Source organism: Mesorhizobium atlanticum, from assembly GCF_003289965.1.
Taxonomy (GTDB): Bacteria; Pseudomonadota; Alphaproteobacteria; order Rhizobiales; family Rhizobiaceae; genus Mesorhizobium; species Mesorhizobium atlanticum.
This window is the reverse complement of record NZ_QMBQ01000001.1, coordinates 212,816-320,946: the sequence shown is the minus strand read 5'-3', so window position 1 is coordinate 320,946 and position 108,131 is coordinate 212,816. Positions and strand designations below refer to the sequence as shown.

The following is a 108,131-nucleotide window of genomic DNA, read 5'->3' as shown; positions in this document are numbered from 1 at the left end:
CCGACATGGTCAAGTCGGGCTTCATGGAAAATGGATGCGTAATCGGGCAGGTATGGGATGGCCCCGCTCTCTCGCTGCAGAAGGAAGGCAAGCCGGTCCGCTACATGGCGCCCCAGGAAGGGGCTCAATCCTGGATTGACGGGCTTTCCCTCGTAGCTGCCTCCAAGAATGTGGACCAGGCCTACGAGTTCCTGAAATTCCTCTACACGCCGGAAGTCTCGGCCATGATAGCGGAAGGCTCCGGCTACAATGGCGTGATGAATGGAACGGATGCTTTCCTGCCGCCCGAGATCAAGAAGAACTTCGCGGAGGCCTATCCCGGCGACGCGCTTTCCAAGCTCTGGAGCCGGCCGGAAGAGCCGGGCTGGTATGGCACCATCCGCAACGAATACTCCGAAAAGTTCAAAGCTGCCTGAGCCAAGCCCCCCGCCATCCGCAGCCGTCGCCCACGTCCTGCGGATGGCCGGAAAAACCGAAGCAGCCAGAGGACTTTCCCATGCCCGACAATATTGGCGCCACCGCTAAGAGCGGTGTCGTCGAGCTGAGTGATCTCGAAGTCCGCTACGGTGACTTCCAGGCACTGCAGCGTACAAACCTCAAAATCGAGTCCGGCGAGTTCTTCAGCTTCCTCGGGCCTTCCGGCTGCGGCAAGACGACGTTGCTGCGGACAATATCAGGCTTCCAATCTCCCACTTTGGGTCAGGTCAAGATCGGCGGTATCGACATGCGGGCGGCCGGGCCCAACATGCGGCCGACCGCTCTGATATTCCAAAATCTCGCGCTTTTTCCGTTGATGACGGTCGCCGAGAATATCGGCTATGGACTGCGTGTACGGGGCGTTCCGCGGCGCGATCGCGATGTAACGGTCTCGCGTTTGCTTGATATCGTTTCGCTGCTTGGCCATGGCGCCAAGAAGATCCAGGAACTATCCGGCGGGCAGAAGCAGAGGGTTGCCATCGCGCGCGCTCTTGCCGTCGAGCCGTCGGTTCTGCTGCTGGACGAACCTCTCTCGGCGCTTGACCTGAAGCTTCGTCAATACATGCGGGCTGAGCTCAGGGCGATCCAGCGGCGGATCGGCATCACATTCATCTACATCACCCATGACCAGGCCGAGGCGCTAGCGATGTCGGACCGGGTTGCCGTCATGAACGCCGGCAGGATAGAGCAGGTCGGTTCGCCGCGCTCGATCTACTCCGCGCCCGAAACCCCCTTCGTCGCTTCATTCGTCGGCGAGAACAACATCATCCGCGGTCGGATAAAGCGCTTCGACGGTACCGAAGCGACCATCTCCACCGCTCTGGGGGATTTCACGGGCCGAGCCGCGGGCAATCTCCATTGTGATCAACCGGCCGCTTATTTCGTTCGGCCGGAAGCTCTGACGCCCTATCAGCCATCCCACGAAACCTGCTTCGCGGGCGAAATCGTCGAAATCCTGTACGAGGGCAACTCCTCCCAAGTGACCTTGCGCATGCCGGACGGCGAGAAACTCATCGCCAGGTCGGTCACGAGCATGACTGCCTCGCCGATGCTTGGCGAACGCTTGAGAGTGGGTTGCAATAGAGCCGATGGGATCGTCATGGCGATCGAGGGGAGCCATCCATGAGGAGTTCGCTCGCCCTGTCGCTCTGCCTGCTGCTGCCGTTCCTGGTCACGGCGATACTGTTGGCTGGAGGGCTTTTCAGACGACAGCCGAACGCGTCCCCAGGGCCGGGATTCTTCCGGCGAAACGGGCCTGCCGTCAGCATCTATCTCGTCATTGCCGTTTCGGCCTGGGTGTTCCTGACGATCGTTTTTCCGCAAATCGCAATGATCGATTTGTCGTTTCATCCCAATCTGCCGCCCAAAAAGATCGGCGGGCCCGAAGATGTGTTTACGCTGGAAAATTACCGGTACTTTGTATTCGGTCCGGTAAGCTCAACGGGTTCTCTGAACACGCTTCACTTGGGCGCCTACGCAGCGACGATCACAGCCAGCGTGGCGGTTACCGCGCTTAACTTCATCCTATGTTACCCGATTGCCTTTTATATGGCGCAGTCGGCCTTGCCGCGCGCTCTCAGGCGCCTGATCATCCTGCTTATCCTTCCTTACTGGATAAACGAGGTCCTGCGGGTTTTCGCGGTTCGCCTGCTGCTCTCCGACGCAGGGATCGTCAATAGAATGCTGCTCGCGACAGGGCTTGTCGGCACGCCTGTCGACTTCATTGGCAACAATGTCGGCTTGTACTGGGGACTTAGCTACACCTGCATTCTGACGATGGTTTTCACGCTCTACAACGCGCTGGAAAGCCTTGACAAAAGCCAGATCGAAGCGGCCCGGGACCTGGGAGCGCCGTGGTGGCACGTCCACATGTTCATCGTGATGCCATATGCCAAGCCAGGCATCGCATCGGGCTGCGCCTTGACGTTCATGTCCTGCGTGGGCTCGATCGCCGCCCCTCTCGTTCTTGGCGGGCCGCGGACGCTTTGGTTCACGCCCGTCATCTATGACCGCTTCTACCAAGCGCTGAACTGGCCGCTTGGCGCGGCCTATGCCGTCATCCTCCTGGTCAGTTGCACGGTCTTCGTCCTTCTCTCGCTTAGAATACTCGGCCTTAAGCTTGGGCAGATCGCACGATGAAGCCGGCACGATCGCACCGTATTGTATTCCGGATTTATCTCGGGGCGTTTCTCGGGTTGTTGCTGGCGCCGCTCGCGGTCATGGCCGTCTCGGCCGTCAACCTGCCGTCCTATCCGCAGGCTTGGCCGATCGAGGGACTGACCTTCGCCTGGTTCGAAAAGCTGCCTTACAGCCACGACCTGATGGATGGGCTTCGCAACAGCCTCATCATCGCGGTTTTGGTCACCCTGCTGACGGTTCCAATCGGCACCGCGGGGGCGATGGTCATGGAGCAGCTGAAGGCGCGGTTTCGTCCCATTTACTATGTCGTCGTGATTTCCCCGATGCTGACGCCGGGCATCATCACCGGCGTCGCAACCGTCGTGTTCTGGCGGGGGGTTACGCGCCAGACCGGCCTGCCGTTGCTCTACAACGGCATATTCCTGACCGTTGCCGCCCAGATAACTTTCATCTCGACTCTTTGCATGCTGATCGTTCTTGCCCGCCTGCAGAGATTCGACCGAAGCCAGGAAGAGGCGGCACTCGACCTGGGAGCGAACCCGCTTCAGATATTCCTGCACATCACATTGCCGTTCCTTCGGCCGGCATTGATCTCATCGGCAGTATTGTCGCTGCTCTCCTCCGTGGAGGAGTTCAACGCCACCACATTCACCATCCTCGCCGACAAGACCCTGACCACCGTGCTTGCCGGCCGTATCCGGGTCGGACTGACCCCTGAAATCAGCGCGCTTGCCATCGCGATTGTGACGCTCACCCTGCTCATCGCCATCGTCTACGAGGTCTCACGGCGGCGTGCCGAAGCCAAGAAGTGATGCGTTGTGCATCCCGCATAGAGACTACAAGGATCTATTTCATATGAAAAAAATTCGCCTCATCGCCGAAGAACATCTCACCTATGTGCCGCATCATGTTGCAGAGAACCTCGGCTTGTTTGCCCGTTACGGATTGACCATCGACGTCAATTACAATTCCGGACCTGGAGGATCGTGGCTTGCGGATGTGCTGGCCGACGGCGGCGCGGACATTGCAAGAGGAGGAGTATGGATTCCGCTGATGTACCGCGGCCGGCTGGAGGAATTGCGGATCTTCGCCCAGCTCTGCGGCAGGAACACCCAGGTGATCGTCTCAAGGGAGCCTTGCCCGAACTTCCGGTGGAGCGATCTTTACGGAAAGAAGCTGCTGATATCGGCCTCGTCCACAAGCCAATGGATGTACCTGGAAGGCGTATTGCTGGAGAACGGAGTCGACCTCGATCGCATCAAGTTTATCCGCGATCTTGATGAAAGCACGACCAACCGTTTGTGGCGTGGCGGCTTCACGGATTTCTATCTTGTTTATTCGCCGCAGGCGGAAGCGCTCGTGCGCGAGGGCTATCATGTCGCGACCGACATAGCCACGTCCGGCGGCGAGGTCCCGTGGAGTGTCTATTACACGACGCCGGCCTATCTCGAAAGGAATAGGCAGGAACTCGAAGGTTTCGTCAGAGCCTTGTCCGAGGCGGCGGCGTGGATCGACAATCATCCGCCGGCGGAGACTGCCGCGCTTATCGCGCCAGATTTCGCGAACGTATCGCAACACGTGCTCGCCGCCTCGGTAGAACGAATGCATTCGCATCGCACGTGGTCACCCGACATGACAGTCAGACCCGCACCTTTCGCGCGCTACCAGAACATGATCATGGCCTACGGCCTCATCGAACAGCCGGTCGCCTACAGCGACATCATCGACAATGTGGCTGCGCGATGAAATCGGCGTACAGGTTTTCAAACAAGACGGAAAAGCTGCTTGAAGGTTTCGAGCCGACCTTCGAATTCGTGCCGGTCGACCCGCTCCCGCAATCCGAGTTCGTGGAGCGGCTGCGGCGGATTCGGCGCGCGGCAACCGTCGGCGAGTATGACGCGCTTGTCGTGCACGCGGACGATGTCGGCTGGTATCACACATCCAATTCGTACCTGCGCTACATATGCGACTGGTCACGCGAAGGCCTGCTCATCATCCCGACCGACGCCGACCAGGCGATCCAACTGGTGTCCTTCTTCAGCGACTCCGTGGTGCTGCCGCCAGGCGGCGAGCCGCTGCTGGTGGAGAAGATCTGGCAAGTCGGATGCTGGGGACGCGAATATGCGGATCGACCTGGGGTCCCCCTGCAAAAGGCAGCACAGGCGGCCAGCAAGATCCTGCGCGACTCGAAACTTGATAAGGGGCGGATCGGTCTCATAGGCGACCATACCTCGGAGCCATATTGGAAGTTGCTGTGCGAGCTCCTGCCGAACGCCGGGTTCTCGCTCGAAAATGGCATGATCGATCGCATGCAGCGAATTCGCTCTCCGAAGGAGATCGAAATCTTTCGCGCCGCATCACAACTGATCGATATCGGAATTCAGGCTGCCTACCACGTTATCCGCCCAGGCGTCACCGACTACGAAATCTATGCTGCTTTCACCTTTGCTCAATTGTCTCGCGGCGGTGAGACCGGGGATGGATATCAGATTGGAATCAACCGGTTCGGCACCCATTGCGGAAGGCCTTATGGACACGTCGTGGCGCCTGGCGACCTGATAAACCTCTATATATCGAACGTGACCTATCGCGGATATTTTGCCCAATCATCGAGAATGATCGCTGTCGGAGAATTGACCGCGAAGCAGGAAGACGTGCTGGACATGTGTACCGAGGGCGTGAAACGAGCCGCAGCCATGGCGCGCCCCGGAATCCTTTTTCGCGAAGTCAACGAAGCCTCTTTCGCACCGTTCATCGAGCGCGGATATTTACGGGATGCAGAAGCAAGAACGATGCCGTTCAACTGGGAGTCCATGCCTGACGGCGGTCCGCGTGAGGTGGTTCAGCAATATGTGCCGGACGTCGATTGGGAGAGGCAGGGTCGCCAGCTGAGGCATGTCTATCCTGTCCAGAGGGGGCCCCATAATCCCAACCTTGGTCACGAGGTCTCGATGCCCGGCATGCCGCTCTACAATGTGTCTTCAAACAATTACGATCGGCTGGAGGAAGGCATGGTCTTCGTGCTTCACTCCCAGTGGCTGGAACCGGGCGTCGCTGGCGCCAATCTAGGCGATTGCTTCGTGGTGACTTCGAACGGAATTCAAAGCCTCACTGACAATACACCGTTGGAACCATATAGGGTCCGGGTTGGCTGAGGCGGCATATAAGAAGTGTTGGGTACCGGCGCAGAAAAACCCGAGGTCGTTCACTGAATCTCGACCTCGGTCTGGTTGCGATCGTCCGGTTTATCTTTGGGCTCGGTGATCTCGGGTAAAACCAGGCGGCAATACGCCACTGCGGCCCGAAACGCATCAAGGCGATATTCCTCCTTGATCATTCCGAACTTCAAATAGGAGATCGATAGAACCGCATCGACGATCTCCGTGGAAATATAAAAGAGCTTCGCCGCATCCCGCAGCTTGGGCATCTCGAAATATTGCTCCAGCCGCCGATAGGCCTGCGATGCCATTTTCTCGTGATAAACAGCTTCCGCCCGACTGGTTTCTATGCCCCCGTACTGGCCGAGAAACAACTTCATCGCTGGCGTGTGTTCGTGATAAAACTTGACGGAACGCTTCAAATCCCAATCGATGACGCCCTGCCAGCTATAGAGATATTCGGCTGGTACGGGTGCATTCTTGAGCTGTGCAAACCCTTTCAAATATCTCTGAACCAAACCGAGAAACGCTGCGTCCTTGGTCGGGAAGAAGTGATAAATCGAAGCGTTCGGCACTTCGGCATGTTCGGCAATCTGATAGAGGCCGATATCATCGGGGTCATGTGTGCGGAGCAGCGCGTCGACGCTGTCCAGAAGGGTTTCGTAGCGCTCGATAGCACGTTCATGCGAGGGCGTACGTGGGCTGGAGCGCCTCTTTCGGGTTGAATCGTTCGCCAGCATCGCCGTCCTGCGTTGAGAGTCTGAGATAATGCCTTCCCGCTGGAAATGTTAGTTGAACTGCAGGCATATATCCACCGACCAGTTTCTGTTCTTCTGCGCGATAGCGTGGCAGCGCCTCGACTGCTTGCTGTTGTCTTTGTGCGAACGGCAGCTTTCCAGGACATCGCGATCCAATGCTACCGGTCCGTTTCAGGTCCCCGGAGACGCCTTTTCAGCTGCTCTGGTCACTCGCTGACTAACTTGGCTGCAGCATCAACCGCGGCTGCAACAATCGCTCAACTCGTATGCGCGACGAGCTTGTCCACCGTCTCGGGGAAGAAGTCGGGCGCCGAGTGGCGCTTGCCGAACATCATGTCGTACTGGATGAGGCGGAAGTCGTTGATCTTCGGGTCGATCTGCTTCTGCCTCGCCCAGTCCGGCGTCGCTTCGCCCGCGGGCGTCAGCAGCAGGTTGCGGTCGACCACCCGGTAATGCTCGCGCAGCGCGCCGAGGAAGCCGGTGTAGTAGGGGTGCGTGATGCCGGCCGTAGTCAGGATGTGATAGGGCAGGAAGGCAGGGCTCACGGCGCCCAGGTTCTGCACCGGACCGGAGCGGTTCGACCAGATGACCAGCGGCGTGTCGTGGTGTTCGAGCGCGGCTTCCGGATTCGGCTCCTTGCGTGGCGCGACATTGTCTTTGAGGAAGCCGGTCTCGACATAGACGGGTCCGAGCGGCGGCAGGTGGTCGCCGAAGAAGGCGATGATGGTCGGCCGCTCACGCTTCTTCGCCCAGTCGACCAGCCGCTGCAGGCCGCGGTCGGCGTCGCCCGAGCCCTCGGCATAGGAAAGCAGCGATTCCCGCGCCCAGGAACTGATCGGCGCATCGACCGAATGCGTCGGATTGTAATAGCGATAAGGCTCGTAAGGGCCATGGTTCTGCAGGCTGACGGCGAACAGGAACACCGGATCGTCGCTGGCATCGGCCTCGCGGATGATCTCGTCGGTCATCGCAGCGTCGGAAGCCAGCGGCCCGCGCTTTTCCATGGGCGGCAGCGTTTCTTCGGAGCGGAAGTCGCTGAAGCCGAAATCGGCATAGACGGCGCCCCGGTTCCAGAACCAGTTGGTGCCGGGATGGATGGCGCGCGCCCGGTAGCCCTCGCTCTTGAGGAAGGTCGCCAGAGATGGCGTTGGGGTGCGCACATATTGCTGGTAGGGGATCGAGCCGGCCGGCAGGAAGGCGTTGGAGAAGCCGGTCAGCGCCTCGAACTCGATATTGGCGGTCATGCCGCCGAACTCGGGCGAGAACATCGAGCCGGAGCGCAGGGCCCGCACGGTCGGGATCGGATCCGGCTTGATGCTGACGCCGGGCAGCTGCGTCGGATCCCAGAAGGATTCGCTCATCACCACGACGATATCGGGCTTCTCATCCGGCACCGAAGCGGCGACGCCGGAGCGCTGGATCGCGGCCATCGTCTTGTCGGAATAGCCGGGCGGGGCCGAGACATGCGCCATCGGCACATTCATCGCGAAGGCCAGCGCAAAGCCGTTCGAGGCGTAGTTTTCCTTCTGGTCCCACATGATCGGGATGATCTGCAGCCGGTCGCGCGTCCAGGAGAAGGTGGCGTAGTCCATGATCGAGACGAAGAAGGCCAGCAACGGCACGGCAAGCGCCAGCCGCGCCAAGCGGCCCTTGCGGCTGAGGATCGGCACCCGCCGGCGCCAGGTCCGCCAGCCATAGACCAGCAGCGCCAGCCCGCCGACGATTGCCGCGGCCAGCATGATGGCCGTCCATGGCCGTTCGCGCACCAGAAGCGGCATCAGCGCCATGATCTGGCGGGCAAACAGGAAATCCGTCGGATAGAGCGGGTCGCCGAGATAGTGCGATTTCTGGTGACCGACAAAGGCGAGCGCCAGCGTCAGCGGCGCCACGATCATCAGGCTCTGATGGCTGCGGCCAAGCACCGCGTCGAGCCCGACCAGCACCAGCGCGAAGACGATGATGGTGGTCCAGCCCGGCTTGAAGGGCTGCAGGAAGAAATCGACCGTGCCGAAAAAGTCGCCGCGCACGATCCATTCGATTGCGAAGACGAGCAGGGCGGAGACAAGAAGTGTTGCCAGGCCGTAGCGCACCGTCGGCCAGGGTCGTCCCGGCAGGTAGCCGGTGGACGGATCGTCTTCCAAAAATTGAGGCACGGGCTTGGCCGTGCCTTTCCTGATCCTTGCCACTCTACGTCCCCCGGGCCCACGCAACACGCCTTCCACGCGCGTCACGGCTCTGTCATCAAAATGTCACGCAAAGCTAGCGCCTGTAGCGGAAATATGAAGAGCCAGCAAAGTAAACGTGAGCGGTTTTCATCAGGTGTGATCGCCAAAAAGCCTTTCGGAACAGGGAGTCAGCCCGGTTTTCCGGCTGAAATACGGGTTAAAGGGATCCCCGCGGGCTTGACTTGGCTGTGCGCCTTGCGCCAGAGGCAGGGAAAACCAGCCTCTGGAGAGACCAAAAATGGCCGTCGCATTTACCTTTCCGGGACAGGGCAGCCAGGCCGTAGGCATGGGCAAGGACCTCGCCGATGCGTTCCCGGAAGCGCGCCGCGTCTTCGAGGAAGTGGATGCCGCGCTCGGCGAAAACCTGTCGAAACTGATCTGGGAAGGGCCGGAAGAGACGCTGACGCTGACCGCCAACGCCCAGCCGGCGCTGATGGCGGTGTCGCTGGCGGCGATGCGGGCGCTCGAAGCGCGCGGCTTCTCGCTAAAGGACAAGGTAGCCTATGTGGCCGGCCATTCGCTGGGCGAATATTCCGCGCTTGCCGCGGCCGGCTTCGTTTCGGTCGGCGACGCGGCGAAGCTCCTGCGCACCCGTGGCAACGCCATGCAGGCTGCGGTGCCGGCCGGCGAGGGCGCCATGGCTGCCATCATCGGGCTGGAGCATGCCGATGTCGAAGCGGCGTGCGCGGAAGCGGCCAAAGGCTCTGTCTGCCAGGTCGCCAACGACAATGGCGGCGGCCAGCTGGTGATTTCCGGCGCCAAGGCGGCGGTCGAGCTGGCGGCGAAGCTGTGTACTGAAAAGGGCGCCAAGCGGGCGCTGATGCTGCAGGTTTCGGCCCCCTTCCATTCGGCGCTGATGGCGCCTGCGGCCGACATCATGCGGGAGGCGCTGGCCGGCGTGGCAAAGCAGGCGCCGGTGGTCCCGGTCGTCTCCAACGTTACCGTGACGCCGACCAGCGACCCGGAAGAGATCGCCCGCCGCCTGGTCCAGCAGGTGACCGGCCGTGTGCGCTGGCGCGAGACGGTGGAGTGGTTCGGCGCCAACGGCGTCGCGACGCTCTACGAGATCGGCGCCGGCAAGGTGCTGTCCGGCCTGGCCCGCCGCATCAACCGCGACATCGCGACGGGCACCGTCGGCACGGCGGCCGACGTCGAGGCGGCGCTGGCGGCGCTTGGCTGACAGGCTGGCGATTTGACGGCACCTGTGCCAAGGGTGCCTCTCTGAGATCAGGAGAGAAAAATGTTCGAACTGACCGGCCGCAAGGCGCTCGTCACCGGCGCATCGGGAGGCATCGGCGAGGCGATCGCCAGGGTGCTGCACAGCCAGGGCGCCATCGTCGGCCTGCACGGCACGCGCGTGGAGAAGCTGGAAGCGTTGGCTGGCGATCTCGGCGAGCGCGTAAAGCTGTTTCCGGCCGATTTGACCGACCGCGACGCGGTCAAGGCGCTCGGCCAGAAAGCGGAGGCGGATCTCGAAGGCGTCGACATCCTGGTCAACAATGCCGGCATCACCAAGGACGGCCTGTTCGTGCGGATGTCGGATGCCGACTGGGACAGCGTGATCGAGGTCAACCTCACCGCCGTGTTCCGGCTGACCCGCGAGCTGACCCATCCGATGATGCGCCGCCGCCATGGCCGCATCATCAACATCACCTCGGTGGTCGGCGTCACCGGCAATCCCGGCCAGACCAATTACTGCGCCTCCAAGGCCGGCATGATCGGCTTTTCCAAGTCGCTGGCGCAGGAGATCGCCACCCGCAACATCACCGTCAACTGCGTCGCCCCGGGCTTCATCGAATCGGCCATGACCGACAAGCTCAACGACAAGCAGAAAGAGACGATCATGGCCGCCATCCCGACAAGGCGCATGGGCACCAGCGCCGAGGTCGCGTCCGCCGTCGCCTACCTTGCTTCCAACGAGGCGGCTTACGTCACCGGCCAGACCATTCACGTGAATGGCGGCATGGCGATGATCTAAGGGGGTAACGATCTAAGGGGAGGCCAATCCCCGGGCGCCTGTGAAAACAGCCATTTCGGCTTGGACGCCCGTCATTTTTCGTGTAATGCGGCCCGCAACCCGGCGGTTCGGGCAAAAACCGGTCCTGTGGCGTTGCGTTGCCCGCAGGACCATCTTTCAGCTTGATTAGCGGCATTCCGCCCGCTAACGAAGATAGACAACATAAGACGAGGATTGCCCAAATGAGTGACACCGCAGAGCGCGTCAAGAAGATCGTCATCGAGCATCTCGGCGTCGATGCCGACAAGGTGACGGAGCAGGCGAGCTTCATCGACGACCTGGGCGCGGACAGCCTCGACACGGTCGAACTCGTCATGGCGTTCGAAGAAGAGTTCGGCGTCGAGATTCCGGACGATGCCGCCGAGACGATCCTCACCGTCGGCGACGCCGTGAAGTATATCGACAAGGCCTCGGCCTGAGTTCTTTCGCAGGCATAATCGGGGAGGACCTGCGATGAGGCGTGTCGTCGTCACGGGCCTTGGCCTGCTTTCGCCGTTTGGCATGGGCGTCGAGCACAGCTGGCGGGAATTGCTTTCCGGCCGCAGCGCCTGCCGCCGTGTCACCGAGTTCGAGGTGGACGATCTTGCCTGCAAGATCGCCCACATCATCCCGCGCGGCGACGGCTCGAACGGCACCTTCAATCCGGAGGCCGTGCTCGAGCCGAAGGAACTGCGCAAGATCGGCGACTTCATCCTTTACGGCATCGCGGCCGCCGACGAGGCGCTGGCCGATTCCGGTTGGAAGCCCGAAACCCATGAGGATCAGTGCGCCACCGGCGTGCTGATCGGCTCCGGCATCGGCGGCATCGACGGCATCGCCGAAAATGCGATGATCCTGAAGGATCGCGGGCCGCGCCGCATCAGCCCGTTCTTCATCCCCGGGCAGATCATCAACCTGGTCTCGGGCCAGGTCTCCATCCGCCACGGCCTGAAAGGCCCGAACCATGCGGTCGTCACCGCCTGCTCGACCGGCGCGCACGCCATTGGCGACGCGGCCCGGCTGATCATGTGGGGCGATGCCGACGTCATGGTCGCGGGCGGCGCCGAAGCGCCGGTCACCCGGCTGTCGATTGCGGGCTTCGCCGCCTGCCGCGCGCTCTCCACCGACCGCAACGATACACCGGAGACCGCTTCGCGCCCATACGACCGCGACCGCGACGGCTTCGTCATGGGCGAGGGCGCCGGCGTCGTCGTGCTCGAAGAGCTCGAGCACGCCAAGGCGCGCGGCGCCAAGATCTACGCCGAAGTCACCGGCTACGGGCTGACCGGAGACGCCTACCACATCACCGCCCCCGCCGAGGATGGCGACGGCGCCTTCCGTTGCATGACGGCGGCGTTGAACCGGGCGAAGCTTTCCCCTGCCGATGTCGATTACATCAATGCCCATGGCACCTCGACCATGGCCGACACGATCGAGCTTGGCGCGGTCGAGCGCCTGGTCGGCAATGCCGCCTCGAAGATCTCGATGTCGTCGACAAAGTCGTCGGTCGGCCATCTGCTGGGCGCCGCGGGTGCCGCGGAAGCGATCTTCTCGATCCTTGCCATCCGCGACAACATCGCTCCCGCCACGATCAATCTCGACAATCCGGAACGCGAGACGGCGATCGATCTCGTGCCGAACAAGCCGCGCCAGCGCCAGATCGACGTCGCGCTGTCGAATTCCTTCGGTTTCGGCGGCACCAACGCCTCGCTCGTGTTCCAGCGCTACAATGGCTGAAAGGCCTACCGGGGCAATCCCGGGAAGAGGGCGCGGCGCTCTTCCCAGGATTGCTCGGACAACCAGTCGGCAGTCCCGCCACCTGCCGTCATTTTTGCCAAATTCTCCCCTAGCTTACCGCCGGGGGATTCGTTGCAAGATCAGACGGTAGGGCGCGCCCATGAGCACAAATCCGGGGAGCACTAATCCGGGCGGCGGGGATTTCGGACGGCAGGGCACGAAGGGTCCGATCGTGCCCAAGACGGCGGCCGAGGCATTGCGCCCGGAAGCCGGCACGCCGCCGCCGTCGAAGCGTTCGCGCGCCTCGCGCAGCCAGGTCGTGGTGTTCCTGAATTTCTTCCTGTCCGTGGCGATCCTTCTCGTGCTCGCCTCGGGCGCGGCGCTCTATTTCGGCATGCAGGCTTTCGTCGAGCCCGGTCCGTCCGCCAATGGCGACACCTTCATGATCAAGCCGAACACCGGCGTGCAGGAGATCGCCGACCAACTCGAGCGCCGCAATCTGATCAGCGATGCCCGCATCTTCCGGCTCGGCGTGCGCGCCACCGGCAATGAATCGGCGCTGAAGGCCGGTGAATACGCCATCAAGCCGCGCGCCTCGATGCGCGACATCATGGAGCTCTTCAAGAGCGGCAAGTCGGTGATGTATTCGCTCACCATTCCCGAAGGGCTGACGGTCGAGCAGGCGTTGCAGCGCGTGGCCGATCAGGAGGCGCTCACCGGCGACATGCCGGCGACCTTGCCGCCCGAGGGCAGCATTGCCACCGACACGCTGCGCTTCACCCGCGGCGCGACCCGCCAGCAGATGATCGACAAGCTTGTCGCCGATCAGAAGAAGCTGGTCGAGGAGGTCTGGTCGCATCGCGCGCCCGACCTGCCGATCGCCAACATCGATGATTTCGTCACGCTGGCCTCGATCGTGGAGAAGGAAACGGGCCGGAGCGACGAGCGCTCGCGCGTTGCCGCTGTCTTCCTCAACCGGCTGGCCAAGGGCATGCGGCTGCAATCCGACCCGACCATCATCTACGGCCTGTTCGGCGGCAAGGGCAAACCCGCCGACCGGCCGATCTATCAGTCCGACATCGACAAGCAGACGCCTTACAACACCTATCTGATCAAGGGCCTGCCGCCGACGCCGATCGCCAATCCGGGCCGCGCGGCGCTCGAAGCGGTCGCCAATCCGTCGAAGACCGACGATCTTTATTTCGTCGCCGACGGCAATGGCGGTCACGTCTTTGCCGCGACGCTGGAAGAGCACAACCAGAATGTCGCCCGCTACCGGGCGCTGCAGAAGAAGCAGGCGGATGCCGCCGCCAAGGCTTCCGGCCAGACGACGGCCCCGGCCGCCGCCGACGGCAACACAGACAGCGGCGACGCCGGTGACAATGGCGACAGCGGCGAAAACGGCGATGCGGGCGGCGACTCGGCTCAATAAGCGTGCCGCACGCGTCCTTTGACGCGACGCCATATTCATGTTTTGAGGGAGCGCCGGCCGATCGTCCGGCGATTTTTGGGGCGTGTAGCGCCGGGCCGCGTGCGTTGGCCCGCGACAGGGGATGACAGGCACAATGAACCTGCAAAGCATGACCGGTTTCGCGCGGTCCGCCGCCGAGAGCGATGGCACGTCGATCGCCTGGGAGGTGAAATCGGTGAACGGCAAGAGTGCCGAGGTTCGGCTGAGGTTGCCGCAGGGTTTCGACCGGCTGGAGACCGCCGTCCGGCAGACCGTTCAGAAGCGTTTCGCGCGCGGCAATTTCCAGGCGACACTGACCGTCGGCCGCGCTGCGGCCAGGCAGGTCCAGCCGGTGGTCAACGAGGCGTTCCTCAAGGATCTGGCGGGGCTGGCGAAGCGCTTGCAGGAGCAGTTCGGCACAGAGCCGGCCTCCGCCGACGGCCTGCTCTCGCTCCGCGGCGTGCTCGACATTCCAGAGGCTATGGAGACCGAGGAGGAACGCGCCGCTCTTGATGCCGCGATCCTGTCGGCGCTCGAGGCAGCGCTCGCCGGGCTGGAGCAAGCGCGGCAAGGCGAGGGCGCGGCACTTGGCGCGCTGCTTTCCGGCCATATCGACACCATAGAGGTGCTGACGTTGAAGGCGGAAGCCGATCCGTCGCGCGAGCCGGCGGCAATCCGCGAGCGCATGACGGAGCAGGTACGCCTGTTGATGGATGCCTCGGCCAATCTCGATGCCGTCCGGCTGCATCAGGAGGCAGCCTTCCTGGCAACCAAGGCCGACATCCGCGAGGAGATCGACCGGCTGAAGACGCATGTCGCTTCGGCGCGGACGCTGCTCAAAGGCGGCGGCGCCATTGGCCGCAAGCTCGATTTTCTGGCGCAGGAATTTAATCGCGAATCGAATACCTTGTGCTCCAAATCGAACGCCGCCGCGGTCACCGCGATCGGGCTGGAGCTCAAGGCGGTGGTCGACCAATTTCGCGAACAGGTCCAGAATCTGGAGTGACGGGAATGGTTGCCAAGGAGCCGACGGCTGCCAGGGATCTGGGGTCCCGCATCCGCCGCCGCGGACTGATGCTGGTGCTGTCGTCGCCGTCGGGCGCCGGCAAGTCGACGATCGCGCGCAATCTTCTGGAGAGCGATCCAAGCCTCGAGCTTTCGGTCTCCGTCACAACGAGGCCGCGCCGCGGTTCGGAGATCGAAGGCGTCCACTATCATTTCCGCTCCATGCGCGAGTTCGAGCGGCTGCGCGATTCCGACGCGCTGCTCGAATGGGCCGAGGTGCATGGAAATTGCTATGCGACGCCGCGCGAGCCGGCGGAAATCGCGCTGGCCGAAGGCCGCGACATGCTGTTCGACATCGACTGGCAGGGCGCTCAGCAGCTCAAGGAGAAGATGCGCGCCGACATCGTCTCGATCTTCATCCTGCCGCCGTCGATGAAGGAATTGAAGGCGCGCCTAAAGCGCCGCGCCGAGGATCAGGAATCCGTCATCGAGACCCGGCTGAAGAACGCTCGCCTCGAGATCGAGCATTGGAAGGAATACGACTTCGTCATCGTCAACGACGATCTCGACCGCGCCTTCGCCGAGGTCCGCGCCATCGTCGCGGCGGAGCGACTTCGGCGCGACAGGCGGCCTGGCCTGTTCGACTTCATTTCGGGATTGCTGGACGAGAAGACGGAGTAGGGTCGTCCCTCAGCGACTGGCGATATCCGTAATGAGGCGCGCCAGCGGCGCCTCATCGCCCGCAAAGCTCTCGATCATCGCGTGAAGGACGCGCTCGCGGTCGAGCATATCGGCATTGAACGGGAATCCACCGTTCTCCATCAACATCGCCAGAAAGGTGAGCTGCGTACGGCCATTGCCCTCCCGGAAAGGATGCACGGCATTGATTTCGGCCAGCACATGTGACACCTGCACAGCGAAGTCTTCGATTCCGAGCTTAGAAAGACGATCGGCTGCTGCCAACTCTCTGAAGATTCTGCGCATTTCCTGGTCGATGTATTCGGGATAGCAGAACCAATTGCCGCCTTTGCCGATGCGGATGGTGCGAACCGCGCCAGCCCATTCGTATATGTCCTGGAAAAGGTGGTGATGAATCGCCTTGTAGTGTTGGTAATCCAGGTCGCCGGCCGGCATCTCTTCGTCGGCTCTGGTTAGGAAGAGGGCCAACTCGAATTCGTCGAGTTCGGCCTGGTTCTTGATGTTCAGCTGGTTTCGAAGGACAGTTGTGCCTGGATAGCAAAGCGGATCTTCTTCAGCGGCGTAGACCACCTATGATCCTATTTCTTCCGGGATGATGCCTGGTCCTTGATCAGCGTCCTGCGTTCATCGCCGCTCAGACCTCGTGCACGGCTTTCTCTCAGAATGGCGGCCATTCGATGTGACAACCTCAGGCCCTCAACGGCGCTGATCTTTTCGCCTCTATCACTGGTCAGGATAAACTGGCCATTTTGGACCGAGCGGGCAGGGTTCTTTTTCATGCAATCACATTATCACGTCCGATGATTTCGGGGCAATCGTGAGGTGCGTCACGAGCCAATCCCCTCGACCAGAATGAGGTTGCGGCTCAGCGCCGTATCGCGAACCTCGAGTGCGGCCGCGTATTCATCGGAGCGGTACCAGCGCCGCGCGGTCTCGCTATCAGGAAATTCAACGACGATCAGTAGTCCGGGCTGCCAATTGCCTTCCAGCGCGTCCACATCGCCGCCGCGGACCAGATAGCGGCCGCCATGCGCGGCGATGGAGGCCGCGGCGCGGCTTCGATAGGCTTCGAATGCTTCCCGGTCGCGGATCGTAACGTCGGAAATGATATAGGCAGGCATTGCACGCTCCAGGCGGTTTCGCCCGCCTATCTATGGCGCCGTCTTGTGGATTCCAGTGGTGGCGCCGGCGGTCAGACGGCGTTGGTCAGGCGGACAAACTCTTCCACGCTGAGCGTTTCCGCCCGTCGCGTCGGGTCGATGCCGGCGCGGATGAGGAGCGCCTCGCCGCCCAGGCTCTTCACGCTTTGCCTGAGCATCTTGCGGCGCTGGCCGAAGGCCGCCTCGGTGACACGGCCGAGCTTTTTGCCGTCGACGAGTAGGGGAGACGAGCGCGGCACCAGATGCACGACGGAGGAGGTGACCTTCGGCGGCGGCGTGAAAGCCTGCGGCGGCACGTCGAACGCAATCCTCGCCTCGGTGCGCCAGCCGGCCAGGACGCCGAGCCGGCCATAGGCGTCGCTGCCCGGACCCGCCGTGATGCGCTCCGCCACCTCGCGCTGGAACATCAGCGTCATCGACTGGTAGAACGGGGGCCAGTCGGCCATTGTCAGCCAGCGGATCAGAAGCTCGGTGCCGATATTGTAGGGCAGGTTGGCGGCGATCTTCACCGGCCCGCCATTCGCCGTGCCGGCAAGCGCGGCAAAATCCGTTTTCAGCGCATCGCCGGGAATGACCTCCAGGCGACCGGGATAGTGGCTGGAAACCTCGGCCAGCGCTTCGAGGCAGCGCTCGTCGCGCTCGATGGCGATCACGCGTCGCGCGCCGTTGAACAACAGCGCCCGCGTCAGCCCGCCCGGCCCGGGGCCGACCTCGATCACGGTGGCCTCGCCGAGATCGCCGGCGGCGCGGGCGATCTTGCCTGTCAGATTGAGGTCGAGCAGGAAATTCTGCCCGAGCGCTTTCTTGGCCTGCAGGCCGTGGCGCTCGATCACCGCGCGCAACGGCGGCAACCCGTCGATCGTGGTGCGCCCGTTCAACGGGTCCTCACGCGGCCGCGGCCTGCCGGCCGCTATCGGCCAGCCGACGCGCCAGCCTGAGCGCCGCGATCAGGCTGTCGGCGCGGGCAATCCCCCTGCCGGCGATATCGAAGGCGGTGCCGTGATCCGGCGAGGTGCGGATGAAGGGCAGGCCCAGCGTCACGTTGACCGCCTCGTCGAAGGCCAAGGTCTTGGCCGGGATCAGCGCCTGGTCGTGATACATGCACAGCGCCGCGTCATAGGAGGCGCGCGCGCGCGGATGAAACATCGTGTCGGCCGGCAGCGGTCCGACCGCGTCGATGCCTTCTGCCTTCAGCGTCTCGACTGCCGGGGCGACGATTGCGGCATCCTCCTGGCCCATGGCGCCGCCTTCGCCGGCATGCGGGTTGAGCCCGGCGATTGCAAGCCTCGGCCGCGCGATGCCGAAGCGGCTCTTGAGATCGGCGGCGGTGATGCGCGCGGCGGCGACGATCAACTCCGTGGTGAGCACTTTCGGCACTTCGGCCAAGGGGATATGGATGGTCACCGGAACGGTGCGCAGATCGGGTCCGGCCAGCAGCATCACCGGCGTGACCTCCTTGCCGGTGTGGCGCGAAGCCAGATGCGCCAGATATTCGGTGTGGCCGGGAAAGCCGAATCCCGCATCGTAAAGCGGCTTCTTGGCGATCGGACAGGTGACCACTGCGGCGGCGCTGCCGGCGAGACAGTCGGCGACGGCGCGATCGATGGCCTCGATGGTGCCGGCGGCATTGGCCGGATCCGGTTCTCCCGGGCTGTCGACATGGCGCGCATGGAGCGGCACGACGGGGAGCACGCGGGCAAAATGATGCGCGGCCTGTCCGGGCAAGGTCTCGGCAACCGTCACATTTGCGCCGACAAGGCGGGCGCGGGCTTCGATCAGGGCCGGGTCGGCCAGTAGGTAGAAGGGCGGCACCCCGGCGCTGTCGCCCGCCTGCCAGGCGGCGATGGCGATCTCGGGTCCGACACCCGAAGGGTCGCCGACACTGAGCGCCAGTGGCGCGTCGGTCTTGCGCGCGCTCATTGGGTGGGCTGACTGCGGTATCGCATGCTTGTCGCTCAGAGCATGACGCCGAAAAGTGTGCTGCGGTTTTCGGACGACATCATGCTCCATTTCTCGGATTTGGAAGACGGATTCAGGCCGGTCCGACCTGATGCCTCCGGCTCTAGCGTTCGACGATCTTGGCCTTCTGGCGCAGCTCGGCGACATATTTCTTGCTGAGCTCTTCGGCGTCCTTGTCGCTGCTGCCCTCGGCCTGGAACACCATCTGCGCGGCCTTGTCGTCGGAGACCTCGCGCGAGGAGCAGATGCCGATGAATTCCACGCCGCGTTCGGTCTCGCGCGTCGGTGTCGCGCCGCCGACCTTGGTGGCCTTGATCTGCTCGGCCCAGTCGGTCGGCAATTGCGGCGCCAGCACCCGGCCGAGATCGCGCACGGTGACGTCGAGTAGACCCTTGGCGAATTCGCGCGTGGTGTTGCAGCCGCTGAAGCGGGCACGCATGGCGTCGGCCTCGCGCTTGCGCTTGGCGAGCGTGGCGGCGCGCTCCGATGCCGGCACCACGAAGATCACCTGCTGCAGCATGTACTCCGTCGCCGTCGGCTTGGCGCCGCCCTTGTCGAGCATGCGCCGCACGGCGTCCTGCTCGGTCACCGAGCCGCCCTCGCCGGAGCGGTAGCGCGCGCTGAGCGCCTGGTTCCAGGCCATTTGGGCGCGGATGAATTCCTTGAAATGTTCCTTGGTGACGCCCGACTGGCTCATGATCGCGTCGAGCTTGGCCAGCGGCATCTTGTTGCCCGAGGCGAAGCGCTGGTAGGCGGCGTCGACCTGCTGATCGGTGATGCGGATGCCGAGCCGCTTGGCCTCGGCCAGCCGCAGCGTCTGGTCGATCATCTCCTCCTTGGCATCGCCTTTCTTGTGCTGGAGCTTGAAGAAGGCGGCGCGGTGCGCGATGTCGCCGGTGGTGATCGGTATGCCGTTGACGACATATTTGATCTCCGCGGCGAAAGCCGGCTGTACAACAGCAGTGACCGAAATCGAAGCCGCCGTCACCAGAAGCGCCAATCCTGCTGAAAACAGGTATTTCCTCATCTTACCTTCCAATTTCCCGCCCCAATTCGTCGGCACGACAGCGCCGCGCGTCCTCCGAACGCCTGCGCGATGCAGCCGACCCCATGCCTCTCCTATGCGGCGAAACGATGTCGCCAGCGCATGGCCCCGAGAATCATTGCATTTTCGGGGGTTCACGCTCCAAATCAAGACCAAAGCATCATCGGCGCCCGGCTCGCAGGCGCCGGCCTTCGGTTACCGGATGGTATCGACGGCGCTTGTCGACGAGCCGAAATCGCCCAGCGTGCGGAACGACAGGTTGAAGCCGATATTCTGCGACACTTCCTTGGTTATGGTATCGCGTGTCTGCGAATAGGTCATGATGTAGGTGAAGCAGGAATCGTTGTAGGCGAAACCGACGCCGTCCTTGACCAGCACGTTGCTCTGGATGTCGTAGGTGCCGGTGCCGAACAGCCGCCAGTTCTGCGCCAGATGCGTGGAGGCGCCGAGCGTGACTTCATGGCGGTCGGTGGTGAAGCCATAGAGCGGCTGCGCCTCGATGAAGGCATATTTGGCGCTGAGCGATATCGGCAGGCTGGAATAGGCGGCCTTCACTTCTGCGCGCCGGACCTCGAATGTCTGCTCGTCGAAACGACCGCTCAGCGAGCCGGAGAAGCCGCTCGGGCTGTTGAAGCCGACAAGGCCGACATAATCCGAGGTCCGCTTGTCCAGGCCGGAATCGGCCCCGACATTGACCAGATCGGGTGCGGCGAAGGAGTTCTCGCCCGCGAGCTGGTAGGACTGGCCGAAGATGGCGTTCGTCGCCCAGCCATTGTCATAGGCGCCCGAGTAGCGGAAGCCGACATTGGCGCGTGTGCCGCCCTCTATGCGGTCATAGCCCGAGAATTTGTCGCGCTCGAACAGCGTGGAGGCGTCGAAGACGAAGCTCTGCGCGTCTTCGTTGGGGACGGCCAGGCCGCCGACATATTGTTCGTTCGGACGCACGAAGACTTGAGCGGTCGGCTCCAGGATATGGCTGGAGCTGGGCATCGAGAACAGCAGCGGCCAACGCGCCTCGAGGCCGAGAGTGGCCATGTAGCGGGCGAGCGAGGAGCGCATGTCGACGTCTTGGCCGAGATTCGTCGCCATGTCGTTGACCGCCGTGAGCGATGCCGAGTTGGCGTTCACATAGCCTGCGTCGCCGCGGAAGGCGAGCAATGGCGTCAATTGCAGGCCGCCGTCGGTGGTGAAGGTGCGCTTCCATTCGGCTTCCGCCGTAAATCGGCCGGATTGGCCCTCGACGCCGGGAACGCGTACAACTTTCGAGTTTTCGTCAAATGTTTCATCCAGCCGGTCGCGGCTGATGACGCGCGTGTTGACGTTGAACGACAACTGGCCGCCGGCCACCGATGTGTCGGGGATGTAGGCGTAATCGAGCGACGGCAGCACCCAGGGCTGCTTGGCCGCGCGCGCCGTCGGATCGCTGGAGAGCGTGTCTTCCTGCACCTCGAAGCGCATGGCGCGAACGTCGAAGTAATTGCGGTCGCTCAAGCCGGTCAGATAGATCGACGACTGGTGGGCGAGATCGTTGAAACCGTCGATGTTGTAGGTGCGCGAGAAGTTCTTGTCGGTCTGCAGCAGCACGTCCCAGCCGAAGTTCCAGCGCTCGTTGATGGCGAACTGGCCCTTGGTGCCCATCATGCCGCGGAACTTGTTCGGATCGCCCGGCTCGCCCGAATCGACGACATAGCGGTTGCCCGTGCCGATGAACGCGTTCGGGTCCTGCTGGTTGATGCCGGCGATCTTCAGCGTGTACTCGCCGTTGTTGAAGCGCTGGCGCCACTCGGCCTCGCCGAGGAAGCCCTGCTTGGTATAGCCGCTGCCGGTGACGGTGAGGTCATAGGTCGGGGACAGGGCGAAATAATAGGGGACTTTGACGCCGACGCCGAGATGGTTGTTGTAGACGATGCCGGGGATCAGGAAGCCGCTCTTGTGCTTCACGGTCGGGTCGGCGATCTCGAAGGCGGGCAGATAGGCAAGCGGGAAGCCGAAGAATTCGAAATTCGAATTTTCGAAGCGGACCGTCTTCTTCTCGCCGTTCCAGATGATCTTGCGTGCCTTTATGCGCCAGGTCGGCGCTTTGTCCGGCTTGTCCTCGCAAGGCTCGCAGGCGGTGTAGACGCCATTGTGGAAGGTGGTCAGCACGCCGCCCATGCGCTCGGCGCTCTCGGCGGCGAAATAGGCTTTGTCGATCGTCTCGACGCGCAACGCGTTGGTGAACCCGTCGGCGAAGTCGTCGGTAATGTCGATATGCTCGGCGTTGATCTTGGTGCCGTCGCTGTTGATGATCTCGACGGCGCCGCTGGCGACGAGGCGCTTGGTGTCGCGGTTGTACACCACGCGCTGGGCGACCAGCTTGTTGCCGCCATAGTCGATCTGCACGCCGCCGACGGCCGTTACCGTATGCTTGTCGTTGTCATAGACAAGCGTATCGGCGGCCAGCAGCATCTGCGTGCCGGACGGGACGGGCTTGGCAGCGATAGTCTGCGCGAGCGCGGGCGCCGTCGGCACCGCACAAGCGAACAGACATGCCAAGGCTGTCGCCCCATAGAGGCGTGCCAAACCGGCCTGCCTATGGCTGCGCAATCCAGCCTCCCTCACTAGCCGTCTTCCTTGTATAGCAGAAATGTCACCCCAAAGAACATAGCCACGACAACCGGAACCCATGCAGCCACCACCGTAGGCACGAATCCGGCTACACCGAATGCCTTGACCAGTACCGAAACGACATAAAGCAGAAACCCGGCCACGACGCCACCCAGAATCATCGTTGCCGACTGCCCCATTCGCGCAAATCGCATTGAAACCGTTGCAGCAATCAGCGTCATGGCGACGAGAAGGAAAGGCAACGCCACCAGCGAATCAAACTGCATGGCGAAGGCATCTGCCTTGAGCCCGAAGGAACGGGCAACCTCGATCTTGCGCGGCAGCTCGTAGAAAGGGATGGTTTCCGGGCGCGCCAGGCGCTCCTGAACAAATTCCGGCTTGAGGTTGGTCGGCACCTTGTCGGTCGCCAGCGCCCGGATGTTGCCCGCCTTGAAGACCTTGACGTCCTGCAATTCCCAGTAACCGTCGCGCAGGATGGCCTTGGCCGCGTCCTTGCGCTCGGCGATGTTGCCCTGCGGGTCGAGGATGAAAAACACCGCGTCCGCCATCTCCAGGCCCTGATTGAGGATGGCGCGGGCGCCGATGATGGTGTCGCCTGATTCGGTTTTCTGCCTGAGCCAAGGCGTGACGTTGGTGGTGACCGCATTCGATTTGCCGGCCCTGAGGTCGTTCTCCATCTGCTCGGACCAGGAAAAGCCATGCGCGGCGATGGGGTTCATCACGGCCACCGACAGCACGCCGAACATCAGCGCGCCGACGCAGCACGGAAACAGGAACTGCCAGGCCGAAACGCCGGCCGAGCGCGCGATCACCAGCTCGTAGCGGCGGTTGAGCGACACAAGCGTCGCCATTGCCGAGAACAGCCCGACGAACGGCACCGTCTGCAGCATGATCATCGGCATCCTGAGCGCCGAAATGGCGAAGGCCGTGCCATAGGTGAAGCCCGGCAGCCCGGTCGTGCGGCCGGAAAGCTCGGTAAAATCGATCAGGAACACCAGCGCCAGCAGGCCCAGGAAAAACCAGAAGGTGATCGAGACGTAGCGGAAGAAGAAATAGCGGCCCAGCGTCCAGCCCATGGTCAGGCTCCCTGGCCGGACGTGCGCCGGGCAAGCCACAGCTTGAATGCCGTCCAGTTGTCGCTGGTGCGCTTGGCGAGGTTGGTCAGCCAGTCCGCCCAGCTGACCGGCAATTCCATGGTGCGCGACGAGACGATGAACCAGATCGAAACCGCCGACGCAACCAGCGGAATGGCGTAGAGCAAGTAGATATAGTACGAGACCCTGTCGGCCTTGCCGGCGGCGAAGAAGCCCAGCCATCGCACGAAAAGCGCAATCGCGATCGCCGTGATCAACGGGTTGATGCGCGCTTCGCGATGCGAGCGCGCATCGCCAGCGACGGCCAGCGCGATCAGCGCGAACACCAGCGAATAGGACCATTCGGCGAAGCGCTGGTTGAGTTCCGCCCGGTAGCTGCCCGGTTCGCGCTGGAACATCTTGTCATTGGGATCCGGGTTGAGCAGATAGGCCGTCGTGCGGTCCTTGGGCAAAAGCGTGATGTCGTTCGCCGCGGACATGAAAGCGGACATGTCGAAGGCGTAAGAGGTGAAGCGGATGACCGAGAGGTCGCCGGTGACCGATTTGCGGTTGATGACGCCGTCATTCATCATCAGCACCTTCTCGTCGCCTTTTTCGACGATGCTGCCTGTCTTGGCGTAATAGGTGAGGCTGGCGCCTTCCTCGCGTGAATCGGCGACAAAGATGCCGCCGAGCCGGTTGCCGGGAAGCCGCTCGCCGACCTGCAGGTAAAGGCCCTCGTCGATCTTGCGGAACGTGCCTTCCTGGATGATCAGCGACACGAGGTCGGCGCGCGAAGCCGCCACCAGCTGTCGGTTCTTCTGCCTGGCATAGGGGTCGATGGCGTTGTCGACGATGAAGGAAAAGGCGCAAGCCGCGATTGCGAGCAGCAGGATCGGCCGCGCGATGGTCCAGCGCGAGGCGCCCGCGGCGCTGAGCACGGCGAGCTCCGAATCGGTGTTCATGGCGCTCAGCGTCTGCGCCACCGCCACCACCAGGGCGAACGGCACCACGATCGGGATGATCGAGGGAATGATCAGTGCCGCGACCTCGAAGAAGGTCAGCGCCGACTGGCCGTTGTCGGTGACGAGGTCGATCTTGGCCAGCACCTGCGTCGTCCACACGATCGCCAGCGTCCACACCAGCGCGGCGAGGAACATCGTCAGCGCCCGGCGCATGATGTAGCGTTCAACGACCTTCATGAGGGCTTTTCTCGATTTTGCCGAACGGCATCATGCCCGCCGACAAGGTAGTCATCCGGCGTCGCCCGCACAACTGGGTCATAGGCGGCTCGCTCCGGTTTGTCGCCCCACGCCGCGTGCCCCGGCGCGACGGAATCTCCGCGCCAATGGATAAGAAATGCAAAACATCGATGGTTAACAGCAGGTTACGGCAGCAAGCTAAGATTGCGCCGAGGCGAATCCTTTGTCTATGGTGGCGCTGATATAGGCAGCGATTTCGGCCAAAGTCTTGCCAAATGGCTCAAAACGACCAAATGTCGCGCACGCTTGCCAAACCCCTTGCTCGCCAAGAATTACCTTTGCCGGCACCTTACGGCCATCCCCGAAAGCAGGACCCTGATGACGTCGAGACCTACCATTTCTTTCGCCAAATTCGCCACGCCGAAAAAGGGCAGCGTCTTCGTGCTCACGGCCGACGGCGGCGGGCTCGGCGAGGCGGCGAAAGCCTGCGATCCTGCTGGTGCATTGGCTCGCGCGTTTCCGGTTGCCGATTTCTCCGGCAAGTTGGCGAGCTCGGTCGAGGTGCTGGCGCCGGAAGGAACGTCCGTCGACCGGCTGGTGGCGATCGGCGCCGGCAAGGTGTCGGCTCTCGACGACAACGCCTGGCTGAAGCTCGGCGGCGCTGTCGCGGCTTCGCTGCGCAAGGCGACCGAGGTGGCCGTCATCCTCGATCTGCCGGAACTGCAGGCTGATGGCCGCCAGGCGGCGAGCCTTGCCGCCGGCATCCTGCTGCGCAGCTACGCCTTCGACAAGTACAAGACCAGGAAGGACAAGGACGACGGCCAATCCGACGCGAAGGCGGCGAAGCCCGCCAAGGTCACGATCCACTGCGCCGATCCGGCTGCCGCGAAGAAGGTGTTTGCCGGCGAGGAAGCGGTGGTAGACGGCGTGCTCTTGGCGCGCGACCTCGTCAACGAGCCGGCCAATGCGCTGGGGCCTGTCGACTTCGCCGAGCGCGTCAAGGCGCTGGAGGCGCTCGGCGTCGACGTCGAGATCCTCGCCGAAAAGGAGATGAAGAAGCTCGGCATGGGCTCGCTGCTCGGCGTGGCGCAAGGCTCGCCGCGCGGCGCCCGCCTGGTGGTGATGCGCTGGAACGGCGGCAAGGCCAAGGACGCCCCGCTTGCCTTCATCGGCAAGGGTGTCACCTTCGACACCGGTGGCAATTCGATGAAGCCGGCCTCGGGTATGGAGGACATGAAGGGCGACATGGGCGGTGCGGCCGCCGTCACCGGCCTGATCCATGCGCTCGCCGCGCGCAAGGCCAAGGCCAATGTGGTCGGCGTCATCGGCCTTGTCGAGAACGCCGTCGACGGCCACGCGCAGCGCCCCGGCGACATCGTCACCTCGATGTCGGGCCAGACGATCGAAGTGTTGAACACCGACGCCGAAGGCCGCCTGGTGCTGGCCGATGCGCTCTGGTACGCCAACGACCGGTTCAAGCCGAAATTCATGGTAAACCTGGCGACGCTAACCGGCGCCATCATGGTCGCGCTCGGCCAGCATTATGCCGGGCTGTTCTCCAACAATGACGAGTTGGCGGGCAGGCTCTTCGGCGCCGGGCAGGCCAGTCAGGAGCGGCTGTGGCGCATGCCGCTCGGCCCCGAATACGACAAGCTGATCGATTCCAAGAATGCCGACATGAAGAACATCGGCGGCCGCTATGGCGGTGCCATCATCGCGGCGCAGTTCCTGCAGCGTTTCGTCAAGGACACGCCCTGGGCGCATCTCGACATCGCCGGCACCGCGATGGGCGCGCCGTCAAGCGAGATCAACCAGTCCTGGGGTTCGGGCTTCGGCGTGCGCCTGCTCGATAGGCTGGTGCGCGATCACTACGAAGGGTAGGCTTCAGGATGGCCGACATCCTGTTCTACCATTTGACCGAATCGACGCTCGAGGAGGCGCTGCCCGGCCTGCTCGAGCGCAGTGTCGAGCGCGGCTGGCGCGCGGTGGTGCAGACCGGCACGGAAGAGCGGCGCGACGCGCTCGACCAGCATCTGTGGATTTTCCGCGACGATTCCTTCCTGGCGCATGCCACCGACCGCGAGGCCTATCCGGCCGAGCAGCCGGTCCTGCTCACCACGGGCGAGGGCAACCAGAACGCCGCGCAGATCCGCTTCCTGGTCGATGGCGCAAACCCGCCCGAGCTATCGGGCTACGAACGCGCCGTCTTCCTGTTCGACGGCCATGACGCGGCACAGCTCGAAGCCGCGCGCGGCCATTGGAAGACGATGAAGGAAGCTGGCCACGCCGTGACCTACTGGCAGCAGACGCCGGACCGGCGGTGGGAACGCAAGGCTTAGCCCGGAAGCTTGGGACTGTCCTCGAGGTGTCGCCACAGCGCCTCGGCCACGGGCCCATGCGGCCTGTCGCGCCGCCGAACCGCGGCCACGGTCTCGTTGCGGCCGGGAATATGCCTGCCGGCGATCGAGATCAGCCGCCCGTCGCGCAGCTCATCCTCGATCAGCCATTCCGGCAAATGACCCCAGGTGAGCCCGTGCAGGATCAGCTCCTTCTTCATCATATGGTCAGGCACCGAGCATGAATGCGCGCCGTCGATGACGAAGAAGTTTTCGGATGAGGGACGCCGCGCGGTGTCGCGGATCACGCATTGGGTGAAGGGTCGCATCGCTTCCGGCGTCACATTGGATACGGCCTCGAAGGGGAGGAAGCCCGGTGCCACAACCGGCACGAAGGCGACTTCGCGTAGGTCGATCCGCTCGAGATGCGGGTCGGAGGGGTTGGCGCGGTGGAAGATGAGGTCCGCCTCGCCATCCATCAGCCGCTCGACCGGCCCGCTGATCGCTTCATAGTCGAGGTGCAGGCGCGTGCGCGGCCGCTCGGCGAAGAAGCGGCTGAGCAGGCTGAGTATTGCGGGTCTCGGGCAGACGTCTCCCAACACGACGCGCAGCACGGTCTCCTCGCCGCTCGCGAGCTGGTCAGCATAGGTCCGAAGATGCTCCAACTCGCGGATTGCCAGCTGCGCCCGCGCATGGAACAGGCGGCCCTCGTCGGTCAAGCTCACCCGGTAACCGCTGCGATCAAGCAGCGTCAGGCCAAGTTGCTCTTCAAGTCGGGCGATGGCGGCGAACACAGAGGGATGCGTCCGGTGCAGAGCTTGGGCAGCAGCCTGGAAGCTGCCTCGACTGGCGACTGCATCGAAACATCTGAGATCGTGAAGCTTCACGCCATCCATAGTCGTAGAATCCTACAAAGATTGTCAAATCATAGTAATTTTCTTCGATAATTGCCATGCCTAGCTTTGCCTCATCGAAGCCCAAACGTGCCCAACGGATGAGGATCCAAAATGACCGACACACTTCACTTCACCACGGGCGATGGCACCCGCATCGCCTACAGGCTGGACGGTCCGGAAGACCGGCCGGTGCTGGTGCTTTCCAATTCCATCGCCACGACGTTCCATATGTGGGATGGCCAGGTTCCCGAACTCGCCAGATCCTTCCGCGTGCTGCGCTATGATTTTCGTGGCCATGGCGGCTCCGACGCGCCGGCCGGCGCCTATTCGCTCGACCGCCTCGGCCGCGACGTCCTGGAACTGCTCGATTTCCTCGGGCTTGCGCGCGTGCATTTCCTCGGCCTGTCGCTCGGCGGTTTCGTCGGCCAGTGGCTGGGCATCCACGCGCCGGAACGCATCGAGCGCCTTATCCTCTCCAACACCTCGCCGCATCTCGGGCCGGCGTCCTATTTCGACGAGCAGATACGCAACGTGCTTTCAGCCGACCTGTCGGCCACGGCGGAGATGTTCATGCGCAACTGGTTCCCGGCCTCGATGTTTGCCGGTCGAAACGAGACCGTCGAAGAATTCCACGCCGCGATCCTCGCCATGTCGCCGCAAGGCCTTGCGGGCTGCTTCGCCGCGGTCCGCGACGCCGATCTGCGCCGCCCGATTTCGCTGATCACCGCGCCGACGCTGGTCATCGGCGGCGAGGACGACAAGGTGACGCTGGCAAGCCACAGCGAGGCCATCGCGGCCACGATCCCCGGTGCTGAGCTTCTTCTGCTCCCCGGCGTCCACCTGCTCAATGTCGAGCGTCCGGCGGAGTTCATCGAGGCGGTGGTGGGCTTCCTGCGGAAGCGATGATCCGACAGTGCCGTATGAGTTTGGGAAACGTCGCCTCGAACCGCATTTTGCGCTAGATAGAGCCAAGCTCAAGCGGCGAGGGGGGAATGCGGATCAAGGTCGTCGGAACCGGCAGGGCGGTACCGGCTGAGAGGGTTACCACGCGCGCCCTGGAGGCAACGCTCGGCCTCGGCGAGGGCACGCTGGAAACCGTCACAGGCGTCGTCGAGCGCTATGTCTGCAATGCCGAATCGCAAATCGATCTCGCTTGCGCCGCGGCCACGCTTGCGCTTGCCGATGCCGGTATCGAGCCCGGCGCCGTCGACCTGATCGTGGGCGGCTGCGGCGTGCCCTATCAGCCGCTCCCGGCGACCGCGCCGCTGGTCATGCAGCGCCTCGGGCTGGCGGACGGTTCGGCCGCCGCTTTCGACGTCAACAGCACCTGTCTTGGCTTCCTCACCGCCTTCGAGACCGCCGGCCGCATGATCGAGGCCGGGCAATGCGAGACAGCCCTGGTCTTCTCGTCCGAAGTCGCCTCGCGCGCTTTGCCATGGCAGGACGCGCCGGAGATTGCCGCGCTCTTCGGCGACGGCGCGGCGGCGGCCGTGCTGCGCAAGGCCGGGCCCGGCGAGGGCAAGGTAGCGGCGAGCCTGATGCGCACTTACCCTTCCGGTTGGGAAGCCTGCGGCATCGGTTCGGGCGGCACGCGCTTCGATTTCCGCAAGGATCAGGAGGCGTTTGCCGCGCACAGCCTGTTCCACATGGACGGCAAGGAATTGTTCCGGCTCACCTCGCGGCACTTCAACGGTTTCGTCGACATTCTGCTCGAGCGCGCCGGCTGGCGGCGCGACGACGTCGATCTCGTCGTGCCGCATCAGGCGAGCCCGTTCGCGCTTGCGCATATGGCGCGCCAGACCGGCTTTGCGCCGCAAAAGCTCGTCGATATCTCTGCCCGCTTCGGCAACCAGATCGCCGCCTCCATGCCCTTCGCGCTCGACGTCGCTCGCCGCGAGGGCCGCGTAGCGCCCGGCATAAAGCTGCTCTTCCTCGGTACTTCCGCCGGCGTCTCCTTCGGCGGCATGGCGCTGGAGGTCTGAGCATGGCCGTCCTCGTCACCGGCGCAAGCGGCTTTCTCGGCGCCCATGTGCTCGAGCGGCTGGCGGAATCCGGCACGCTGGCGCTCGGGCTCGGCCGCGATGAGGCGCGCTGCGCGGCGCTCGAAGCGGCCGGCCATCGCATCATCCGTCACGATCTCGCGCAGCCGTTCGGCGCCGCCCTCGACCCCAGGCTGAGCAGGGTCGAACGGATTATCCACTGCGCGGCGCTTTCTTCGCCCTTCCGACGCCTCGCGGATTTCGAGGCGGCAAATGTGATGGCGACCCGGAACCTCGTCGACTTCGCCAGCCGGCAGGACGTCAGCCGTTTCGTCCACATCTCCAGCCCGTCCGTCTGCTTTGCCTTCCGCGACCAACTCGGTCTCACCGAGGATGCGGCCTTGCCGGAACCGGTCAATCACTATGCTCGCACCAAGCGCAAGGCGGAGAAAATCGTGCTTGGCCAGCCCGATATCCATCCGGTGGTGCTGCGGCCGCGCGGCATCTACGGCAAGGGCGATCGCGCGCTGTTGCCGCGCCTGATCAAGGCGGCGAAAAGCCGGCCGCTGCCGCTGTTTCGCGACGGCCGGGCGGCCATCGACCTCACTTATGTCGACGATGTCGTCGACGCGGTCATGGCGGCGCTCGCGGCACCCAGGGAGGCGGAGCAGCGGATATTCAATATCTCCGGCGGCGAGGTGCTGCCGGTCCGCCGCATCGCCGACGAGGCCTGCATCCGCGCCGGTCTCAAGGCGCGGTGGCGGCCGATGCCGCTCATGCCGGCGATGCTGGCGGCTGGCCTGATGGAAGCGGTGGCGCTGCGGCTGCCCGGCCGGCCCGAGCCGCCGGTCACCCGCTATGGGCTCGGTCTCTTCGCCTATGCGCAAAGCCTCGATCTTTCCAAGGCGAAACGCGTTCTTGGCTGGGCGCCGAAAATCTCGTTCGAGCAAGGGCTTGACCGCACCTTTCCCGGCGGGACCAGGCCATGAGGCTCGTCTTTGCCAACAGCGCCTGGGTCAACGCCGCCGAGCGGCTGATCCTGCGCGGCGGGAGCTGGAAAAACGTCGGGCTGCGTGTCCGCTACGGGCTGTTCTTTCACCCCGCCGCCGGACCGGTGCTGGTCGACACCGGCTACACGCCGGAAGCGCTGAGCGGCGACCGGCGCGGCCTGATGCTGCGGCTTTACGGCGCGCTGCTGAAGCCCGATCTCAATGCGGAGGAGCAGGTTCTGCCGGTGCTGCGGCGTTTCGGCCTGTCGCCCGATGACATCCGCGCCGTGATCGTCACGCATTTCCATGCCGACCACATTTCGGGCCTGTCGCTGTTCCGCAACGCCCGTTTCATCGCCAGCGATGCAGCCTGGGGGAGGGTCAAGGCGCGCACGCGGCGCCAGAATTTGCGCCATGGCGTCTTCACCGAACTTTTTCCTCCGGATTTCGAGGCGCGGCTGGAAGGTTTGTCCGCGAAGCGGGGCGTCCAAACGCGCGAGGACGTACCGGGCGGCGCCGATCTCTTCGACGACGGCAGCGTGATCGCGGTCGATCTTCCAGGACATGCCGATGGCCAGTTCGGCCTGCTGTTCAATGGCCTCCACCGCCCGCTGCTCTACGCCGTCGATGCGCAATGGCTGCTCACTGCTTTGATCGAAAATCGCACGCCCGGTTTCCCGGCCACCCTGATCGCCGAGGAGGCGGCGGCGATCGAGCCGACCAGCGCCATGCTGCGCCGCTTCCTCAGCACGGGCGGCGAGGTGATGCTCTGCCATGATCCCGCGCCGACGCCTTATGACCTCGCGCCGGAGGTTTCATGAACGGGCTGGCGGAGGCGGCAGGGTCTTTCGCCCTGACACGCTGGGTGTCGCGGAAAAGCCGCGCGGATTTTGAGCGCTGGCAGGCGACCGCCTTGCGCCGTTTCCTCGACCGCGACCTGCCGCGCGCGCCCTTTTACGGCAAGGCGCCGGCCCGCCTCAGCGATCTGCCGGTCACCGACAAGGCGCTGCTGATGGCGCGCTTCGACGAGTTCAACATCCACGGTCTCACCGCCGCGCAAGCCTGGGCGGCCTTGGCGCGGGACGGCCGCGCCGGCGCGCTCGCGGTCGGCGCCAGCACCGGCACCTCCGGCAATCGCGGCCTGTTCGTGATTTCGGAAGCGGAGAAATACCGATGGCTCGGAGCGATCCTCGCCAAGGCGGCGGCCGATCTTCTCTGGCGCGGCATGCGAGTCGCCGTCATCCTGCCGCAGAACACCGGGCTCTATGACAGCGCCCGCAAATCGCGCCTGATCAAGCTTGCCTTCTTCGATCTGACATTGGGGCCGGAAAGCTGGCGCGATGAACTGCAAGCCTTCGACCCGACGGTCATCATCGCGCCGCCAAAGATCCTGCGGCATTTTGCGGCCGAAGGCTTCCGGCTCCGGCCGAAGCGCGTTTTTTCCGCCGCCGAGACGCTCGATCCGGTCGATCGCCCGGTGATCGAGAACTTCTTCCAACGGCCGCTCGACCAGATCTACATGGCGACGGAGGGCCTGTTCGCCGTGACCTGCCGACAGGGCGGCCTGCATCTGGCGGAAGACTCCGTCTTCTTCGAATTCGAGCCGGCGGGCGAGGGGCTGGTGACGCCGCTGGTGACCGCCTTTCGCCGTCAAACACAGATCATGGCGCGTTACAGGATGAACGACCTGTTGCGTTTGTCCAAAGAACCTTGCCGCTGCGGTTCGCCGTTGCGCTGCGTCGACGAAATTGTCGGCCGCATGGACGATGCCTTCCGATTCACGTCGCCGAATGGGCCAATCCTGGTCGCGCCCGATGTGCTGCGCAACGCCGTGCTCAAGGCAGACCGCCGCATCGACGATTTCCGCCTTGTCCAGACCGCGTCGGAGAGCATCGAGCTCAGACTTCCGCCGACGCTCCCCGACGATGCGGCGGTGGCCGCGCATCAAGCTGTGCGTGCTCTCCTGGAAATACGAAAGGCGGCCGCCACCATAACGCTGGTCCGCACGCCGCTGCCGTTGGAAACAGGCCGCAAGCTGCGCCGCGTCGAATGCCGCCTGGAGCCGGCGCGATGAGCGGCGCGACGATGATGGAAAGGCCCGTACAGCAGGCCGACCGCGTCGAGAACAAGCCGGCCAAGGTCGAGGCTTTCGTAAGGCTTTTCAACGAGGTGCCCGTGCGCGACCTCGTCGCCAACCTCAAGACGAAGGTCGAGACGTTCGAACTTGCCGGGCACGTTTTTCCGCTGACCCTGAACGGCGCCGATGATGCGCCCAACTGCTACATCTGCTGCCCGACCGGCGCCTACATCGACTATGCGATGGACGAGACGCGCAACTTCGCCGCCCATCCGCTGCTCAAGCGCGCGCTCAACGCCCTGATCAGGGCCTGCGCGCCTTTGGTCAGGGCCAGCGGCCTCGACCGTCAGGCACAGGTCAACAACTGGCTCTATTCGACCAATCCGGTGCCGCTGCTCGACCGGCCGACCGCCGCGTCCCTGCGTGCCGACCTGACCGCGCGTTTCCCCGATCGCGCCATCGTCATCCGCTCGTTGAACGACATCGCCGATCCGGCGACCATTGCCGCCTTGAAGGCCGAGGGGTTCCGTATGCTGGCGGCGCGCCAGATCTACATCTTCGCCGACCGCAGCGCCGCGCCCGCCATGACGCGCGACATGAAGCGCGATCGCGCCCGCCTGCGCGAAACACCCTTCGAGCGGGTCGGCAATGGCGACTTCACCGGCGCCGACTACGCCCGCGCCGAGCAGCTCTACAATTTGCTCTATCTCGATAAATACACGCCGCTCAATCCGCACTACACCGCCCGCTACATTGCCGAGATGCACCGGCGCGGCATCATCAGCCTGGCGGGCCTGCGCCGGCCCGGCGGCGAATTGGTCGCCGTCACCGGCCTGTTCGAAAACGGCCGCACGCTGACCCAGCCGATCGTCGGCTACGACACTGACCTGCCGGTGGCCGACGGGCTTTACCGCATGATGATGGCAGTGGCGCAGGAGCACGCCACGGCGCGCGGCCTGTTCTTCAACATGAGCGCGGGCGCCGCCGGTTTCAAAAGACGGCGCGGTGCCGTTGCCGCTATCGAATACAACGCCGTCTATGCCGGACATCTTCCGCTTCGCCGGCGCATGGCGATCCGTGTGATGGAGGCCGTGCTGGCGCTGGTCGGAATTCCGCTGCTCAGGAGGTTCGAATTGTGAGCGAGCGCCGTGGGGAAGCGCATTGGCAGGCGGTGGCGCTGTCCGCCGATATTGGCAGGCGGCCGAAACGCATCCTGCTCGACGGCGAGCCCGTGGTGCTGTTCCGCTCGGCGAAAGGCATCGCCGCGCTGTTCGACCGCTGCCCCCACCGGCTGGTCGAGCTGTCGACCGGCAAGATCGTCGGCGACGAGATCGAATGCCCCTATCACGGCTGGCGTTATGACGGCGAAGGCCGCTGCACGGCGATCCCCGGCCATGTCGGCGCCATGCCGCATTACCGGGTCCGCCGCTACGCCGCGATCGAGCGCGACGGCGTCGTCTTCATCTCATCCGGCACGCCGCGGGGCGCGCCCTACCTGCACTGTATGCAGGGCAAGGACATCATCGTGCGGCGCGTACGCTCGTCGACACAGTCGACGGTCATCGACGCGGCGGAAAACATCCTCGACGCCACCCATACCCATTTCACCCACAAGGGCCTGCTGCGCGGCCTCACCTCCAAGCGCCATCTGGTGCGGGTCGAGGTGACGGGCGGCGATGGCTGGGTCGAGGCGAGCTACACCGGCGAGGATCGCCAGCAGGGCCTGATCAGCAGGCTCCTGGAAGGCGAGCGCGCGAAAACCATCGGCCGCTTCCGCCATCCCGGCATCGCGGAGCTCGAATATTGGGGCAAGGACGGGCTGGTCTTGGCCACCACCTTTCATCTGCGCCAGGCCGACGAGCGCACCGTCGAGGGCGTCGGCTGGCTGATCGGACGGCGCCAGGGCCTGCTCGGCGAGCTGAAGGCGCTGGCATTCAAGCCACTCTTCACCATCGCGCTGCACCAGGACCGCCGCGTGTTGAAATCGGCAAGCGACAATGCCCGGTTTCCGCCGCAGGCCGTGCCGGTCATCGGCCCGCTCGATTTCCTGCGCCGCGACATCGCGGCGATCATGGAGGGAAGGGTGCCGCCGGCGGCGAGCGAGGCCAGGGTGCACGAGATCGAATTGTGAACTGAAGTTCACACATCTTGACCTGAGCGTCTGTGTGAATTATAGTTCACGCATGATCGAGGTCCGGCAGACTGACGAATTCAGGAAGTGGCTGCGGGACCTTAAAGATATCCGAGCCGCGAGGAAGATTGCTCAACGGATCATTCGTGTTGAAGCGGGCTTGCTGGGAGACGCGAAGTTCTTTGAAGGCATCGGCGAGCTTCGGATCGACTATGGACCGGGCTACCGTGTCTATTTCATCAGGCGCGGTAACACGGTCATCATCCTGCTTTGCGGAGGCGACAAATCCTCTCAAGACAGGGACATCAGAAAGGCCAAGCAGATGGCAAGCGAGGTTTGACATGGCTCTTAAAACCACACCATTCGATGCCGCTGAATATTTCGATGATGCAGAGTCTCAGGCCGAGCTCCTTGCCGACGCGTTCGAGACCGGTGACGCAACCTATATTGCACACGCACTCGGCGTCATCGCGCGAGCTCGCGGCATGACCGCCGTGGCTAAGAACGCCGGTGTCACCCGCGAGGCGCTTTACAAAGCGCTGAGCGATAAGGGCGACCCACGCCTCAGCACACTGCTGGGTGTCACCAAGGCACTTGGTCTGCAACTTGACGTGAAGCCTATCGGCCCTGGCTCGCTCGGGGCATGAGCATATCAGCCCGGCCCGTTCCACTCGATATCCCGCGTCGACGCTGCCTGCAGGCTGATCCGCTCGCGCAACGCCACGCGCGCAACCTCTGCCAGTGCAGGCCATTGCGCCCTTACTGGGGCTGAGTCGCCCGGCCAATCGAGCAGTTCCTCGCCCTCGCGCATCGCTTGGCGAAAGCGGGCGAACTCGCCCGAACGCAGCGCCGCCGGCAGCCCATAGATCCACATCGCAAGCCGCACCGTTTGCGGCGGGGTGACGTCCGGCCTGATTTCCTGGCCGTCGCCGAGCAGGGCATCCGCGAAGCGCGCCGGATCGCGGAAGAAATGCAGGCCGCTCACCGCGCGCGGATTGCATTCCAGCGGCAGCACACGGCCGCTGGGCTCACGCATCAGGTCGAACGAAATCTGCCCGGTCCATGCGGTGCCGGCAACGATGCGCTCGACCAGCGCCCGCGCCGCATCGTCCTCGACCCGCTCGAAGAAGATGCCGGCGCCCCTGCCGGCGCGGTAGGGAGAACGATAGAGCGCCAGCGCCTTGAGCCGTCCCTCGCGCGCCACCACATAGGCACTGATCTCCTCGCCCTCGACAAAACGCTGCGCCACCCAGGGCATGGCAGGCGAGGGCGCGATCGCATCGAGGAAATCCGGTGTCGGCCGCAGCAGAACATGGCTGGCGAAGCGCGACCAGACCGGTTTGAACACCAGGTCGCGCGAGTGGCCACGCACCGGCTCCAGATCGTCGCGGGAATTGAGAAGCGTGGTCTCCGGCACCTCCAGCCCAAGCCGATCGGCGAGCCGGATGAAGCTGTGCTTGTTGTGGACCTGCGCCAGCAACCCGATCTCGGGCGCGAACACTTTTGCCGGCATGGTCCTGCCGCGCCAGGCCAGCGCAAGGTGAAAGACTTCCTCGCAGGTCGGGATGACCAGTTCGACGCCTTCAGCCCTTATCAGCGCTTCCACCGCATCGGCATAGGCCCGCGGCTCGAAGCGCGGCGGCGGCAGGCGGTGATAGCGGGCGCAGGCCTTGCTCGCCGCCGCGATCGGCCGGGCCGGGGTGTCGGCCAGGATCACCCTGCGCCCGGCGCCGTGGACAAGGCGCGCCAGATGCAGCGCCACCGGCGCGCGTGCTCCCGTGATCAGGATGGATCTGCCAGCCTTAGGCATCGGTCATTCGCGGTCGTTCCCGTCGCGAAAACCGTTGCGCGAAATCGCGGTCCCAGGCAATTGCGCTGTTCACGCCAACCAGTGTGGTTCACCGTTTCATGGAAAACGGCGAAACGCCCTATCTATTTGTTTTTACGCAATTCCGGATGGAAGGCTACGGCGAAGACACCGAGCCTAGCCGCTCACACTTGCTCTAAGCATGGCGCCATGCTTGCGCGCAGCGACTACAGCTTCGCCTTGAAGCGTTTCACCTTCTTGCTGGCGTAGTCGCCATTGCGCAGGTCCGATTTGCCGTGGCGATCCCTGAACTCGTACCAGTCTCCGCCCGGAGATTTGCGCTGGTAGATCACCTTGCCGGCCTGGCGATGCTCGAAGCAGCTCAAGGAGGTCTTGGCGCCCCATGAGCCATGCCAGGTTGCCCGGAAACACAGCTTACCGCTGCCGGGCATGAACCAGATGCCCTCGCCATAGCTCTTTCCACCTTCGGTGGACCAGGCTGTAAACTGCCGCTTCTGCACCGCGAAATAGGCGGCGCCGTGATTGCCCCAGCGCCAGGAACGGTTCTTGTAGAGCTGATAGACGTCTTCGTCGGAAACGACGGCGGCCTTCGCCACCTTAGCGTCGATCCTGTTCGCGGCCTTGGCCATCGCAGCGCCCTGCGGGCCGACAACAAAAACGGAGCAGGCTAGCGCCGCTCCGAGCAGATTCCCCAACACCCTGTTCACGATTTTACTCCGCCAACTCATTTACGCCACGCCTTGAACCGATCCCCAAGGCTCGGCCTTGGGGCGATCCCTGTCAAACTATAAAACTGGAGCCCGCCCCTGTCCTGCCGGGACGGGCATGGTCTGTCGCGCCCTACGGCAGGACGTGCTGGGTCACTCGCCAGTCGGGCAGCCCGTAGCCGCCCAGCCACGGCCAGACTTCCTTCTGGTTGAAGTAGACGACCGAGGTCAGGGCCGGAAACTCCGCATAGGACTTGCGCGAGTCGTCGGCCCATTTGGACACGTAGTCCTGCTTTCCGACATAGCCCAATTCGGCAACGATGACCGGCTTGTTGAATTTCGCGACACGGTCATAGCCTGGCTTCAGCGTCTCTTCGAAGGTCCGGTCGCGGCCCACCTCGTCATTGTCCTTCTTCTGCAGGCCGAACACCGACAGGCCGATGACGTCGACATAGTTGTCGCCGGGATAGTATTTTTCCAGGCCCTCGATACCCTTGGGCGACCACATGTATTTTGCCGCAGGCGCGGCCTTGCGGCAGACGTCCACCTCGCGCTTGTAGGCGGCGATCCAGTCCTTCGGCGCCCAGTTGGCCCAGGTGAAGCGGCCGTTGGTGTCTTCCATCTCCTGCGCCCAGCGGATGGTAACCGGGCTCTTCATCTGCCCGACGAGGTTGCAGATCGCCTGCATGTTGGCGTCATACTTGCCGCTCAATATGCCGTTCTTCAGCTCAGGCGGCGTGATGCGCCAGTCCTTCGACCACGTCCAAGGCTCGATGGTGATCAGCAGCGAGCGGCCGCGTTGCTGCGCATAGGCGTCCGCCAGCGGCAGCGTCGACAGGTCGACGTCTTCCCAAGGCAGGAACAGTTCCTCGATGCTGGCCGACTTGTCATTGCTGAAATCGCCGTAAGGATCGTAGGAGCCGAACGCCGACGCGGCCGAGCTCGTCTTGATCGGATCCGTTCCGGTCTGGGACCCCGTCGAAGCCGGGAACGCAAGGCCGCCGCCGATAACCAGCGCCGACATGAATGCAGTTGCCGTGGAGTATTTCATGCTTGCCTCCCATGGCTCCGACGTCCGACGGACATCGGAACTTGCCGCTGCGTGCCGGCATGAACCGGCGCGCAAACCCTAACGTCTGCCAACGTGAATCGTGGGTTGCCTGAGCGACTGGGACGGGCGTGTCTTACGAAGCGCCGTCCGCCGAGGTTATCTCTCTAGGTTTCTCTACCTGAAACCTGGAGAGAAGATCGCCGCGATACTCACAAATTCGCGTCAACATTACGATATTAACCCTCTCTCATATAAGAGCCTATACTCGACGAGAGTCAAGCGCAATTAACCGTTACTTAACCTTAGCGCCACCGGTATGGTTAATGGGAAGGACGGCCCCGAGCGCTTCACACCAGCCGGCGTTGCGGCCGCGCCCTGACCGGTGAAGGTCGCGGAGGCCATCGTGGGTTAACCAGTTCCCAATAAGCTTGGTTAACGAAAGCCTAATTTTATTGACTCTGCATTAGATCAAGCTGATTCTGTAGTGGGATGAATGCGTTCGACCGGCTTTGCCGGGCGGGCAGGGCGGCGGGTAGTATGGGCGTATCTGGGGGAGCCGACGTTGTCGGCGGCAAAACGACGTCAATCGGCAAGGCTGGCGAGGTTCCGGCTGGCCACGGCCCCAATGGGCCCTACCTCGTGCCCGTCCTCACGTCGCGCCAGCAATTGATCCTGCGGCTTGGCATCGCTTTCTGGTTCCTCACGCTGGCTTTCTTCTGGTCCTGGTGGTTGCGGCCCGAGCATATCGGCCATCTCGGGCCCTTTGCCTTCGCCACCATAGTGCTGGCCTGGCTGACCTTGATGCCGATGTATTTCCTGCTCAACGTCCATGCCTCGAGGAAGTCCTCGAAGCTGCACACGATCCCTAAGCGTTCACGCGTCGCCATGGTGGTCACCAAGGCGCCGTCGGAACCTTTCGCCGTGGTGCAGCGCACATTGGAAGCGATGCTGGCGCAGGACTATCCGCACGACACCTGGCTTGCCGACGAGGATCCGACCGAGGCGACGGTTCGCTGGTGCGACGCCCATGGCGTGCTGATTTCGACCAGGCGCGGCCGCGAGGACTATCACCGCAAGACCTGGCCGCGCCGGACCCGCTGCAAGGAAGGCAATCTGGCCTTCTTTTACGACCACTACGGTTACGAGCGCTACGACTTCGTCGCTCAGATGGACGCCGATCACGTGCCGACGCCGACCTATCTGAGGGAAATCCTCTATCCGTTTGCCGATCCTGGCGTCGGTTACGTCTCGGCGCCCAGCATCTGCGACAACAATGCCAATGAAAGCTGGGCGGCCCGTGGCCGGCTGTTTGTTGAGGGGATGCTTCACGGACCATTGCAATCCGGTTACACAGCTAGCGGCGCACCCCTCTGCATCGGCTCGCACTATGCCGTAAGGACGAGGGCGCTGCGTGAGGCCGGGGGTCTCGGTCCGGAGCTTGCCGAGGATCATTCCACCTCGATGCTGATCAACGCCGCCGGCTGGCGCGGCGTGCACGCGATTGACGCAATCGCCAACGGCGACGGACCGCAAACTTTCGCCGATCTGATTACTCAGGAATTCCAATGGTCGCGCAGCTTGACGACCATCCTGCTTGAATACACGCCGGCATATCTGTCCAAGCTCAGCCCGAGGCTCAGACGGCAGTTCGTATTCTGCCAGCTCTGGTATCCCATGTTCGCTTTGTTTGCGATGGCAACCTATGCCATGCCGATCTACGCGCTTTTGTCGGGCAACAATTTTGCCAACGTGACCTACCCGGATTTCCTTTTCTACTACATGCCAAGCGCGGGCATCCCGATTGCTCTGGTGATCTTTCTAAAGAGGTTGGGTCTCTCGCGTCCATTCTCGGCGAAGGCTATCAGTTGGGAAGGGACACTCTTCCATTTGTTCGCGCGCTGGCCGTGGGTAATGGCAGGAACGCTGGCATCGGTTCGCGATTATCTGACCAAGTCATTCGTCGATTTCCGCGTCACTCCAAAAGGCAGCGGCCCGAAACACCTTCTGCCCGCTCGCGTCATCGTGCCATATGCCCTGCTAGCGGTTGGAGCTTCGTTGCCGGTGCTTCTAGTGGAGCATCCTTCGAGAGCCTTCGGTTTCTACTGGTTCGCCGCGTTCAATGCGACGATCTACGGATTGCTGGTCGTGGTGATAGTTGGCAAGCATCTGACTGAGAACAAGATTTCTCTGCGGAAAAACATAGGTAAGTTTGCGCTGCAAGGATCGCTCGCGGCCGTCGCCATATTGATCCCGCTGGCAGGATTTTACGACCGCGGTCTGCAAGGCATATATGGACTGCAGCAGGGCGCCGGCCTACACATCGTCAAGGTTACGTATCCGGTTTCCGGTGCAGGCCGCGGCGAACTCGGAAGCCAAAGATTCCGCTTTGATCTCGGTTGGGGTGAATGAAACCTCAAGAGTCGAATGAATAGTCAAATGGAATGCCCGAAGACAGCTGTCGTTCATGGCTCAAATCCTATTCGGCGGATCGCTTCTTTGGTGATCGTCGTCGCGCGGTGAATGCCTGTGAGTGGTCTGAACGCGGCTGCGCTAAGCCCTGGCAAGCGGCATCCTGTGTTCAGTAGGATGCCTAACCCCGAGTACAGGCCGCAGATCGACTCGCTGCGAGCCGTTGCTGTATTCGCCGTCATGTACTCGCACTTTTGGGATGAAGCCTCACCCTGGGGTCATTATGGTGTCCGGCTGTTTTTTGTTATCAGCGGTTACCTGATCACCGGTATCTTGATCCGATCGAAGGAAGCGGTCCGATCGCAGGGCACTCTTGGAGTCATCCTGGTCTTCTATCTGCGGCGGGCCCTGAGGATTTTCCCGGCATATTACGTGATGCTGGCCTTGGCAGCCGCCTTCTTGCCCGAAGTCCGGACATCGTTGCCCTGGCACACTGCCTACCTCTCCAATGTCTTGTTTGCGCTAAACGGTAACTGGGACCCCTGGCCGCTCGCTCATCTGTGGAGTTTGAGCGTAGAAGAGCAGTTTTATCTGTTTTGGCCGCTGCTGATCGTACTGAGCCCCGGCCGAACACTGATTCCGACGCTGATTGGGATCATCCTTGCTGCGGTCGCCTTTCGGGCAGCCATCATGTTCTCTCTTCCGGAAGGGCCGGCCCGTTACGTGCTGACGCCGGCCGCGTTCGACGCTTTGGGCGCCGGCGCCCTTCTCGCGGCGATCGAAGCGTCCAATCGACTGACCGATGTACTGCGGTGGAAACTGGCGATAGCAAGCGTCGCGGCCATCGCCATCGTGGCGATTTCATTCACGCTGCAGGCTGCCATGTTCAACTTTATACTCGGCGACTTCCTGACGGTCGTACCTCTGGCCGCTGTCGTGAGTTGGGCCAGCGTAGGTGCCAAGGGCCCGATCAAGCGACTGGCAGAGAACTCCGCTGTGCGATATCTGGGCCGGATCAGCTATGGGATCTATCTCTATCATTTCCCCGCACTGGCCGTCGTCTTCCTTTTCTGCGGATACTTCGAGATGCAGTTCCCTCCGCTCGGTCCGATCCGGTTCGTGATTGCGGGGCTGGTCACGGTCGCGGCTGCCGCGGCCTCATGGCACTTGTTGGAACAACCGTTGAACCGCCTGAAAGCGAGACTGCCCTACACGGCTGCGCCGGCCGGAAATTGACCGTTGGCTTGGGCGGCAAGGGCGGCTGCCGAACGTTCGCATTTTAATAATAGTCGATCGAGTCGCGAAAGACTGCGCTCATCATCTCGTTTGCACGAATTTTAATAAGTCCCCTCTAATATTAAGCCACGATGTGAATGGGCGTAAGCCATTCACGCGGCGCGGAAGCCAAGGAAAGAGAAAATATATCCGCGCGCGAAAGCAACGCGTATTTCGTAGCAGGGGACGACAATGAACGATTTCATGAATAAAGCAGCGGCCGTCGGCAAGAGATATGCTTGCGTCATTGCCGCTCTTGCACTGGCCTCGATCGTGTCCGGCTGCCAGAGCATGGATACGATGAAAACCGGCTCGCTCAGCGTCAAGCCGGTGACGGAGCAACTCGGCAAGAAGATGCACCACGTCAGCAACAGGCGGCTGCATGTAGTCAATCGCAAGCCGATGACGCGCATGACCAGGGTGACGCGCGTCAGGGAAGAAGCCTATGCGGCTTTCGTGCGCCCGCAGCGGCTGCACATGCCGGCGCCGGTCAAGGTTTCCTACACGCTGGGCAGCGTTGGCCCGCTGCTTGGCCATTCACCCTGGATTTGCGGCCCGAGCGGCTTCGGCCAACGCGCGGCCTGCCGGGCACGTTGATCCGCCCAATCCATCGCCGGGGGGCGTGATCGCGGGGCAAGAGGGCATTTGCGCGCTGATGGCGCGCTGCCTCTTGCCCTTCGATCGTCCGCCCGTCGCGGTTCTGGCCGGCGGACGCCAGCGGGATTACTTCCGACGCGCCTTCGGCTTTTCGACAACCGCCGGCTTGCTCGGCCAATGCCAGCCGTCGCCCTCGCCATGCGCGGGCTGAGGCCGCGCCACATAGGCGAGCGCGCCGTTGGCCTCGAGATAGACACGCGACAGCATCTCGGCCAGCACGCCCGACGTCACCGCCTGCAGGCCTGCGATCACCAGGAAGAAGCCGGTGATCAGCATCGGCCTTGTGCCGATGTCCTGCCCCCAGAAAACCTTGATCGAGAAGAGGTAGGCAAGGATCAGCGAGCCGAGCACGCCGAGCACGATGCCGATGCCGCCGAAGAAATGGCCGGGCCGCGTGCGGTAGCGCAGGAAGAAGAACATGAAGACGAGGTCGAGCACCACGCGGAAGGTGCGCGAGATGCCGTATTTCGACTGGCCATGAATGCGGGCGTGATGGGTCACCACTTCCTCGGCTATGCGGCGCGGCGTCGTCACCGTCGCCAGCCACGCCGGGATGAAGCGGTGCATCTCGCCATAGAGCCGCACGCTGCGGATGACGCTGCCGCGGAACACTTTCAGGCTGCAGCCATAGTCCTTGAGCTTAACGCCGGTGACGCGCGCGATCAGCCTGTTGGCGATGCGGGACGGCAGGCGGCGCAACCAGAACCCTTCCTTGCGGTCCTTGCGCCAGCCGGCGACGAGGTCGAGATCCTCGGTCAGCAGGCGATAGACCATGCGCGGGATGTCGAAAGGGTCGTTCTGCAGGTCGCCGTCGAGCGTTGCGATGACGTCGCCGCGCGCGGCGTCGAGGCCGGCCTGCATGGCCGCGGTCTGCTTGTAGTTGCGCACCAGCTCCACGCCATGCACGTGCGGCCCGTACACGGCCGCGAGGCGCTGGATTTCGGCCGGCGTGGCGTCGGTGCTGCCGTCGTCGACCAGCACCACTTCCCAGGGTTGGCTGTAATTTTCCATCGCCTGATGGATGCGGACAAGCAGCGGCTCGACATTGTCGGCCTCGTTGTACATCGGAATGACGATGGAGAGCTTGTGCTCGGGCATGACGGCGCCCTCGGGCAATCCGGAGGCCGGAATGGGAAGCACGTTCATGGCAGTCATTTCCTTGCCGGTCCCGCTGCCGGGGTTTCCGGCAGCGTCGATTTCGAGGGAAACAGCCAGGCGATCGCACCGGTTGCGACCGCCGAGCACAGGATGAAAAGATGCAACGCGAGCGCTGCCTGCAGGCCGTCCTTCATGGCGATGCCGGAATAGAGCAGCGCCGCGGCGGCGCCCGCCTCATAGGTGCCGAAGCCGGCGACGCCCTGCACCGGCAGGATGGCGGCAGCTTCCGCTCCGACAGCGCCCGGAAAGGCGGTCTGGAACGAGGTGTTGAGCAGCATGGCGAGCAGCCAGCCCTGCACGCCGAGCTTCAGCGCCCAGTTGGCGATCGTCCACCACCAGCCGTAGCGCGAGCGCCCGGTTGCTTCCGTGAAGATGTCTCGCAATTTGCCGAGCTTCGAGACGATGCTGCCGCCGGCGGTCCAGTTGTGCGGCGCGCGCGCCCAGCGCGGCAGATACCATGCGGCAGCGATCAGCGCCGCGATGCCGGCGGTCCTCAGCGCCGGATGCAGGCCCGGCCAGACAAGGCAGGCCAGCACGCCGACGACGAAGGCGTCCTGCAGCCTGAACCAGAGAAGAGAGGCGCTGGCGCGCACGATCGAAACGCCGAAGACCTGGCGCAACAGGATCGGAAAGGCCGTCTCGCCGCCGCGGAACGGCACGATGTTGATCATCGCATTGTGGACCAGGATGACGCGCAGCGTGGCGCCGAAGCGGCCGTTCACGTCGTCGCGGAATTCGTCGCAGACGCGCAGCGCCCTGAGCACATAGGTGACGAACAGCGCCGCCGCGACCGCCACGAAAGCGCCGGGCGTGATGGAGGCGAAGGCATCGCCGACCATCTTCCAGCGCTGATCGCTGGCAAGCCATGCCAGCAGCGCCAGGGTGACGACTATCGATATCGCTCGCTTCAACCAATTCTCCGATGGCGCCACCGCCGCGTCGGAGCGGCTTATCCGGTGGCTCGACAATTCACGCCTTTATCCGCGGATCGCTTCGCCGGCGCGCCTCGGACGGCGCGCCGTCACGGGCGGGTGATCCTATAGACCAGCATCGTGTCCGAATCCACAAGCTTGGTCGCGGTCTTGTCGAGGTGGTCGATCACTCCGGGATGATGTTCGACAAACCGTAGCCGGCGGCAGGAGCCTCGGCTGGCCGCCGGCCCGGTATTTCGCGAGCAGCCATACGCCGAGTGTCAGCAGGGCAAGCATCGATGGATCGGGCAGCGATGGCTGCAACCAGCCGCGTGCCCGTCATGTGGACCCGCCCCCCGGTGAAGCTATTCTGGCCCCATGTAATTGCCAACAACGTCAGACTATCGCAACATTATGATATCCCTGCTTTAACTAGCGACTTGTAGTGATCACTTGAGCCTCGATTGAGTTGACATCGCGCCGCGCGCGGCTGTTAATAGGCTCATGGGCGCTGATCGCGCCGCCATCGGGCCGACAGGCCCAGGCATCGTGACGGCTCGCGGGAAGCCCGGGGGAACATCTTCCAGAACAGGGTTCATCGGCCCCACAGTATCGGGGTCGAGAGGGGGTATCGACATGCGCACGCTCAACGGGACGACAGCTGAAACCACATCGTCATACGAACCGGGCCGACTTGAATTGAGCCGGCCCCATCGGCTTGCGAAAGTCGGCTGGCTGGTTGCGTTGGCCACCTGCGGCCAGCTTGCTTTTGGCGGCGGCGCGGCTCCGGCGAAGAACGGTACGCCGGTCGAGGCGGCTGCCAAGCCCGACATTGCTCCGACGGCTTTCGAGCTGCAGCTTCTCTATGCCGACCGCACCTGGAACTGGAAGAACGGCGCCGCCTATTTCGGAATGGACAGGCGCCTGCATGCCTGGACGAAGGGGGAGGATTCGCCCGCCGTCGGCGAGGGCCGCTGGCTGGTGACGGAAAAGGGCAAGATGTGCATGGAACTTGCCTGGCGGTCCAAGACCTACTCCACCAAGCCGCAGCGTACCTGCTACAGTCATCGTGTCGAGAACGGGAACATCGAGCAGCGCAAGGATCCCGACGGCACATGGTATGATTTCAAGCACGCCAAGGACGATCCCGCCGACGAGCACCAGAAGTTCGAGGCGGGCAACACCAAGGGCGCGCAGTTCGATGAGACCCGCAAGCTGATCGACAGCAAGAGCTGAAGCAATTGCGGGAAAGCTGCGCGTTGGGTTCGGCGGTTTCGCCGTGGCTCTCGTCCTTATTGCGCTCAGGCAACCTGCAACAGAAATGGAGGCTCGCTGAGACGGCCTTAGCCGAACTCAGCGAGCCCACGCCCCGACACATTACTCACAGGGCCGACCGCCGGCCTTGCGGGCCGGCGTTTCTGATTGGCGTTTGCGCCGCGCGGCGCGCGCAATGCGCGCGGCATGGCGGCCGAAGCGCCGCAATCGCGCAAGGCCGGACCGAGCCCGAAGAAGGGTGCGGCCGTCCTGACGATGGTGTCGATGTCGGAAAGTTGCGCCACGAAGCCCAGCTGTTCGCGGGCAAGGCCGGGGTCGGCGAAAAGCCCCGCCGGATCGCCTGGCCGGCGCGCCTTGTACATGACCGGGACCGGCCGCGATGTGATCCGCTCGACCGCCTCCATGATCTGCCTGATCGAGACCCCGCGGCCGGTGCCAAGGTTGACCGCAAGGCTTTTGCCGCCGGCCTCCAGATGCATGAGGGCCTTGATATGCGCCCGGGCGAGGTCGCTGACATGGACGTAGTCGCGCACGCAGGTGCCGTCCGCGGTCTCGTAGTCGGTGCCGAAGACCTCGATCGCCTCGATCATGCCGGACGCCGCCATCAACACCCTGGGAATGAGATGGGTTTCCGGCGTATGCCATTCGCCAAGCTCGCCGTCGGGATCGGCGCCGCAAGCGTTGAAGTAACGCAGGATCGCGTATTTCGTGCCGTAGGCCGCGGCATGGTCCCTGATGATCTGTTCGCCCATCAGCTTGCTGCGGCCGTAGGGGCTGATCGGGTTCTGCGATGAGGTCTCGCGCACCGGCAGCGCCTCGGGCATGCCATAGGTCGCGCAACTGGAGGAGAAGATGATGTTGCCGATGCCGTTCGCCCGCGCGGCCTCGAGCACGGCGATGGTGCCGGCGACATTGACTGAATAATAGTCCGCGGGGTCGCTGACCGACTCGCCGACATAGGCGAGCGCGGCGAAATGGACGATCGCTTGCGGCCTGTGGATGGCGATGGCGCGCTCGAGCGCGCCGCGGTCGCGGATATCGCCGACCACGAGCGGACCCCAGGCCACAGCCTTCTCGTTGCCGCGGCTGAGATTGTCGTAGACCACCGGCAGGTAGCCGGCCGCCGCCAACTGCTTGCAGGTGTGGCTGCCGATGAAGCCGGCGCCGCCCGTCACCAGGATGGGGCGGGCGCTCATAGGGCGAAAGCCTCGCCGGAGGACAGATGGTCGCCGCGTGAGGTGCCGGGCTGCCGGCGGCCGAGAAGCGCTTCGAAATAGCTGGCGGTGTAGGCGAGCCCCTCGCTCAGTGCGACCTTCGGCTTCCAGCCGAGCTGCTGCTCGGCGAAGCTGATATCGGGCCGGCGCTGCCGGGGATCGTCGACCGGCAACGGCCTGTGCACGATCCGCGAGCGGGAATTGGTGCAATCGAGGACGAGCTCGGCCAGTTCCATGACGGTGAACTCGCCGGGGTTTCCGAGGTTGACCGGATGGTTCGGCGCGGTCGGCAACCGCATCAGCCGCACAAACCCTTCGATGAGGTCGTCGACATAGCAGAAGGAGCGCGTCTGCGTGCCGCTGCCATAGACCGTGATATCGTCCCCGCGCAGTGCCTGGACGATGAAATTGGACACCACGCGACCGTCATCGGGCCGCATGCGCGGCCCATAGGTGTTGAAAATACGCGCGACGCGGATATCGAGGCCGTAGGTTCTCGCATAATCGAAGAACAGCGTTTCGGCCGAGCGCTTGCCTTCGTCGTAGCAGGCGCGCGGGCCATGCGTGTTGACGTTGCCGAAATAGGCTTCAGGCTGCGGATGCACCAGCGGATCGCCGTAGACCTCGGAGGTCGAAGCCTGGAATATCTTGGCGTTGTGGCGCCGGGCGAGTTCCAGAAGGTTGATCGCCCCGAGCACGCTGGTCTTGAACGTGTGGATGGGATCGGCCTGATAGTGCGGCGGGGACGCCGGGCAGGCAAGGTTGTAGATCTCGTCGACGGCGAGATCCGTCGGCAAGGCATCGACGACGTCGTGGCTGATGCAGGTGAAGGCGGCGTCCCCCGCGACGCCGGCTAGATTGTATCTTTTGCCGGTGTGGAAATTGTCCAGGGCGATGACTTCATAGCCGTCCGCAAGCAGTCGCTCGCACAAATGAGAACCCAGGAACCCCGCTCCGCCGGTGACCAGGGCACGGCCACGATCGATGCTCTTTCGACCCGATCGGACCGGCTTCAGAACTTTGATGACCCTATTCATGGCAACCTCGTACGCACACACGCTACCGTTCCGGGACGGGGCACTGCCCGACCAGGTCACAAAGGCGATTCCTCCGCATATGCAGAACCGCCTGCACTGATGTGCGTCGTAATTTTCTGAGTTCGCGGGGCTTGTTGCTTTACGGCTTGTCTTCGCCGCTAAGCGTCCCTTACGCCCCTAAATCGCGATCCACGAGTCGGTTGCCACCACCGCAGACTGCTCGCCCAAATTGCACACCCAACACATACAAAGATATACCTGTGTCGGGGGTAGTCAACTAAATTAGCGTTTTGTTAACCTCACGCCTTTGCGAGTGGTTAACCAAGGAGTGGCGCACACAGGGCTCGTCAGCGGTGAGGCGCTGCCCCGGAAAGCCTTGTAACCGGCGCCGCATTCATCGAATTGCGGCAACAGGCCGGGAGAGCCCTCGGCGTCTTTCCTGAAGCCTCGAAGCAACGCCAGCAAGACGCCGGGTCGAGATTGCCGGCCGTATCTAGATGTTCTCGGCAAGCACCCCGGGACTTCTGGCGAAACAATGCGATTGCTGTCCAAAGCCGCTCGGGCCGCAAATAAAACCGGCGTTCCCGAGATAAGGATTGACCCTTACCACAGGCGCCGAGCGAGACGGGCCCTCTGTCTGGGCGGATCGGGTTGGTTTCAAGTCGATCAAGGCAGCGTTGCCGCTTTGCGACACGCTGAATGAGGTCGACTGACCGAAGTTGAAGTATTGGCAACCGGCAGTTGCCAACAATGCGCCCAAAACAAAAAGACGGGGTAGAGCCTTGATCGGCATGCGAAAATTGTTGTTGGGGCAGGGCCGGCTTAAGCCGCGATAACCCATGAGCATGAAGTAATATCCCCTCGATCGCTCGGCGCTTATGTTCGAATCATTGATCAGCCGCCACCCAAACTCATTATGGCAAACATGGTTAATTTAGCGATAGCTGTTTGACCGCTTCCACGTATTTTTCTGTTGCGCAAGAGGGCAGGACGGCTTGACGCCGGACATCCACCTGTCCCGCATGACGACGGTCGATTGGGGGCAGACCGTGGCCAACAAAATGGCCCGCGTCGCCGTGGGCCATTTGTCACCTCAGCACCTTGTGCCTGAACCGTTACTCTCCGCCCATCTCCTTCTTGAAGGTCTCGAAATCGACCTGCATGCCGTTGAAGATCGTGCTCCAGTGGCGCGTCAGCGCCGCCATGGCGACGGCTTCCTGGATTTCCTCGTCGGTGGCGCCGGCGTGCTTTGCGTCCTGAGTGTCGGACCAGATGCAGTAGCTGCAGGGGATCTGCGCCGCGACCGCGAGCGAGATCAGCGACTTCTCCTTCGGCGTCAGCGCCGTCTTGTCGCTGAGCTCGATGGCCTTGACCTCGGCCCAGGCGCCGGGCAGACCGGCTTTCGGGAACTGCTTCACGAAGCTCGGCACGCCTCCCATCGTCGACTGGATGTCCTTCAGCGCCGCGTCGTAGTCATCGGCCCAGGCGGGTGCGGAGGCGAGTGTTGCGGCAAACACGCCCGCGGCGGCGATGAGCGAGGCGGAACGAAGGCAGGAATGCACGGTTGAGGCGATGCGAATGACTGACATGATGTTCTCCTCTGGTTTTTGTTAGCCTTACGATGTAAGGTATGTGGAAGATGAACCTTACAGTGTAAGTTGTCAAGCGCCGCCATGGATGCACCGAGCAAAAAAAAGCGACCGCGCGGAAAGCTCTCCCGCGAGATGATCGAGGACGCCGCCTTCGAGGTGATCGAGCGGGAAGGGCTGTCTGGCTTTTCGATGCGCAAGCTCGCCGCCAGGCTCGGCTGCGAGGCGATGAGCATCTATCACCACTTCCCCTCGCAGGCGCATCTCTATGAGGCGCTGGTCGACCGGCAGATGAGCGGGCTTGTCATTCCCGACGACAGCCTGCCCTGGCGCGAACGCGCCCGCGTCGGCATGCAGGAGTTCCGCCGTGTCGCCACCGAGCACCCGGCCTTTGCGCCTTTCATCGTCGTCTATCGCATGAACTCGCCGCCTTGCCTTGCCAAGCTCAACGCCATCATCGGCCTGTTCGAGGACGGCGGCTTCGGTCCCGAGCTCAGCGCTCGCCTGTTCCGCGCCGCCGGCTACTATCTGATGGGCGCGATCCTCGACGAGACGGCCGGCTACGCCAAAGGCCCTTCGGCGGTCACCACCGTGAGCAACGAAGAACTGGCGCGCGACTATCCGAGCGTTGTGAAGGCCGGGGCCTATTTCGGCGCCGCGGATTTCGACAAGACATTCGAGCTTGGCCTGGAAATGTTTCTGGACGAGATGGAGCGGGTCCGCGAAGCTGCCCGAAGCGGAGGCCGCTAGTCAGAATGGCGGCAGCCGCACGCCGAAGAAACCAGCCAAGGGTTTGAATGCGCTTCCTCTTTGTCCTTCTCCTCATCGCCGGCGCCGCCATCGGCATCTTCTATCCCTGGGCGATGAGCAATTTTTCCGGCCACGCCATCGGCACTTACCGCGTTTATGGCGGCGGCCGCTTCCGGCCGGCCACCGTGCAACTCGCCGCAAGCGACGCCCCAGTGCGGGTGCTGGTCGACATGACCGCGCGGGCAGAGCGCATCGCGGGCCAGCAGCGCACCGTGCTGACGCTGACGGCCGCGAGCGGCGGCCGCACGGCGCTGGCGTCGGCCCTTTCCTTCAATCACACCGACAATCCGCGCCAGGCCAGCCCGCAACTGCCAGACAAGATCTTTCGCGACGAGGCCGGCGTCATCGAAAGGGTCACGCCCGGTCCTTACGTCTTCACCGTCGGTCCGGGCGATGCCGACGGCATCGACATGCGGGCGGTCGATCTCATCCTGCGCGCCGGCACCGGCTCGATCGACGAGCGCGCCGAGCCGGCCGGCTACACGCTGATGGGTGTCGGCCTTGCCGGACTGGTGCTGTCGCTGGTCTTCGGCCGCCGCGGCGGAGGCCGTCCGCAAAATCCCAATTCGCAGCCGCCACCGCCGCGCTGGGGCCGCAACGGTTCGCTACGAGCATGATGCCGAAAAGTGTGAAGCGGTTTTCGGACGACATCATGCTCTCTAGAGTGAGGCCGGCATGAATTATCGCCACGCCTACCACGCCGGCAATTTCGCCGATGTCGTCAAGCATGCCGTGCTCGCGCGCCTTGTCGAGTACCTCAAGCAGAAGGACAAGGCCTTCCGTGTCATCGACACCCATGCCGGCATTGGCCGCTACGACCTTGCCTCGGTGGAGGCCGGCAAGACCGGCGAGTGGCAGGGCGGCATCGGCCGGCTGGCCGAGGCCACGCTGGAGCCGCAGGCCGCGGCGCTGCTTCAGCCCTACCTGGAAGCGGTGCGCGCGCAAAATCCCGACGGCGACCTCAAGCAGTATCCCGGCTCGCCGCTGATCGTTCGCCATCTCCTGCGCAACCAGGACCGGCTGACGGCGGTCGAGCTGCACCCGCAGGATGCCGCGCGGCTCAAATCGGTTTTCGCGGGCGATTTCCAGGCAAGAGTGATCGAGCTCGACGGCTGGCTGGCGCTAGGCGCGCAACTGCCGCCGAAGGAAAAGCGCGGCTTGGTCCTCATCGATCCGCCCTTCGAGGAGGAAGGCGAGTTCTCCCGTCTGGTCGAGGGCCTGCGCAAGGCGCACCGGCGCTGGCCGGGCGGCATCTACGCGCTCTGGTATCCGATCAAGGACCGCAAGGCGGTCACCGCTTTCCGCGCGGCGCTCAAGGAAACCGGCATTCCAAAACTGCTCGATATCGCCTTCGAGATCCGGCCCGCCTCTGACGAGCCCAGCCTCGACGGCAGCGGTCTAGTGGTGGTCAATCCGCCCTATACGCTGGAAGGCGAATTGAAGGTCCTGTTGCCCGCCCTGCACAAGGTGCTCGCTGTCCGGCAGCCGTCGCGATGGACCTCTGATTGGCTGGCGGGCGAGTAGGGCCGGTAGTCTTTATGCCAGTGCCGAAGGCGTCACACCGGTCAGCCGCCGGCTTTCACGGATCAGATGCGCCTGGTCGGCATAGCCGGCCTCGATGGCGAGCAGCGCGGTCGAGGTATCGGCCGTTTGTCGTTGCAGGCGCCGGAACCGGTGGAAGCGCAGGATACGGTCGAGCGTTTTGGGGCCATAGCCGAAAGCGTCCTCGAAACGCCGGCGCAGCGTCCTCTCGCTCATATGCAACTGGCGTTGCAGGAACGGAACCAACGGCGTTTCCGGCGGCAAACCTTCGTCGATGACGTCGAAGGCCCGGCCCATCTGCCGGTCGAGCGCAGCGCGTCCTTCCGTGTGCGCGCCGATCGTCTCTTCCAGGCGCCGAACCAGGTCGGCGAGGTTGGGCGTCGCTTTGATACGGTCTGAAAGCTCGCGGCTGCGCGTGCCCCATAATTCGCCGAGATCAAGCCGTCCGCCGACGATTTCGCCGACCGGCACGCCGAGCCATCCCGCGGCCGCGCCCGGCCGGAAGCGGAAGCCGACGATCACCGCGCCGGCGGCAGGCGTCTCGATCTGTGGCTCCTTGTCCGGCCCGGCCACGCGGAAGCGGCCGTCGATCCATTGCAGGTCGATCGTCGCGTCCGGCGTGATGACGATGGGTGGAACGGCGCGCTCGTCCATGCGATGGACCCAGACAGCGGAGAAGGCATCGGCCAGCCCGCCGGCGACGGGCCGCTCCCGAAAGAAGCCGGTTGTCTGTGCCAGCACCGGTTCCATCTCTTCTCCGATCTGCTCCGGCAGGTTTGCCGGATCGGTACGACGGTCATTTTGGCCGAAATCTTCAAGGCCGGCTACGTCATCCATGACAAAACGGATGGAACCTCACGGTGCTTCATGCGCTCGCATCAGACCGCATCCGTTTGCGACCGTGGTCACGAATATAGAAAGGAGTGAGAGAAATGAAAGCTCGCATCACCGTATTGACGCTCGGCGTCGACGATCTGGAAGCCTCGCTCAAATTCTATCGCGACGGTCTCGGCCTGCCGACCGAGGGCATCATCGGCCGGGATTTCGAGCATGGCGCCGTCGCCTTCTTCGACCTCGCCGGCGGCCTGAAATTCGCCATCTACGAGCGCGCCAACATCGCCTGGGATGCCACCGTGCCGCAAAGCGGTCGCAGCCCGACCGAATTGACCATCGGCCACAATGTCGGCAGCGAGGCCGAGGTCGACGCGGTGATGGCCGAGGCCGTCAAGGCCGGCGCGCGAGTGGTCAAGCCGGCGCAGAAAACCTTCTGGGGCGGCTATGCCGGCTACTTCCAGGATCCCGACGATCATCTGTGGGAGGTCGTCTACAACCCGGCCCTCGTTCCCGAGGACTGAGCGGAGCGGAAGATGGCTTCGAGAGGAGGCCGCCATGGCTGTCCAAACCATTCAAGTGCTTGGCGCTCTCCTCATCGGCGGCGTGTTCGTCTTCGCCGGCGTCGAGCATTTCGTGAAATTCGGCGCCATGCGCGACTATCTGGCCGCGCAGAAATTTCCGGCTCCGGCCTTGATGCTGGCCGCCGGCTCGACGGTCGAGGTCGTTGGCGGCCTCCTGCTCGCGATCGGCCTGGCCCGGCCGTTTGCCGCCGGCGCGCTGGTCCTCTTCACACTGGCGACGAACGTGATGCTGTTGCGTTTCTGGGCGAGCGCGGAGCCGGAGCGCCAGGTGCTGCGCAATGCGTTCCTGATCAACATTGCCGTCATCGGCGGCCTGCTGCTTGCCGGCACGGTCTGATTTGCCGGCGACTTCCGGAACGAAGCTTTGCGGAAACCATTGTTTTGCCACCCGCTTGACCGCCGCCAAGCGAATCCGCACAGTGCGTGCAACCGACCCTGAGAGGCTGTCATGACTCGCTTCGCCCATTCCGCTCTTGCCGCGCTGGTTGCGCTGTCTACTCCCTTCGCCGCTCCGCTGGGCTTCACCCAGGCGGCGCGGGCCGCCGACCTTTCCGTCTACACCGGCGACGATGGCAGCGTCTGCGGCGAAAGCTGGGTGCTGAGCAGGATCACCGACCGCTTCTCCTATCAGGTGCACCACGTGCCGCATCTGCCGAATGTCGCGATCACCGATTTCCGCAACATCCGCCAGCATCGCTACGAGCCGGCGAGCGACGAATGGCCGATCGGCCGCCACTATTGCCGCGCCACGGTCAACCTGTCGGACGGCCGCGACCGCTCGATCTTCTACCTGATCGAGGAAGGCCAGGGCTTTGCCTCGATCGGCGACAATGTCGAATTCTGCGTCTCGGGCTTCGACCGCTGGCTTGTCTATAACGGCCGCTGCCGCGTGCTGCGCTGAGGCGGCGCTGACGGGCATGGATATCACGACGCTGCTCCCCTTTGCGGCCGCATTCTTCGTGTTTGCCGCCAGTCCCGGCCCCGACAATATGACGATTGTCGCCCGCACGATCTCCGGCGGTGCCGCGTCGGGCATCCCCTATGGGGCCGGGACATTGGTCGGCATCCTCATCTTTCTGGTGCTCGCCACCCTCGGGCTGTCGATCGTCGCCGCCAAGATGGCGGTCGTCATGACGGCGCTTCGCTATGGCGGCGCGGCCTATCTGATCTGGATGGGCATCAGGTTGTGGACCGCCATTCCCGTGGTGCCGGCATCGCAGCCGGTATCGAACCGGCGCGGCTTGCTGGCGACCTTCGCCACCGGCATCGCGCTCAACCTGGGCAATCCGAAGATGCCGCTGTTCTATGTCGCGCTGCTGCCCAACGTGGTCGGCGCGTCGCTCAACACAAGCGATCTTGGCGTGTTGGCGGCGGTGATCCTGATCGTCGAGGCTGTGGTCATCGGCGGACATGTCCTGCTCGCCGGCCGAGCCCGCGGCCTTTTGCGCACACCGGCGATCGTGCGCCGCGTGAACCGCGCCGCCGGTGGCGTGATGATCGGCGCCGGCGTGGCCGTGGTCGCCACGCGCTGAGGACGCCGGTTCAACGGCAGCTGGGGGACAGCTGAGGCAGGCGCTGTCCCGCCGGCCTACCCCGAATTGGCTTCTCCACCACCAGCCCGCGCAAGCAACAGCGCCCGTTCCCGCTCATTGCCCGTCAGCCCGGCGGCGCGGCGGAATTCGGCGCGGGCTTCGTCCGTCCGTCCGAGCTTCGCCAGAAGGTCGCCGCGCACCGTGGGCAACAAATGCGTATCGTTGAGCCGAGGTTCGTCCCGCAGCGCGTCGGCGATCGCCAACCCTTGCGCCGGTCCGAACGCCATGCCGGCAGCGACCGCCCGGTTTACCTCGACGATGGGCGAGGGCGCCGCCAGCGCAAGCGCCTGGTAATAGGCGGCGATGGCGACCCAGTCGGTGTCCGCGGCGCTCACGGCGCGCGCATGGCAGGCGGCGATCATCGCTTGCAGCTGATAGGGGCCAGGTGTCGGCGTCAGCGCCATCGCGCGGTTCAGCCCATCGAGGCCGCGCCGGATCAGCGACCAGTCCCAGCGGCTGCGGTCCTGGTCGAGCAGAAGGACCGGGTTGCCCGTCGCGTCGATGCGGGCGCCAAAGCGCGACGCGCTGAGCTCCATCAGCGCCACCAGGCCGAGCGCCTCGGGCTCCTGCGGCAGCAGCGCCGCCAGCAGGCGGCCGAGACGCATCGCCTCGCCGCTGAGGTCCGCGCGCAGCCAGTCCGGTCCGGCGGAAGCGACATAGCCTTCGTTGAAGATCAGGTAGATCACTTCCAGCACGGCGCCGAGGCGCTCGCGCCGCTCCTGCCCGCGCGGCGTCTCGAAGGCGATGCCGGCTTCGCGCAGCGTTCCTTTGGCGCGCACGATACGCTGGGCGACGGCCGCCTCCGGCGCCAGGAAGGCGCGCGCGATCTGAGGCGTCGACAGCCCGCCCAGCATCCGCAAGGCAAGCGCCGCGCGCTGTTCGGCCGGCAGCACCGGATGGCAGGCGGTGAAGATCAGCCGCAACAGATCGTCGTCTATGTCCTCGTCCAGCGCCGCCTCGATCCCCGGCATCTCGCGCTCCAGTTCGGCTAGGTCGACGGCCAACTGGCGATGCTTGCCGTCGATCAGCACGGTTCGGCGCAGCCGGTCGAGCGCCCGGTTGGTGGCGACCCGGGTCAGCCATGCGGCCGGATTGTGTGGAATGCCTTCCTCGGGCCAGCGTTCCAGCGCCAGCACGAAAGCATCCTGCACCACCTCTTCGGCCAGCCCGACATCGCGCAAATAGCGGGTGAGCCTGGCGGCTAGCTTTGGTTGCTCTATCCGCCAGACCGCTTCGATCGCCGCCGTGGCGGTCAACCCTTCAGCTCGTCGAATCCGTCGACGACCTTCTGGACGTCCTCGGGAAAATCGTTCATCTCGAAAACGCGCCGGATTTCGATGACGTCGTTTTCTCCGGCCGGGCAGCGTCGCGCCCATTCCACGGCTTCCTCGGGCGAGCGTACGTCGATCATCCAATAGCCGCCGAGCACTTCCTTGACCTCCGCGAACGGGCCGTCGGTGACGGTCGGCTTGCCCCCCTTGAAGGAGACCCGTGCGCCCGAGGACGGCGGATGCAGCCCGTCGAGCGCGAGCAGCACGCCGGCCCGCTTCAGCTCTTCATTGTATTTCATCATCGTCGCCACGGCTTCCGCTTCGGGCCTGACCTCGGGAGCCGCGGTCGCGTAGCCGCCGGGGATCATCAGCATCATGAAACGCATCGGTGTGTTGTCCTTCGTTGGTTGGTTGCGATGATACGACGAACGGGGATGGGCGGAATCGACAGGCGATGCGAATTATTTTGCGATGCCGGCCACCGGGCGAAGTGGCGTGGCGGCATGCGAGCCGGAGCCAGCCTCGTCCTCTGGCGCTGTCTCACGCTGCCTTGGCGCCCGACAGGTCAGGTAGCTCGGCCACCTGACAGGTCAGGTAGCTCGGCTACCTGACAGATAGGCCGAGATCAGCTCGACGAGTTGCTTCTGCAATTCCGGCGTGTCGAGCATGTTACGCCGCGCCGCGTTGTGGATCACGCCCTCCACCGCCGAGGAGAGCACGCGCGCCATCGTCTCGGTATCCTTGCGGCGTCGGCGGTACTGCGCGACGGCCGCCGCGTAGTGTTCGAGATAGCGCGCCTGGAACGAGGCGTGCACGGCGCGCGAGCCGCGGTCGCCGGGTGCCTCGTCGAGCAGCACCTGATGCAGCGTCGGATGGATCGAGTGCGCGCCGATCATGCCGCGCACCAGCTCGCGCGCGAATTGCCTGAGCGGCTTCGCCTCCGCCGACGCTTCGCGAATCACCGACAGCACATGATCGAAGTGACGGCGCCGGATCGCTTCGACCAAAGCGAGCTTGTCGGGGAAATATTGATAGAGCGAGCCGATGCTGACGCCCGCGGCCTCGGCCACCTTGTTGGTGGAAAAGCCGGCCCAGCCGAGCTCGCTCAGAACGTGAGCACCGGCTTCGATGATCGCCTCGACGGTGGCGATCGAACGTGCCTGGCGCGGCTGCTTGCGCATGCGCGCGGCCGGCTTTGCAATGCGAGTAGACATGCTGGCCCGTCTCCCGAGAATATGAACAGGATACTCACATTCATTTCACCAACGCAAATGGGCCGCGAAGTTGAGCGCCAAGACCTTGCTGAAGAGCCTGCTTGCCTACCAGGCCTGGGCCAATGATGAGCTCGTGGAGACGCTTGCCGGATTGGATCCGTCTCATGGCGCCGGAGAGCGACACGCCGCGCTCCGCCTGATGAACCATATCCATGTTGTGTCGCGGATCTTTGCCGCGCATCTCAGCGGCGTAGCCCACGGCTATGCGAGCGACAATACGCCGGACACACCCGAGCCGCGCGCGCTGCGCGCCAACCTTGCCGAGATCGATCGCTGGTATCTCGACTATCTCGAAACCATTTCGGAGCAGGCACTTGCCGAGCAGATCGCCTTCACCTTCACCGACGGCGACAAGGGCTGCATGACGCGGCAGGAGATGCTGACCCATGTCGTCCTGCACGGCGGATACCATCGCGGCGAGGTCGGTCGCATGCTGGCCGGGATCGCGGTCTCGCCGCCCTGGGATACCTACGCCGTGCACCTGCACCGGGCCGAGCCGGCGCGCCGCCTGCAGGGCGAACGCAGGTCGACCGAGATTGACGGTGGGCCAGAATATGAGCTTTAAGCTCACTTTCAAGCTCGTAAGCTTTGATCGTCCCGCATGGCCGGTTCATCTGTAGATGTTTTCGCTGGACAAGATGAAGCGGATGTTCAGCGGCGTGTTCTCTATTGTGAGCACTCTGCTCACATTGCGGTATAAGGTTATGCCGCGGATGGATGGATCATCGGGTGATAGAAGCCGGGCGAAAACCTGTGCGCCGGGCCGCCACTTCGAAAGTGACAGATTCGCTCACAATTTTTCAATGAGGCGCATCTTCGTGTAACCAAAATTCAATAACTGAAAATCATTGTGTTGCTTCGCTGGCTAGACAGTCGCGAGTCAGATATGCATGAGCACGCCGGGTCACTCACGACCTTAGGCAAAACGCAAGGGGCATCGCATGGCAAAGACCACAACCAAGGCGCCGGCGGCGAAAGCGCCGGCAAAGAAGCCGGCAGCTAAGGCTGCCGCGAAACCTGCAGCAGTGAAGAAGGCAGCGGCACCGAAGGCGGCCGCCAAGGCTCCGGCCAAGGCAGCAGCGAAGCCGGCGGCGAAGGCAGCGGCCAAGCCCGCCGCCAAGGCAGCAGCCAAGCCGGCCGCAAAGCCGGTAGCGAAGGCAGCGGCGAAGCCCGCCGCCAAGGCAGCAGCCAAGCCGGCCGCGAAGGCCGCGGCCAAGCCCGCCGCCAAGGCTCCGCTGAAGGCCGCCGCCGCCAAGGCTCCGGCAGCCGTCAAGAAGGCAGCTCCGGCGAAGAAGCCGGCCGCCAAGAAGTAATCGCGTAGCTTCGCTTGGCGAACCGCGGCAGGTGAGGGCGGGTGCCACCCCGGCACCCCTCTCGCCAATTCGGTGTGACAGCGAGCGAAGTCGGAGCGAACGCTCCTCCTAAAGCTCTCGGAAATTTTGCCGTCCGGCAAAACTTTCCGGGGGCTTTTTTGTTGGCGCGTCCGCGCCGGCAGGACGTGGCCAATCCGGATCAGCTTTGCTGGGCCGTTGCCCAGGACGTTCCATTCGGTCAACAGTGCGGCACACAACTGGGAAATCGATCATGCCGAAACTGCTCTATGCTTCCACGTCCCCCTACAGCTCGAAGGTCCGCATGGCGGCCGTCTACGCCGGCATCGCCGTCGATCTCGTGCCGGTCAAGACGGAGGACAAGCCCGCCGAACTGATCTCAGCCAATCCGCTCGGCAAGATCCCGGTGCTGGTGCTGGAGGATGGCCGCTCGATCCATGACAGCCGCGCCATTACCCAGCATCTCAACCGGCTGTCGAAGAATGCGCTGTTCCCGCGCAATCCGGACAAGCGGCTCGAGGCGGAAGTTCTCGAGGCGCTGGCCGACGGCATTTGCGACTGCGCGCTGTCGATGGTCTATGAGCGGCGCACACGGCCGGAAGAGATGGTCTACCAGCCTTGGCTCGACCGCCAATGGGGCAAGATCACCACCGCGCTCGACCTCATCAACGCCAATCCGCCCAAGCTGCCGAAGAAGATCACCGCCGGCCACATGGCGCTGCGCGCCACACTTGGCTATCTCGCGCTGCGCTTCTCGGGGCAATGGGAGAAGGGCCGCGGCCGCCTGGTCCGCTGGGCCGCGCGCTTCGACGAAAAGTTTCCGGAACTGAAGAGCAGCGTGCCGGGGTAGAGCGCCTTCTCCTTCTCCCCTTGTGGGAGAAGGTGGCCGAGCGAAGCTCGGTCGGATGAGGGGTGTTGGAAGGATCGCTGCGAGTAAGAAATTGGGGCTTGAAGCGCCCTATTCTTCAGCGCCCCGTTTCTTCCAGCACCCCTCATCCGTCTCGGCGCTGCGCGCCGATCCACCTTCTCCCACAAGGGGAGAAGGGGAAGCGAGCTTGAACCCCCACCCGCTTCCATGCTTGCCTGACATCATCCAAGTCGGAGATATGAGCATGGCAAAGCCCTCAACCAGTGTCGCGCCCGACCCGATGGTCGAGCGCTTGCGCGCCGCCCTCGGCCGGCGCGACTTCACCGAACAGAAGATGTTCGGCGGCACCTGCTTCATGATCAACGGCAACATGCTGATCGGCACTTCGAAGCGCGGACTCCTCGTGCGCGTCGGCAAGGACGCGCATGCGGCGGCGGCCGCTCGCCCCCATGCACGCCCGATGGAAATGGGCGGGCGCTCGATGGAAGGCTACCTCCACGTCGCGCCGGAAGGCACGGCGAGCCAGGCCGAACTCGCCTTCTGGCTCGATCTCGCTTTGGCCTTTGTCCAGACATTGCCGCCGAAGGACAAACCCGCCAAAGTCGCAAAGAAGCGCGCGTAAGCCGCTGACTCACCACTTTCCGGACGGCGATGTGTCAGTATCGGCTTGCGCCGGCGCTGACGAACGCACCCGGCCAAGGGGCAAGCGATGGCACTCAGCGGGCATTGCATGTGCGGAGCGGTCACCTGGACATATTCCGGCGACATCATCCGCAATCTGGTCTGTCACTGCGCCGATTGCCAGCGTGCCACCTCGTCTCCCTTCACCGCCTTCCTGGGACTGAGGCCCGATGACCTGAGCTGGGCCGGCGACATCAGGCACTATGAAAGCAGCACGGACACGTTTCGCGGCTTCTGTCCGTCTTGTGGCACCAGGCTCTACTTCCGCTCGGCAAGATGGCCGTCGGAGATCCACGTCCACGCCGCCACCATGACCGATCCAGGCGACTACCGGCCCGACGCCCAGGTCTTTATGCGTTCGCGCTTGAAATGGCTGGACCGGCTGCCCTCGATCGCCACTCACGATGGTTTCCAGCAGCAGCCGGCGCGTCGGTCGGGCGCCTGACGCCTTTCGGCCCTGTCAACAAAAAAGCCGGGCGCGAGGCCCGGCTTTTCCGTGTCGTGGCTTTTGACGACTTAGAACTTCATACCGAGGCCGAACGTGACGCGGTTGTCCGAAGACTTGACCTTGCCGACATTGTCGAAGTTCTTGCTGCCGTAGTCGGTGTAGCGATACTCGACGCGACCGAACACGTTGTCCGTGATCTTGATGTCGGTGCCGGCGCCGGCCGTCCAGCCCCACATACCCTTGCTCTCACTGGAGACGCCGTCGTCGATCTTCTGGTTCTTGGCGGCGAGACCGCCCGTGCCATAGAGCAGGATTTCCGGGGTCACGGCATAGCCGAGGCGAGCGCGCAGAGAGCCTTCCAGGCCCGACTTGGCGCTGTAGGTAGCGGTCGAACCCTTGGTGCCGTTGTAGCCGAGGTCGGCTTCAGCACCGTAGACGAAGTTCTCCTGCTGCCACTGATAGCCGCCGAAGACGCCGCCGACGAAGCCCTTGGTCTTTGCATTGTCACCCAACGCCTTGGCATGGCCGCTGAAGCCATAGCCGGCGCTCAGGCCGACATAGGGGCCGGCCCAGGAAGCAACCGGAAGCTCGGCAACCGGAGCGGGAGCCGGCGGCTCCTCGGAAACGACGTCGGCCGCAAAAGCGGTACCAGCAAAGGCGAACAGCCCGAGCGCGGCGGCAAGCGGCGCGAATTTAAGATTGGTCTTCATTGTTGTACTCCTTAAGCCACAAGACACTTAGGCTTGGTTGTTCATGAAACGCCCCGGCCCGTCCGGGGGGATAAACGAGCCTGGCGTTTAACGGTTCCGAATGTCGTGCTGAAATGCGGCTGAAGCGAACCTGAACTTGGGTCATTCCCGGGCGCGAATGAGGCCGAAAGGTGACGTTGCATCTTCGCAACAGCGAATGTCAGCAGGCTAATCATGTTGCGCTGCACATCGCTTGGTTCAAGGGGTGCAGCAACATATATTGCCGGGAACGGCGCCCCGAATCCGGCGGGGCGGAAGCGCATCCGGGCCGCTCCGCCACATTCCTGCCCTAGGTGGAAATGGCATTTAACGCTTGGCCCGTCATATTGTGCCGGCTTCCCGGAATCGTGAAGCCGATTGAGGATTGACACCATGAAACAAGCCACGGCCGTCGCGCTGGTGACGGGTGGAGCAAGGCGGATCGGCAAGGCGATCGTCGAGGATCTGGCCGCCAATGGCTTCGCCGTCGCCATCCATGCCAACCGGTCGAGCACGGATGCCGAGGCGCTGGCGGGAAAGATCACGGGCGAGGGCGGTCGCGCCGCCGTCGTCGCCGCCGACCTCACCGACATGGATGCCGTCGGCGATCTCGTCGGCAGATCCGAGGCGGCGCTCGGCCCTGTGACGCTGCTGGTCAACAATGCGTCCCTGTTCGTCGACGACCGGGTCGAGGATTTCGACTGGCAGGCCTGGGACCGCCATTTCGCCATCCACGTGAAGGCGCCCGCGCTTTTGGCGCAGAATTTCGCCCGCGCGCTGCCGCAAGACGAGGAGGGGCTGATCGTCAACATGATCGACCAGCGCGTCTGGCGGCCGACGCCGCGCTATTTCTCCTACGCGCTGTCGAAATCGGCGCTCTGGACACAGACGCAGATGCTGGCGCAGGCGCTCGGGCCGCGCATTCGCGTCAACGCCATCGGACCCGGCCCGACACTGAAGAACAAGCGCCAGGACGACGACGATTTCGAAAGCCAAGTCGAGGGCCTGATCCTGAAGCGCGGCCCGCAATTGCCCGAATTCGGCGCGACGATCCGCTATCTCTGGCAGGCGCGTTCGGTGACCGGCCAGATGATCGCGCTCGACGGCGGCCAGCATCTTGCATGGCAGACGCCCGATGTGACAGGCATGGTGGAATGAGTCCCGCAGCCCAAAAACACAGACGCAACGGCGCCGCCGAAGACCTGCCCCCCGATGTCGATCTCGACGTCGAGGATGAGGCGGCGGAGGAGATCGTCGAACCCGAGGCTTTGCCGACCGGCCCCGATGTCGCCTTCACGGCCATCGACTGGACGCCGCATGCCGGCGATGCCGACGGCATGGTCGGCGCCGAGGTGATCCAGACCTTGGTCAAGCGGCTGCCCAACCAGCCCGGCGTCTATCGCATGATGAACGCCTCCGGCGACGTGCTCTATGTCGGCAAGGCGCGCAGCTTGAAGAAGCGCGTCACCAACTACGCGCAGGGGCGGTTCCACACCGCCCGCATCGGCCGCATGGTGCGCGAGACGGCGACGATGGAATTCGTCGTCACCCGCACCGAGATCGAGGCGCTGCTGCTCGAGGCGAACCTCATCAAGCGGCTGAGGCCTCGCTTCAACGTGCTGATGCGGGACGACAAGTCGTTCCCTTATATCCTGCTCACCGGGGACCATGTCGCGCCCGGCATCTACAAGCATCGCGGCGCGCGCTCGCGCAAGGGCGACTATTTCGGCCCCTTCGCCTCGGCCGGCGCGGTCGGCCGCACCATCAATTCGCTGCAGCGCGCCTTCCTGCTTCGGAGCTGCACCAATTCGTTTTATGAGAACCGCACAAGGCCCTGCCTGCTCTACCAGATCAAGCGCTGCGCCGGTCCCTGCACCGGCGAGATCTCGCATGAGGGCTATGCCGAGCTCGTCGCGGAAGCCAAGGATTTCCTCTCCGGCCGCAGCCAGAAGGTGAAGACGGAAATCTCGGCCGCCATGCAGCAGGCCTCCGAGGAGCTCGACTTCGAGCGCGCCGCCATCTACCGCGATCGGCTTGCCGCGCTCTCGCATGTGCAGGCGCATCAGGGCATCAATCCGCAGACGGTGGAGGAGGCGGATGTCTTCGCCATCCACCAGGAAGGCGGCCAAACCTGCATCCAGGTGTTCTTCTTCCGCACCGGCCAGAACTGGGGCAACCGCGCCTATTTCCCCAAGGCCGATCCGGCGCTGGAGCCGGCCGAGGTGCTGGGCTCGTTCCTGGCCCAATTCTATGACGACAAATTGCCGGCGCGCGCGCTGCTGCTGTCCCATGCCGCGCAGGAACAGGAACTGCTCGCCGAAGCGCTGTCCACCCATGCCGGCCGCAAGATTACGATCTCTGTACCGCAGCGGGGCGAGAAGAAGGACCTGACCGATCACGCGCTGCAGAACGCCCGCGAAGCGCTTGGCCGCAGGCTGGCCGAGACCTCGACGCAGGCGCGACTGCTGCAGGGATTCGCCGAGACCTTCGGCCTGGCAAAACCGCCGGTGCGCATCGAGGTCTACGACAACTCGCACATCATGGGCACCAACGCGGTCGGCGCCATGGTCGTTGCCGGGCCGGAAGGTTTCGTGAAGAACCAGTACCGGAAATTCAACATCCGCTCGACCGAGATCACGCCGGGCGACGATTTCGGCATGATGCGCGAAGTGATGCAGCGGCGTTTCTCGCGGCTGCTCAAGGAGCATGGCGACGAGCAGCCCGGCGCAACCGCGGACGACACCGGTGACGAGGACCTGGTCGCCGGCAATGGCGGCTTCCCGGCCTGGCCCGACGTCATCCTGATCGATGGCGGCCAAGGCCAGATGACGGCGGTGCGCCAGATCCTTGCCGATCTCGGTGTCGAGGACCGGGTAACGGCAATAGGCATCGCCAAGGGCCCGGACCGCGATGCCGGCCGCGAGCGCTTCTTCGTCAAAGGCAGGGAGAGCTTCATGCTGCCGGTGCGCGACCCGGTGCTCTATTTCGTCCAGCGCTTGCGCGACGAGGTGCACCGCTTCGCCATCGGCTCGCATCGGGCCCGCCGCAAGAAGGAGATGGTGAAAAGCCCGCTCGACGAGATCGCGGGCATCGGCCCGGGCCGCAAGCGCGCCCTGCTGCTCGCCTTCGGCACCGCCAAGGCGGTCAGCCGCGCCGCGGTCGAGGACCTGGTCAAGGTCGACGGCATTTCCGAGCATGTGGCAAAGCTGGTCTACAATCATTTTCATGAGAGCTGAGGCCGTCGCGGGCAGGGACGTCCCGAGGGGGCACCTCACGCCGGCCCTCACGCCATTTTTCCCTGTCCAATCGAATCTCGGCTGTTGACCCCCTACATTGGCTTCTGATTTGAGTACCTCTGGCGGCGGAGATTTCCCGAGACGACATGGCACAACGCGCGTTCAACCTGCCGAACATCCTTACCTACGCCCGCATCGTTGCGGTGCCGTTGGTCGTGCTGTGCTTTTTTCTGGAGGGGCATCTGAAGTCATCCGACTTCGCCCGCTGGTCGGCGCTGGTCATTTTCCTGCTCGCCTCGATCACCGATTATTTTGACGGTTATTTCGCGCGCGCCTGGCAGCAGACTTCCAACATCGGCAAGATGCTCGATCCGATCGCCGACAAATTGCTCGTCGCTACCTGCCTGCTCCTGCTTGCCGCCGACACCGACCGCCATGGCGGCATCGCCGGCTGGTCGCTCTGGGCGGCGATCATCATCCTGTGCCGCGAGATCCTGGTTTCGGGCCTGCGCGAATATCTGGCGGCCTTGAAAGTGTCGGTGCCGGTGACGCAGCTCGCCAAGTGGAAGACGACCATCCAGATGGTCGCCATCGCCTTCCTGCTGGTCGGACCGGCCGGCGACAAGATCTTTCCGCTGACCACCCAGATCGGCCTGGTGCTGCTGTGGATCGCGGCGCTCGTCACGCTCTACACCGGCTATGACTACTTTCGCGCCGGCCTCAAGCACATCATGGACGAGTGAAGACAATGTCGACGAAACTCATCTATTTCGCCTGGGTGCGCGAGCGGATCGGCAAGCCGGAAGAGGACGTTGAATTGCCTTCCGGTATCGAGACGGTCGCCGACCTGCTGCGCTGGCTGAAGTCGCGCGGCGAGGAATATGAGAACGCGCTGCAATACCCCGATGTCATCCGCGTCGCCATCAACCAGGAACATGTCGGCCACCGCGAGAAGATCGCCGGTGCGCGCGAGATCGCGCTGTTTCCGCCGATGACCGGAGGCTGACATGGCCGGCGCCGTCGTGCCCGCCATCCGCATTCAGCGCGAGGATTTCGACGTCGCCGCCGAGATCGCCGGCCTGACCAAGGGCCGGGCCGATATCGGCGCCGTGGTCACCTTCTCCGGCCTTTGCCGCGACGAACAGGGCACGCTGTCGGCGCTCGAGCTCGAGCACTATCCCGGCATGGCGGAGGCCGAGATCGGCCGCATCGCGGCTCAGGCCGTCGAGCGCTGGCCGCTGCAGGGGCTCACTGTCATCCATCGCCACGGCAAGATAAGGCCGGGCGAGAACATCGTGCTGGTGGTCGCGGCCTCGTCGCACCGGCAGGCGGCCTTCGAGGTGGCGAATTTCCTGATGGACTATCTGAAGTCGCGCGCGCCCTTCTGGAAGAAGGAACATCTTGCCGACGGCTCCGAGGGCGGCTGGGTCGAGGCCAAGGAAGCCGACGACCACGCGGCGGACCGCTGGAAGAAACCGGGTGAATAATGCATGTCGCCCAGAAGTGTGCAGCGGTTCTGGGGCAACGACATGCATCAGAAAAACTCCCGTTCGGCCATCGAACGACCGCAATCCTTGCCAAGCTTGCCGATCGGTTCGATTTGCTTGGGCGTGCAATCTCATGCTGGACCGCGTCGCGGAATTCTTCATCTTCGGGCTGGTGCCGCTGGTCGTCGGCGTGCTTGCCGTGCCGGAAGTGACGAAGGCCGGCGAGAAGACCATCGCCGGCGAGGTGACCTATCGCGAGCGTATCGCCCTGCCGCTTGACGCCGTGCTGGTGGTCGAGCTTGCCGATGTCTCCCTGGCCGATGCGCCGGCAACCGTGATCGCCAAGCGCAGGATAGCGCCCACCGGCCAGGTGCCGATCAGATTCGACATCGGTTTCGATCCCAAGGCGATCCAGAAGGGCCGGACCTACGCGCTGCGGGCGCGCATCACGGTCGGCGAGCGGCTGATGTTCATCACCGACACAAGTCACCGGGTCGATCCGCTGGTCGGCGGTCATCAAGGCATCGTCTTGAAACGGGCTGGTTGACCGCGCCTCGGTGACCGCCTAGTTTGCCTCGAAAATGGGGATGGGGTTCCCCCGAAACCGCTCTTATGGGCTGATGACTCCTGCCAGGCGTGCTCTTGCGCGGCAGGATTTGTTTTTCCCGCTCGCATCATGCCTGATTTCGTGAGGTGATTCCGGTGCGGAATCGCGTTTGGAAAGGCATGAAAGCGATGACCCTTGTGGCCTGCGCCCTGGTCCTGATCGGCGGTTTCCTCGGCGGCATCTCGCGCTTCTTCCTCTCCGGCGTGGTTGGCCGCGGAGTCGGCGAGACCTTTCCCTGGGGCACGCTGGCGGTCAATGTCTCCGGCGCTCTTGCCATCGGCGCCCTCGCGGGTGCCGCGCGAGCGGTGGGCGGCATCTTTGCCAGCGATCTCGTGCGCGATCTCATCGTCGTCGGCCTGTTCGGCGGCTATACCACGGTGTCGTCCTTCTGCCTGCAGACGCTCAATCTCGCGCTCGACGGGGAGGGGCGGCTCGCGGCCTTCAACGTCGTCGCCTCATCGGTTCTGTGCGTGCTGTTCGTCGCCCTCGGCTTCTGGGCCGTTGTCTGGGTGGCTGGTCCCGCAACAGGGCCGGCGGGCTGAGCGATGATGGACAGACAGGCGGCAATGCGGCTTTATCTGGCGGTCGGCTGCGGCGCGGCGATCGGCTCTCTGACACGCTTCCTGTCGGGCTATGTCATCGTCTCGCTGCTCGGCCTGAACGCTCTATGGTCGACCGCTTTCGTCAACGTCGTCGGCTCCTGGATCATCATGGCCTTTGCCACGCTGACCGGGCCGGATGGGCGCATGATGGTCGGCGCGGCCAGCCGCAATTTCGTCATGGCCGGCTTCTGCGGCGGCCTCACCACGTTTTCGGCGATGAGCCTCGACACCTTCATCCTGCTGTTCGAGGGCGACTTGCCGCTGGCCGCGACCTATCTCATCAGTGTGGTCGGGCTGTCGCTCGCCGCCGCGTGGCTGGGCTATCTGATGGCATCCAGGCTCAACCGCTTGCCGGCCGACAGGTAACAAGGAGGAGAACATGGAACTTCCCGCGCAATGCGCGCTGCTCAGAATCTTCTTCAGCGAGGACGACAGGACGGCCGACGGCAAGCCGCTGCACGAGGCGATCGTCATCAAGGCGCGCGAAACCGGCATGGCCGGCGCTACGGTGCTGCGGGGGCCGCTGGGCTTCGGCCGGTCAAGCGTGCTCCACACCGCCAAGATCCTGCGCTTGTCGCAGGATCTGCCCATCGTCGTCGAGATCGTCGACGCGCCGGAGAAGATCGATGCGCTGATCCCTGAGATCAAGGCGCTGACGAAGGCGAAAAGCTGCCTGATCACGAGGGAGAAGGTCGAGGTCATCCGCTATGGCGATGGGGACTGAGCCACCGATCCTCGCATCAGCCGCTGCGCAGACGTCTTCCGATCGTCCCTTCGTCGAAGACACCGGCGGAAAAGAGCTTCATGGCCTCTATCGCAAGGTCCGTTGCTTCGGAACTGCCGACGACGATGCCGCGCTCCTCGCAGACCTGGTCATAGATGCGCTTCAGCAGGACGAGATCGTCCGGATAGGCAGCGCCACTTTTAGAAACATGAGGCTTGATCATGCTTCCCTCCCTCGGTTTGGGCAGAAGCACGGTGGTCGCTCGCGCAGCCGGCAACGCCCCAGGTGCTTTGTCGCCGATGTCGGTGAGATCTAGGGCGCGCGACAGGCGCGACCACCCCTCAAAATGAAACGGCCCGCTTGGGCGGGCCGTCTCGTGCAATTCAAAGCTACGGCTCAGCCGACGATCTCGGTGTCCGAGAACCAGTACTTGATCTCCTGCGCGGCGGTCTCCGGCGCGTCCGAGCCATGCACCGAATTCTCGCCGATCGACAGCGCATGCACCTTGCGGATAGTGCCCTCGGCGGCATTGGCCGGGTTGGTTGCGCCCATCACTTCGCGGTTCTTGGCGATGGCATTCTCGCCTTCCAGGACCTGCACGATGGTCGGAGCCGACGACATGAATTCCACCAGCTCGCCGAAGAACGGGCGGTCCTTGTGGACGGCGTAGAAACCTTCCGCTTCGCGGCGGCTCATCCACACGCGGCGCGATGCGACGACGCGCAGGCCGGCGTCCTCCAGCATCTTGGTGATGGCGCCCGTCAGGTTGCGCCTGGTCGCGTCCGGCTTGATCATGGAGAAGGTGCGTTCGATCGCCATAGGGTCGTCCTTGTTCTTGGGAATGGAAATTGGAGTGGCGGGCTCTATACAAGTCGCCCGGCGGCTTGCCAAGGGGAGCGGCTCCTGGTCAAGGCGGGCTCTTTGCGGGATAATTAGACGGCTGCGAACGTGCCTCGCGTCGAACCCAGGCGCGTTGCGGCAGCGGAGCCTGAGGCGATGAACCGGCGCCATCTCACGCGCGGCGACATGGCCGGCCTTCTTTTCGTGGCCGTGTTTTGCACCGCTGTCGCCCTTGCCCTGCTTTTCTTTCCGCAACGCGCCGGGCGGAATTTCGGCTTCGGCCCGGAGTGGCAATGCGCGCGCATGGCGGAGGGCGATCCGATCTGCGTCAGGCTGGCCAACCGCGATGCGCCGAATGGGGAGGCGCGTGACAAGGGCGCGTCGAAGTAGACGCTAGAGCAATTCCAGGAAAAGTGCGTAGCGGTTTTCCGTCCGAAATTGCGTAAAAACAAAGAGTTAGAGCAATTCCAGGAAAAGTGCGTAGCGGTTTTCCGTCCGGAATTGCGTAAAAACAAAGAGTTAGAGCAGTTGAGCGATTCTATCAGACGGTGATCTGCTCTAGAGCTCGATCTCGATGGTCAGTGTCGGCTCATCGCCGGCCTTGAGGTGTTCGCGCTGGCGCACCGACGCCTTGACCGGCAACAGCAGGCTGCCGGTCGTCTTGTCGGGGAAGAGCGATGTCTGCCATCTGGTCTTGCCGATGCTGGCCGTGACGCCGAGCGAGCCCCAAGGGCGCGCCAGTCCCGCCATCGCCGCCTTGATCCGAGCCGCGGCGTCCGTCGGCAGCGTCACGAAATGCCAACCGCCCTTGCCGGGGTAGACCCAGATTCCGGCCCGCATCTCATAGCGCAACATGGCAGTCCGGTGCTCGCCGCGTTCACGCCGCGGCTGCGACCTGCCGGCCGATCCCGCCATGCAGGTCCAGGCAGCGCTCGAACCAGCTTACGATGCTGTCGCCATCGTCGAGCAACTGGAAAGGCGAGGCGATGCGCCCCCATTGCAGCGCCCCGAACACGATGTAGTCGGCAAACAGCGGCGCCTCGCCGCCGATGAAGGGCTGGTAGGTGAGCATCGAGCGCAGCGGCTGCAGCGAGGCGCGGAAGCCGGCGAGCCCTGCGTCGCGTCCGGCAACCACCTCTTCCAGCCGCTTGCCATAGCGCCGTTCACGATCCTCGCGGAAGTAGCGGCCGTTCGTCTCATCCTGCATCCCATGCAGGTCGGCAAGGGCCACCGTTGCGATGTAAGGATGTATGGTGAGCTGCGACCAGCGCTCGATGAACCGCGCCATCGCCTTGCCGCCTTCGCCGGCGAACAGCGTCGGCCGATCCGGATAGGCTTCGTCGAGATAGAGCGCTATGGCGAAGGAATCGGCAACCACCCGCTCGCCGTCGCGGATCACCGGCACCGTCTTCGACACGCCGCCTTCCACCTTGGGCACTTCGAGGAAGCGCGTCGGCACCTTGGTCGCGGTGAGCCCTTTGTGCGCCAATGCCATCTTGATCTTCCAGCAATGCGGGCTGAATGGGCGGCCGACATCATGGCCGACGAGGTCGTAAAGCAGAATGGTCATTGGCGGGTCCGTTGCTGCAGGTTACGAAGAGCCCGGATTTCGTGATGAGCCGGGTGGGAAGAATGAAGCAGCATTTCATGATGTTTGCGGCCTACAATCAATGGGCCAACGGCCGCCTCTACGATGCCGCTGCCGATCTTGACGAGGAGGAACTCGGTCGCGACGTCGGGGCCTTCTTCGGCTCGATGCTTGGCACGCTCAACCATCTGCTTGCCGTCGACCGCGTCTGGATGAAGCGCTTCACCGGCGAGGGCGATGCGCCGTCCAACACCGCCGCCATCCTGTACCGAGCCTTGCCCGCCCTGAAGCTGGCGCGCGAGGCCGAGGACAGGAGGATCGTCGACTGGGTGAGCGGCATGGGCGACAAGGCGATTGCCGGCCGCTTCTCCTACATGACCGTCGACATGCGCACCGTCTCGCAGCGGCTTCCACCGGCGCTCAGCCATTTCTTCAACCACCAGACCCATCATCGCGGCCAGGCGCATATGGTGCTGACGGTGCTCGGCCGGCCTTCGGTGCCGCTCGACCTGATGTTGTTCCAGCGCTCCGAGGAGGGCCGCGCCTACGCCTGAAGCATGGCTTTGGGAACCCACACATTTCTGCCGCGGGTTCGTTGCGAATGGTGCTTGTGGAGTGCTTGTTGACTGATTTGCTTGCTTAAATATCGACAAAAAGTCGAAAAGTTATTTAGCAATTCGGTATGAAAACAAGAAACTAAAAAAGATTACCGCAAATTCGGTTTTGAAACTGAGGCATGGCTGTCGACGTAGATAGGTATGCGCGCGGCGTTACCAAAGAACGCGGTGCATGTGTGATGCAGTGCAGCATATTCTGTCTAATGAGGAGAGTATCATGCCAAGTATCATTCGGGAATTGCATAAAGTCCTTACTTGCGGCGCGATTGTCGCCATTTTGGCGGTTCCAGGGAATGCTGCAAGTCTTGGACTGGGCGGTCTCGGCGGCGTGTCCGTCGGTGGTAATGGGGCCAGCGCCAACGCCGGCGGCGCGAGCGGTGCCAATGCGGATGCCTCGTTTGGGGGAAGCAGCACCAGTGCTACGGCTTCCATCGGCGGTACTAATGGCGCTAACGCTGCCGTTTCGGTAGGCGGCGACCAGGCGGCCGATGCAGCGGTGTCCCTGGGCGGGACCGACACCGGAGCCACCGCCTCGATTGGCACCAGCGGCGCCAATGTCGGCATCGGGACGCTTGGAGCCTCCGCCGGTGTCGGTGTCGGCATACCAGGCACTTCGGCAGTTCCGGGCACCCCCGAGCCTTCGGTCGGACCCAAGCCTTCAGCCGCTGTTGCGCAGATGTCGGGCACCCAACTTGCGCGGATGAAGAAGCGCTGCGCCGACGTGCTTTCCAGCCAAGGCACCTATGACAGCGATCTCAGGGCGCTCTGCCTGATGATCGCGCGCCGTTGACGCGTTCGAGAGGTAGCCGCAACGCCGGACCGGCCGTGAGGCTCCGCGGCATCTCCTACCGCATCGCCCGCCACGGCTGGCGGTGCGTTGACGAGAACTTCCGGTCAGTCGGGAAGCCTGCCGTCTTGGCGGCAGGCTTTCTGCTTGCCTGCCACCACGGGTGGTTCCGGCGGCCTGTTAACCACACTTGCATTGGAGCTAATATGTTAGGACTTCCTTTGCGCTCGCGCTCCACAATAAGCCGGTAGCAGTGGGAGCAATGGCATGCGCATCGATTTGTCCCCGACAAGTTGGGGCAGGGTCGTGGTGGTCACCGCCGCCGGCACAGCCTTTTTCATTGCCGTCGCCTTCTTCGTCGATTCCTTCAATTTTCCCGCGCTGTCGCCGCAGGCGCTGCTGTGGGCGAAGCTGACGGATCTTTTCCTGCCGCTTTTCCTCGGCGGCTCCTTTCTGTTCTTCCTAATGTGGAAGATGCGCCAGCTGGCGATCACGCAAAAGGAGCTCAGCGTCATCGCCGCGACCGACAGCCTGACCGCGGTCTTCAACCGCGGCGCCTTCTCAATGCTGGTCGAGGCCTATCTCGATCAGGCACGCAATCAAACGGTCGCCGACGCCGGCGCGCTGCTGATCGTCGATGCCGACCATTTCAAGTCGATCAATGACCGCCTGGGCCACGATTGCGGCGACCAGGCGCTGAGGTTGATCGCCGCGACGATCAAGGGGCAACTGCACGGCGCCGACATTGTCGGACGCATCGGCGGCGAGGAATTCGCGGTCTTCCTGCCCGGCGCCGACGCTGCGCGCTCCTTCCTGGTCGCCGAATCCATCAGGCGCCGCATCCGCGAGGCCGAGTTTGCCCCCGACGGGCGACCCTGGCCGCTTTCCGTGAGCATCGGCGGCATCGCCTTCAGCGGCCCGACCACCTACCATGATATGTTCCAGGTCGCCGACCGCCATCTCTACAAGGCCAAGTCCAACGGCCGCGACCAGGTGAGCTTCGAGAGCCAGCGCGGCGCGCTTGCCGGCGGCACCATGCACTAGGCATCCCTTGGTGGCGACTCAGGCATAGGCGGCCTCGGCGAGTCCGCACACCTTGGCGGCGGGCCGAAACGCCCATCGGATTTCGGGGCAGCCACGTGCCGCAACCCGGGCGCCATCAACGGTCCGTTCATCCTTTGGCGGCTAGTGTCGGCAGCTGACCTCAGCCGATCCGCGAGCGACCGTGTTCGATCTTATCGACTTCAAGGCGGTGCTGATCATCGCCCTCATCTTCATCCCGCTGGAGCAGCTCCTGCCGCTGCATGGCGAGCAGTCGGCGACGCGCCGACATTGGCTGAACGACGTTTTCTACCTGCTCTTCAACGGCATCGTCGTCAAGGCCGGCATAGTATCGGTGGTTGGCGCGGCTATGCTGCTGGCGCAGCGTTTCGTTCCCGAGGCGCTCACCGCCGCCGTCCAGTCGCAGCCTGTGTGGCTGCAGGCGATCGAGGCTCTGCTTATCGCCGACATCGGCTTCTACCTTGCCCATCGCGCCTTCCACGCGGTGCCGTTCCTGTGGCGCTTCCACGCCATCCACCACTCGATCGAGGAGATGGACTGGCTGGCCGCGCACCGCGTGCACCCGGTGGACCAGATCCTGACCAAGTCGGCTTCGTTCGTGCCGCTGTTCGCGCTGGGTTTTTCCGCCGAGGCGGTCCTCATCTACGTGCTGACCTACCACTGGCAGTCGGTGTTCATCCACTCCAACACGCGCATCAGGTTCGGGCCGCTGAAATGGCTGATTGCCTCGCCGCAATTCCATCACTGGCACCATGCCAACGAACGCGAGGCCTATGACAAGAACTTCGCCGGGCAACTGCCCTTTCTCGACCTGATCGGCGGCACTTTGTTCATGCCGCCGAGGATGCCGGAAAAATACGGTGTCGACGAGCCGGTGCCGCAGCTCTACCACCAGCAGCTCGTCTATCCCCTCGTTGCAGCGGCCGAACCGGCCGCGCCGATCGCCGAGGCCTCGGCCGGCAAGCCGGAATAACGGTGTTGGAAGGCCCGAACTGACCCGGGGTCGGTTCATAGGCTGCGTGCCTTGCCCCGGGGGCTTTGCCGGAAACTCAGGCGGCAAAGCCGCCATAGCCGCGCGCGACCGGCTTCACCGAGACGATCGGTTGGTCCGACGGCCACAGGATCCCGGCGGTCACCGCGAAGGTGATCAGCGCATCGCGCGCCGACTCGGCAGGGATTTCTCCGGCCCGCGCCGCTTCGCAGGCCTTTACCGCGGCGCCGTAGCTCAGCCGCCGCCGCGACGGCGGAAACTCGGTCAGGAAGTCATGCATCTCGAACAGCGAGGCGATCATACGCTTGTGGCCGGCGCCGACGCTGAGGGCGACCGGGGTGAAGAATATCCTGTCGTGCATTTAGACCTCGCGGAAATTGGGCGGAGGACGGCAGGGCTGCCAGCCTCGGTCTTGGATCGGACGCCGGACAACGCGCGTTGCGGCGCGAGGTTCCACCGCCACCGATCTTTTCACGCCCGCGTTGCCAAAGTCCGCCCGCCTTGCCAAAGCGGTTGCGGGCGATCACGGCCCGGAGCCGGCTATGATTGCCACTTCCGCCGGGGGGCGCGGCACGTGGTAATACGCCGATAGCACCAAGAGAAAGATCGCGATCCCGGCGAACAGCGTCGCGACGATGTTGACGAAGAGCTGGCCGGCCCGTTCGGCGAGCCGTTGCCGCCAACTCATCGTTGATGGGACCAAACGCATTTTTTCCACCCAGTCCTATGGGCGCCGCCTTCAACGCCCGCGTCGGCGTCGGCTCCCTAATACCGCCAGCCTCTGTGGAGGCCGCAGCTCCAGACCCTCTTCACGACCCAATGGTGGTGATGCCAGCGCTTGTGCACCCTGACCATGCAGTTGCGATGGTGACCGTAGCGGTATCCGTCGCCCATCTCGTACCGGCCGCTGTAGCGCCAGTCGTCGTTGCGCATATGGTGGCGGCGCCAGTAATAGTCGTCATTGTATCTGCCCATGCCGTCATCGGTGGTGATGGTCAGGCTTGTCGCCTGGGTCGGAACCGTTGCCGGCGCCATGGCGGCCACGCCAAGCATGGCGGCTAGAATGAGGTTCTTCATTGCGGCCTCCTTGCATTAGATTTTCCTAACGGAAACCCTTTGCCGGATGAAAAGTTCCGCGACGAACGCCTGCAAGCCGGTTTGCGCGTCGACGCTCCGCACCATGGCTTCGGGCGACTTTAAGTCTTTGTTTTGATGCGTGTCGTTGTCCCAGAACCGCTGCACACTTCTGGGCGACATGGATTAGGCGGGCGTCCTATTTCCACATGCCGCGCATGCGGGCGCCGAGATCGACCTTGACGCCCGGCCGCTGACGCGGGTCGTCCTTGATCGCGGCGCTGGCCCAGGACGACTGCTCGAAGGCCGAAAGCATGGAGGCCGGGATGAAGCGGGTGCGCGAGGCATAGACATGGCGGTCGCCGCGCGCCGCCTGGTTGTGCGGATAGAAGCGCTGCGGCACCACCAGATGCAGACTGTCCTTGGCCCTGGTCATCGCCACGTAGAGCAGCCGGCGTTCCTCCTCGATGTCCTCCTTGGTGCCGACCCCGAGATCGGCCGGGATGCAGCCGTCGACCGTGTTGAGCACGAAGACGTTCTTCCATTCCTGGCCCTTGGCGGAATGGATGGTCGAGAGGATGAGGTAGTCCTCGTCGCGATGTGGCGGCCCGGCCTGGTCGCTGGTGGCATCGGGCGGGTCGAGCGTCAACTCGGTCAGGAAGCGTTCGCGCGACGGATAGGTCGAAGCGATCTGCTCGAGCTGCAGGAGATCGGCGCGTCGCGTGATCGCATCCTCATGGATGCGTTCCATATGCGGTTCGTACCAGAGCCTGATCCGTTCCAGATCCGCCGGCCATTTGGCGCCGGCGCGTAAGCCGCTATAGATGTCGAGGAACACCGGCCAATCCTGCGCGGCGCGCTGCGGCGGCCGGAAGCGGGCAAGGCCCAGCGTCTCGTCCAGCGACGTCGCCATCGCCTCGACGATCTGCGAAGCGGCGGACGGGCCGATCCCCGGCATCAATTGCAGCACGCGGAAACCGGCGACGCGGTCGCGCGGATTCTCGGCGAAGCGCAGCATCGCCAGCATGTCCTTGACATGCGCGGCGTCGAGGAATTTCAAGCCGCCGAACTTGACGAAGGGGATGTTGCGGCGTGTCAGCTCCACCTCCAGCGGTCCGCTGTGGCTCGAGGTGCGAAACAGCACCGCCTGCGACTTCAGCGCCGTGCCGGCCTCGCGTTCGGCCAGGATCGCCTGGCAGACATAATTCGCCTGCTCGGCCTCGTCGCGCACGCTGACCAGCTGCGGCTTGTGCGAGGACCGGCGCTCGGTCCACAGATTCTTGGTGAAGCGCTCGCTGGCCTCGCCGATCACCCTGTTGGCTGCGGCAAGGATCGTCTCGGTCGAGCGGTAGTTGCGCTCCAGCGTGACGACCGCCGCTGCCTGGGCGAACTGCCTTGGGAAGTCGAGGATGTTGCGCACTTCGGCGGCGCGGAAGGAATAGATCGACTGCGCGTCGTCGCCCACCACCGTCAGGCCGGCGCCGTCCGGCTTCAGCGCCAGAAGGATCGATGCCTGCAGGCGGTTGGTGTCCTGGTACTCGTCGACCAGCACATGGTCGAAGCGGGAACCGAGGTGAGCGGCGATTTCCGGCTCGGCCGCCATCTGCGCCCAGTAGAGCAGAAGATCGTCGTAATCGAGCACGTTCTGCGCCTGCTTGGCCTCGACATAGGCCGCGAAAAGCTCCTTCAGCTGGTCCGCCCATGCCGCGCACCACGGGAAGGCCGAGCCCAGCACTTCGCCGAGCGGCGCCTGCGCGTTCACCGCGCGCGAATAGATCTGCAGGCAGGTACCTTTGGTCGGGAAGCGGCTCTCGGTTTTCGAGAATCCCAACTCGTGCCGCGCAAGGTTCATCAGGTCGGCGGAATCCTCGCGGTCATGGATGGTGAAGGCGGGATCGAGCCCGATCTGCTCGGCATAGTCGCGCAAGAGCCTGGCGCCGATGCCGTGAAACGTGCCGGCCCAGGCAAGCGCGTCGCCGATGATCGCGGCGTCGCGCCCCAGCACCTCGCCGGCGATGCGCTCGACGCGCTTGGCCATCTCGGCGGCGGCGCGGCGGGAAAACGTCATCAAAAGGATGCGGCGCGGATCGGCGCCCTTGACGATGAGATGGGCGACGCGATGCGCCAGCGTGTTGGTCTTGCCGGAGCCGGCGCCGGCGATCACCAGCAGCGGCGCCGCCGCCTTGCCGTCACCATGCACCACCGCCAGCCGCTGCTCGTCATTCAGCCGGGCAAGATAGGCGGGCGTCTCGAAGGACGAATCACGAGCGGCGATGTTCATCGCCCATCAAGCATCGTTTCCGCTTTGTTCGCAATAATTTCCTCGCCCGCGCGAGCGGGAGAGGTGGCCGCGAAGCGGCCGGAGAGGGGGCTGCGCCGGCGGTGAGTTGGCGCATGCATTGTCTAGTGGAGCGCTGGTCGACCCCACTCCGTCTCGGCTTCACCGAGCCACCGCTCCCCCACGTCCGTGGGACAAGGAAAGGGCGTTAGCGCTTCGGCTCTACCCCCATTGCCGCCGATTGGCGCCGCAGCGCGCGCCTCTCATCGCCCGGCATGTCCAGCGGCGCGACATCGCCAGGCACCTCGTCGATGATCCTCACGGCGACGCGGTAGGCGATGTAGGCGAAAAGGCCGGTAAGCAGCAGGCGGATCATCATCGTCTCCTCGTGCGGTTCGATTGGCTTTCAACCGGGCGCAGGCCGGTTGGTTCCCCTCACGCGCAACCAAACCGCCACCGCCTCGTTTGCCATTATGAAAGGGGCGAACGAGAGGAGGTCGTCATGATGAAGCTTCCTGTGCTGCTGGCTCTTGCGGCAGGGCTCGTGCTCGCCGCCTGCGACAACAGCGTGCAACCCACCAAGGCGCCGGGCGATGAAGTCAATCAGAACCCTCAGGTCGACAAGAACCCGGTGCCGAAATCGACCACCGGCGGCGACCAGCCGGGCACGCCTCCGAAGCAATAGGGCAGGGCGGGTTGAATCATCGTCGGCCTGAAGCGAAGAAGGCCGGCGCTGCTTGGGAGGAAGCTGGATAGCGCCGGCCAAGCGGGAAAATCAGGCCCGCCGCGCAATCCAACATAGCTGAGTCTCGGCCTTGCGTCATGGTGCGATCGCGCTAACCGGCTATGCAGTCCCAGGGAACTCACCGGAAATATCGGAATTCTGCCAGGTTGCGCCATAACTGGTTCACTTCTATCGGATTGCTGGAATGGTCCTACGCTTCGGACGAACGGGGAGCTTGGAAGACGTGTTTCTCAAACTATTGTCCCTTTCCGGGCTGACCGCCCGCATAGCGCTGTCGGTCGCACTCGGTGTTCCCGCTTTTCCAAGCACGGCAAACTCGACCGAAAAGCTCTACGACTGGAGCAGTGACGAGGTCGCCGTAGACTCGGCGGAGGCCATTGCACGTGGTTGTCTTGATAGTGTGGAGCCTCAGGAGCGCGACAGTTGCGTGTACACGCCGACCAAGGTCTGTGTTTCTCAATTCGATGGTGGGAAAGGCAACCAGTACGACAACAATCAGTGCTCCGGTTTTTCGGCGATGGCCTGGGGTCGTATTCTCGATGATGTCTATGGTCGTCTGCTACAGTTCAAAGGCGCGCCCAAGGGGATCCAAAAATCACAGTCGATGTGGAGGGCGTGGAGCGATTTCGATTGTGAAATCCGTTCGAACTATGAGGGAACGATGGCTGCGCTGGACAATGCGAACTGTCATCTCGATCATCGTGCGAACAGGGTGATGGAACTGAAGTATCTGCTGCGAGAATGAGCTGACACCTCACGCCACCGCCGCGCGCCCCGGCTGTCCGCCGGCGATCTCGACGTCGAGCTGGCGCTGCGTCAGCGCCGCTTCGGCCAGGATCCACTGCTTGAACAGCTCCACCTTGCGGGCGCCGAGCGCCTTGATGGGGCTTACGAAGTACCAGCCCGCCGTGTTGGGATGGTGGACAGCGAAGGGAGCCACCAGCCGTTCGGCGCGGATGTCGCTTGCCATATAGGCACGGTTGGCGACGGCAAAGCCCATCCCGGCATTGGCGGCCTCGTAGGACATCATGCAGGAATCGAAATAGACGCTCCTGGTTTCGCCAAGCACGAAGCTCGCGCCGGCAAAGCCCAACCACGACTGCCAGTTCTGGGTGCAGGTTTCGGAATGCAGCAGCGTGAAGAAGCGCAGGTCCTCCGGCGTCACCCTTGACAGCGGCTTGTCGCCCAGCACCTCGTGAAACAGCTTGCGGCTGCACACCGGCGTCAGGTCTTCCTTGAACAGCAGTTCTGAGATGAGGCCGGGGAAATTGCCGTCGCCGTAGCGGATCTCGAGATCATATTCCGAGGTCGAGAATTCATGCGTGGCGTAGGATGTCGACACCCGCATCTCGATGTCGGGATATTGCCGCTGGAAGGTCATCAGCCTGGGAAACAGCCAGCGCGCCGCGAAGGTCGGCAGCACGCAGATCCGCAGCACATGCGCCTGCGACTGGCCGGTGGCCTCCATGCTCGCCGCCACGATCCGTTCCAGCGCCTCGCGCACGCGCGCCACATAGGTCTCGCCCTCCGGCGTCAACGACACCGCGTTGCCGCCGCGCTCGAAGATCTTGAAGCGCAACTGGTCCTCAAGGCTCTTCACGCGCTGGCTGACGGCGGAAGCGGTGATAAACTGCTCTTCGCCGGCGCGCGTGAAATTCCTGTGCCGCGCGGCGCTCTCCACGATTTTCAGCGAGTTGAGGTTGACCTGACTGAGCAGACGCACGGGGTTTCGACCTTAAGCTGGGCTTACGCTACCACCAGCATTCCTAAATTTACAGGGGTGGGCGTTTAAATGACTGTTAACCAAGTGTTGCCCCCATCTTGGAGAAAGTAGAATGAACGCCCATACAATTCCCGAACTGCGTTGCGCAATGAGCCGCGAGGCCATCATTGGTCATGAGACCGCCTGGAAAGTCTCGACCTTCGGCGTCGCCCAGTATCGTCACGGTTACGATCCGGCTCTGCTTGCCGCGATCGAGGAAGCTGCCCTGAAGCTGAAGGCCAGCCACGCCGTTCACAAACACCTCGACCTCACCTTTATCACCGGCGCCGACCGCTATATTCCCGAAATCAAAGAGCTTTTGCACGACAAGCTGCGCTTGGAAAGGCTGTCCGACATGATGGGCACCAAGCTCGAGCCCTATCCGCTGTCGATCGTCGGTTCGACCGTCACCTTCATGAACCCCAGGGACGGCGCCGTCGAATGGCATTGCGACGGCGTTCCGGTGACGGAGCTCATCCCGCTGTCGATCAGCGACCCTCTCATCGGCGGTCATCTTGAAATCTATTGCGACGATTCCGAGACCGGCCGCTCCATCCTGGAATCCGGCCGCGACCTGCCGCGCAACAAGATCATGCGCATCGACCACAAGATGAACTACGCCACGCTCGGCCAGTTCCTGGGCGTGCTCCACCGCACCGCGCCGATCCAGCTCGGCGAGCGCGTCACGCTGGTGCTCAACCAGCGCTCGGCGACCAAGCCCTATGTCGACGACAACCGCATGTTCTACCTCGCCGCCGACAACGACCATGACCGTGCCTGGGTGAACGAACTGGCCGAGGATGTCTGGACCAACCAGCTGCCCGCCTACCGGCGCCACGCCGAGGAGCATCCCATGCCGCAGCCCGCCGCTGAGCCGGTTTCCGGCGGAGCAAGGGAGTCGTGGTAGTGACCAACGATCCGGTCGAGCGCCAGCCGCCCTCAGCGTCGCTGAGCCTCGGCCCGGTCGTGCCGGACTGTCAGGACCGTTCCAGCGCCGCCCCCGCGGCGGCGCTGGCCTTCGCCCTCGGCGCGGTGGCGCTCTGGGCGACCAACGCCCTGGTCGGCAAGACGCTGCTTGCCCTCTATCCGGTGTCGCAAGTGCAGTTCCTGCAATTTTGCGGGGCGGCCCTGGTCTTCGCGCTGATCCGGCTGATGAGCACTGGATCGGCGGGTAGCGCCGACACGGATGAGGGGTGTTGGAAGGAACGCGATTTGTCCCGTCTGGCACTCGCGCCTGACGATGACAAAGCCTCACTCCGTCCAGCACCTCGTCGCCTTCGGCGACGCCTTTTCTCACAAGGGGAGAGGGGGAGGCCCGCGCTTGCCGCCTACGCCGTCGGCTTCCTTGGTCTGGTCGGCACCATGGTGCTGCAATATATCGGGTTCGCCTCGATGCCGGTCATCGAGGCGAACCTCGTCGCCTATACTTGGCCGCTGATGACCGCCGCGGCGGTTATCCTTTTGGGCCGGCCGCGTCGTCCACTGCTGCTCGGGCTGGCCGCGGCCGTCGGCTTCGCCGGCGTGGCGCTGGTCATTTCCGGAGGGCGCGCGCATTTTTGGTTCAACAGGGCCTGGTTCGGAGGCGGCAGCGTCGTCGGCTATCTCGCCGCTTTCGGTTCGGCGCTCTGCATGGCCTTCTACTCGCTTACCGTCGGCCGCCTTGGCGTGTCGCCGGAGCGTCTGCTATTGCCCTCGGCACTCATCGGCGTCGCGCTCACCTTTGCCTGGTGCCTGCATGACGGCGCTGGACGCCTGACCGGTGCGCATCTCCTGCTCGGCCTCTATCTCGGCGCCGGCCCGATGGGGCTCGGCTACTATTTCTGGTCGCGCGCGGCAAAGCTCGATCACGGCGGGAAAATAGCGGTCGTCGCCTATCTGACGCCGATCGCTTCCACGTTTCTTCTGACCTTGTCGGGCGAAAGCCTGTCGATGACGGCGCTTGCCGGCGCCGTCCTCGTCATTGGCAGTTGCCTCGCGGTCGGCATCGAAGGTACGGAGACCAGGCACAATGTCCAGAATGCCCGTTGACGAGGACGAACGCCGCGCCAGACAGGAGGCGCACTGGCTGGTCAGGGAGTTTGGCGCGGAAGCGTCGCTCTATGCAGCCATGAAGGCGGAAAAGGCTATCGAGCAAAGGGACTTTGGCCGCTGCGCGCGCTGGAAACGCGTGCTGGAAATCCTGGCGGACAGCCCTTCGGCGGATATCAGGCGCGGCGTCGCCGTCAAATGAGCGATTTGCCCTGGCGCCGCGGAAGCGCGAATGGCCGACATCCAACCGGCGGATTATCGTTACCGTGGCGGAACTTGGCCTGAACTTCGATTTTTCAGCAACTTCCTTGGCCGACCGAGTGCCACCGTAGGTTTTACCTATCCAGCCGGACCACCGGTGCTATAAAACATCTGTTATAGCTATTAGAAATCCTAACTTGCGCGTTTGCAGCCAGCGTAGAAACATAATCCGGTATTGAGTCGCGTAGCTTTACTGACTCTGGACGGTCCGTTGGGGGGCTTGTCCAATTCGATACACCGACAAAAGTCTTAAAAACAAGCTGGCGATTTGAGGGCCGGCAGAAGGTGAAAAAATTGTCCAACATCGACGATAAGACTGCAATCGAACTGACCGCCGACATTGTCTCCGCCTATGTCGGCAACAATCCGCTCCCTGCTTCCGGCCTGCCTGATCTGATCGCCAGCGTCAGCGCATCGGTGCGCAAGCTCGCCGGCGGCAGCGTCGTCAAGGAGGCGGTGGCGCTGACGCCCGCCGTCAACCCGAAGCGTTCGGTCTTCCCGGATCACATCGTCTGCCTGGAGGACGGAAAGAAGTTCAAGTCGCTGAAACGCCACCTTGCGACCGATCACGGCCTGACGCCGGACGAATACCGCGCCAAATGGGGCCTGCCTGCCGATTATCCGATGGTGGCGCCCAGCTATTCGGCAACTCGCTCGGCGCTGGCCAAATCTTCCGGCCTCGGCCGCAAGCCGGCCGGCGGTGATGCGGGCAAGGGCAAGCGCAAGGGCAAGGCGTGAGGCCGGACCGAGGTGCTGCCTGAGGCAATGAATGAGGCCGCGCCATCGTCATGGCGCGGCCGTCGGACCGCTCTCGGCATGTTGCGTCGCCGCGTGGCCGGACAGGTGTCCGTCGGCGCGGCCGAGGGGGGTCGAAGCGCGGCGCGTGCTGTTTTCGTTGGGACGTCCCCCCGCCGATCTGCACGCCGCGCTCGCCGCGCTGGACGACTTCGAGCGCGCCATTCTCGAGCATGAGCACCGCGTGGTCATCGAGGCGCGGCGGCTGAAATGCCTCGCCATCCTGGACCGCATGAGCGGCCTGGAGAAGAAAGGCAATTGATGCCAGTCGCCCGGAAGCGCGCAGCGGTTCTGGGACATCCACATGCGTCAAACGAAGACTGACAGCGCCACGCCTGAATCCGTTTCAGCGCGACGCGCTTCAAGCAATCCCGCAAAAGTGGTCTCTGCCAACGCGCCGAACACCCGGCATCAGTTGCGGGGCGGCTTGCTCTCGTCGTGGCGGTCGCGATCCTGCTCGGCGGCGAGGCTGTCCGCCTCTACGGCGGTCATTTCAAGAAAATAGACGAGCATCTGGTAGCGCGTGCGCGAGAGCATCTTCGCCAGCCTGCGCGCGATCTCCGCCACATATCTCAGCGTTCGCAGATCGTTGACCGCTTCGCCCATCGTGAGCTCCTGACATTGCAAGGGCCAAGTTGCTTGGACCAAGTTATCGTTGGCGCCTACTCACGACTCACGGCGCGTCCGCAAGGTTGCAGGTTTAGGATAAAAACTGAAATCAATTTTTGACAAGCATCATGCCCGGCCCGGAAGATTTTGCTGTCCTTTTTTGGTGGTATCGTCGATCGCTGCACCAATATTGAGCACAAGCCTAACTTGCGGTTGTCTTGCCGCGCCGGATTGATCTTCCGCCCGGGAATGTTGATTGCCTCGGGCTTGCGGCTGGGCGGGCGCACGGCTCAGCCCTTATAGGCGGAACAGAAGGCCGGCGGATTGTCATTGCCGATCATGGCGCAGCCGCGCTTGATCTCGTCGATCATCATGCTGCATGCGTTCTGGCCATTGCAGGGCGGGTTGGTCGCCGGCGAAACCTGGACGCATTGCGAGACATATTGGTCCGACTTCGCCTTGCCGGCGGATTGCACGCATGGCCTCGTATCGTTCTGGCCAGCCTGGGCTGCGGCGGGTTTCGCAAGCGCGGCTTTGGCCGTCGCAGGCGCAGCTTTAGCTGTCGCAGGCGCGGCCTTGGCAGGCTGGGCCTTCGCAGGCGCGGCGCCGGCATTCGCGGCACTGCCGCCGCTTTGCGGCACGCAGGAAAGATCGCCTTCCGGGCATTGCAACTGGTGCTGCAACTGCGCCAGCCGCGCCTTGGTCAACTCCGCCTTGCAAACCCCGACCAGGCTCGAATAGATCGAACCGTCGGCATAGGGCTGGGTGCGGAAGGCGCATTCCTTGTCGCGAAACGGGATCCAGGCGCGCTGCGCGTCGCGCAGGCGTTTCAGGTCGGCGGGAGCGAGACGGGCCGCCAGCGCCTTGTAAACAGCGTTGAGCCCTGCGTCGGCCGAAGCGGCATTCGCGGTCGTGCAGGTGGCAAGGTCGGCCTGCGTCTTCGCCGTCGCGCAGTCGACGGCTGCCGCGCGGGCCGCGGGCGTTGTGAGAAGCAGCCCGGCCGCGATTGCGAAAATCGCGACCGCCAGCGAGGCCGAAAGGAGCGAGGTCTTGCTCGACATGATCTGCCCTCTGTTTGAATCGGCCCCGGCGCCTATGCCAGCATAGGTTGAGACAATGGCGGCGATCAACGCCAAATCCGTGACGTGGCAAGCAAAGTGTAAGCAGCGATGATTGGCGAAAGACGGGAGTGAACGATCTCCCTTCCTGTGGGGAGATGCCCGGCAGGGCGGTGGGAGCGCTGCCTCTCAGTCATTCATGGGCGATGGCCGGAGTTGTTTTCCGCTGTCGATCTGGATCAGCAAATGTTCCGTCGCGCGCCCCATAAGCGGGGAGATTGGCTGTGTCGGTGCACGGCCCGTCGATTCAACTGGAAGAGCAATTGGAGCAGTCTCGCTCTCGAACAGAACCACCTGCGTCGCCAGCGCGGTTGTCGTGGCGACCTGGAAGAAGATGAAGGCGAGGGCGAGATAGCGGATCACGGGCCTCCAAACGCTTCGGTCGGCAACTGGTTCCAGCCCCGTCGATTTTTTTGCTGAACGTTTGCAGACCGCGCGGCAGGCCTCGTCCAGACGCTGGCTCTTGCGAAGCGCCGATGTCCCGTGCAAAAGCGCGGCTATGCTTATCATCAACGACCTTACGCTGCGCATGGCGGGGCGGCTGCTTCTCGATCACGCCTCGCTCACCCTGCCGGCCGGCACGAAGGCAGGCCTTGTCGGCCGCAACGGCACCGGCAAGACCACGCTGTTCAAGGCAATCACGGGTGATTTTCCTTCGGAGACCGGCTCGATCAGCCTGCCCAAAAACACGCGCATCGGCCAGGTGGCGCAGGAAGCCCCCGGCACCGAGGAGCCGCTTATCGAAATCGTGCTGAAGGCCGATGTCGAGCGCCAGGCTCTGCTTGAAGAGGAGAAGACCGCGACAGATCCGCACCGCATCGCCGAGATACACACCAGGCTCGCCGACATCGACGCGCATTCGGCAGAGTCCCGGGCCGCCACCATCCTGGCCGGCCTCGGCTTCGACGATGCCGCGCAGAAGCGGCCGGCCTCGTCCTTCTCCGGCGGCTGGCGCATGCGCGTGGCTTTGGCCGCCGTGCTCTTTTCCGAGCCGGACCTGCTGCTGCTCGACGAGCCGACCAACTATCTCGACCTCGAAGGCACGCTGTGGCTTGAGAACTACGTCTCGAAGTATCCGCACACGGTGTTGCTGATCTCGCATGATCGCGACCTGCTCAACCGCGCCGTCAACTCGATCGTCCATCTCGATCAGAAGAAGCTGACCTTCTGGCGTGGCGGCTACGACCAGTTCGAGCGGCAGCTCACCGAGCAGCGGGAGCTGCAGGAGAAAAGCCGCGTCAAGCAGGAAGCGCAGCGCAAGCACATGGAATCCTTCGTCGAGCGTTTCCGCGCCAAGGCTTCCAAGGCAAGGCAGGCGCAGTCGCGCCTGAAGGCGCTGGAGAAGCTGAAGCCGATCGCCGCCGTGGTGAACGACACGGTGCGGCCGTTCTCCTTTCCCGAGCCGGTCAAGACAGTCGCCTCGCCGATCGTGGCGCTGAACAGCGTCAATGTGGGCTATACCGAAGGCAACCCGATCCTGAAGAAGATGACGCTGCGTATCGATGCCGACGACCGCATCGCGCTGCTCGGCGCCAACGGCAACGGCAAGTCGACCTTCGCCAAGTTGCTCGCCGGGCGGCTAAAGGCCGAGACCGGCTCGGTCACGGTTGCGCCCGGACTGAAGGTGGCGATCTTCGCTCAGCATCAGCTCGACGATCTGCGCCCAGAGGAAAACGCCTATGAGCATGTGCGCCGGCTGATGCCGGATGCGCCTGAAGCCAAGGTGCGCGCCCGCGTCGCCCAGTTCGGCCTGTCGACCGAGAAGATGAACACAGCGGCCAGGGATCTGTCCGGCGGCGAGAAGGCACGGCTGCTGATGGGCCTGTCCGCCTTCGAGGGTCCGAACCTCTTCATCCTCGACGAGCCGACCAACCATCTCGACATCGACAGCCGTGAATCGCTGATCCATGCGCTGAACGATTTCCCGGGCGCGGTGATCCTGATCTCGCACGACCGGCATCTTCTGGAGGCGACGGCCGATCGGCTGTGGCTGGTCAAGGACGGCGCGGTCAATCCCTATGACGGCGACCTGGAGGACTATAAGACGCTGGTCACCGGCGTGTCCTCCAACCGCCGCGAGCAGAAGGAAGCCGACAAGGCTTCCAAGGCCGACCGCCGCCGCGAGGCCGCCCAGCGCCGCGCGGCATTGGAGCCGCTGGCGAAGGAAATCCGCGCCACCGAGGCGCTGATGGACCGCATCCGCAAGCGCATCGACCTGATCGAGGACGAGCTCGCCAACCCGGCGATCTACGAGAAGGATCCCTCCACCGCGACGCGGTTGGCCAAGGAGCGCTCGCAGCTTGCCCATACGCTTGCCGTGAACGAGGACAAGTGGCTGGCGATGTCGGCGGAATATGAGGAAGGGATCGCGGAGTAGCGCGCCCTTTTCCTTCTCTCCTTGTGGGAAAAGGTGGATCGGCGCACAGCGCCGAGATGGATGAGGGGTGCTGGAAGAAACTGGGCGCTGAAGAATAGGGCGCTTCAAGCGCCAATTTCTTAATCGTTGCGATCCTTCCAACACCCATCATCCGACCGAGCTTCGCCCGGCCACCTTCTCCCACAGGGGAGAAGGAGGAGCCTCGTCTGGCCCTACACCTCTCCTGCAAAACCCGCTAAACACCCCGCATGAACCAGCACGCCAAGCTCCGGATCGGCCATTCGGCCTGTCCGCACGATTGCCCTTCCACCTGCGCGCTCGAAGTCGAGGTGCTCGACAACAACCGCATCGGCCGCGTGCATGGCGCCAAGGCGAACAGCTATACGGCGGGCGTCGTCTGCGCCAAGGTCGCGCGCTATGCCGACCGGGTGCATCATCCGGACCGGCTGCTGAAGCCGCTGGCGCGCGCGGGCGCCAAAGGCGAGGGCGCCTGGAAGGAAGCGAGCTGGGAAGCGGCGCTCGACCTCGTGGCGGAAAAATTCATCGCGGCGGAAGAGAAATACGGCTCGGAAACCGTCTGGCCTTATTTCTACGCCGGCACGATGGGGCTGGTGCAGCGCGACGGCATCGAACGGCTCCGTCACGCGAAGAAATATTCAGGCTTCTTCGGCTCGATCTGCACCAATCTCGCCTGGACCGGTTGGATGATGGGTGTGGGCGCCTTGCGCGGTCCCGACCCGCGCGAGATGGCCAAGGCCGATTGCGTCGTGATCTGGGGCACCAATGCCGTGGTCACGCAGGTCAACGTCATGACCCATGCGATGCGGGCGCGGAAAGAGCGCGGCGCGAAAATCGTCGTCATCGACATCTACGATAACGCCACGATGAAGCAGGCCGATCTCGGCCTGGTGCTGAGGCCCGGCACCGACGGCGCGCTCGCCTGCGCGGTCATGCATGTGCTGTTCCGCGATGGGCTCGCCGACCGCGCCTATCTCGAAAGATACACCGACGATCCGCGCGGGCTCGAAGAGCATCTGCGCAGCCGCACGCCCGAATGGGCCGCCGCCATCACCGGGCTCTCCGTCGCCGAGATCGAAGCTTTCGCGCGGATCGTCGGCACGACGAAGAAGACTTATTTCCGTCTCGGCTATGGCTTCGCGCGCCAGCGCAACGGCTCGATCAACATGCACGCCGCGTCCTCGATCGCCGCCGTCACCGGCGCTTGGCAATATGAGGGCGGCGGCGCCTTCCATTCCAATTCGGGCATCTTCAAGCTGAACCAGGATGTGCTCGAAGGCACCGCGATGCGCGACCCGAACATCCGCTATCTCGACCATTCGCGCATCGGCCCGGTGCTGACCGGAGCCCAAGACGCGCTCTATGGCGGCCCGCCGGTGACGGCGATGCTGATCCAGAACACCAATCCGGCCAATGTCGCGCCGGAGCAGCGACTGGTGAAACAGGGTTTTCTGCGCGAGGACCTGTTCACCTGCGTGCACGAGCAGTTCATGACCGATACGGCCAAGCTCGCCGACGTCGTGCTGCCGGCGACGATGTTTCTGGAGCATGACGACATCTACAAGGGCGGCGGCAACCAGCACATCACGCTCGGCCCCAAGCTGATCGAGCCGCCGGAAGGGCCGCGCACCAACCACTACGTCAATGAGGAGCTCGGCAAGCGGCTGGGCGTCGGCGACCGTCCGGGTTTCGGCCTGACCGAGCGCGAGCATATCGACATCATCCTCGGCAAGCGCGGCCTCGGCAGCTTCGATAGTTTGAGGGAACAGAAGTGGGTCGACCTGCAGCCCGACTTCGACGACGCGCATTTCATCAACGGCTTCGGCCATGCCGACAAGAAGTTCCATTTCCGGCCCAACTGGACCGGCCAGTCGGCGCCCAACCGGCCGCCGAAAAGCATGGGCCTGTTCGGACCCGTCGAGCGGCTGCCGGAATTTCCGGACCATGTCGAGCTGATCGAAGTGGCGGACGAGGAGCATCCGTTCCGGCTGGCGACCTCGCCGGCGCGCAACTTCCTCAATTCCAGCTTTGCCGAGACGCCGGTATCGAAGGCCAAGGAAGGCAGGCCGGAGCTGCTCATCCACCGCGAAGATGCCGAAGCGCTCGGCATCGAAAATGGCGGCCGCGTCGAGGTCGGCAACCGGCGCGGCGACCTGGTGCTGCACGCCAGATTCTTCGACGGCGTGAAGCGAGGCGTGGTGATTGCGGAAGGCATCTGGCCGAACAGCGCGCATGAACGGGGCGAGGGCATCAATGTGCTGACCGGCGCCGATGCGCCGGCGCCCTATGGCGGCGCCGCCGTCCATGACAACAAGGTCTGGCTCAGGGCGCTCTGATTACTTCACGGTCTGCCATGGCCTGATGGCTCACCAACTGGGATCTCGGCCTTCGAGATCATCGTCCGGGGCGACTTGCGGTTGGCGACCAAGACTGGCGTAGGGGTCCACATAAGCTATCTTGAGCGCATCGCCCACCAAGCCGGATATGGCGTTGAGCGATGCGCCGATTGCAAGCCTCGGAAAGCTTAGCCGCGCCAGCTTGAAGCGCCGGACGGAAGTCGGGGTGGTGAGGATGTCAGCCATGATGTCCTCCAGTGACGGCGACAAATGGCACCGCTCCCCACCCAGGTCCTTGGCTCGAACCTGAAGAGTCCTGAACGGCTCTGAAGTTGCTTGAAGCGAAGACTCCCGAACGGCCCTGAAGTTCGCCTTCAGGGTGATCTTGGATTATCCTGCCCGTGAGGGTGGTTCTTGGCCGATGGACTTGGAGTTTGGGACCTATCGTTTGAGGCGAGCCGAACGGCGGTTGCTGGGCCCGAACGGCCCGGTGGAGCTTTCGGCGCGTTCCTTCGACATCCTCGCCATGCTGCTCGACAGGCCCGATGAGGTGCTCGGCAAGGCCGAACTTTTCGATGCGGTCTGGCCTGGCGTGGTGGTGGAGGAGAACACGCTGCAGGTCCACATTTCGGCGCTGCGCAAACTTCTGTCTGCCGAGCTGATCGCTACCGTGCATGGTCGCGGCTACAAATATGCAGGGCCCAGACCCTTCGCGGTTTCGGCAGATGCAGCGGCGTCGTCCAGACCGTCTATCGCCATACTGCCCTTCGACAATATGAGCGGCGACCCGGAGCAGGACTATTTCAGCGACGGAATTACCGAAGACATCATTGCCGAGCTCGGCAAGTATAAGGAGTTTCTGGTCATCGCGCGGAACTCCTCGTTCCAGTTCCGCGGCAAGACGCATGACCCGGCGGAGGTGGCGAGCAAGCTTGGCGTCCAATATGTCGTCGAAGGCAGTGTGCGCAAGATCGGCAACCGGGTGCGGGTCGCCGTGCAGCTAACCGATGCTTTGTCGATGGCCCATATCTGGGGCGAACACTACGACCGGGAACTCGACGACATTTTCGCCATCCAGGACGAAATCACCCGGATGATCGCGGCGCGTCTGGCCCGGCAGGCCAGAACCGCGATTGCTTCGCGCGCCAGGGCCAGGCCAACCAACAACATGTCAGCCTATGAGTCTTACCTGCGGGCGCTGCAACTGGCGGCCGTCTATGACACGGTGCTCGAAGCGGAGCCATTTCTGCGCCAGGCGGTAAAGCTCGATCCGCAGTTTGCCGCCGCCCACGCCATGCTGAGCTTCGTGGAGTCCATCAAGTACTATTGGGACTACAACAATCCCGGCCATTTGCATTCCGGACTGGAGATCGCAAGAACAGCATTGGGCCTCGATCCCGACGAAGCCTATGGGCATCTCGCCACCGGCTTCGCTCACTTGTACCTGCGCCAATTCAGGCAAGCGGAAATCAGCCTTGACCGGGCGGTTGCGCTCAATCCGAACGATCCGTTCATTCTCAGCATCCGCGCTATTTTCCTCAATCACACGGACAGGCCGGAGCAAGGGCTCGATGAAATAGCCGAAGCCCAGCGCCGCGACCCATACGCCGTGGGATGGTACGACGACTTCCGTGGCGTCCTGCTGACGACGGCCGGGCGATATCGCGAGGCGGCTGCCTGCTACGCGAAGATGGCGACCGTGACACCATGGTCGCTCATCCGCCTTATCATCTGCCATTCCGAACTGGGCGACATCAGGCAGGCGCAAGATGTCCTGGCGAAGGTCAAGGCGCATTATCGCGGAATGAGCCTTGACCAGATCATCGATACCGAAGTGGATTTCTACCAGGACGCCGCCGTATGCAGCCGCTACCGCGCGATCCTTGATCGCGTCGACAAGGCGCAATAGGTCCGTCGCGGCGCTGCATCTCGCTTGCGTTGCTACTTCGCGGCCTGCGCATCCAGCGCCTTGATCTCATCCACGGCTGCCTTGCGCGCCGCCGCATCGACACCGGACGCGCCCTTGTCCTTGGCGAAGGCAATGAGGGCCGTTCGCGTGTCCTCGTCGCATCCGTCCGAGCCCAAGCTGTCGATGCCGGCTTTCCTGGCGGCGGCGAGCACGGAGTCGCAGGCGTCCGGCGCGAAGGCGAACTGACCCATGATGGCGCCGAGCGTGAGCGGGTCCTGCAGGCGCGGATCGTCGCGGATCGCTTGCAGCGTGGCGCCGCCGACCGCGCGTGATTTCCGATCCTGCGCGATCTGCGTCAGGTCGAAGATGAACTCGAATTCCGGCTTCTCGACGCCCTCCGGCTTCGACACCAGTATATCCAGCGCGAAGCGAGTGATCTCCTCGGGCGTCACCACCGATCGGATGGCGCGCGCCTGATGGTAGTTGCGCACCAGCACCCAGCGCGAGGGAAGATCGCCGTAGCGGGCCAGAACGCCGAGCTGCTTGATGGCGGCAAGCTTCTGCTTGTCGGTCTTGGCTGCCTGCGCCTGGGCAAACACCTTGTCGCGGATGCGGTTGACGAGGTCCGCGTCGAGGCCGCCCGGAGCCGGCGCGGCCTGCTGTGTCCCGGCTGCGGCTTGCGGGCTGGGAGCATCGCCAAGCGGGCCCTTCGCGTCGACCCAGGCCGCGAGCGCCTTGCGCGCGTCCGGGCCGAAATAGCCTTTCGGCTCGCCGGTGTAGAAACCTTCGCTCTTCAGCGTCGTCTCGATGGCGACGCGGATCTCATCGGGCAGCGCCTTGCCGATGCCGACAAGGTTCTGGTCGTCGAGGCCGGCCGGCGCCTCGCGGAAAGCATCCATCACCGCGGCCGCGATCGCCGCCGTTCCGGCGCTGGAGGCCGGTCCGGAAAAGACGCCGCTCAGCTCCATGTCGGCGTCGTTGGCGCCGAACACGCCGGCGCCCATCCTGCCGATGCCGTCATTGTAAAGCGCGATGCGGTCGGTGATGCCTTCGCGCAGCGTCATCAGATGATCGAAGCTGTCGAAGGTGAAGGCGTTGGCGAGCTTGCTCCTTGCCCTGAGCGAGCCGAGCCGCTCCGCCTCGCGCCAGGCATGCAGGCGCTCGCGCGGGTTCTTGTCGATGCCGAGACCGTCGTCATAGGCATCGCCCAGCAGCACCATCGCTTCGACGCTGCCGAGATTGGCGGCGTTGATCAGCATCGCCGTCGCCTTCAGGTCGTCCTGCGGATAGACCACGCCCTTGCGCAGGAGCTTTGCGTGCAGCAGATAAGCCTGCTGCTCCTTCCTGGCTTCGCCTTCGTCGATCAGCGCTTTCAATTGATCGTCGCTCAGCCCCTCGTCGTGGCGCGACGGGCGATAGCTGGTCGAATCGAGATTGGCATATTGCGTCGAGGCGTAGAGCCAGAGCGCCTCGCGGTCGCCGCCGTCCGCCAGCGGCTTCAGCATGGCACGCGCCAAATCCTCGTTCTTGAACTGCTGATCGTCCGACAGCTGCAGCCGCGCCAGCGCCAGCGCGGCACCTGGTTCGCCGGCCTCGGCGGCGTCGCTCAGGCGCTCGACCAGCTGGTCCGGATTGTCGATTTGAAAGCCGTCATAATCGGGAAGCAGCTTCGCCAGCCTGATGCTGGCGTCGAGGTCCCATGGGGCATTGAGCAGCTGGATCGCCTCACGCGGCTGGCGGCCGACGACCTTGCCGTCGAGCAGCAGGCCGGCGAGCAGCGGCCCGGCGCCGGCGACGTTCTTGGTGGCGCCGCGCAGCATCGCGATCGCGCGCTTGCCGTCCGCCAGCCCGCCTTCGCCCTTGGCCAGCATGTCGGCCAGCATCGGCACGGCATACTGATCGCTGGCGACGCGCGCCTCGAGCAATTGCCTGGCCTTCGCCGCGTCCTGCTGCGTGCCGCGTCCCAGCCGCAGCGCCTTGATATAGGCGAGCACCGACGGTTCGGGTCCACTGGTACCTGCCTTGGAATCCGCGTCCACGGCTTGAAATGCCTTTTGCTGCTCTTCGGCGGCGAAACCGTCATTCTCCAGCACCGTCTGCGCGATCAGCAGCGGCATGGCCTTGCGGAGCTGGCTGTCCCATTCGCCGGGCGAGGGGCCTTGAACCGGCGCGTCGATGATGTGCTGGGCGGTCTCGACAAGCTTATGCGCGTCGCGGCGCAGCAGCGGTCCGTCGCTGTACTGATGCAGCAGAGTCACAAGGGCCGTGAGATGACCGGCAGCGCCTGCCTTCTGCAAGGCGTCGAGCGCCATGTCGCGCGAGACCGGCGGCGCACTGGCGTCGGCGCTGTCGTGCCGATGCACCGAATAGATCTCATAGAGCAGATAATTCGCCTCCGGACTGCCGCCGTCGGCGATGAGCTTGATCTGCGGCAGAAGAAAGGTGAGTCCCGGCTGGTTGAGCGCGACCTGGACCCGCAGCCATTCAAGCGTCAGCCGCTTTTCCTGTGGCGCGCCGAGCATCGCCGCCTGGCATTTCTCGGCCAAGACCTTGAGCTTGCTCAGATCGAAATCCTGCGGGAAGAGCTCGCCATACTGAACAGGCGGCGCCTTGGCTTCGGGATCGAGCGGCACCGAGGCGCCCTTGTCGCAGACGCTGATCGCCTCCGCGAGCGCCGCCTTCTTGGCCGCATCGTCCGCGGCTTTTTTGGCCGGATCGTCCGCCGCCTTTTTGGCCGCATCGTCTGACTTTTCGGAAGATGCCTGAGCCGCGAAGGCCGCGCCGGCAAGCGGCGTCAAGGCGAGGCAGGAAAGTACCAGGGCATGCACTGGCCGCAGCATGAGCGTCCCCCCTCGGACAGTCCGGGCACGGCCGGACACACAGGCGCTAAATTAGCATGTCGCGTCAGCGATGATGAGTGTGGCGCTTCACATTCGCCTATAGTTCGCCCTCGTATCGCCCCGATGTCGTGGCCCGCGGCCGCTTGAATCACTTTGCCAACGCAGCGTGCTAGAGGATTGTTACGACTCGGGCTTTCGACAGGAATCGCCATGCCGCACCCGCTCAGATTGGCCATCGCCGGTGCGCTCGGCCGCATGGGACAACAGATGACGGAGACCGTCGCCGCCGATCCGCGGCTGCAGCTCGTCGCGCGCTTCCAGCGGCCGGGCAGTGTGGGCGAGGGGCTGGTCGAGCGCGACGAAGCGCTTTCGCTTGCCGACGTGGTGATCGATTTCACCACGCCCGCGGCGTCCGCCGAATTGGCCAAAGCCTGCGCGGTGCGCGGCGGTCCGGCGCTGGTGATCGGCTCAACGGGTTTCACCGCATCGGAGTTGGCCGCAATCGCCGAGGCGGCAAAGACAATCGCCATCGTGCGCTCCGGCAGCTATTCGCTTGGCCTCAACATGCTGACCGGCCTGGTCGAGCAGGCCGCAAGGGCGCTTGGGCCTGACGATTGCGACATCGAAATCCTCGAAGCGCATCACCGCTTCAAGGTCGACGCGCCGTCGGGCACGGCGCTGATGCTGGGAGAGGCGGCCGCGCGCGGGCGAGGCGTCGAGTTGGACAATGTGGCGAAGCGCGCCCGCGACGGCCTCGTTGGTCCGCGCGGTGCCGGCGAGATCGGCTTTGCCGTGCTGCGCGGCGGCGGCATCGTCGGTGAGCATATCGTGAGCTTCCTTGCCGAAGGCGAGACGGTCACGCTCTCGCATGCCGCCGGGGATCGCTCGATGTTCGCGCGCGGCGCCATCGCGGCGGCACTTTGGGTCGCCGGCCGACCACCCGGCGAATACGACATGCGCGACGTGCTCGGCTTTGGCGGTCGCTAAAAAGGCTGAAAGCCAGCTGAAAGCTTGGCCATGCCATGACGGCATTCGCGGCGTTCGCCGTGACTGGCCCGGGAGGGGTCGGCAAGGAGGAGATGCGGCGCAGCTCGGATGGCGCGCCGCCCAGGTGGAGGAAGTTACGTGACCGGTTTTATCTCTAAACACGCTCTTCGTTCGGCGACGCTGACGCTTGCCATGCTTGCCGCGGGCGCGACGACGGCGTCGGCCGCAGACAAGATTTCGATCATGGTGGGCGGCTACGAAAAGCAGATCTACCTGCCGGCCAAGCTCGCCGAGGCGCTCGGCTATTTCAAGGATGAAGGCCTCGACGTCGAGCTGCTCAACGAGCCGGCGGGCGTCGATGCCGAAAACGAGATGCTGGCAGGCGCCGTGCAGGGCGTGGTCGGCTTCTACGACCACAGCATCGACCTGCAGGCCAAGGGCAAGTTCGTCGAATCCGTCGTCCAGTTCAGTCAGGCGCCTGGCGAGGTCGAGCTGGTCTCGTCCAAGCATCCCGAGATCAAGTCTCCCGCCGACTTCAAGGGCAAGAATCTCGGCGTCACCGGCCTCGGCTCCTCGACCAACTTCCTGACGGAATATCTCGCGGTCAAGAACGGCTTGAAGCTCGGCGATTTCACCTCGGTTCCGGTCGGCGCCGGCAACACCTTCATCGCCGCCATGCAGCAGGACAAGATCCAGGCCGGCATGACGACCGAACCGACGATCACGCGGCTGCTCAAGACCGGCGAAGCCAAGGTCTTGATCGATATGCGCACAATGGACGGCACCAAGGCCGCGCTCGGCGGCACCTATCCGGCCGCCTCGCTCTATATGCAGACCGAGTGGGTCGAGGCGCACAAGGACACGGTGCAGAAACTCGCCAATGCCTTCGTCAAGACGCTGAAATTCATCAACACGCACAGCGGCGCCGAGATCGCCGCGAAGATGCCGAAGGACTACTATGTCGGCGACGAGGAAGGCTACGTGAAGGCGCTCGACGCCGGCAAAGGCATGTTTACCGCCGATGGCGTGATGCCCCAGGGCGGTCCGGAAACGGTGCTGACCGTGCTCTCCGCCTTCAAGAAGGAACTGCAGGGCAAGCAGATCGACCTGTCGAAGACCTACACCACGGAATTCGTCAAGAACGTGAAGTAGCCGTCAGGACGGCGCGAGGTTCCGACCTCGCGCCACCATGCCCGCCTTGTTTCCACGTCCGGCGATCTCCCGCGCGGGGATCGCCCGCTATTGGAGTCTGTTCAACCATGGCTGTCGAAAAGACCGCTCCGGCGATCGAGCTGATCAATGTCAGCCGTCGCTTCCTTTCCCCCACCGGCAAATCGCTGACGGCGATCCGCGATTTCACCATGACGGTCGAACGCGGCGAGTTCGTCGCCGTCGTCGGCCCGACCGGCTGCGGCAAGTCGACGACGCTGAACCTCGTCACCGGGCTCGCCAGCCCGAGCGCCGGCGAGGTCCGCGTCATGGGCGCGCCGGTCAAGGGGATCGACCCGCGTATCGGCTTCGTGTTCCAGACCGATGCGCTGTTTCCCTGGCGCACGGTGATCGAGAATGTCATGGCCGGGCCGCTGTTTCGCGGCAAGCCCAAGGCACAGGCGCAGGCTTCCGCCCGCGACTGGCTGGCACGCGTCGGCTTGGCCCGCTTCGAACAGCACTATCCGCACCAGCTCTCCGGCGGCATGCGCAAGCGCGTGGCGCTCGCCCAGACCTTCATCAACGGCCCAGAGATCCTCTTGATGGACGAGCCGTTCTCCGCGCTCGACGTGCAGACCCGGGTTCTGATGCATGAAGAACTGTTGCGCCTCTGGTCCGAGGCGAAGGCCTCCGTCGTCTTCGTCACCCACGACCTCGAGGAGGCGATCGCGCTGGCCGACAAGGTCTATGTGCTCACCGCCGGACCGGCGACGGTAAAATCCGTCTACACGATCGACCTGCCGCGCCCGCGCGTCGTCGCCGACATCCGCTACGAGCAGCGCTTCATCGACTATTCGCGCACCATCTGGGCCGATCTCAAGGAAGAGGTCGAGACCAGCTACGCCCGCGCGGCGGCGTGAGGAGAACCGACATGACAGATGCCACCGTCAACATCCCGACCACCGCCTTCCGGCCCGGAACCTCGGACGCCGAGATCGAGGCCGCCGCCGCCAAAGCCGCCGTGCATCGCCGCCACACCGTCACGTTCTGGCGGCTGGGTATCCTGCTCGTCTTCCTCGGCCTGTGGGAAATCGCCGGCCGCATGGCCTGGATCGATCCCTTCTTCTACGCCATGCCGAGCACGATCGCCGCGCGGCTCTATGAGTGGATCACCGAGGGCACCTCGGAAGGCCCGCTCTGGTACCATCTCTATGTCACCATGGAAGAGTCGGTGCTGGGCTTCGTCACCGGTTCGGTCGCCGGCATCATCATCGGCGTCGCGCTCGGCCGCAACCGCATGGCCGCCGATATCTTCTCGATCTACATCAAGGTGATCAACTCGATCCCGCGCGTGGTGCTGGCGCCGATCTTCATCATGATCCTCGGCCTCGGCCTCGCCTCCAAGGTGGCGCTGGCCTTCGTCATGGTGTTCTTCGTCGTCTTCCACAACGCCTTCCAGGGCGTGCGCGAGGCCGACCGTGCCATGATCGCCAATGCCCGTATCCTCGGCGCCTCCGACTGGCAGCTGACCCGTTCGGTGATCGTGCCGTCGGCGATGAGCTGGATTTTCGCCAGCCTGCATGTCAGCTTCGGCTTCGCCATCATCGGCGCCATCGTCGGCGAGTTCGTCGGCTCGCGCTACGGCATCGGGCTGTTGATCAACATCGCCAAGGGCTCGTTCGACGCGGCCGGCATGTATGCCGCGATCGTCATCGTCATGGTGGTGGCCCTGGGCGCCGAGTACCTGATGACGATGGTCGAGAGCCGGCTGGCAAAGTGGCGTCCTCAGCCGCTGCATGAGACGCAGTGAACCGCCTTAGAGCGGTTCAGCGTTTCAGGGAAAAGCCGAACCACTCTAAGCCTTTGTTTTGCGCAATTCCGGACGGAAAACCGCTACGCACTTTTCCTGGAATTGCTCTAGTTGCCTGCCAGCGGCAGCCGCACCTCGACCTTGAGCCCGCCAGCGGCGGCGTCGCCGAGTGTGACGCTGCCGCCGGCATTCTCGACAACCTCATGGACGATGGCGAGCCCGAGCCCGCTGCCTTCCTCGGCCGAGCCGGCGATGCGGTAGAAGCGTTCGAAGACGTGCTCCCGCTCTTCCACGGGAATGCCGGGTCCACTGTCGATGACCGTGAGCTCAGCCTCGTCGCCAGCGGCGGTGAGCTTGACGGTGACGCTGCCGCCGGCCGGTGTGTAGCGCAACGCGTTGTCGACAAGATTGACGATCATCTCCCGCAACATCGTCCCGTCGCCGATGACCGGCACGGGGCCGGTTTCCTCGAGGCCGAGGTCGATGTTGCGTTCGACCGCCTTCGGCGCATGTGCCTCCAGAACCTGGCGGGCGGCCTCGGAGAGGTCGATGCGATCGGCACGTGGCCGCCGGCTGCCGGGCTCGGCACGCGAGAGCGTCAGCAACTGCTCGGCCAGTCGCGCCAGTTTGCCTGAACTTGCCTGCAACGCCACAAGCGCTTCCCGCCGTCGATCCGCGGCGCTTTCGCGCAACGCATAGCTCGCCTGTGTCGACAGCAGCGCCAGCGGCGTGCGCAACTGGTGCGCGGCATTGGCGATGAAGCGGCGCTGCGCCGCCATCTGCGCCCGCACGCGCGCCATATAAGCATTGAGCGCCTCGATCAGCGGCCTGATCTCGCTCTGCGCGCCCGTCACCTCGATCGGGTCGAGGTCGCTGCGGCCCGGCGAGCGAACCGCATCGCTAAGGCGGATCAGCGGCGCCAGCCCGCGGCGCAGGCCAAGCAGCACGAAAACGCCGGCGATCGCCACCAGCGCCAGCTGCTGGCCAAAGGCGCTCAACCACAGACGCTTCACCATCGCATCGTGACCGCCGAGCGTCACGCCGACCGTGACCGTGATCGGCGAATCCGGCCCGGCGCCGATGACCGTATGGCTGAGCGTTGCCAGTCGCAGGCGGTGATCGCGAAAGCCGGTCTCGATACTGCCGCGCCGTGCCGCCTTCGGCAGGTCGGGATAGCCGGTCAGCAGGCGTCCGCCCGCGGTCTCGACATGGTAGTAGACACTGTCGCGATCGCCGGTATCGAACATTTCGATCGCCGCCGGTGGAATGGTGGCGTCGAGCACGCCGTCTTTGACAGCGACCTGCTCGGCGATGGCGCGCGCCGATGCCATGAGCATCCGATCGGTGACCAGATCGGCAGTCGCGCGCGCATTGCCATGGCTGGTCCATAGATTGATCCCGGCGAGCCCGGCCAGCGGCAGCACCACCCAGGCCAGCAATTGGATTCGAAGGCTGCCGATCCGAAGACTGCCGATTCTCATGACGCCGGATCGTCTTGGCGCAAGAGGTAGCCGAGGCCACGCAAGGTGGCGATCTGGACGCGCGATCCCTCGAGCTTCTTGCGCAGGCGATGCACATAGATCTCGATGGCGCTGGGGTCGGCGTCGGTGTCGAAGTCGTAGATCGCCGCCGAGAGCGCCGCCTTGCTCACCGTGCGTCCGGCCTTGACGACGAGCTGTTCCAGCACCGCGTGCTCGCGCGGCGTCAGCGACAGCGTCGTGCCGGCAAGCGAGAACAGGCGGGTGTTGGTGTCGAAGACGAGGTCGCCGCAGGTGATGACCGGCGCGGTGCGGTCGTTGGCCCGGCGCAGCTGCACGCGGATGCGCGCCTCCAGCTCCTCGATCTGGAAGGGTTTGGCCAGATAGTCGTCGGCGCCTTCGTTCAGCCCCTTGACCCTGCCGTCGAGGCTGGCGTTGGCGGTAAGCACGATCACCGGCACCGGGTTGCCGCGCGCCCGCAGCCTTTTCAGCACCTCCATGCCGCCCATGCGGGGCAGGGCAAGGTCGAGGATGATCAAGGCGTGATCGCCGGCCGCCAAAGCATGCTCGACATCCTCGCCGTCATGCACGACGTCGACGACATAGCTCGCCTGGCGCAGCGTCTTGCTCAGCCAATCGGCCAGTTCGCGATTGTCCTCGACAAGCAGCAGTCGCATCGTTCGTCGCTGTTTCCTCCCAACGGTGCCGACCTTGGCCGAGAGCGGCAGGCGGCGTCCGAATTGGTTCCCTGAGGCAACCGATAGTATCGATCCGCCCGCAAGGCAAACGCGGTTTCCCGGCGGCCGCCATCCCGATCACGATGCCCGCCGAGGCCCTTGCCGCGTCGTGCAAGTGATGAAACCGAACCGTTCGGTTCAATTAATGTTGACGGTTCGTGTAACCACAGTGAACGCTGGCAGGTCTGGCCAGAGTGGCATCTCGACAGTCGCTCGCCGTAACCGATTGATATCAAATGATAAGTGTTTAGCCGCTTGGGCTTTCACGCAATTTCAAGATCGAACCGAACGGTTCGGTTCACAACTTTTCGTGATTGGAACTGGCAGCAGGGCAGACCCATCTCGGGGTGGTCCGAGCGACGCGAATTTCCATCAAGGCACGCCACTAGACGGACATGACTTTGAAAATCTGGAGTACTTAAAATGACCAAGATTGCTCTTACCGCCGCTGCCCTCCTCGTCGCTACGAGCGGCGCCTTTGCCGGCAGTGACCATTACGGTTCCGACAACGTCAATCAGCCGGCCGTGACCGCCCCCGCGGGCAAGGTCGACAACACCGTCACGGGTTCGATCCGCAAGTTCGAGCAGCGCGACCTTCACATCAGGCCGGCTCAGAACCAGCCGGAATCCGGCCAGGGCATCTGGGGCCGCTAATCCGGCCCCTTCCTGACCAACGTCAACCAACAACTTGAATCTGGAGTAACTCAAATGACCAAGATCGCTCTTACCGCCGCCGCCCTTCTCGTTGCCACCGGTGCTGCTTTCGCCGGCTCGGACAACTACGGTTCGGCCAATGCCAACCAGCCGGCCGCCTCGGTCGACACCTCGTCCACCGCTTCGATCCAGAAGTCGGACGCGGGCGCTCAGAAGCCGGTCGTCACGGGCGCTGATCACAACCTGTTCGGCAACCACTAATCGGACGGGGCCGATCCAGGGAAATTCAGACCAGTGGAACGAGCGGGCAGCACCCGGGCGATGTCCAGTGCGTGCCGTGCCGATTGGCTGGTCATCGGATCGTCAATCGCTCCCGATCGATAACAGCGCAACCCCAGAACCAGGAGTATTTGAAATGACCAAGTTCGTCCTTACCGCAGCCGCCATTCTCGTCGCCACCGGCACTGCTTTCGCCAGCTCCGACAATTACGGCTCGGCCAACGCCAATCGGCCGGTCACCACCGTCGACCGGACCGCAACAGCCTCGGTCACGAAGCCCGACGCGGATATCCATCAGCCGGTCGTGCAGGGCGCCAATCACGACCTGTTCGGCAACCACTGATCCGGTCTGCAAAAAACTCAGGCGGCGGGCTTGTCCCGCCGCTCTGCGTTTGTGAAGCCGGCTACTGGTGGCATGAATCGCTTCACAAGTATTTGTATCACAAGTATTTGTAATCGTTCTCCTTTTTCCGATCGAAGTTGAAGCCGAGGCTGCTCTGGCCGCTGAAAAGCGAAGGTGCGGGGAATAAATCCCGGCCGCCGCCGGTCTTCTCGGCAGCGGGGGCCATCCTCCCAAGGCCACTGCCGATCAAACGACACGGAACAAGGAAATCGAACATGACCAGGATTGCATTCGTCGCGGCCGCCATGCTTGTCGCCGCCATGGGCACCGCATCCGCTGGCAGCGATCACTACGGCGCTGATGGTGTGAACCAGTCAGCCGTCGGCGCCGACAGCAGCGTCACGGCTTCGATCCCGAAGCACAAGACAGTCACGCCGGCCCCCAAGGTCGATACCGACATGAAGACCGGCGCGACCGGCGCCGCGGATTGGGGTCCGTCACCGGACAACTGGGGTAGGTAATTGATCCGCTTCTTTGAAAATACCAAAGGCGGCGGGCTTGCCCGCCGCCTTGCTTATTGGACCGGCAAGCTCCGGGCGCTACCGCAAATCCTTGGGCCGCAGGCAATGCGTCAGCCTGGCACCGCCCAACGCAAGATCCGCCCAATCCTCGTCCAGCGTGAACCGCGCAAGTGCCGCCGTCAGAAACTTCGCTTCGATCTTCTTGAAAACGCTCTCATCCGAGCCGGCGCCGGCCAGCCGCAACACGAACTGCTGCAGGCCGGGATTGTGGCCGATCACCAGCAGATTCGTCGCCTTGACCTGCCGCACGCGCGCCAGGACGGTGGCAGGCGCCGCCTCGTAGAGCTCTTCCGCGAATTCCGCCTGCACATGCTTCGGTAGTTCCTGGGCGACCAGCCGCCAGGTATCGCGGGCGCGCAGCGCCGGCGAGACCAGCGCCAGATCCGGTAGCCAGCCGCGCCGGGCAAGCTCCCGCCCCATCAGCGGCGCGGTTTTCAGCCCGCGCGGGGCGAGAGGACGGTCGAAATCGGTAAGTGCGGGATCGTCCCAGCTCGACTTGGCGTGGCGCAGGACGAGGAGCTGTTTCACGGGCATCGATCAGGACCACGGAATCTCGGCGTTGAAATCCTTGCCATGCCTACCACCGTATCTCGCCCCCGTCTCGATGTCGAAGGCCGCGGTCAGCGCACCAAAGACGAAGAGGCCTACGCGCTGTTCGCCTCTATCCCATTTGACGGCGATGTCGGCCTCGGTGATCGACCAGGCTCCTGAACGAATATGGATTATGCCGATGATCGGCCCGGCTGCTTCGCCCTGGGCCTCGCACAGGTAAAAATAAGCTGTGGCGCTCTGCGGGCCATCGGTCTCTTCATACTCGAAGACGCCGGCGAAATCGCCTTTGGTACGGACCGCGCTGTCGAAGATCTCCAAGGCTCCGACTCCCCTTAGGCCAGCGATTCACAAGCCTGGAAAGTGCGCGGCAAGCGCGCTCTCGCTCACTCCGTCCGACCCTCGCCACCATATCGCAGGATAGCGCCAGTCGTTCAGATGCTGGCCGGTATGCTCTCGCTCATTGGCAAGTGTGAACTCGCCGAAATATCCGCTTCGGTTTCTTGGTTGAAGAACCCCGCAAACGGCAAGAATTTCAATGAGCACGCGTCTCTCGGCCTTGGACGATTGGAAGGTGCCGGCGAGTGCCTTTTCCAGGTCGCTTACCGTTGCGACGGCCCGCATGGAACTCGCCGTCTCTATTATGCGATGCATTGTCTGTCTGTCGGCGGCTGTAGACTCCGGGAGCGGCTCTGTTCGAAAGAGCGACAGGTCCAGCCAGACATAGGTTGGATTGTCGCGACGCACGCCACCCCATTTGTGGCGCTCGAAATTTAGCACGTTCAGATCGAATTCGGCAGGAGTTGGGTGCCCGTAGAACCCGCACCACGCGCATCGTCGAGCGCCAGAAGGAACGACGGTAGCGGGGGTAGCGGCGATTTCATGTCGAGGAAAGTTTGTGGCGAACGCGTAACTGCCGAGCGCCGACCTCAGATCCAATCGACGGCTGCCGAGGCTTGCTAGGAAAGCATCGGAAAGAGCAGTCGGGTTTGCTCGGTCACGCTCCTCGATCAGTTGCGAGACCACCTGATCGTGCGACAGTTTGATAGGGTCGAACATATACCCCATGCGCTTTGCGTAAGCGAAATCGTCGGGTGAGATGCGTCTGTCCGTGTCCCTGATCCAGCCGTTCTTCCAGAACGTCTGGAGGAGAATTTCCCTTGCCCGCTTGTCAAGCACTGCGCCCACTCGCCTACGGCGTGATCCGCGCCAGCTGTTCGAGGTCGGTCTCCTCGCGCAGCGGATCCGGCGCCATCACCACCGAGCTGGCGTTCTCGGCGTCGTCGGCGAAATGGGCAAGCACTGTGTGGCCCTTTTCCATGCTCGCCTTGCCCTCCGCGACGAGGCCGAGCGCCAGCGGATAGAGCCGATGCTCGGCTTTCAGCACGCGTGCGGCAAGCGTGTCCTCGTTGTCGCCGACCATCACCGGCACGGCGGCCTGCGCGATGATCGGGCCGTCATCCATCTCCGGCGTGACGAAATGCACCGAGCAGCCATGGATGCGCACGCCGGCGCGGATTGCGCGCGCATGCGTATCCAATCCCTTGAAGGCCGGCAGCAGGGCAGGGTGGATGTTGACCATGCGCCCCTGCCATTTCTCGACAAGGCCACGGCCGAGGATGCGCATATAGCCGGCGAGCGCCACGATCTCGGCGCCGAATCCGGTGAGCGCGGCATCGATCGCGGCATCATAGGCATCCTTGCTCGGATGGTCGGCGCGCTGGATGACCTTGGTGGCGATGCCGCGCGACTGAGCGATGCCGAGACCGGCGGCGTTGGCGCGGTCGGAGATCACGCCGACGATTTCAGCTGGATAACTGGGATCGGCGGCGGCCGCGATCAGCGCCGTCATGTTGGAGCCGCGCCCCGAGATCAGGACGACCGTGCGCTTCCTGCTCATAGGCCGATCGAGCCCCTGTAGATGACGCCGGCGTCGCGGCGCGGCACGATCCGGCCGATCGGCGTCACCGTCTCGCCGGCTTCCTGCAGCACTGCCGCGACCTGCGCCGCCTGGCCGGAGGCGACGGCGAGGATCATGCCGATGCCGCAATTGAAGGTGCGCATCATTTCTTCCGGTGCCACGCCGCCGCTCTTTGCCAGCCACGAGAATACCGGCGGCACGTCGATCGCCTCGAGGTCGAGCTCGGCCGAAAAATCCTTCGGCAGCACGCGCGGAATGTTTTCCGGGAAACCGCCGCCGGTGATGTGGGCCAGCGCCTTGATGCCATGCGTGTTGCGGATCGCTTTGAGAATAGACTTCACATAGATGCGCGTCGGCTCGAGCAGCGCCTCGGCGAGGCTGAGCTCCTCGTTGAACGGCGCCGGATCGCTCCAGCCAAGGCCGCTCGCGGCAACGACGCGGCGCACCAGCGAAAAGCCGTTGGAGTGCAGGCCGGAGGAGGAAAGGCCGAGCAGCACGTCGCCCTCGACGATGTCGTCGGTCGGCAGCAACTGGCCACGTTCGGCCGCGCCGACCGCGAAACCCGCAAGGTCATAGTCCTTGGCGTGGTACATGCCGGGCATTTCGGCCGTCTCGCCGCCGATCAGCGCGCAGCCGGCCTGCCGGCAGCCCTCGGCGATGCCGCCGACGATCGAGGCGCCCTGGTCCGGATCGAGCTTGCCAGTGGCGAAATAGTCGAGGAAGAACAGCGGCTCGGCGCCCTGCACGACGATGTCGTTGACGCACATGGCGACGAGGTCGATGCCGATCGTGTCGTGCTTGCCGGAATCGATGGCGATCTTGAGCTTTGTGCCGACGCCGTCATTGGCCGCGACCAGCACCGGATCGGTGAAGCCGGCCGCCTTCAGGTCGAACAGCCCGCCGAACCCGCCGATCTCGCCATCCGCGCCCGGCCGGCGCGTCGCGCGCACCAGCGGCTTGATCTTCTCGACCATCAGATTGCCGGCGTCGATGTCGACGCCCGCCTCGGCATAGGTGAGCCCATTCTTGCGCTTGGCCTTGTCGCCCTTGCTCATATCCGGCTCATCCCTGTTTCCATTGCGGGCTCTTCGCATGAATGGTTTCGGGGAGCAAGGATGACGCGCGGGTGAGGGAGTTTGTTCCCGAGGAAAAGCGGGGTGATTGGCGAAAGCCGAGGCTACGGCCAATCTCCCCGCTTGCGGGAGATTGGCAGCTTCGCCGCATCGCTCTTGCACCTATCTTCCATCTCCCTCATCTATTCCCCGACAAAAAAGTCACGACGGGACATCAGGTGACCATCCCCAACATGATCACGATCATGCGGCTGCTGCTTGTGCCCGCCGTGGTGCTGGCCATGCTGCAGTCGCTTTGGGGGTGGGCCTTCGCCAGCTTCCTCGTCGCCGGCATTTCCGACGGCGTCGACGGCTTCATAGCGCGCCGCTGGAACCAGTCGTCCCGCCTCGGCGCCTATCTCGATCCGGTCGCCGACAAGCTTTTGCTGGTCTCGGCCTTCGTCGTCATGGGCTTTGCCGGAGAATTGCCGCTCTGGCTGGTGGTCACCATGGTCTCGCGTGACGGGCTCATCGTCTGCGCCGTTCTCCTGTCCAGCGTGATGAGCAATCCGGTCGAGGTGAAGCCGCTCTTCGTTTCGAAGGCCAACACCGCCACGCAGATCGTGCTGGCGGCGCTTGTGCTGGGTGAGCTGGCCTTTGCCGCGCATCTGGGCCTGCTGCGGACCGCGCTCATATTGCTGACCGGGGTCTTGACCGTGGCTTCGGCCGCGGCCTATCTCGTGGCTTGGCTGAGGCATATGAGCGGCTATGGCGAAGGCTCCCGGACGAGCAACTCCCAGAACGACAACACCAAGTCGGGCATCGGCAAGTGGGGCGGCTCCAGCACGGACGCCTGACTACGATGGCGCGGTGATCGCCGCTGACGACAGCTCCGGTGGGCTTCGCCGTCAGGTCTTCTTCTGGGTGGCAACGGGCGTCCTGCTGGCGCTGTTCCTCTATGTCTTCTCAGGCATCCTCCTGCCTTTCGTCGCCGGCATGGTGCTCGCCTATTTCCTCGATCCGGTCGCCGACTGGCTGCAGCGGCTCGGCCTCTCGCGCCTGATGGCGACGGTGGTGATCCTGATCGCTTTCATCGTCGTGGTGGTGCTGGCCTTCGTCATCCTCGTGCCGGTGCTGGCCACCCAGATGGCCGATTTCGCCCGCAAGCTGCCGGAATATCTCACGCGCCTGCAGTCGCTGATCACCAGCTTCGACCCGAAATGGCTGGAGCAGCGTTTTGGCGTCAACGCCGCCGGCCTGCGCGACGGGCTGAACTCGCTCCTGACCTCCGGCTTCAGCCTGCTCACCACCGTCTTCACCTCGATCTGGAGCTCCGGCGTGGCGCTGGTCTCGGTGGTCAGCCTGTTCGTCGTCACCCCGGTCGTCGCCTTCTACATGTTGCTCGACTGGGACCGCATGGTGGCCGAGGTCGACGGCTGGGTGCCGCGCGACCATGTCGAGACGGTGCGCGCGCTCGCCCGCGACATCAACACCGCCACCGCCGGCTTCGTGCGCGGCCAGGGCACGCTCTGCCTGGTGCTCGGCGCCATGTATGCCACCGGGCTGACGCTGACCGGCTTGAACTTCGCCATCCTCATCGGCTTCTTCGCCGGGGTGATCTCCTTCATCCCCTATGTCGGATCCTTGACCGGGCTGGTGCTCGCCGTCGGCGTCGCCTTCGTCCAGTTCTGGCCGGACTGGACCATGGTGGTGCTGGTGGCCTGCGTGTTC

At 63.8% G+C, this 108,131-nt stretch carries 122 protein-coding genes and 1 riboswitch (2 of these 123 running past the window's edge); of the genes, 74 read left to right on the top strand and 48 right to left on the bottom strand.

What is annotated here, in order from left to right:
• The 6 genes from DPM35_RS01855 to DPM35_RS01830 all read left to right on the top strand — a co-directional run.
• On the top strand, positions 1 to 416 hold the final stretch of the coding sequence (locus tag DPM35_RS01855; protein ID WP_112125629.1) for an extracellular solute-binding protein. It extends 757 nt beyond the left edge of the window; only the last 416 of its 1,173 coding nucleotides appear in the window; the start codon falls outside the window, past its left edge; the stop codon is at positions 414 to 416.
• 80 nt (positions 417 to 496) lie between these two features.
• Complete coding sequence (locus DPM35_RS01850; protein WP_112125628.1) at positions 497 to 1,603, top strand: ABC transporter ATP-binding protein; 1,107 nt, start codon at positions 497 to 499, stop codon at positions 1,601 to 1,603.
• Positions 1,600 to 2,616 carry an ABC transporter permease gene (locus DPM35_RS01845; RefSeq protein ID WP_112125627.1) on the top strand — a complete coding sequence of 339 codons (1,017 nt, stop codon included), beginning with the start codon at positions 1,600 to 1,602 and terminating at the stop codon, positions 2,614 to 2,616. Before DPM35_RS01850 ends, DPM35_RS01845 begins: the two co-directional genes overlap by 4 nt.
• Entirely contained in the window at positions 2,613 to 3,428 is an 816-nt protein-coding gene (locus tag DPM35_RS01840; protein WP_112125626.1) for an ABC transporter permease, read from the top strand. The genes DPM35_RS01845 and DPM35_RS01840 overlap by 4 nt, the downstream gene beginning before the upstream one ends.
• Before the next feature lie 43 nt (positions 3,429 to 3,471).
• Entirely contained in the window at positions 3,472 to 4,362 is an 891-nt protein-coding gene (locus DPM35_RS01835; RefSeq protein WP_112125625.1) for an ABC transporter substrate-binding protein, read from the top strand.
• Entirely contained in the window at positions 4,359 to 5,771 is a 1,413-nt protein-coding gene (locus DPM35_RS01830; RefSeq protein ID WP_112125624.1) for a M24 family metallopeptidase, read from the top strand. The genes DPM35_RS01835 and DPM35_RS01830 overlap by 4 nt, the downstream gene beginning before the upstream one ends.
• Before the next feature lie 50 nt (positions 5,772 to 5,821).
• Here the strand turns inward: DPM35_RS01830 and DPM35_RS01825 are convergent, their stop codons facing one another.
• Together DPM35_RS01825 and DPM35_RS01820 are read right to left on the bottom strand one after the other, a co-directional pair.
• The gene (locus DPM35_RS01825; RefSeq protein ID WP_112125623.1) at positions 5,822 to 6,514 is read right to left on the bottom strand and encodes a TetR/AcrR family transcriptional regulator; all 693 of its coding nucleotides are present in this window, start codon (positions 6,512 to 6,514) and stop codon (positions 5,822 to 5,824) included.
• A gap of 275 nt (positions 6,515 to 6,789) precedes the next feature.
• On the bottom strand, positions 6,790 to 8,718 hold the full coding sequence (locus tag DPM35_RS01820; RefSeq protein ID WP_112125622.1) for an LTA synthase family protein: 1,929 nt from the start codon (positions 8,716 to 8,718) through the stop codon (positions 6,790 to 6,792).
• Positions 8,719 to 8,995: 277 nt separating this feature from the next.
• Between DPM35_RS01820 and fabD the strand changes: the two genes are divergently transcribed.
• From fabD to gmk, 7 genes are all read left to right on the top strand, one after another.
• Entirely contained in the window at positions 8,996 to 9,937 is a 942-nt protein-coding gene (fabD, locus tag DPM35_RS01815) for an ACP S-malonyltransferase (protein WP_112125621.1), read from the top strand.
• A gap of 60 nt (positions 9,938 to 9,997) precedes the next feature.
• The gene (gene fabG, locus DPM35_RS01810) at positions 9,998 to 10,735 is read left to right on the top strand and encodes a 3-oxoacyl-[acyl-carrier-protein] reductase (protein ID WP_112125620.1); all 738 of its coding nucleotides are present in this window, start codon (positions 9,998 to 10,000) and stop codon (positions 10,733 to 10,735) included.
• A gap of 221 nt (positions 10,736 to 10,956) precedes the next feature.
• On the top strand, positions 10,957 to 11,193 hold the full coding sequence (locus DPM35_RS01805; protein ID WP_006203723.1) for an acyl carrier protein: 237 nt from the start codon (positions 10,957 to 10,959) through the stop codon (positions 11,191 to 11,193).
• Positions 11,194 to 11,227: 34 nt separating this feature from the next.
• Complete coding sequence (gene fabF, locus DPM35_RS01800; RefSeq protein ID WP_112125619.1) at positions 11,228 to 12,490, top strand: beta-ketoacyl-ACP synthase II; 1,263 nt, start codon at positions 11,228 to 11,230, stop codon at positions 12,488 to 12,490.
• 160 nt (positions 12,491 to 12,650) lie between these two features.
• Positions 12,651 to 13,922, top strand: coding sequence for an endolytic transglycosylase MltG (mltG, locus tag DPM35_RS01795; protein WP_112125618.1), 1,272 nt, complete (start codon positions 12,651 to 12,653; stop codon positions 13,920 to 13,922).
• 133 nt (positions 13,923 to 14,055) lie between these two features.
• Complete coding sequence (locus DPM35_RS01790; protein ID WP_112125617.1) at positions 14,056 to 14,946, top strand: YicC/YloC family endoribonuclease; 891 nt, start codon at positions 14,056 to 14,058, stop codon at positions 14,944 to 14,946.
• A 5-nt stretch (positions 14,947 to 14,951) separates the two neighbouring features.
• Entirely contained in the window at positions 14,952 to 15,626 is a 675-nt protein-coding gene (gmk, locus tag DPM35_RS01785; RefSeq protein WP_112125616.1) for a guanylate kinase, read from the top strand.
• 9 nt (positions 15,627 to 15,635) lie between these two features.
• Here gmk and DPM35_RS01780 read toward each other — a convergent pair whose 3' ends face one another.
• The 8 genes from DPM35_RS01780 to lptF all read right to left on the bottom strand — a co-directional run bounded on the left by DPM35_RS01780 (position 15,636) and on the right by lptF (position 24,690).
• Entirely contained in the window at positions 15,636 to 16,214 is a 579-nt protein-coding gene (locus DPM35_RS01780) for a Fic/DOC family protein (protein ID WP_112125615.1), read from the bottom strand.
• Positions 16,215 to 16,471: 257 nt separating this feature from the next.
• The gene (locus DPM35_RS01770; RefSeq protein WP_112125613.1) at positions 16,472 to 16,765 is read right to left on the bottom strand and encodes a DUF1330 domain-containing protein; all 294 of its coding nucleotides are present in this window, start codon (positions 16,763 to 16,765) and stop codon (positions 16,472 to 16,474) included.
• 71 nt (positions 16,766 to 16,836) lie between these two features.
• The gene (rsmA, locus tag DPM35_RS01765) at positions 16,837 to 17,682 is read right to left on the bottom strand and encodes a 16S rRNA (adenine(1518)-N(6)/adenine(1519)-N(6))-dimethyltransferase RsmA (RefSeq protein WP_112125612.1); all 846 of its coding nucleotides are present in this window, start codon (positions 17,680 to 17,682) and stop codon (positions 16,837 to 16,839) included.
• 7 nt (positions 17,683 to 17,689) lie between these two features.
• On the bottom strand, positions 17,690 to 18,724 hold the full coding sequence (gene pdxA / locus DPM35_RS01760) for a 4-hydroxythreonine-4-phosphate dehydrogenase PdxA (RefSeq protein WP_112125611.1): 1,035 nt from the start codon (positions 18,722 to 18,724) through the stop codon (positions 17,690 to 17,692).
• Positions 18,725 to 18,866: 142 nt separating this feature from the next.
• Positions 18,867 to 19,790 (bottom strand): peptidylprolyl isomerase, encoded by a 924-nt coding sequence (locus tag DPM35_RS01755; RefSeq protein ID WP_112125610.1) that lies wholly within the window; start codon positions 19,788 to 19,790, stop codon positions 18,867 to 18,869.
• Positions 19,791 to 20,003: 213 nt separating this feature from the next.
• Complete coding sequence (locus tag DPM35_RS01750) at positions 20,004 to 22,409, bottom strand: LPS-assembly protein LptD (RefSeq protein ID WP_181591890.1); 2,406 nt, start codon at positions 22,407 to 22,409, stop codon at positions 20,004 to 20,006.
• Positions 22,409 to 23,491 carry an LPS export ABC transporter permease LptG gene (lptG, locus tag DPM35_RS01745; protein ID WP_112125609.1) on the bottom strand — a complete coding sequence of 361 codons (1,083 nt, stop codon included), beginning with the start codon at positions 23,489 to 23,491 and terminating at the stop codon, positions 22,409 to 22,411. Before lptG ends, DPM35_RS01750 begins: the two co-directional genes overlap by 1 nt.
• Positions 23,492 to 23,493: 2 nt before the next feature.
• Positions 23,494 to 24,690 (bottom strand): LPS export ABC transporter permease LptF, encoded by a 1,197-nt coding sequence (lptF, locus tag DPM35_RS01740; RefSeq protein WP_112125608.1) that lies wholly within the window; start codon positions 24,688 to 24,690, stop codon positions 23,494 to 23,496.
• A 378-nt stretch (positions 24,691 to 25,068) separates the two neighbouring features.
• Between lptF and DPM35_RS01735 the strand changes: the two genes are divergently transcribed.
• Positions 25,069 to 26,571, top strand: coding sequence for a leucyl aminopeptidase (locus tag DPM35_RS01735; RefSeq protein ID WP_112125607.1), 1,503 nt, complete (start codon positions 25,069 to 25,071; stop codon positions 26,569 to 26,571).
• Between the two features lie 8 nt (positions 26,572 to 26,579).
• Positions 26,580 to 27,029: a DNA polymerase III subunit chi gene (locus DPM35_RS01730; RefSeq protein WP_112125606.1), complete on the top strand. Its 450-nt coding sequence runs from the start codon at positions 26,580 to 26,582 to the stop codon at positions 27,027 to 27,029.
• Here the strand turns inward: DPM35_RS01730 and DPM35_RS01725 are convergent.
• Positions 27,026 to 27,922, bottom strand: coding sequence for a LysR family transcriptional regulator (locus DPM35_RS01725; protein WP_112125605.1), 897 nt, complete (start codon positions 27,920 to 27,922; stop codon positions 27,026 to 27,028). The genes DPM35_RS01730 and DPM35_RS01725 overlap by 4 nt on opposite strands.
• A gap of 111 nt (positions 27,923 to 28,033) precedes the next feature.
• Between DPM35_RS01725 and DPM35_RS01720 the strand changes: the two genes are divergently transcribed.
• From DPM35_RS01720 to DPM35_RS01680, 9 genes are all read left to right on the top strand, one after another.
• The gene (locus DPM35_RS01720; RefSeq protein WP_112125604.1) at positions 28,034 to 28,828 is read left to right on the top strand and encodes an alpha/beta fold hydrolase; all 795 of its coding nucleotides are present in this window, start codon (positions 28,034 to 28,036) and stop codon (positions 28,826 to 28,828) included.
• 86 nt (positions 28,829 to 28,914) lie between these two features.
• A complete protein-coding gene (locus DPM35_RS01715) occupies positions 28,915 to 29,904 on the top strand; it encodes a 3-oxoacyl-[acyl-carrier-protein] synthase III C-terminal domain-containing protein (protein ID WP_112125603.1) in 990 nt (329 codons plus the stop codon).
• Positions 29,905 to 29,906: 2 nt separating this feature from the next.
• Positions 29,907 to 30,890 carry an NAD-dependent epimerase/dehydratase family protein gene (locus DPM35_RS01710; RefSeq protein ID WP_112125602.1) on the top strand — a complete coding sequence of 328 codons (984 nt, stop codon included), beginning with the start codon at positions 29,907 to 29,909 and terminating at the stop codon, positions 30,888 to 30,890.
• Entirely contained in the window at positions 30,887 to 31,711 is an 825-nt protein-coding gene (locus DPM35_RS01705; protein WP_112125601.1) for an MBL fold metallo-hydrolase, read from the top strand. The genes DPM35_RS01710 and DPM35_RS01705 overlap by 4 nt, the downstream gene beginning before the upstream one ends.
• The gene (locus DPM35_RS01700) at positions 31,708 to 32,964 is read left to right on the top strand and encodes a F390 synthetase-related protein (RefSeq protein WP_112125600.1); all 1,257 of its coding nucleotides are present in this window, start codon (positions 31,708 to 31,710) and stop codon (positions 32,962 to 32,964) included. Before DPM35_RS01705 ends, DPM35_RS01700 begins: the two co-directional genes overlap by 4 nt.
• Positions 32,961 to 34,106 carry a GNAT family N-acetyltransferase gene (locus DPM35_RS01695; RefSeq protein WP_245431397.1) on the top strand — a complete coding sequence of 382 codons (1,146 nt, stop codon included), beginning with the start codon at positions 32,961 to 32,963 and terminating at the stop codon, positions 34,104 to 34,106. Before DPM35_RS01700 ends, DPM35_RS01695 begins: the two co-directional genes overlap by 4 nt.
• Entirely contained in the window at positions 34,103 to 35,098 is a 996-nt protein-coding gene (locus DPM35_RS01690) for a Rieske 2Fe-2S domain-containing protein (RefSeq protein WP_112125599.1), read from the top strand. Before DPM35_RS01695 ends, DPM35_RS01690 begins: the two co-directional genes overlap by 4 nt.
• 52 nt (positions 35,099 to 35,150) lie before the next feature.
• On the top strand, positions 35,151 to 35,438 hold the full coding sequence (locus DPM35_RS01685; RefSeq protein ID WP_041008392.1) for a type II toxin-antitoxin system RelE/ParE family toxin: 288 nt from the start codon (positions 35,151 to 35,153) through the stop codon (positions 35,436 to 35,438).
• Between the two features lies 1 nt (position 35,439).
• Positions 35,440 to 35,745 (top strand): addiction module antidote protein, encoded by a 306-nt coding sequence (locus DPM35_RS01680; RefSeq protein WP_112125598.1) that lies wholly within the window; start codon positions 35,440 to 35,442, stop codon positions 35,743 to 35,745.
• A 5-nt stretch (positions 35,746 to 35,750) separates the two neighbouring features.
• Here DPM35_RS01680 and DPM35_RS01675 read toward each other — a convergent pair whose 3' ends face one another.
• The 3 genes from DPM35_RS01675 to DPM35_RS01665 all read right to left on the bottom strand — a co-directional run bounded on the left by DPM35_RS01675 (position 35,751) and on the right by DPM35_RS01665 (position 38,684).
• Positions 35,751 to 36,908: an ATP-grasp domain-containing protein gene (locus tag DPM35_RS01675; RefSeq protein WP_112125597.1), complete on the bottom strand. Its 1,158-nt coding sequence runs from the start codon at positions 36,906 to 36,908 to the stop codon at positions 35,751 to 35,753.
• Between the two features lie 224 nt (positions 36,909 to 37,132).
• On the bottom strand, positions 37,133 to 37,633 hold the full coding sequence (locus DPM35_RS01670) for a DUF995 domain-containing protein (protein ID WP_112125596.1): 501 nt from the start codon (positions 37,631 to 37,633) through the stop codon (positions 37,133 to 37,135).
• A 133-nt stretch (positions 37,634 to 37,766) separates the two neighbouring features.
• The gene (locus tag DPM35_RS01665) at positions 37,767 to 38,684 is read right to left on the bottom strand and encodes a glycoside hydrolase family 26 protein (RefSeq protein ID WP_112125595.1); all 918 of its coding nucleotides are present in this window, start codon (positions 38,682 to 38,684) and stop codon (positions 37,767 to 37,769) included.
• A 537-nt stretch (positions 38,685 to 39,221) separates the two neighbouring features.
• Between DPM35_RS01665 and DPM35_RS01660 the strand changes: the two genes are divergently transcribed.
• The 3 genes from DPM35_RS01660 to DPM35_RS01650 all read left to right on the top strand — a co-directional run bounded on the left by DPM35_RS01660 (position 39,222) and on the right by DPM35_RS01650 (position 42,965).
• Positions 39,222 to 41,093, top strand: coding sequence for a glycosyltransferase family 2 protein (locus DPM35_RS01660; RefSeq protein WP_112125594.1), 1,872 nt, complete (start codon positions 39,222 to 39,224; stop codon positions 41,091 to 41,093).
• A gap of 117 nt (positions 41,094 to 41,210) precedes the next feature.
• Positions 41,211 to 42,329: an acyltransferase family protein gene (locus DPM35_RS01655; RefSeq protein WP_181591889.1), complete on the top strand. Its 1,119-nt coding sequence runs from the start codon at positions 41,211 to 41,213 to the stop codon at positions 42,327 to 42,329.
• A 243-nt stretch (positions 42,330 to 42,572) separates the two neighbouring features.
• On the top strand, positions 42,573 to 42,965 hold the full coding sequence (locus tag DPM35_RS01650) for a hypothetical protein (RefSeq protein ID WP_245431396.1): 393 nt from the start codon (positions 42,573 to 42,575) through the stop codon (positions 42,963 to 42,965).
• 126 nt (positions 42,966 to 43,091) lie between these two features.
• Here the strand turns inward: DPM35_RS01650 and DPM35_RS01645 are convergent, their stop codons facing one another.
• Positions 43,092 to 44,171 carry a glycosyltransferase family 2 protein gene (locus tag DPM35_RS01645; protein WP_112125591.1) on the bottom strand — a complete coding sequence of 360 codons (1,080 nt, stop codon included), beginning with the start codon at positions 44,169 to 44,171 and terminating at the stop codon, positions 43,092 to 43,094.
• A 5-nt stretch (positions 44,172 to 44,176) separates the two neighbouring features.
• Positions 44,177 to 45,094 (bottom strand): lysylphosphatidylglycerol synthase domain-containing protein, encoded by a 918-nt coding sequence (locus tag DPM35_RS01640; RefSeq protein ID WP_112125590.1) that lies wholly within the window; start codon positions 45,092 to 45,094, stop codon positions 44,177 to 44,179.
• 636 nt (positions 45,095 to 45,730) lie between these two features.
• Between DPM35_RS01640 and DPM35_RS01635 the strand changes: the two genes are divergently transcribed.
• The gene (locus tag DPM35_RS01635) at positions 45,731 to 46,330 is read left to right on the top strand and encodes a DUF995 domain-containing protein (RefSeq protein ID WP_112125589.1); all 600 of its coding nucleotides are present in this window, start codon (positions 45,731 to 45,733) and stop codon (positions 46,328 to 46,330) included.
• A gap of 107 nt (positions 46,331 to 46,437) precedes the next feature.
• Here DPM35_RS01635 and galE read toward each other — a convergent pair whose 3' ends face one another.
• The 4 genes from galE to DPM35_RS01620 all read right to left on the bottom strand — a co-directional run bounded on the left by galE (position 46,438) and on the right by DPM35_RS01620 (position 50,209).
• Positions 46,438 to 47,565, bottom strand: coding sequence for a UDP-glucose 4-epimerase GalE (gene galE / locus DPM35_RS01630; protein ID WP_112125588.1), 1,128 nt, complete (start codon positions 47,563 to 47,565; stop codon positions 46,438 to 46,440).
• Entirely contained in the window at positions 47,562 to 48,620 is a 1,059-nt protein-coding gene (locus DPM35_RS01625; RefSeq protein ID WP_112125587.1) for a UDP-glucuronic acid decarboxylase family protein, read from the bottom strand. The genes galE and DPM35_RS01625 overlap by 4 nt, the downstream gene beginning before the upstream one ends.
• A 493-nt stretch (positions 48,621 to 49,113) precedes the next feature.
• Positions 49,114 to 49,467 carry a hypothetical protein gene (locus DPM35_RS32135; protein WP_146767909.1) on the bottom strand — a complete coding sequence of 118 codons (354 nt, stop codon included), beginning with the start codon at positions 49,465 to 49,467 and terminating at the stop codon, positions 49,114 to 49,116.
• Positions 49,468 to 49,735: 268 nt separating this feature from the next.
• Positions 49,736 to 50,209 (bottom strand): carboxymuconolactone decarboxylase family protein, encoded by a 474-nt coding sequence (locus DPM35_RS01620; RefSeq protein WP_112125586.1) that lies wholly within the window; start codon positions 50,207 to 50,209, stop codon positions 49,736 to 49,738.
• Between the two features lie 135 nt (positions 50,210 to 50,344).
• On the opposite strand from DPM35_RS01620, the gene DPM35_RS01615 reads away from it, so the two are divergent.
• The 3 genes from DPM35_RS01615 to DPM35_RS01605 are packed head-to-tail and all read left to right on the top strand — an operon-like array spanning position 50,345 to position 52,543.
• A complete protein-coding gene (locus tag DPM35_RS01615) occupies positions 50,345 to 50,959 on the top strand; it encodes a TetR/AcrR family transcriptional regulator (RefSeq protein WP_245431395.1) in 615 nt (204 codons plus the stop codon).
• A 47-nt stretch (positions 50,960 to 51,006) separates the two neighbouring features.
• Positions 51,007 to 51,636, top strand: coding sequence for a hypothetical protein (locus tag DPM35_RS01610; RefSeq protein ID WP_112125584.1), 630 nt, complete (start codon positions 51,007 to 51,009; stop codon positions 51,634 to 51,636).
• 58 nt (positions 51,637 to 51,694) lie between these two features.
• Positions 51,695 to 52,543 (top strand): 23S rRNA (adenine(2030)-N(6))-methyltransferase RlmJ, encoded by an 849-nt coding sequence (locus tag DPM35_RS01605; protein ID WP_112125583.1) that lies wholly within the window; start codon positions 51,695 to 51,697, stop codon positions 52,541 to 52,543.
• Positions 52,544 to 52,555: 12 nt separating this feature from the next.
• On the opposite strand, the gene DPM35_RS01600 is transcribed toward DPM35_RS01605, so the two are convergent.
• The gene (locus DPM35_RS01600) at positions 52,556 to 53,398 is read right to left on the bottom strand and encodes an AraC family transcriptional regulator (RefSeq protein WP_245431394.1); all 843 of its coding nucleotides are present in this window, start codon (positions 53,396 to 53,398) and stop codon (positions 52,556 to 52,558) included.
• 95 nt (positions 53,399 to 53,493) lie between these two features.
• On the opposite strand from DPM35_RS01600, the gene DPM35_RS01595 reads away from it, so the two are divergent.
• The 4 genes from DPM35_RS01595 (at position 53,494) to DPM35_RS01580 (ending at position 55,508) form a co-directional block, all read left to right on the top strand.
• Positions 53,494 to 53,916, top strand: coding sequence for a VOC family protein (locus DPM35_RS01595; RefSeq protein WP_112125582.1), 423 nt, complete (start codon positions 53,494 to 53,496; stop codon positions 53,914 to 53,916).
• A 34-nt stretch (positions 53,917 to 53,950) separates the two neighbouring features.
• Positions 53,951 to 54,313: a DoxX family protein gene (locus tag DPM35_RS01590; RefSeq protein ID WP_112125581.1), complete on the top strand. Its 363-nt coding sequence runs from the start codon at positions 53,951 to 53,953 to the stop codon at positions 54,311 to 54,313.
• A gap of 111 nt (positions 54,314 to 54,424) precedes the next feature.
• Positions 54,425 to 54,877, top strand: coding sequence for a hypothetical protein (locus DPM35_RS01585; protein ID WP_112125580.1), 453 nt, complete (start codon positions 54,425 to 54,427; stop codon positions 54,875 to 54,877).
• Between the two features lie 16 nt (positions 54,878 to 54,893).
• Entirely contained in the window at positions 54,894 to 55,508 is a 615-nt protein-coding gene (locus tag DPM35_RS01580) for a LysE family translocator (RefSeq protein WP_112125579.1), read from the top strand.
• 56 nt (positions 55,509 to 55,564) lie between these two features.
• Here the strand turns inward: DPM35_RS01580 and DPM35_RS01575 are convergent, their stop codons facing one another.
• The 3 genes from DPM35_RS01575 to DPM35_RS01565 form a co-directional block, all read right to left on the bottom strand.
• Entirely contained in the window at positions 55,565 to 56,824 is a 1,260-nt protein-coding gene (locus DPM35_RS01575; RefSeq protein WP_112125578.1) for an RNA polymerase sigma factor, read from the bottom strand.
• On the bottom strand, positions 56,821 to 57,225 hold the full coding sequence (locus tag DPM35_RS01570) for a YciI family protein (protein WP_112125577.1): 405 nt from the start codon (positions 57,223 to 57,225) through the stop codon (positions 56,821 to 56,823). Before DPM35_RS01570 ends, DPM35_RS01575 begins: the two co-directional genes overlap by 4 nt.
• Before the next feature lie 204 nt (positions 57,226 to 57,429).
• Positions 57,430 to 58,020: a TetR/AcrR family transcriptional regulator gene (locus DPM35_RS01565; RefSeq protein ID WP_112125576.1), complete on the bottom strand. Its 591-nt coding sequence runs from the start codon at positions 58,018 to 58,020 to the stop codon at positions 57,430 to 57,432.
• A gap of 103 nt (positions 58,021 to 58,123) precedes the next feature.
• Between DPM35_RS01565 and DPM35_RS01560 the strand changes: the two genes are divergently transcribed.
• The 5 genes from DPM35_RS01560 (at position 58,124) to DPM35_RS01535 (ending at position 61,438) form a co-directional block, all read left to right on the top strand.
• Entirely contained in the window at positions 58,124 to 58,678 is a 555-nt protein-coding gene (locus DPM35_RS01560; protein WP_112125575.1) for a DinB family protein, read from the top strand.
• Between the two features lie 376 nt (positions 58,679 to 59,054).
• Positions 59,055 to 59,426 carry a hypothetical protein gene (locus DPM35_RS32340; RefSeq protein ID WP_181591888.1) on the top strand — a complete coding sequence of 124 codons (372 nt, stop codon included), beginning with the start codon at positions 59,055 to 59,057 and terminating at the stop codon, positions 59,424 to 59,426.
• Positions 59,427 to 59,697: 271 nt separating this feature from the next.
• Entirely contained in the window at positions 59,698 to 60,294 is a 597-nt protein-coding gene (locus DPM35_RS01545) for a glutathione S-transferase family protein (RefSeq protein ID WP_112125573.1), read from the top strand.
• A gap of 262 nt (positions 60,295 to 60,556) precedes the next feature.
• The gene (locus DPM35_RS01540; protein WP_245431393.1) at positions 60,557 to 60,934 is read left to right on the top strand and encodes a TfoX/Sxy family protein; all 378 of its coding nucleotides are present in this window, start codon (positions 60,557 to 60,559) and stop codon (positions 60,932 to 60,934) included.
• Positions 60,935 to 61,021: 87 nt separating this feature from the next.
• The gene (locus DPM35_RS01535) at positions 61,022 to 61,438 is read left to right on the top strand and encodes a GFA family protein (protein ID WP_112125571.1); all 417 of its coding nucleotides are present in this window, start codon (positions 61,022 to 61,024) and stop codon (positions 61,436 to 61,438) included.
• Between the two features lie 71 nt (positions 61,439 to 61,509).
• On the opposite strand, the gene DPM35_RS01530 is transcribed toward DPM35_RS01535, so the two are convergent.
• The gene (locus DPM35_RS01530; protein WP_112125570.1) at positions 61,510 to 62,151 is read right to left on the bottom strand and encodes an outer membrane protein; all 642 of its coding nucleotides are present in this window, start codon (positions 62,149 to 62,151) and stop codon (positions 61,510 to 61,512) included.
• Positions 62,152 to 62,562: 411 nt separating this feature from the next.
• On the opposite strand from DPM35_RS01530, the gene DPM35_RS01525 reads away from it, so the two are divergent.
• The 9 genes from DPM35_RS01525 (at position 62,563) to DPM35_RS01485 (ending at position 68,825) form a co-directional block, all read left to right on the top strand.
• A complete protein-coding gene (locus DPM35_RS01525) occupies positions 62,563 to 63,327 on the top strand; it encodes an SDR family oxidoreductase (protein WP_112125569.1) in 765 nt (254 codons plus the stop codon).
• Positions 63,324 to 65,405: an excinuclease ABC subunit UvrC gene (gene uvrC, locus DPM35_RS01520; RefSeq protein ID WP_112125568.1), complete on the top strand. Its 2,082-nt coding sequence runs from the start codon at positions 63,324 to 63,326 to the stop codon at positions 65,403 to 65,405. The genes DPM35_RS01525 and uvrC overlap by 4 nt, the downstream gene beginning before the upstream one ends.
• 146 nt (positions 65,406 to 65,551) lie before the next feature.
• Positions 65,552 to 66,148 carry a CDP-diacylglycerol--glycerol-3-phosphate 3-phosphatidyltransferase gene (pgsA, locus tag DPM35_RS01515; protein WP_095816028.1) on the top strand — a complete coding sequence of 199 codons (597 nt, stop codon included), beginning with the start codon at positions 65,552 to 65,554 and terminating at the stop codon, positions 66,146 to 66,148.
• 5 nt (positions 66,149 to 66,153) lie between these two features.
• A complete protein-coding gene (moaD, locus tag DPM35_RS01510) occupies positions 66,154 to 66,411 on the top strand; it encodes a molybdopterin converting factor subunit 1 (protein ID WP_041001878.1) in 258 nt (85 codons plus the stop codon).
• Between the two features lies 1 nt (position 66,412).
• Positions 66,413 to 66,892: a molybdenum cofactor biosynthesis protein MoaE gene (locus DPM35_RS01505; protein WP_112125567.1), complete on the top strand. Its 480-nt coding sequence runs from the start codon at positions 66,413 to 66,415 to the stop codon at positions 66,890 to 66,892.
• Between the two features lie 133 nt (positions 66,893 to 67,025).
• Positions 67,026 to 67,439 (top strand): YbaY family lipoprotein, encoded by a 414-nt coding sequence (locus DPM35_RS01500; protein ID WP_112125566.1) that lies wholly within the window; start codon positions 67,026 to 67,028, stop codon positions 67,437 to 67,439.
• A 27-nt stretch (positions 67,440 to 67,466) separates the two neighbouring features.
• Positions 67,467 to 67,529, top strand: a riboswitch (Fluoride riboswitch).
• A gap of 98 nt (positions 67,530 to 67,627) precedes the next feature.
• Complete coding sequence (gene crcB, locus DPM35_RS01495) at positions 67,628 to 68,041, top strand: fluoride efflux transporter CrcB (protein ID WP_112126195.1); 414 nt, start codon at positions 67,628 to 67,630, stop codon at positions 68,039 to 68,041.
• 3 nt (positions 68,042 to 68,044) lie between these two features.
• Positions 68,045 to 68,467: a fluoride efflux transporter CrcB gene (gene crcB, locus DPM35_RS01490; protein ID WP_112125565.1), complete on the top strand. Its 423-nt coding sequence runs from the start codon at positions 68,045 to 68,047 to the stop codon at positions 68,465 to 68,467.
• A 13-nt stretch (positions 68,468 to 68,480) separates the two neighbouring features.
• Positions 68,481 to 68,825, top strand: coding sequence for a DUF190 domain-containing protein (locus DPM35_RS01485; protein WP_112125564.1), 345 nt, complete (start codon positions 68,481 to 68,483; stop codon positions 68,823 to 68,825).
• A 16-nt stretch (positions 68,826 to 68,841) separates the two neighbouring features.
• Here DPM35_RS01485 and DPM35_RS01480 read toward each other — a convergent pair whose 3' ends face one another.
• Both DPM35_RS01480 and ndk read right to left on the bottom strand, forming a co-directional pair.
• Positions 68,842 to 69,048, bottom strand: a complete 207-nt coding sequence (locus DPM35_RS01480) for a hypothetical protein (protein ID WP_146767908.1) — start codon at positions 69,046 to 69,048, stop codon at positions 68,842 to 68,844.
• Positions 69,049 to 69,221: 173 nt separating this feature from the next.
• Positions 69,222 to 69,644 (bottom strand): nucleoside-diphosphate kinase, encoded by a 423-nt coding sequence (gene ndk / locus DPM35_RS01475; RefSeq protein WP_041010781.1) that lies wholly within the window; start codon positions 69,642 to 69,644, stop codon positions 69,222 to 69,224.
• 177 nt (positions 69,645 to 69,821) lie between these two features.
• On the opposite strand from ndk, the gene DPM35_RS01470 reads away from it, so the two are divergent.
• Positions 69,822 to 70,055: a hypothetical protein gene (locus DPM35_RS01470; RefSeq protein ID WP_112125562.1), complete on the top strand. Its 234-nt coding sequence runs from the start codon at positions 69,822 to 69,824 to the stop codon at positions 70,053 to 70,055.
• A gap of 168 nt (positions 70,056 to 70,223) precedes the next feature.
• Here DPM35_RS01470 and DPM35_RS01465 read toward each other — a convergent pair whose 3' ends face one another.
• Together DPM35_RS01465 and DPM35_RS01460 are read right to left on the bottom strand one after the other, a co-directional pair.
• Positions 70,224 to 70,520, bottom strand: a complete 297-nt coding sequence (locus DPM35_RS01465) for a DUF1905 domain-containing protein (RefSeq protein WP_112126194.1) — start codon at positions 70,518 to 70,520, stop codon at positions 70,224 to 70,226.
• Positions 70,521 to 70,542: 22 nt separating this feature from the next.
• Complete coding sequence (locus DPM35_RS01460; RefSeq protein ID WP_112125561.1) at positions 70,543 to 71,235, bottom strand: glutathione S-transferase family protein; 693 nt, start codon at positions 71,233 to 71,235, stop codon at positions 70,543 to 70,545.
• A 62-nt stretch (positions 71,236 to 71,297) separates the two neighbouring features.
• On the opposite strand from DPM35_RS01460, the gene DPM35_RS01455 reads away from it, so the two are divergent.
• The 4 genes from DPM35_RS01455 to DPM35_RS01440 all read left to right on the top strand — a co-directional run bounded on the left by DPM35_RS01455 (position 71,298) and on the right by DPM35_RS01440 (position 74,692).
• Positions 71,298 to 71,807, top strand: coding sequence for a DinB family protein (locus DPM35_RS01455; RefSeq protein WP_112125560.1), 510 nt, complete (start codon positions 71,298 to 71,300; stop codon positions 71,805 to 71,807).
• Between the two features lie 280 nt (positions 71,808 to 72,087).
• On the top strand, positions 72,088 to 72,660 hold the full coding sequence (locus DPM35_RS01450) for a hypothetical protein (protein ID WP_112126193.1): 573 nt from the start codon (positions 72,088 to 72,090) through the stop codon (positions 72,658 to 72,660).
• Between the two features lie 264 nt (positions 72,661 to 72,924).
• Complete coding sequence (locus tag DPM35_RS01445; protein WP_112125559.1) at positions 72,925 to 73,701, top strand: GGDEF domain-containing protein; 777 nt, start codon at positions 72,925 to 72,927, stop codon at positions 73,699 to 73,701.
• A gap of 181 nt (positions 73,702 to 73,882) precedes the next feature.
• Positions 73,883 to 74,692 (top strand): sterol desaturase family protein, encoded by an 810-nt coding sequence (locus DPM35_RS01440; RefSeq protein ID WP_112125558.1) that lies wholly within the window; start codon positions 73,883 to 73,885, stop codon positions 74,690 to 74,692.
• Positions 74,693 to 74,768: 76 nt separating this feature from the next.
• On the opposite strand, the gene DPM35_RS01435 is transcribed toward DPM35_RS01440, so the two are convergent.
• The 5 genes from DPM35_RS01435 to DPM35_RS32335 form a co-directional block, all read right to left on the bottom strand.
• On the bottom strand, positions 74,769 to 75,071 hold the full coding sequence (locus tag DPM35_RS01435; RefSeq protein ID WP_112125557.1) for a DUF982 domain-containing protein: 303 nt from the start codon (positions 75,069 to 75,071) through the stop codon (positions 74,769 to 74,771).
• A 162-nt stretch (positions 75,072 to 75,233) separates the two neighbouring features.
• Entirely contained in the window at positions 75,234 to 75,419 is a 186-nt protein-coding gene (locus DPM35_RS32130) for a hypothetical protein (protein ID WP_146767907.1), read from the bottom strand.
• Between the two features lie 56 nt (positions 75,420 to 75,475).
• Complete coding sequence (locus DPM35_RS01430) at positions 75,476 to 75,787, bottom strand: hypothetical protein (RefSeq protein WP_112125556.1); 312 nt, start codon at positions 75,785 to 75,787, stop codon at positions 75,476 to 75,478.
• A 196-nt stretch (positions 75,788 to 75,983) separates the two neighbouring features.
• Positions 75,984 to 78,065, bottom strand: a complete 2,082-nt coding sequence (locus DPM35_RS01420) for an ATP-dependent helicase (RefSeq protein WP_112125555.1) — start codon at positions 78,063 to 78,065, stop codon at positions 75,984 to 75,986.
• 205 nt (positions 78,066 to 78,270) lie between these two features.
• Positions 78,271 to 78,441 (bottom strand): hypothetical protein, encoded by a 171-nt coding sequence (locus tag DPM35_RS32335; protein ID WP_181591934.1) that lies wholly within the window; start codon positions 78,439 to 78,441, stop codon positions 78,271 to 78,273.
• A 123-nt stretch (positions 78,442 to 78,564) separates the two neighbouring features.
• Between DPM35_RS32335 and DPM35_RS01415 the strand changes: the two genes are divergently transcribed.
• Together DPM35_RS01415 and DPM35_RS01410 are read left to right on the top strand one after the other, a co-directional pair.
• On the top strand, positions 78,565 to 78,747 hold the full coding sequence (locus DPM35_RS01415; protein ID WP_095816012.1) for a hypothetical protein: 183 nt from the start codon (positions 78,565 to 78,567) through the stop codon (positions 78,745 to 78,747).
• A 283-nt stretch (positions 78,748 to 79,030) separates the two neighbouring features.
• Entirely contained in the window at positions 79,031 to 79,552 is a 522-nt protein-coding gene (locus DPM35_RS01410; protein WP_245431435.1) for a lysozyme inhibitor LprI family protein, read from the top strand.
• Positions 79,553 to 79,561: 9 nt separating this feature from the next.
• Here the strand turns inward: DPM35_RS01410 and DPM35_RS01405 are convergent, their stop codons facing one another.
• Complete coding sequence (locus DPM35_RS01405) at positions 79,562 to 80,530, bottom strand: LysR substrate-binding domain-containing protein (protein ID WP_112125553.1); 969 nt, start codon at positions 80,528 to 80,530, stop codon at positions 79,562 to 79,564.
• Positions 80,531 to 80,642: 112 nt separating this feature from the next.
• On the opposite strand from DPM35_RS01405, the gene DPM35_RS32330 reads away from it, so the two are divergent.
• The 5 genes from DPM35_RS32330 (at position 80,643) to DPM35_RS32320 (ending at position 83,915) form a co-directional block, all read left to right on the top strand.
• Positions 80,643 to 81,476, top strand: coding sequence for a hypothetical protein (locus tag DPM35_RS32330; RefSeq protein ID WP_181591886.1), 834 nt, complete (start codon positions 80,643 to 80,645; stop codon positions 81,474 to 81,476).
• A gap of 41 nt (positions 81,477 to 81,517) precedes the next feature.
• Positions 81,518 to 82,597 (top strand): DMT family transporter, encoded by a 1,080-nt coding sequence (locus DPM35_RS01390; RefSeq protein WP_245431434.1) that lies wholly within the window; start codon positions 81,518 to 81,520, stop codon positions 82,595 to 82,597.
• Positions 82,578 to 82,799, top strand: coding sequence for a hypothetical protein (locus DPM35_RS01385; RefSeq protein ID WP_245431392.1), 222 nt, complete (start codon positions 82,578 to 82,580; stop codon positions 82,797 to 82,799). Before DPM35_RS01390 ends, DPM35_RS01385 begins: the two co-directional genes overlap by 20 nt.
• A 353-nt stretch (positions 82,800 to 83,152) precedes the next feature.
• On the top strand, positions 83,153 to 83,596 hold the full coding sequence (locus tag DPM35_RS01380; protein WP_112125551.1) for a Ros/MucR family transcriptional regulator: 444 nt from the start codon (positions 83,153 to 83,155) through the stop codon (positions 83,594 to 83,596).
• Positions 83,597 to 83,741: 145 nt separating this feature from the next.
• Positions 83,742 to 83,915: a hypothetical protein gene (locus DPM35_RS32320; protein ID WP_181591885.1), complete on the top strand. Its 174-nt coding sequence runs from the start codon at positions 83,742 to 83,744 to the stop codon at positions 83,913 to 83,915.
• 149 nt (positions 83,916 to 84,064) lie between these two features.
• On the opposite strand, the gene DPM35_RS01370 is transcribed toward DPM35_RS32320, so the two are convergent.
• From DPM35_RS01370 to DPM35_RS32125, 3 genes are all read right to left on the bottom strand, one after another.
• Complete coding sequence (locus tag DPM35_RS01370) at positions 84,065 to 84,259, bottom strand: hypothetical protein (protein WP_112125549.1); 195 nt, start codon at positions 84,257 to 84,259, stop codon at positions 84,065 to 84,067.
• 293 nt (positions 84,260 to 84,552) lie between these two features.
• Positions 84,553 to 85,323 (bottom strand): lysozyme inhibitor LprI family protein, encoded by a 771-nt coding sequence (locus DPM35_RS01365; protein ID WP_146767906.1) that lies wholly within the window; start codon positions 85,321 to 85,323, stop codon positions 84,553 to 84,555.
• Between the two features lie 186 nt (positions 85,324 to 85,509).
• Positions 85,510 to 85,743 carry a hypothetical protein gene (locus tag DPM35_RS32125; protein WP_146767905.1) on the bottom strand — a complete coding sequence of 78 codons (234 nt, stop codon included), beginning with the start codon at positions 85,741 to 85,743 and terminating at the stop codon, positions 85,510 to 85,512.
• A gap of 136 nt (positions 85,744 to 85,879) precedes the next feature.
• On the opposite strand from DPM35_RS32125, the gene DPM35_RS01355 reads away from it, so the two are divergent.
• Complete coding sequence (locus tag DPM35_RS01355; protein WP_112125546.1) at positions 85,880 to 87,757, top strand: ABC-F family ATP-binding cassette domain-containing protein; 1,878 nt, start codon at positions 85,880 to 85,882, stop codon at positions 87,755 to 87,757.
• A 248-nt stretch (positions 87,758 to 88,005) separates the two neighbouring features.
• Positions 88,006 to 90,111: a molybdopterin oxidoreductase family protein gene (locus tag DPM35_RS01350; protein ID WP_112125545.1), complete on the top strand. Its 2,106-nt coding sequence runs from the start codon at positions 88,006 to 88,008 to the stop codon at positions 90,109 to 90,111.
• Between the two features lie 30 nt (positions 90,112 to 90,141).
• Here DPM35_RS01350 and DPM35_RS01345 read toward each other — a convergent pair whose 3' ends face one another.
• Positions 90,142 to 90,357, bottom strand: coding sequence for a hypothetical protein (locus DPM35_RS01345; protein ID WP_112125544.1), 216 nt, complete (start codon positions 90,355 to 90,357; stop codon positions 90,142 to 90,144).
• A 139-nt stretch (positions 90,358 to 90,496) separates the two neighbouring features.
• Here DPM35_RS01345 and DPM35_RS01340 point away from each other — a divergent pair, with 139 nt between their 5' ends.
• The gene (locus DPM35_RS01340) at positions 90,497 to 92,020 is read left to right on the top strand and encodes a winged helix-turn-helix domain-containing tetratricopeptide repeat protein (protein ID WP_245431391.1); all 1,524 of its coding nucleotides are present in this window, start codon (positions 90,497 to 90,499) and stop codon (positions 92,018 to 92,020) included.
• A 32-nt stretch (positions 92,021 to 92,052) separates the two neighbouring features.
• On the opposite strand, the gene DPM35_RS01335 is transcribed toward DPM35_RS01340, so the two are convergent.
• Entirely contained in the window at positions 92,053 to 94,860 is a 2,808-nt protein-coding gene (locus tag DPM35_RS01335; RefSeq protein WP_112125542.1) for an SEL1-like repeat protein, read from the bottom strand.
• A gap of 210 nt (positions 94,861 to 95,070) precedes the next feature.
• On the opposite strand from DPM35_RS01335, the gene dapB reads away from it, so the two are divergent.
• The 4 genes from dapB to DPM35_RS01315 all read left to right on the top strand — a co-directional run bounded on the left by dapB (position 95,071) and on the right by DPM35_RS01315 (position 98,806).
• The gene (gene dapB / locus DPM35_RS01330; RefSeq protein WP_112125541.1) at positions 95,071 to 95,847 is read left to right on the top strand and encodes a 4-hydroxy-tetrahydrodipicolinate reductase; all 777 of its coding nucleotides are present in this window, start codon (positions 95,071 to 95,073) and stop codon (positions 95,845 to 95,847) included.
• Positions 95,848 to 96,039: 192 nt separating this feature from the next.
• On the top strand, positions 96,040 to 96,999 hold the full coding sequence (locus DPM35_RS01325) for an ABC transporter substrate-binding protein (RefSeq protein ID WP_112125540.1): 960 nt from the start codon (positions 96,040 to 96,042) through the stop codon (positions 96,997 to 96,999).
• Between the two features lie 107 nt (positions 97,000 to 97,106).
• Positions 97,107 to 97,916: an ABC transporter ATP-binding protein gene (locus DPM35_RS01320; protein WP_112125539.1), complete on the top strand. Its 810-nt coding sequence runs from the start codon at positions 97,107 to 97,109 to the stop codon at positions 97,914 to 97,916.
• Positions 97,917 to 97,927: 11 nt separating this feature from the next.
• On the top strand, positions 97,928 to 98,806 hold the full coding sequence (locus DPM35_RS01315) for an ABC transporter permease (RefSeq protein WP_112125538.1): 879 nt from the start codon (positions 97,928 to 97,930) through the stop codon (positions 98,804 to 98,806).
• Positions 98,807 to 98,913: 107 nt separating this feature from the next.
• Here the strand turns inward: DPM35_RS01315 and DPM35_RS01310 are convergent, their stop codons facing one another.
• Positions 98,914 to 100,287 (bottom strand): sensor histidine kinase, encoded by a 1,374-nt coding sequence (locus DPM35_RS01310; RefSeq protein WP_112125537.1) that lies wholly within the window; start codon positions 100,285 to 100,287, stop codon positions 98,914 to 98,916.
• A complete protein-coding gene (locus DPM35_RS01305) occupies positions 100,284 to 100,961 on the bottom strand; it encodes a response regulator (protein WP_112125536.1) in 678 nt (225 codons plus the stop codon). Before DPM35_RS01305 ends, DPM35_RS01310 begins: the two co-directional genes overlap by 4 nt.
• Before the next feature lie 483 nt (positions 100,962 to 101,444).
• Between DPM35_RS01305 and DPM35_RS01300 the strand changes: the two genes are divergently transcribed.
• The 3 genes from DPM35_RS01300 to DPM35_RS01290 all read left to right on the top strand — a co-directional run bounded on the left by DPM35_RS01300 (position 101,445) and on the right by DPM35_RS01290 (position 102,297).
• Entirely contained in the window at positions 101,445 to 101,675 is a 231-nt protein-coding gene (locus tag DPM35_RS01300) for a DUF680 domain-containing protein (RefSeq protein WP_112125535.1), read from the top strand.
• A gap of 54 nt (positions 101,676 to 101,729) precedes the next feature.
• Positions 101,730 to 101,936: a DUF680 domain-containing protein gene (locus tag DPM35_RS01295; protein ID WP_112125534.1), complete on the top strand. Its 207-nt coding sequence runs from the start codon at positions 101,730 to 101,732 to the stop codon at positions 101,934 to 101,936.
• Positions 101,937 to 102,090: 154 nt separating this feature from the next.
• A complete protein-coding gene (locus DPM35_RS01290; protein ID WP_112125533.1) occupies positions 102,091 to 102,297 on the top strand; it encodes a DUF680 domain-containing protein in 207 nt (68 codons plus the stop codon).
• Positions 102,298 to 102,394: 97 nt separating this feature from the next.
• Here DPM35_RS01290 and DPM35_RS01285 read toward each other — a convergent pair whose 3' ends face one another.
• On the bottom strand, positions 102,395 to 102,574 hold the full coding sequence (locus DPM35_RS01285; protein ID WP_112125532.1) for a hypothetical protein: 180 nt from the start codon (positions 102,572 to 102,574) through the stop codon (positions 102,395 to 102,397).
• On the opposite strand from DPM35_RS01285, the gene DPM35_RS01280 reads away from it, so the two are divergent.
• A complete protein-coding gene (locus DPM35_RS01280; RefSeq protein WP_112125531.1) occupies positions 102,573 to 102,818 on the top strand; it encodes a DUF680 domain-containing protein in 246 nt (81 codons plus the stop codon). The genes DPM35_RS01285 and DPM35_RS01280 overlap by 2 nt on opposite strands.
• Positions 102,819 to 102,896: 78 nt before the next feature.
• Here DPM35_RS01280 and DPM35_RS01275 read toward each other — a convergent pair whose 3' ends face one another.
• From DPM35_RS01275 to purM, 5 genes are read right to left on the bottom strand one after another with little or no spacing between them, the layout of a single operon-like run.
• Positions 102,897 to 103,412 (bottom strand): SixA phosphatase family protein, encoded by a 516-nt coding sequence (locus DPM35_RS01275; RefSeq protein WP_112125530.1) that lies wholly within the window; start codon positions 103,410 to 103,412, stop codon positions 102,897 to 102,899.
• Between the two features lie 3 nt (positions 103,413 to 103,415).
• Positions 103,416 to 103,748, bottom strand: a complete 333-nt coding sequence (locus tag DPM35_RS01270) for a hypothetical protein (protein WP_112125529.1) — start codon at positions 103,746 to 103,748, stop codon at positions 103,416 to 103,418.
• A gap of 27 nt (positions 103,749 to 103,775) precedes the next feature.
• Complete coding sequence (locus DPM35_RS01265) at positions 103,776 to 104,606, bottom strand: hypothetical protein (protein WP_112125528.1); 831 nt, start codon at positions 104,604 to 104,606, stop codon at positions 103,776 to 103,778.
• Between the two features lie 13 nt (positions 104,607 to 104,619).
• Complete coding sequence (purN, locus tag DPM35_RS01260) at positions 104,620 to 105,327, bottom strand: phosphoribosylglycinamide formyltransferase (protein WP_112125527.1); 708 nt, start codon at positions 105,325 to 105,327, stop codon at positions 104,620 to 104,622.
• Positions 105,324 to 106,403 carry a phosphoribosylformylglycinamidine cyclo-ligase gene (gene purM, locus DPM35_RS01255; RefSeq protein ID WP_112125526.1) on the bottom strand — a complete coding sequence of 360 codons (1,080 nt, stop codon included), beginning with the start codon at positions 106,401 to 106,403 and terminating at the stop codon, positions 105,324 to 105,326. The genes purN and purM overlap by 4 nt, the downstream gene beginning before the upstream one ends.
• A 236-nt stretch (positions 106,404 to 106,639) precedes the next feature.
• Here purM and DPM35_RS01250 point away from each other — a divergent pair, with 236 nt between their 5' ends.
• Together DPM35_RS01250 and DPM35_RS01245 are read left to right on the top strand one after the other, a co-directional pair.
• Entirely contained in the window at positions 106,640 to 107,257 is a 618-nt protein-coding gene (locus tag DPM35_RS01250; protein ID WP_112125525.1) for a CDP-alcohol phosphatidyltransferase family protein, read from the top strand.
• Positions 107,169 to 108,131: the 5' portion of an AI-2E family transporter gene (locus DPM35_RS01245; protein ID WP_425373329.1), read on the top strand. Its footprint extends 288 nt past the window's final position; only the first 963 of its 1,251 coding nucleotides appear in the window; the start codon lies at positions 107,169 to 107,171; its stop codon lies off the right edge, out of view. Before DPM35_RS01250 ends, DPM35_RS01245 begins: the two co-directional genes overlap by 89 nt.

What these genes read in the sequence shown, in the direction of transcription:
- DPM35_RS01850 (WP_112125628.1), top strand. Translation starts at nt 497, where the DNA reads ATGCCCGACAATATTGGCGCCACCGCTAAGAGCGGTGTCGTCGAGCTG.
- DPM35_RS01845 (WP_112125627.1), top strand. Translation starts at nt 1,600, where the DNA reads ATGAGGAGTTCGCTCGCCCTGTCGCTCTGCCTGCTGCTGCCGTTCCTG.
- DPM35_RS01840 (WP_112125626.1), top strand. Translation starts at nt 2,613, where the DNA reads ATGAAGCCGGCACGATCGCACCGTATTGTATTCCGGATTTATCTCGGG.
- DPM35_RS01835 (WP_112125625.1), top strand. Translation starts at nt 3,472, where the DNA reads ATGAAAAAAATTCGCCTCATCGCCGAAGAACATCTCACCTATGTGCCG.
- DPM35_RS01830 (WP_112125624.1), top strand. Translation starts at nt 4,359, where the DNA reads ATGAAATCGGCGTACAGGTTTTCAAACAAGACGGAAAAGCTGCTTGAA.
- DPM35_RS01825 (WP_112125623.1), bottom strand. Translation starts at nt 6,514, where the DNA reads ATGCTGGCGAACGATTCAACCCGAAAGAGGCGCTCCAGCCCACGTACG.
- fabD (WP_112125621.1), top strand. Translation starts at nt 8,996, where the DNA reads ATGGCCGTCGCATTTACCTTTCCGGGACAGGGCAGCCAGGCCGTAGGC.
- fabG (WP_112125620.1), top strand. Translation starts at nt 9,998, where the DNA reads ATGTTCGAACTGACCGGCCGCAAGGCGCTCGTCACCGGCGCATCGGGA.
- DPM35_RS01805 (WP_006203723.1), top strand. Translation starts at nt 10,957, where the DNA reads ATGAGTGACACCGCAGAGCGCGTCAAGAAGATCGTCATCGAGCATCTC.
- fabF (WP_112125619.1), top strand. Translation starts at nt 11,228, where the DNA reads ATGAGGCGTGTCGTCGTCACGGGCCTTGGCCTGCTTTCGCCGTTTGGC.
- mltG (WP_112125618.1), top strand. Translation starts at nt 12,651, where the DNA reads ATGAGCACAAATCCGGGGAGCACTAATCCGGGCGGCGGGGATTTCGGA.
- DPM35_RS01790 (WP_112125617.1), top strand. Translation starts at nt 14,056, where the DNA reads ATGAACCTGCAAAGCATGACCGGTTTCGCGCGGTCCGCCGCCGAGAGC.
- gmk (WP_112125616.1), top strand. Translation starts at nt 14,952, where the DNA reads ATGGTTGCCAAGGAGCCGACGGCTGCCAGGGATCTGGGGTCCCGCATC.
- DPM35_RS01770 (WP_112125613.1), bottom strand. Translation starts at nt 16,765, where the DNA reads ATGCCTGCCTATATCATTTCCGACGTTACGATCCGCGACCGGGAAGCA.
- pdxA (WP_112125611.1), bottom strand. Translation starts at nt 18,724, where the DNA reads ATGAGCGCGCGCAAGACCGACGCGCCACTGGCGCTCAGTGTCGGCGAC.
- DPM35_RS01755 (WP_112125610.1), bottom strand. Translation starts at nt 19,790, where the DNA reads ATGAGGAAATACCTGTTTTCAGCAGGATTGGCGCTTCTGGTGACGGCG.
- lptG (WP_112125609.1), bottom strand. Translation starts at nt 23,491, where the DNA reads ATGGGCTGGACGCTGGGCCGCTATTTCTTCTTCCGCTACGTCTCGATC.
- lptF (WP_112125608.1), bottom strand. Translation starts at nt 24,690, where the DNA reads ATGAAGGTCGTTGAACGCTACATCATGCGCCGGGCGCTGACGATGTTC.
- DPM35_RS01735 (WP_112125607.1), top strand. Translation starts at nt 25,069, where the DNA reads ATGACGTCGAGACCTACCATTTCTTTCGCCAAATTCGCCACGCCGAAA.
- DPM35_RS01730 (WP_112125606.1), top strand. Translation starts at nt 26,580, where the DNA reads ATGGCCGACATCCTGTTCTACCATTTGACCGAATCGACGCTCGAGGAG.
- DPM35_RS01725 (WP_112125605.1), bottom strand. Translation starts at nt 27,922, where the DNA reads ATGGATGGCGTGAAGCTTCACGATCTCAGATGTTTCGATGCAGTCGCC.
- DPM35_RS01720 (WP_112125604.1), top strand. Translation starts at nt 28,034, where the DNA reads ATGACCGACACACTTCACTTCACCACGGGCGATGGCACCCGCATCGCC.
- DPM35_RS01715 (WP_112125603.1), top strand. Translation starts at nt 28,915, where the DNA reads ATGCGGATCAAGGTCGTCGGAACCGGCAGGGCGGTACCGGCTGAGAGG.
- DPM35_RS01710 (WP_112125602.1), top strand. Translation starts at nt 29,907, where the DNA reads ATGGCCGTCCTCGTCACCGGCGCAAGCGGCTTTCTCGGCGCCCATGTG.
- DPM35_RS01705 (WP_112125601.1), top strand. Translation starts at nt 30,887, where the DNA reads ATGAGGCTCGTCTTTGCCAACAGCGCCTGGGTCAACGCCGCCGAGCGG.
- DPM35_RS01700 (WP_112125600.1), top strand. Translation starts at nt 31,708, where the DNA reads ATGAACGGGCTGGCGGAGGCGGCAGGGTCTTTCGCCCTGACACGCTGG.
- DPM35_RS01695 (WP_245431397.1), top strand. Translation starts at nt 32,961, where the DNA reads ATGAGCGGCGCGACGATGATGGAAAGGCCCGTACAGCAGGCCGACCGC.
- DPM35_RS01685 (WP_041008392.1), top strand. Translation starts at nt 35,151, where the DNA reads ATGATCGAGGTCCGGCAGACTGACGAATTCAGGAAGTGGCTGCGGGAC.
- DPM35_RS01680 (WP_112125598.1), top strand. Translation starts at nt 35,440, where the DNA reads ATGGCTCTTAAAACCACACCATTCGATGCCGCTGAATATTTCGATGAT.
- DPM35_RS01675 (WP_112125597.1), bottom strand. Translation starts at nt 36,908, where the DNA reads ATGCCTAAGGCTGGCAGATCCATCCTGATCACGGGAGCACGCGCGCCG.
- DPM35_RS01665 (WP_112125595.1), bottom strand. Translation starts at nt 38,684, where the DNA reads ATGAAATACTCCACGGCAACTGCATTCATGTCGGCGCTGGTTATCGGC.
- DPM35_RS01660 (WP_112125594.1), top strand. Translation starts at nt 39,222, where the DNA reads ATGGGCGTATCTGGGGGAGCCGACGTTGTCGGCGGCAAAACGACGTCA.
- DPM35_RS01650 (WP_245431396.1), top strand. Translation starts at nt 42,573, where the DNA reads ATGAATAAAGCAGCGGCCGTCGGCAAGAGATATGCTTGCGTCATTGCC.
- DPM35_RS01645 (WP_112125591.1), bottom strand. Translation starts at nt 44,171, where the DNA reads ATGAACGTGCTTCCCATTCCGGCCTCCGGATTGCCCGAGGGCGCCGTC.
- DPM35_RS01635 (WP_112125589.1), top strand. Translation starts at nt 45,731, where the DNA reads ATGCGCACGCTCAACGGGACGACAGCTGAAACCACATCGTCATACGAA.
- galE (WP_112125588.1), bottom strand. Translation starts at nt 47,565, where the DNA reads ATGAGCGCCCGCCCCATCCTGGTGACGGGCGGCGCCGGCTTCATCGGC.
- DPM35_RS01625 (WP_112125587.1), bottom strand. Translation starts at nt 48,620, where the DNA reads ATGAATAGGGTCATCAAAGTTCTGAAGCCGGTCCGATCGGGTCGAAAG.
- DPM35_RS32135 (WP_146767909.1), bottom strand. Translation starts at nt 49,467, where the DNA reads ATGCTCATGGGTTATCGCGGCTTAAGCCGGCCCTGCCCCAACAACAAT.
- DPM35_RS01620 (WP_112125586.1), bottom strand. Translation starts at nt 50,209, where the DNA reads ATGTCAGTCATTCGCATCGCCTCAACCGTGCATTCCTGCCTTCGTTCC.
- DPM35_RS01615 (WP_245431395.1), top strand. Translation starts at nt 50,345, where the DNA reads ATGATCGAGGACGCCGCCTTCGAGGTGATCGAGCGGGAAGGGCTGTCT.
- DPM35_RS01610 (WP_112125584.1), top strand. Translation starts at nt 51,007, where the DNA reads ATGCGCTTCCTCTTTGTCCTTCTCCTCATCGCCGGCGCCGCCATCGGC.
- DPM35_RS01605 (WP_112125583.1), top strand. Translation starts at nt 51,695, where the DNA reads ATGAATTATCGCCACGCCTACCACGCCGGCAATTTCGCCGATGTCGTC.
- DPM35_RS01600 (WP_245431394.1), bottom strand. Translation starts at nt 53,398, where the DNA reads ATGGATGACGTAGCCGGCCTTGAAGATTTCGGCCAAAATGACCGTCGT.
- DPM35_RS01595 (WP_112125582.1), top strand. Translation starts at nt 53,494, where the DNA reads ATGAAAGCTCGCATCACCGTATTGACGCTCGGCGTCGACGATCTGGAA.
- DPM35_RS01590 (WP_112125581.1), top strand. Translation starts at nt 53,951, where the DNA reads ATGGCTGTCCAAACCATTCAAGTGCTTGGCGCTCTCCTCATCGGCGGC.
- DPM35_RS01585 (WP_112125580.1), top strand. Translation starts at nt 54,425, where the DNA reads ATGACTCGCTTCGCCCATTCCGCTCTTGCCGCGCTGGTTGCGCTGTCT.
- DPM35_RS01580 (WP_112125579.1), top strand. Translation starts at nt 54,894, where the DNA reads ATGGATATCACGACGCTGCTCCCCTTTGCGGCCGCATTCTTCGTGTTT.
- DPM35_RS01570 (WP_112125577.1), bottom strand. Translation starts at nt 57,225, where the DNA reads ATGCGTTTCATGATGCTGATGATCCCCGGCGGCTACGCGACCGCGGCT.
- DPM35_RS01565 (WP_112125576.1), bottom strand. Translation starts at nt 58,020, where the DNA reads ATGCGCAAGCAGCCGCGCCAGGCACGTTCGATCGCCACCGTCGAGGCG.
- DPM35_RS32340 (WP_181591888.1), top strand. Translation starts at nt 59,055, where the DNA reads ATGGCAAAGACCACAACCAAGGCGCCGGCGGCGAAAGCGCCGGCAAAG.
- DPM35_RS01545 (WP_112125573.1), top strand. Translation starts at nt 59,698, where the DNA reads ATGCCGAAACTGCTCTATGCTTCCACGTCCCCCTACAGCTCGAAGGTC.
- DPM35_RS01540 (WP_245431393.1), top strand. Translation starts at nt 60,557, where the DNA reads ATGGCAAAGCCCTCAACCAGTGTCGCGCCCGACCCGATGGTCGAGCGC.
- DPM35_RS01535 (WP_112125571.1), top strand. Translation starts at nt 61,022, where the DNA reads ATGGCACTCAGCGGGCATTGCATGTGCGGAGCGGTCACCTGGACATAT.
- DPM35_RS01530 (WP_112125570.1), bottom strand. Translation starts at nt 62,151, where the DNA reads ATGAAGACCAATCTTAAATTCGCGCCGCTTGCCGCCGCGCTCGGGCTG.
- DPM35_RS01525 (WP_112125569.1), top strand. Translation starts at nt 62,563, where the DNA reads ATGAAACAAGCCACGGCCGTCGCGCTGGTGACGGGTGGAGCAAGGCGG.
- uvrC (WP_112125568.1), top strand. Translation starts at nt 63,324, where the DNA reads ATGAGTCCCGCAGCCCAAAAACACAGACGCAACGGCGCCGCCGAAGAC.
- pgsA (WP_095816028.1), top strand. Translation starts at nt 65,552, where the DNA reads ATGGCACAACGCGCGTTCAACCTGCCGAACATCCTTACCTACGCCCGC.
- moaD (WP_041001878.1), top strand. Translation starts at nt 66,154, where the DNA reads ATGTCGACGAAACTCATCTATTTCGCCTGGGTGCGCGAGCGGATCGGC.
- DPM35_RS01505 (WP_112125567.1), top strand. Translation starts at nt 66,413, where the DNA reads ATGGCCGGCGCCGTCGTGCCCGCCATCCGCATTCAGCGCGAGGATTTC.
- DPM35_RS01500 (WP_112125566.1), top strand. Translation starts at nt 67,026, where the DNA reads ATGCTGGACCGCGTCGCGGAATTCTTCATCTTCGGGCTGGTGCCGCTG.
- crcB (WP_112126195.1), top strand. Translation starts at nt 67,628, where the DNA reads ATGACCCTTGTGGCCTGCGCCCTGGTCCTGATCGGCGGTTTCCTCGGC.
- crcB (WP_112125565.1), top strand. Translation starts at nt 68,045, where the DNA reads ATGATGGACAGACAGGCGGCAATGCGGCTTTATCTGGCGGTCGGCTGC.
- DPM35_RS01485 (WP_112125564.1), top strand. Translation starts at nt 68,481, where the DNA reads ATGGAACTTCCCGCGCAATGCGCGCTGCTCAGAATCTTCTTCAGCGAG.
- DPM35_RS01480 (WP_146767908.1), bottom strand. Translation starts at nt 69,048, where the DNA reads ATGATCAAGCCTCATGTTTCTAAAAGTGGCGCTGCCTATCCGGACGAT.
- ndk (WP_041010781.1), bottom strand. Translation starts at nt 69,644, where the DNA reads ATGGCGATCGAACGCACCTTCTCCATGATCAAGCCGGACGCGACCAGG.
- DPM35_RS01470 (WP_112125562.1), top strand. Translation starts at nt 69,822, where the DNA reads ATGAACCGGCGCCATCTCACGCGCGGCGACATGGCCGGCCTTCTTTTC.
- DPM35_RS01465 (WP_112126194.1), bottom strand. Translation starts at nt 70,520, where the DNA reads ATGTTGCGCTATGAGATGCGGGCCGGAATCTGGGTCTACCCCGGCAAG.
- DPM35_RS01460 (WP_112125561.1), bottom strand. Translation starts at nt 71,235, where the DNA reads ATGACCATTCTGCTTTACGACCTCGTCGGCCATGATGTCGGCCGCCCA.
- DPM35_RS01455 (WP_112125560.1), top strand. Translation starts at nt 71,298, where the DNA reads ATGAAGCAGCATTTCATGATGTTTGCGGCCTACAATCAATGGGCCAAC.
- DPM35_RS01450 (WP_112126193.1), top strand. Translation starts at nt 72,088, where the DNA reads ATGCCAAGTATCATTCGGGAATTGCATAAAGTCCTTACTTGCGGCGCG.
- DPM35_RS01445 (WP_112125559.1), top strand. Translation starts at nt 72,925, where the DNA reads ATGCGCATCGATTTGTCCCCGACAAGTTGGGGCAGGGTCGTGGTGGTC.
- DPM35_RS01435 (WP_112125557.1), bottom strand. Translation starts at nt 75,071, where the DNA reads ATGCACGACAGGATATTCTTCACCCCGGTCGCCCTCAGCGTCGGCGCC.
- DPM35_RS32130 (WP_146767907.1), bottom strand. Translation starts at nt 75,419, where the DNA reads ATGCGTTTGGTCCCATCAACGATGAGTTGGCGGCAACGGCTCGCCGAA.
- DPM35_RS01430 (WP_112125556.1), bottom strand. Translation starts at nt 75,787, where the DNA reads ATGAAGAACCTCATTCTAGCCGCCATGCTTGGCGTGGCCGCCATGGCG.
- DPM35_RS01420 (WP_112125555.1), bottom strand. Translation starts at nt 78,065, where the DNA reads ATGAACATCGCCGCTCGTGATTCGTCCTTCGAGACGCCCGCCTATCTT.
- DPM35_RS32335 (WP_181591934.1), bottom strand. Translation starts at nt 78,441, where the DNA reads ATGATGATCCGCCTGCTGCTTACCGGCCTTTTCGCCTACATCGCCTAC.
- DPM35_RS01415 (WP_095816012.1), top strand. Translation starts at nt 78,565, where the DNA reads ATGATGAAGCTTCCTGTGCTGCTGGCTCTTGCGGCAGGGCTCGTGCTC.
- DPM35_RS32330 (WP_181591886.1), top strand. Translation starts at nt 80,643, where the DNA reads ATGAACGCCCATACAATTCCCGAACTGCGTTGCGCAATGAGCCGCGAG.
- DPM35_RS01385 (WP_245431392.1), top strand. Translation starts at nt 82,578, where the DNA reads ATGTCCAGAATGCCCGTTGACGAGGACGAACGCCGCGCCAGACAGGAG.
- DPM35_RS01370 (WP_112125549.1), bottom strand. Translation starts at nt 84,259, where the DNA reads ATGGGCGAAGCGGTCAACGATCTGCGAACGCTGAGATATGTGGCGGAG.
- DPM35_RS01365 (WP_146767906.1), bottom strand. Translation starts at nt 85,323, where the DNA reads ATGTCGAGCAAGACCTCGCTCCTTTCGGCCTCGCTGGCGGTCGCGATT.
- DPM35_RS01355 (WP_112125546.1), top strand. Translation starts at nt 85,880, where the DNA reads ATGCTTATCATCAACGACCTTACGCTGCGCATGGCGGGGCGGCTGCTT.
- DPM35_RS01350 (WP_112125545.1), top strand. Translation starts at nt 88,006, where the DNA reads ATGAACCAGCACGCCAAGCTCCGGATCGGCCATTCGGCCTGTCCGCAC.
- DPM35_RS01345 (WP_112125544.1), bottom strand. Translation starts at nt 90,357, where the DNA reads ATGGCTGACATCCTCACCACCCCGACTTCCGTCCGGCGCTTCAAGCTG.
- DPM35_RS01335 (WP_112125542.1), bottom strand. Translation starts at nt 94,860, where the DNA reads ATGCTGCGGCCAGTGCATGCCCTGGTACTTTCCTGCCTCGCCTTGACG.
- dapB (WP_112125541.1), top strand. Translation starts at nt 95,071, where the DNA reads ATGCCGCACCCGCTCAGATTGGCCATCGCCGGTGCGCTCGGCCGCATG.
- DPM35_RS01325 (WP_112125540.1), top strand. Translation starts at nt 96,040, where the DNA reads ATGCTTGCCGCGGGCGCGACGACGGCGTCGGCCGCAGACAAGATTTCG.
- DPM35_RS01320 (WP_112125539.1), top strand. Translation starts at nt 97,107, where the DNA reads ATGGCTGTCGAAAAGACCGCTCCGGCGATCGAGCTGATCAATGTCAGC.
- DPM35_RS01315 (WP_112125538.1), top strand. Translation starts at nt 97,928, where the DNA reads ATGACAGATGCCACCGTCAACATCCCGACCACCGCCTTCCGGCCCGGA.
- DPM35_RS01310 (WP_112125537.1), bottom strand. Translation starts at nt 100,287, where the DNA reads ATGAGAATCGGCAGTCTTCGGATCGGCAGCCTTCGAATCCAATTGCTG.
- DPM35_RS01305 (WP_112125536.1), bottom strand. Translation starts at nt 100,961, where the DNA reads ATGCGACTGCTGCTTGTCGAGGACAATCGCGAACTGGCCGATTGGCTG.
- DPM35_RS01300 (WP_112125535.1), top strand. Translation starts at nt 101,445, where the DNA reads ATGACCAAGATTGCTCTTACCGCCGCTGCCCTCCTCGTCGCTACGAGC.
- DPM35_RS01295 (WP_112125534.1), top strand. Translation starts at nt 101,730, where the DNA reads ATGACCAAGATCGCTCTTACCGCCGCCGCCCTTCTCGTTGCCACCGGT.
- DPM35_RS01290 (WP_112125533.1), top strand. Translation starts at nt 102,091, where the DNA reads ATGACCAAGTTCGTCCTTACCGCAGCCGCCATTCTCGTCGCCACCGGC.
- DPM35_RS01280 (WP_112125531.1), top strand. Translation starts at nt 102,573, where the DNA reads ATGACCAGGATTGCATTCGTCGCGGCCGCCATGCTTGTCGCCGCCATG.
- DPM35_RS01285 (WP_112125532.1), bottom strand. Translation starts at nt 102,574, where the DNA reads ATGTTCGATTTCCTTGTTCCGTGTCGTTTGATCGGCAGTGGCCTTGGG.
- DPM35_RS01275 (WP_112125530.1), bottom strand. Translation starts at nt 103,412, where the DNA reads ATGCCCGTGAAACAGCTCCTCGTCCTGCGCCACGCCAAGTCGAGCTGG.
- purN (WP_112125527.1), bottom strand. Translation starts at nt 105,327, where the DNA reads ATGAGCAGGAAGCGCACGGTCGTCCTGATCTCGGGGCGCGGCTCCAAC.
- purM (WP_112125526.1), bottom strand. Translation starts at nt 106,403, where the DNA reads ATGAGCAAGGGCGACAAGGCCAAGCGCAAGAATGGGCTCACCTATGCC.